The sequence below is a fragment of the Micromonospora sp. H33 genome (genome assembly GCF_052068455.1).
GTDB lineage: Bacteria > Actinomycetota > Actinomycetes > Mycobacteriales > Micromonosporaceae > Micromonospora.
The window spans coordinates 1-114,688 of the sequence record NZ_JBQHDE010000001.1 but is presented as its reverse complement, the minus strand read 5'-3'; the positions used below and the strand labels follow the sequence as shown (position 1 = coordinate 114,688).

The 114,688-nt window shown below is 73.2% G+C and carries 104 protein-coding genes, 1 tRNA gene and 2 pseudogenes; 71 read left to right on the top strand and 36 right to left on the bottom strand.

The features are described from left to right. The first annotated feature begins 239 nt into the window (after positions 1 to 239). The 11 genes from ACTMS0_RS00535 (at position 240) to ACTMS0_RS00485 (ending at position 9,767) form a co-directional block, all read left to right on the top strand. Positions 240 to 572, top strand: a complete 333-nt coding sequence (locus ACTMS0_RS00535) for a PadR family transcriptional regulator (protein WP_441153072.1) — start codon at positions 240 to 242, stop codon at positions 570 to 572. After that, positions 569 to 1,594, top strand: coding sequence for an HAAS signaling domain-containing protein (locus ACTMS0_RS00530; protein WP_441153071.1), 1,026 nt, complete (start codon positions 569 to 571; stop codon positions 1,592 to 1,594). Before ACTMS0_RS00535 ends, ACTMS0_RS00530 begins: the two co-directional genes overlap by 4 nt. A 156-nt stretch (positions 1,595 to 1,750) precedes the next feature. Next, on the top strand, positions 1,751 to 2,221 hold the full coding sequence (locus ACTMS0_RS00525; RefSeq protein ID WP_441153070.1) for an LppU/SCO3897 family protein: 471 nt from the start codon (positions 1,751 to 1,753) through the stop codon (positions 2,219 to 2,221). Positions 2,222 to 2,409: 188 nt separating this feature from the next. Next, a complete protein-coding gene (locus tag ACTMS0_RS00520) occupies positions 2,410 to 3,096 on the top strand; it encodes a dienelactone hydrolase family protein (RefSeq protein WP_441153069.1) in 687 nt (228 codons plus the stop codon). A gap of 19 nt (positions 3,097 to 3,115) precedes the next feature. Next, complete coding sequence (locus ACTMS0_RS00515) at positions 3,116 to 3,829, top strand: uracil-DNA glycosylase (RefSeq protein WP_441153966.1); 714 nt, start codon at positions 3,116 to 3,118, stop codon at positions 3,827 to 3,829. 78 nt (positions 3,830 to 3,907) lie between these two features. Continuing rightward, a complete protein-coding gene (locus tag ACTMS0_RS00510; RefSeq protein WP_441153068.1) occupies positions 3,908 to 4,639 on the top strand; it encodes a DUF4129 domain-containing protein in 732 nt (243 codons plus the stop codon). 76 nt (positions 4,640 to 4,715) lie between these two features. After that, positions 4,716 to 5,291 (top strand): hypothetical protein, encoded by a 576-nt coding sequence (locus tag ACTMS0_RS00505; RefSeq protein ID WP_441153067.1) that lies wholly within the window; start codon positions 4,716 to 4,718, stop codon positions 5,289 to 5,291. Beyond that, a complete protein-coding gene (locus tag ACTMS0_RS00500; RefSeq protein WP_441153066.1) occupies positions 5,288 to 6,298 on the top strand; it encodes an AAA family ATPase in 1,011 nt (336 codons plus the stop codon). The genes ACTMS0_RS00505 and ACTMS0_RS00500 overlap by 4 nt, the downstream gene beginning before the upstream one ends. Beyond that, on the top strand, positions 6,295 to 7,716 hold the full coding sequence (locus tag ACTMS0_RS00495) for a DUF58 domain-containing protein (RefSeq protein WP_441153065.1): 1,422 nt from the start codon (positions 6,295 to 6,297) through the stop codon (positions 7,714 to 7,716). Before ACTMS0_RS00500 ends, ACTMS0_RS00495 begins: the two co-directional genes overlap by 4 nt. Before the next feature lie 58 nt (positions 7,717 to 7,774). Continuing rightward, the gene (locus ACTMS0_RS00490; RefSeq protein ID WP_441153965.1) at positions 7,775 to 8,335 is read left to right on the top strand and encodes a hypothetical protein; all 561 of its coding nucleotides are present in this window, start codon (positions 7,775 to 7,777) and stop codon (positions 8,333 to 8,335) included. Between the two features lie 100 nt (positions 8,336 to 8,435). Next, entirely contained in the window at positions 8,436 to 9,767 is a 1,332-nt protein-coding gene (locus ACTMS0_RS00485) for an NAD(P)/FAD-dependent oxidoreductase (RefSeq protein ID WP_441153064.1), read from the top strand. Positions 9,768 to 9,838: 71 nt separating this feature from the next. On the opposite strand, the gene ACTMS0_RS00480 is transcribed toward ACTMS0_RS00485, so the two are convergent. After that, positions 9,839 to 11,737, bottom strand: coding sequence for a hypothetical protein (locus ACTMS0_RS00480; protein ID WP_441153063.1), 1,899 nt, complete (start codon positions 11,735 to 11,737; stop codon positions 9,839 to 9,841). A gap of 142 nt (positions 11,738 to 11,879) precedes the next feature. Between ACTMS0_RS00480 and ACTMS0_RS00475 the strand changes: the two genes are divergently transcribed. From ACTMS0_RS00475 to ACTMS0_RS00465, 3 genes are all read left to right on the top strand, one after another. After that, a tRNA-Leu gene (locus ACTMS0_RS00475) sits at positions 11,880 to 11,960 on the top strand. A gap of 103 nt (positions 11,961 to 12,063) precedes the next feature. Further along, entirely contained in the window at positions 12,064 to 12,879 is an 816-nt protein-coding gene (locus ACTMS0_RS00470; RefSeq protein WP_441153062.1) for a Bax inhibitor-1/YccA family protein, read from the top strand. A 177-nt stretch (positions 12,880 to 13,056) separates the two neighbouring features. Continuing rightward, positions 13,057 to 13,383: a hypothetical protein gene (locus ACTMS0_RS00465; RefSeq protein ID WP_441153061.1), complete on the top strand. Its 327-nt coding sequence runs from the start codon at positions 13,057 to 13,059 to the stop codon at positions 13,381 to 13,383. Between the two features lie 79 nt (positions 13,384 to 13,462). Here ACTMS0_RS00465 and ACTMS0_RS00460 read toward each other — a convergent pair whose 3' ends face one another. From ACTMS0_RS00460 to ACTMS0_RS00450, 3 genes are all read right to left on the bottom strand, one after another. Beyond that, positions 13,463 to 14,725, bottom strand: a complete 1,263-nt coding sequence (locus tag ACTMS0_RS00460) for an acetyl-CoA C-acetyltransferase (RefSeq protein WP_441153060.1) — start codon at positions 14,723 to 14,725, stop codon at positions 13,463 to 13,465. A gap of 112 nt (positions 14,726 to 14,837) precedes the next feature. After that, positions 14,838 to 15,641, bottom strand: a complete 804-nt coding sequence (locus ACTMS0_RS00455) for an SGNH/GDSL hydrolase family protein (protein WP_441153059.1) — start codon at positions 15,639 to 15,641, stop codon at positions 14,838 to 14,840. A gap of 34 nt (positions 15,642 to 15,675) precedes the next feature. After that, a complete protein-coding gene (locus ACTMS0_RS00450; RefSeq protein WP_441153058.1) occupies positions 15,676 to 16,728 on the bottom strand; it encodes an SGNH/GDSL hydrolase family protein in 1,053 nt (350 codons plus the stop codon). A 150-nt stretch (positions 16,729 to 16,878) separates the two neighbouring features. Between ACTMS0_RS00450 and ACTMS0_RS00445 the strand changes: the two genes are divergently transcribed. Continuing rightward, positions 16,879 to 17,235: a YkvA family protein gene (locus tag ACTMS0_RS00445; protein ID WP_441153057.1), complete on the top strand. Its 357-nt coding sequence runs from the start codon at positions 16,879 to 16,881 to the stop codon at positions 17,233 to 17,235. 77 nt (positions 17,236 to 17,312) lie between these two features. Then, on the top strand, positions 17,313 to 18,683 hold the full coding sequence (locus tag ACTMS0_RS00440; RefSeq protein ID WP_441153056.1) for a cystathionine beta-synthase: 1,371 nt from the start codon (positions 17,313 to 17,315) through the stop codon (positions 18,681 to 18,683). Between the two features lie 65 nt (positions 18,684 to 18,748). Here ACTMS0_RS00440 and ACTMS0_RS00435 read toward each other — a convergent pair whose 3' ends face one another. The 3 genes from ACTMS0_RS00435 to ACTMS0_RS00425 form a co-directional block, all read right to left on the bottom strand. After that, positions 18,749 to 19,702: a S1C family serine protease gene (locus tag ACTMS0_RS00435; RefSeq protein ID WP_441153055.1), complete on the bottom strand. Its 954-nt coding sequence runs from the start codon at positions 19,700 to 19,702 to the stop codon at positions 18,749 to 18,751. A gap of 118 nt (positions 19,703 to 19,820) precedes the next feature. After that, a complete protein-coding gene (locus ACTMS0_RS00430) occupies positions 19,821 to 20,330 on the bottom strand; it encodes an N-acetyltransferase family protein (RefSeq protein WP_441153054.1) in 510 nt (169 codons plus the stop codon). Beyond that, a complete protein-coding gene (locus ACTMS0_RS00425) occupies positions 20,327 to 21,256 on the bottom strand; it encodes a ribonuclease Z (RefSeq protein ID WP_441153053.1) in 930 nt (309 codons plus the stop codon). Before ACTMS0_RS00425 ends, ACTMS0_RS00430 begins: the two co-directional genes overlap by 4 nt. 427 nt (positions 21,257 to 21,683) lie before the next feature. On the opposite strand from ACTMS0_RS00425, the gene ACTMS0_RS00420 reads away from it, so the two are divergent. Next, positions 21,684 to 22,010, top strand: coding sequence for a hypothetical protein (locus ACTMS0_RS00420; protein WP_441153052.1), 327 nt, complete (start codon positions 21,684 to 21,686; stop codon positions 22,008 to 22,010). Here ACTMS0_RS00420 and ACTMS0_RS00415 read toward each other — a convergent pair. The 4 genes from ACTMS0_RS00415 to msrA all read right to left on the bottom strand — a co-directional run bounded on the left by ACTMS0_RS00415 (position 21,950) and on the right by msrA (position 27,761). Next, positions 21,950 to 23,140, bottom strand: a complete 1,191-nt coding sequence (locus ACTMS0_RS00415; protein WP_441153051.1) for an osmoprotectant NAGGN system M42 family peptidase — start codon at positions 23,138 to 23,140, stop codon at positions 21,950 to 21,952. The two genes, ACTMS0_RS00420 and ACTMS0_RS00415, sit on opposite strands and share 61 nt — an antisense overlap. Next, positions 23,137 to 24,963 carry an N-acetylglutaminylglutamine synthetase gene (gene ngg / locus ACTMS0_RS00410; protein WP_441153050.1) on the bottom strand — a complete coding sequence of 609 codons (1,827 nt, stop codon included), beginning with the start codon at positions 24,961 to 24,963 and terminating at the stop codon, positions 23,137 to 23,139. Before ngg ends, ACTMS0_RS00415 begins: the two co-directional genes overlap by 4 nt. Before the next feature lie 2 nt (positions 24,964 to 24,965). Continuing rightward, positions 24,966 to 26,750 (bottom strand): N-acetylglutaminylglutamine amidotransferase, encoded by a 1,785-nt coding sequence (locus tag ACTMS0_RS00405; protein ID WP_441153049.1) that lies wholly within the window; start codon positions 26,748 to 26,750, stop codon positions 24,966 to 24,968. A 348-nt stretch (positions 26,751 to 27,098) separates the two neighbouring features. Further along, positions 27,099 to 27,761 (bottom strand): peptide-methionine (S)-S-oxide reductase MsrA, encoded by a 663-nt coding sequence (gene msrA / locus ACTMS0_RS00400; RefSeq protein WP_441153048.1) that lies wholly within the window; start codon positions 27,759 to 27,761, stop codon positions 27,099 to 27,101. A 102-nt stretch (positions 27,762 to 27,863) separates the two neighbouring features. Between msrA and ACTMS0_RS00395 the strand changes: the two genes are divergently transcribed. From ACTMS0_RS00395 to ACTMS0_RS00385, 3 genes are read left to right on the top strand one after another with little or no spacing between them, the layout of a single operon-like run. Then, positions 27,864 to 28,109 (top strand): Scr1 family TA system antitoxin-like transcriptional regulator, encoded by a 246-nt coding sequence (locus ACTMS0_RS00395; protein WP_441153047.1) that lies wholly within the window; start codon positions 27,864 to 27,866, stop codon positions 28,107 to 28,109. Between the two features lie 19 nt (positions 28,110 to 28,128). Then, entirely contained in the window at positions 28,129 to 28,317 is a 189-nt protein-coding gene (locus tag ACTMS0_RS00390) for a DUF397 domain-containing protein (protein WP_441153046.1), read from the top strand. Then, entirely contained in the window at positions 28,314 to 28,853 is a 540-nt protein-coding gene (locus ACTMS0_RS00385) for a GNAT family N-acetyltransferase (RefSeq protein ID WP_441153045.1), read from the top strand. The genes ACTMS0_RS00390 and ACTMS0_RS00385 overlap by 4 nt, the downstream gene beginning before the upstream one ends. 54 nt (positions 28,854 to 28,907) lie before the next feature. Here ACTMS0_RS00385 and ACTMS0_RS00380 read toward each other — a convergent pair whose 3' ends face one another. The 3 genes from ACTMS0_RS00380 to ACTMS0_RS00370 form a co-directional block, all read right to left on the bottom strand. Then, complete coding sequence (locus tag ACTMS0_RS00380; RefSeq protein WP_441153044.1) at positions 28,908 to 29,330, bottom strand: HIT family protein; 423 nt, start codon at positions 29,328 to 29,330, stop codon at positions 28,908 to 28,910. 84 nt (positions 29,331 to 29,414) lie between these two features. Then, positions 29,415 to 30,107, bottom strand: a complete 693-nt coding sequence (locus ACTMS0_RS00375; protein ID WP_441153043.1) for a nucleotidyl transferase AbiEii/AbiGii toxin family protein — start codon at positions 30,105 to 30,107, stop codon at positions 29,415 to 29,417. 2 nt (positions 30,108 to 30,109) lie between these two features. After that, the gene (locus ACTMS0_RS00370) at positions 30,110 to 30,433 is read right to left on the bottom strand and encodes a hypothetical protein (RefSeq protein WP_441153042.1); all 324 of its coding nucleotides are present in this window, start codon (positions 30,431 to 30,433) and stop codon (positions 30,110 to 30,112) included. Positions 30,434 to 30,530: 97 nt separating this feature from the next. Between ACTMS0_RS00370 and ACTMS0_RS00365 the strand changes: the two genes are divergently transcribed. The 4 genes from ACTMS0_RS00365 to ilvA are packed head-to-tail and all read left to right on the top strand — an operon-like array spanning position 30,531 to position 35,204. Beyond that, a complete protein-coding gene (locus tag ACTMS0_RS00365) occupies positions 30,531 to 31,673 on the top strand; it encodes a cystathionine gamma-synthase (protein ID WP_441153041.1) in 1,143 nt (380 codons plus the stop codon). A gap of 16 nt (positions 31,674 to 31,689) precedes the next feature. Beyond that, complete coding sequence (locus ACTMS0_RS00360; RefSeq protein WP_441153040.1) at positions 31,690 to 33,099, top strand: amidase; 1,410 nt, start codon at positions 31,690 to 31,692, stop codon at positions 33,097 to 33,099. 42 nt (positions 33,100 to 33,141) lie between these two features. Next, a complete protein-coding gene (locus ACTMS0_RS00355; RefSeq protein ID WP_441153039.1) occupies positions 33,142 to 33,942 on the top strand; it encodes a DUF4328 domain-containing protein in 801 nt (266 codons plus the stop codon). A 41-nt stretch (positions 33,943 to 33,983) separates the two neighbouring features. Then, positions 33,984 to 35,204 (top strand): threonine ammonia-lyase, encoded by a 1,221-nt coding sequence (ilvA, locus tag ACTMS0_RS00350; protein WP_441153038.1) that lies wholly within the window; start codon positions 33,984 to 33,986, stop codon positions 35,202 to 35,204. Between the two features lie 123 nt (positions 35,205 to 35,327). Here the strand turns inward: ilvA and greA are convergent, their stop codons facing one another. Together greA and ACTMS0_RS00340 are read right to left on the bottom strand one after the other, a co-directional pair. Then, a complete protein-coding gene (greA, locus tag ACTMS0_RS00345) occupies positions 35,328 to 35,825 on the bottom strand; it encodes a transcription elongation factor GreA (RefSeq protein WP_366600070.1) in 498 nt (165 codons plus the stop codon). Between the two features lie 160 nt (positions 35,826 to 35,985). Next, positions 35,986 to 36,420, bottom strand: a complete 435-nt coding sequence (locus ACTMS0_RS00340; protein WP_441153037.1) for a DUF4307 domain-containing protein — start codon at positions 36,418 to 36,420, stop codon at positions 35,986 to 35,988. Between the two features lie 190 nt (positions 36,421 to 36,610). On the opposite strand from ACTMS0_RS00340, the gene mca reads away from it, so the two are divergent. The 3 genes from mca to ACTMS0_RS00325 all read left to right on the top strand — a co-directional run bounded on the left by mca (position 36,611) and on the right by ACTMS0_RS00325 (position 40,565). Further along, on the top strand, positions 36,611 to 37,492 hold the full coding sequence (gene mca, locus ACTMS0_RS00335) for a mycothiol conjugate amidase Mca (protein ID WP_441153036.1): 882 nt from the start codon (positions 36,611 to 36,613) through the stop codon (positions 37,490 to 37,492). Positions 37,493 to 37,567: 75 nt separating this feature from the next. Further along, a complete protein-coding gene (locus ACTMS0_RS00330) occupies positions 37,568 to 37,843 on the top strand; it encodes a hypothetical protein (RefSeq protein ID WP_441153035.1) in 276 nt (91 codons plus the stop codon). 196 nt (positions 37,844 to 38,039) lie between these two features. After that, a complete protein-coding gene (locus ACTMS0_RS00325; protein WP_441153034.1) occupies positions 38,040 to 40,565 on the top strand; it encodes a putative bifunctional diguanylate cyclase/phosphodiesterase in 2,526 nt (841 codons plus the stop codon). Between the two features lie 95 nt (positions 40,566 to 40,660). Here ACTMS0_RS00325 and ACTMS0_RS00320 read toward each other — a convergent pair whose 3' ends face one another. Continuing rightward, positions 40,661 to 41,689 (bottom strand): phosphatidylinositol-specific phospholipase C domain-containing protein, encoded by a 1,029-nt coding sequence (locus ACTMS0_RS00320; protein ID WP_441153033.1) that lies wholly within the window; start codon positions 41,687 to 41,689, stop codon positions 40,661 to 40,663. A gap of 118 nt (positions 41,690 to 41,807) precedes the next feature. Here ACTMS0_RS00320 and ACTMS0_RS00315 point away from each other — a divergent pair, with 118 nt between their 5' ends. The 3 genes from ACTMS0_RS00315 (at position 41,808) to purE (ending at position 45,634) form a co-directional block, all read left to right on the top strand. After that, a complete protein-coding gene (locus tag ACTMS0_RS00315; protein WP_441153032.1) occupies positions 41,808 to 43,853 on the top strand; it encodes a thioredoxin domain-containing protein in 2,046 nt (681 codons plus the stop codon). Positions 43,854 to 43,964: 111 nt separating this feature from the next. Then, entirely contained in the window at positions 43,965 to 45,146 is a 1,182-nt protein-coding gene (locus ACTMS0_RS00310; protein ID WP_441153031.1) for a 5-(carboxyamino)imidazole ribonucleotide synthase, read from the top strand. Next, positions 45,143 to 45,634, top strand: a complete 492-nt coding sequence (purE, locus tag ACTMS0_RS00305) for a 5-(carboxyamino)imidazole ribonucleotide mutase (RefSeq protein WP_441153030.1) — start codon at positions 45,143 to 45,145, stop codon at positions 45,632 to 45,634. The genes ACTMS0_RS00310 and purE overlap by 4 nt, the downstream gene beginning before the upstream one ends. A gap of 246 nt (positions 45,635 to 45,880) precedes the next feature. On the opposite strand, the gene ACTMS0_RS00300 is transcribed toward purE, so the two are convergent. Both ACTMS0_RS00300 and ACTMS0_RS00295 read right to left on the bottom strand, forming a co-directional pair. Further along, the gene (locus tag ACTMS0_RS00300) at positions 45,881 to 50,815 is read right to left on the bottom strand and encodes an SCO7613 C-terminal domain-containing membrane protein (protein WP_441153029.1); all 4,935 of its coding nucleotides are present in this window, start codon (positions 50,813 to 50,815) and stop codon (positions 45,881 to 45,883) included. Between the two features lie 167 nt (positions 50,816 to 50,982). Beyond that, entirely contained in the window at positions 50,983 to 52,410 is a 1,428-nt protein-coding gene (locus ACTMS0_RS00295; protein WP_441153028.1) for a UDP-glucose dehydrogenase family protein, read from the bottom strand. Positions 52,411 to 52,658: 248 nt separating this feature from the next. Here ACTMS0_RS00295 and ACTMS0_RS00290 point away from each other — a divergent pair, with 248 nt between their 5' ends. Continuing rightward, on the top strand, positions 52,659 to 53,822 hold the full coding sequence (locus tag ACTMS0_RS00290) for an acyl-CoA dehydrogenase family protein (protein ID WP_441153027.1): 1,164 nt from the start codon (positions 52,659 to 52,661) through the stop codon (positions 53,820 to 53,822). 41 nt (positions 53,823 to 53,863) lie between these two features. On the opposite strand, the gene ACTMS0_RS00285 is transcribed toward ACTMS0_RS00290, so the two are convergent. Beyond that, positions 53,864 to 54,517, bottom strand: a complete 654-nt coding sequence (locus ACTMS0_RS00285; protein ID WP_441153026.1) for a hypothetical protein — start codon at positions 54,515 to 54,517, stop codon at positions 53,864 to 53,866. A 23-nt stretch (positions 54,518 to 54,540) separates the two neighbouring features. Here ACTMS0_RS00285 and ACTMS0_RS00280 point away from each other — a divergent pair, with 23 nt between their 5' ends. Together ACTMS0_RS00280 and ACTMS0_RS00275 are read left to right on the top strand one after the other, a co-directional pair. Further along, a complete protein-coding gene (locus tag ACTMS0_RS00280) occupies positions 54,541 to 55,059 on the top strand; it encodes an acyl-CoA thioesterase (protein ID WP_441153025.1) in 519 nt (172 codons plus the stop codon). 208 nt (positions 55,060 to 55,267) lie between these two features. After that, a complete protein-coding gene (locus ACTMS0_RS00275) occupies positions 55,268 to 57,316 on the top strand; it encodes an acetoacetate--CoA ligase (protein ID WP_441153024.1) in 2,049 nt (682 codons plus the stop codon). A gap of 9 nt (positions 57,317 to 57,325) precedes the next feature. On the opposite strand, the gene ACTMS0_RS00270 is transcribed toward ACTMS0_RS00275, so the two are convergent. Next, a complete protein-coding gene (locus ACTMS0_RS00270) occupies positions 57,326 to 58,015 on the bottom strand; it encodes a TIGR03089 family protein (protein WP_441153023.1) in 690 nt (229 codons plus the stop codon). A 211-nt stretch (positions 58,016 to 58,226) separates the two neighbouring features. On the opposite strand from ACTMS0_RS00270, the gene ACTMS0_RS00265 reads away from it, so the two are divergent. After that, positions 58,227 to 59,372, top strand: coding sequence for a glycosyltransferase family 4 protein (locus ACTMS0_RS00265; RefSeq protein WP_441153022.1), 1,146 nt, complete (start codon positions 58,227 to 58,229; stop codon positions 59,370 to 59,372). 61 nt (positions 59,373 to 59,433) lie between these two features. Further along, positions 59,434 to 60,525 carry a mannose-1-phosphate guanylyltransferase gene (locus ACTMS0_RS00260; RefSeq protein WP_441153021.1) on the top strand — a complete coding sequence of 364 codons (1,092 nt, stop codon included), beginning with the start codon at positions 59,434 to 59,436 and terminating at the stop codon, positions 60,523 to 60,525. Here the strand turns inward: ACTMS0_RS00260 and ACTMS0_RS00255 are convergent. Then, complete coding sequence (locus ACTMS0_RS00255) at positions 60,494 to 61,093, bottom strand: NUDIX hydrolase (protein ID WP_441153964.1); 600 nt, start codon at positions 61,091 to 61,093, stop codon at positions 60,494 to 60,496. The two genes, ACTMS0_RS00260 and ACTMS0_RS00255, sit on opposite strands and share 32 nt — an antisense overlap. A 66-nt stretch (positions 61,094 to 61,159) precedes the next feature. Between ACTMS0_RS00255 and ACTMS0_RS00250 the strand changes: the two genes are divergently transcribed. After that, complete coding sequence (locus ACTMS0_RS00250; RefSeq protein ID WP_441153020.1) at positions 61,160 to 62,194, top strand: hypothetical protein; 1,035 nt, start codon at positions 61,160 to 61,162, stop codon at positions 62,192 to 62,194. A gap of 373 nt (positions 62,195 to 62,567) precedes the next feature. Next, entirely contained in the window at positions 62,568 to 63,563 is a 996-nt protein-coding gene (locus ACTMS0_RS00245; RefSeq protein WP_441153019.1) for a transcriptional regulator, read from the top strand. A gap of 141 nt (positions 63,564 to 63,704) precedes the next feature. On the opposite strand, the gene ACTMS0_RS00240 is transcribed toward ACTMS0_RS00245, so the two are convergent. Next, complete coding sequence (locus ACTMS0_RS00240) at positions 63,705 to 64,793, bottom strand: coenzyme F420-0:L-glutamate ligase (RefSeq protein ID WP_441153018.1); 1,089 nt, start codon at positions 64,791 to 64,793, stop codon at positions 63,705 to 63,707. Beyond that, on the bottom strand, positions 64,790 to 65,737 hold the full coding sequence (cofD, locus tag ACTMS0_RS00235; protein ID WP_441153017.1) for a 2-phospho-L-lactate transferase: 948 nt from the start codon (positions 65,735 to 65,737) through the stop codon (positions 64,790 to 64,792). Before cofD ends, ACTMS0_RS00240 begins: the two co-directional genes overlap by 4 nt. A gap of 99 nt (positions 65,738 to 65,836) precedes the next feature. Here cofD and ACTMS0_RS00230 point away from each other — a divergent pair, with 99 nt between their 5' ends. The 6 genes from ACTMS0_RS00230 (at position 65,837) to ACTMS0_RS00205 (ending at position 72,424) form a co-directional block, all read left to right on the top strand. Further along, positions 65,837 to 66,733 (top strand): hypothetical protein, encoded by an 897-nt coding sequence (locus tag ACTMS0_RS00230; RefSeq protein WP_441153016.1) that lies wholly within the window; start codon positions 65,837 to 65,839, stop codon positions 66,731 to 66,733. 155 nt (positions 66,734 to 66,888) lie between these two features. Then, complete coding sequence (locus tag ACTMS0_RS00225) at positions 66,889 to 69,399, top strand: bifunctional FO biosynthesis protein CofGH (RefSeq protein WP_441153015.1); 2,511 nt, start codon at positions 66,889 to 66,891, stop codon at positions 69,397 to 69,399. Between the two features lie 159 nt (positions 69,400 to 69,558). Further along, positions 69,559 to 69,846 (top strand): hypothetical protein, encoded by a 288-nt coding sequence (locus ACTMS0_RS00220; protein WP_441153014.1) that lies wholly within the window; start codon positions 69,559 to 69,561, stop codon positions 69,844 to 69,846. 119 nt (positions 69,847 to 69,965) lie between these two features. Continuing rightward, positions 69,966 to 71,366 (top strand): DUF4331 domain-containing protein, encoded by a 1,401-nt coding sequence (locus tag ACTMS0_RS00215; RefSeq protein WP_441153013.1) that lies wholly within the window; start codon positions 69,966 to 69,968, stop codon positions 71,364 to 71,366. A gap of 17 nt (positions 71,367 to 71,383) precedes the next feature. Continuing rightward, positions 71,384 to 71,719, top strand: coding sequence for a phospholipase (locus tag ACTMS0_RS00210; RefSeq protein ID WP_441153012.1), 336 nt, complete (start codon positions 71,384 to 71,386; stop codon positions 71,717 to 71,719). A 447-nt stretch (positions 71,720 to 72,166) separates the two neighbouring features. Next, on the top strand, positions 72,167 to 72,424 hold the full coding sequence (locus tag ACTMS0_RS00205) for a WhiB family transcriptional regulator (protein ID WP_013731688.1): 258 nt from the start codon (positions 72,167 to 72,169) through the stop codon (positions 72,422 to 72,424). A gap of 60 nt (positions 72,425 to 72,484) precedes the next feature. On the opposite strand, the gene ACTMS0_RS00200 is transcribed toward ACTMS0_RS00205, so the two are convergent. Continuing rightward, complete coding sequence (locus tag ACTMS0_RS00200) at positions 72,485 to 72,934, bottom strand: metallopeptidase family protein (RefSeq protein ID WP_168003346.1); 450 nt, start codon at positions 72,932 to 72,934, stop codon at positions 72,485 to 72,487. Between the two features lie 153 nt (positions 72,935 to 73,087). On the opposite strand from ACTMS0_RS00200, the gene ACTMS0_RS00195 reads away from it, so the two are divergent. After that, positions 73,088 to 73,459, top strand: a complete 372-nt coding sequence (locus ACTMS0_RS00195) for a DUF3499 domain-containing protein (protein ID WP_441153011.1) — start codon at positions 73,088 to 73,090, stop codon at positions 73,457 to 73,459. Positions 73,460 to 73,554: 95 nt separating this feature from the next. Here ACTMS0_RS00195 and ACTMS0_RS00190 read toward each other — a convergent pair whose 3' ends face one another. The 3 genes from ACTMS0_RS00190 to ACTMS0_RS00180 form a co-directional block, all read right to left on the bottom strand. Further along, positions 73,555 to 74,904: an NAD(P)/FAD-dependent oxidoreductase gene (locus ACTMS0_RS00190; protein ID WP_441153963.1), complete on the bottom strand. Its 1,350-nt coding sequence runs from the start codon at positions 74,902 to 74,904 to the stop codon at positions 73,555 to 73,557. Positions 74,905 to 74,995: 91 nt separating this feature from the next. Then, positions 74,996 to 76,342, bottom strand: coding sequence for an aspartate aminotransferase family protein (locus tag ACTMS0_RS00185; RefSeq protein ID WP_441153010.1), 1,347 nt, complete (start codon positions 76,340 to 76,342; stop codon positions 74,996 to 74,998). 528 nt (positions 76,343 to 76,870) lie between these two features. Continuing rightward, on the bottom strand, positions 76,871 to 77,383 hold the full coding sequence (locus tag ACTMS0_RS00180; RefSeq protein ID WP_441153009.1) for an Lrp/AsnC family transcriptional regulator: 513 nt from the start codon (positions 77,381 to 77,383) through the stop codon (positions 76,871 to 76,873). A 260-nt stretch (positions 77,384 to 77,643) separates the two neighbouring features. On the opposite strand from ACTMS0_RS00180, the gene ACTMS0_RS00175 reads away from it, so the two are divergent. From ACTMS0_RS00175 to speB, 7 genes are read left to right on the top strand one after another with little or no spacing between them, the layout of a single operon-like run. Continuing rightward, complete coding sequence (locus ACTMS0_RS00175) at positions 77,644 to 78,828, top strand: ABC transporter substrate-binding protein (protein ID WP_441153008.1); 1,185 nt, start codon at positions 77,644 to 77,646, stop codon at positions 78,826 to 78,828. A gap of 6 nt (positions 78,829 to 78,834) precedes the next feature. Then, entirely contained in the window at positions 78,835 to 79,989 is a 1,155-nt protein-coding gene (locus ACTMS0_RS00170; protein ID WP_441153007.1) for an ABC transporter ATP-binding protein, read from the top strand. Continuing rightward, entirely contained in the window at positions 79,986 to 80,900 is a 915-nt protein-coding gene (locus tag ACTMS0_RS00165; RefSeq protein WP_441153006.1) for an ABC transporter permease, read from the top strand. The genes ACTMS0_RS00170 and ACTMS0_RS00165 overlap by 4 nt, the downstream gene beginning before the upstream one ends. Continuing rightward, positions 80,897 to 81,736 (top strand): ABC transporter permease, encoded by an 840-nt coding sequence (locus tag ACTMS0_RS00160; RefSeq protein ID WP_441153005.1) that lies wholly within the window; start codon positions 80,897 to 80,899, stop codon positions 81,734 to 81,736. The genes ACTMS0_RS00165 and ACTMS0_RS00160 overlap by 4 nt, the downstream gene beginning before the upstream one ends. Next, the gene (locus ACTMS0_RS00155; protein WP_441153004.1) at positions 81,733 to 83,190 is read left to right on the top strand and encodes an NAD(P)/FAD-dependent oxidoreductase; all 1,458 of its coding nucleotides are present in this window, start codon (positions 81,733 to 81,735) and stop codon (positions 83,188 to 83,190) included. The genes ACTMS0_RS00160 and ACTMS0_RS00155 overlap by 4 nt, the downstream gene beginning before the upstream one ends. Then, the gene (locus ACTMS0_RS00150; protein ID WP_441153003.1) at positions 83,190 to 84,392 is read left to right on the top strand and encodes a saccharopine dehydrogenase family protein; all 1,203 of its coding nucleotides are present in this window, start codon (positions 83,190 to 83,192) and stop codon (positions 84,390 to 84,392) included. Before ACTMS0_RS00155 ends, ACTMS0_RS00150 begins: the two co-directional genes overlap by 1 nt. Further along, positions 84,389 to 85,402, top strand: a complete 1,014-nt coding sequence (gene speB / locus ACTMS0_RS00145) for an agmatinase (RefSeq protein WP_441153002.1) — start codon at positions 84,389 to 84,391, stop codon at positions 85,400 to 85,402. The genes ACTMS0_RS00150 and speB overlap by 4 nt, the downstream gene beginning before the upstream one ends. A gap of 27 nt (positions 85,403 to 85,429) precedes the next feature. Here the strand turns inward: speB and ACTMS0_RS00140 are convergent, their stop codons facing one another. The 5 genes from ACTMS0_RS00140 to ACTMS0_RS00120 form a co-directional block, all read right to left on the bottom strand. Beyond that, positions 85,430 to 85,783, bottom strand: a complete 354-nt coding sequence (locus ACTMS0_RS00140) for a DUF5615 family PIN-like protein (protein ID WP_441153001.1) — start codon at positions 85,781 to 85,783, stop codon at positions 85,430 to 85,432. Positions 85,784 to 85,792: 9 nt separating this feature from the next. After that, positions 85,793 to 86,023, bottom strand: a complete 231-nt coding sequence (locus ACTMS0_RS00135) for a DUF433 domain-containing protein (RefSeq protein ID WP_441153000.1) — start codon at positions 86,021 to 86,023, stop codon at positions 85,793 to 85,795. A 48-nt stretch (positions 86,024 to 86,071) separates the two neighbouring features. After that, the gene (locus ACTMS0_RS00130) at positions 86,072 to 86,401 is read right to left on the bottom strand and encodes a DUF779 domain-containing protein (RefSeq protein WP_441153962.1); all 330 of its coding nucleotides are present in this window, start codon (positions 86,399 to 86,401) and stop codon (positions 86,072 to 86,074) included. Positions 86,402 to 86,517: 116 nt separating this feature from the next. Further along, on the bottom strand, positions 86,518 to 88,023 hold the full coding sequence (gene adh, locus ACTMS0_RS00125) for an aldehyde dehydrogenase (protein ID WP_441152999.1): 1,506 nt from the start codon (positions 88,021 to 88,023) through the stop codon (positions 86,518 to 86,520). A 42-nt stretch (positions 88,024 to 88,065) separates the two neighbouring features. Beyond that, positions 88,066 to 89,349 carry a GAF domain-containing protein gene (locus tag ACTMS0_RS00120; protein ID WP_441152998.1) on the bottom strand — a complete coding sequence of 428 codons (1,284 nt, stop codon included), beginning with the start codon at positions 89,347 to 89,349 and terminating at the stop codon, positions 88,066 to 88,068. Between the two features lie 233 nt (positions 89,350 to 89,582). Between ACTMS0_RS00120 and ACTMS0_RS00115 the strand changes: the two genes are divergently transcribed. From ACTMS0_RS00115 to ACTMS0_RS00090, 6 genes are all read left to right on the top strand, one after another. After that, positions 89,583 to 90,248 (top strand): response regulator transcription factor, encoded by a 666-nt coding sequence (locus ACTMS0_RS00115; RefSeq protein ID WP_441152997.1) that lies wholly within the window; start codon positions 89,583 to 89,585, stop codon positions 90,246 to 90,248. After that, a complete protein-coding gene (locus ACTMS0_RS00110; RefSeq protein WP_441152996.1) occupies positions 90,245 to 91,303 on the top strand; it encodes a sensor histidine kinase in 1,059 nt (352 codons plus the stop codon). The genes ACTMS0_RS00115 and ACTMS0_RS00110 overlap by 4 nt, the downstream gene beginning before the upstream one ends. A 156-nt stretch (positions 91,304 to 91,459) precedes the next feature. Then, positions 91,460 to 92,542, top strand: coding sequence for a threonine ammonia-lyase (locus ACTMS0_RS00105; protein WP_441152995.1), 1,083 nt, complete (start codon positions 91,460 to 91,462; stop codon positions 92,540 to 92,542). Continuing rightward, positions 92,539 to 93,672, top strand: coding sequence for a D-alanine--D-alanine ligase family protein (locus ACTMS0_RS00100; RefSeq protein WP_441152994.1), 1,134 nt, complete (start codon positions 92,539 to 92,541; stop codon positions 93,670 to 93,672). The genes ACTMS0_RS00105 and ACTMS0_RS00100 overlap by 4 nt, the downstream gene beginning before the upstream one ends. A gap of 29 nt (positions 93,673 to 93,701) precedes the next feature. Continuing rightward, positions 93,702 to 94,304: a M15 family metallopeptidase gene (locus ACTMS0_RS00095; RefSeq protein WP_441152993.1), complete on the top strand. Its 603-nt coding sequence runs from the start codon at positions 93,702 to 93,704 to the stop codon at positions 94,302 to 94,304. Between the two features lie 114 nt (positions 94,305 to 94,418). Further along, positions 94,419 to 95,105, top strand: coding sequence for a hypothetical protein (locus tag ACTMS0_RS00090; RefSeq protein ID WP_441152992.1), 687 nt, complete (start codon positions 94,419 to 94,421; stop codon positions 95,103 to 95,105). A gap of 69 nt (positions 95,106 to 95,174) precedes the next feature. On the opposite strand, the gene gabT is transcribed toward ACTMS0_RS00090, so the two are convergent. After that, positions 95,175 to 96,446, bottom strand: coding sequence for a 4-aminobutyrate--2-oxoglutarate transaminase (gene gabT / locus ACTMS0_RS00085; RefSeq protein WP_441152991.1), 1,272 nt, complete (start codon positions 96,444 to 96,446; stop codon positions 95,175 to 95,177). A gap of 3 nt (positions 96,447 to 96,449) precedes the next feature. Further along, positions 96,450 to 97,886, bottom strand: coding sequence for a gamma-aminobutyraldehyde dehydrogenase (locus tag ACTMS0_RS00080; RefSeq protein WP_441152990.1), 1,437 nt, complete (start codon positions 97,884 to 97,886; stop codon positions 96,450 to 96,452). Between the two features lie 134 nt (positions 97,887 to 98,020). Between ACTMS0_RS00080 and ACTMS0_RS00075 the strand changes: the two genes are divergently transcribed. Beyond that, positions 98,021 to 99,460 (top strand): aldehyde dehydrogenase family protein, encoded by a 1,440-nt coding sequence (locus ACTMS0_RS00075; RefSeq protein WP_441152989.1) that lies wholly within the window; start codon positions 98,021 to 98,023, stop codon positions 99,458 to 99,460. A gap of 62 nt (positions 99,461 to 99,522) precedes the next feature. Here ACTMS0_RS00075 and ACTMS0_RS00070 read toward each other — a convergent pair whose 3' ends face one another. Then, positions 99,523 to 100,755 (bottom strand): SUKH-3 domain-containing protein, encoded by a 1,233-nt coding sequence (locus ACTMS0_RS00070; RefSeq protein WP_441152988.1) that lies wholly within the window; start codon positions 100,753 to 100,755, stop codon positions 99,523 to 99,525. A gap of 76 nt (positions 100,756 to 100,831) precedes the next feature. Here ACTMS0_RS00070 and ACTMS0_RS00065 point away from each other — a divergent pair, with 76 nt between their 5' ends. The 13 genes and pseudogenes from ACTMS0_RS00065 to ACTMS0_RS00005 form a co-directional block, all read left to right on the top strand. Next, entirely contained in the window at positions 100,832 to 101,251 is a 420-nt protein-coding gene (locus ACTMS0_RS00065; RefSeq protein WP_441152987.1) for a YbaB/EbfC family nucleoid-associated protein, read from the top strand. Next, complete coding sequence (locus tag ACTMS0_RS00060; RefSeq protein ID WP_441152986.1) at positions 101,251 to 101,580, top strand: hypothetical protein; 330 nt, start codon at positions 101,251 to 101,253, stop codon at positions 101,578 to 101,580. The genes ACTMS0_RS00065 and ACTMS0_RS00060 overlap by 1 nt, the downstream gene beginning before the upstream one ends. Positions 101,581 to 101,598: 18 nt before the next feature. After that, the gene (locus ACTMS0_RS00055) at positions 101,599 to 106,044 is read left to right on the top strand and encodes a toxin glutamine deamidase domain-containing protein (RefSeq protein ID WP_441152985.1); all 4,446 of its coding nucleotides are present in this window, start codon (positions 101,599 to 101,601) and stop codon (positions 106,042 to 106,044) included. Positions 106,045 to 106,069: 25 nt separating this feature from the next. Beyond that, a complete protein-coding gene (locus ACTMS0_RS00050; protein ID WP_441152984.1) occupies positions 106,070 to 106,492 on the top strand; it encodes a hypothetical protein in 423 nt (140 codons plus the stop codon). Positions 106,493 to 106,620: 128 nt separating this feature from the next. Further along, a pseudogene (locus ACTMS0_RS00045) lies at positions 106,621 to 107,014 on the top strand (DinB family protein). Between the two features lie 46 nt (positions 107,015 to 107,060). Beyond that, positions 107,061 to 107,741, top strand: a pseudogene (locus ACTMS0_RS00040) (endonuclease V); the annotation flags it as partial. A gap of 187 nt (positions 107,742 to 107,928) precedes the next feature. Then, the gene (locus ACTMS0_RS00035; RefSeq protein ID WP_441152983.1) at positions 107,929 to 109,026 is read left to right on the top strand and encodes a hypothetical protein; all 1,098 of its coding nucleotides are present in this window, start codon (positions 107,929 to 107,931) and stop codon (positions 109,024 to 109,026) included. Between the two features lie 221 nt (positions 109,027 to 109,247). Next, a complete protein-coding gene (locus ACTMS0_RS00030) occupies positions 109,248 to 110,633 on the top strand; it encodes a phosphomannomutase/phosphoglucomutase (RefSeq protein WP_441152982.1) in 1,386 nt (461 codons plus the stop codon). Between the two features lie 62 nt (positions 110,634 to 110,695). Beyond that, entirely contained in the window at positions 110,696 to 110,881 is a 186-nt protein-coding gene (locus tag ACTMS0_RS00025; protein ID WP_441152981.1) for a Trm112 family protein, read from the top strand. After that, a complete protein-coding gene (locus ACTMS0_RS00020) occupies positions 110,878 to 112,074 on the top strand; it encodes an SIS domain-containing protein (protein WP_441152980.1) in 1,197 nt (398 codons plus the stop codon). The genes ACTMS0_RS00025 and ACTMS0_RS00020 overlap by 4 nt, the downstream gene beginning before the upstream one ends. Positions 112,075 to 112,111: 37 nt before the next feature. Next, positions 112,112 to 113,098 carry a cation diffusion facilitator family transporter gene (locus ACTMS0_RS00015; RefSeq protein WP_441152979.1) on the top strand — a complete coding sequence of 329 codons (987 nt, stop codon included), beginning with the start codon at positions 112,112 to 112,114 and terminating at the stop codon, positions 113,096 to 113,098. Between the two features lie 3 nt (positions 113,099 to 113,101). Next, positions 113,102 to 114,265, top strand: coding sequence for a mannose-6-phosphate isomerase, class I (manA, locus tag ACTMS0_RS00010; protein ID WP_441152978.1), 1,164 nt, complete (start codon positions 113,102 to 113,104; stop codon positions 114,263 to 114,265). A 284-nt stretch (positions 114,266 to 114,549) separates the two neighbouring features. Next, positions 114,550 to 114,688 (top strand): adenosylhomocysteinase (locus ACTMS0_RS00005; protein WP_441153961.1); only part of this gene is annotated, 139 nt, incomplete at its 3' end.

Below are 114,688 nucleotides of genomic sequence, written 5' to 3'. Positions count from 1 at the left end.
TGGCGAGGCGGGCGCCGAAGCCGAGCAGGGCCACCCCGGTCAGCCCGTCGAGCCAGCGGCGTACGTGCCGCCGGGAGAGCACGCGCCGCGCGCTCCCTCCTCCACCCCCCTCTTTCACGGAAAGAGTGCGTATCTCGCGCTCCATGGCCACTCTTTCTCTGAAAGAGCGGCCTGCGGGGGCGGTGGCGTACCGGCGGGGTCGTTGACGGTACTTCGCATTGCACACTAGTGTGCAATGCGTGGACACCACGCAACTTTTGAAGGGCGTGCTGGATCTCGCGGTCCTCGCCGTGCTCCGCGACGAGGACGGCTACGGCTACGACATCCTGCGCCGCCTGCGCGAGGCCGGCCTGGACGAGGTCGGCGACGCCTCCGTTTACGGCACGCTGCGCCGCCTCTTCGCCGCCGGCCTGCTCACCACGTACGTCGTGCCCAGCGAAGCCGGGCCGCACCGTAAGTACTACTCACTGAACGCCGCCGGCCGCGACCAGCTGACCCGGTCCGGCAAGCTCTGGCGTTCCTTCGCCACCACCATGGACACACTGCTCGACGATCGGGGGTTGGCGGCATGACCGTCACGGAGCAGGAGATCACCGACTACGTCGCCCGGGTCCGGGCCGCGCTCGCCGACCTGCCGCCGGCCGTCCGCGACGAGCTGACCGAGGACCTGGCGGAGCACCTGGCCGAGGTCGCCGCCGAGGCCGACGGGTCGCTGGTCGAGCGGCTGGGCGAGCCCGAGGCGTACGCCGTCGAGCTGCGCACCGCGGCCGGCGTCGGCGCCGCGCGCGGCGATCGTCGCTTCAACCGCCGGTTCGGGGCTGCGGGGGACCGGCTCCGCGCGCGGGTACGGCGGTGGGACGCCCAGCTCGGACCACCCCTCGGGTACGCCACGGCCAGCGAGTTCCTCCGGCTGCTCAACCCGGCCTGGTGGGTGGTGCGCGGCTACCTCGCGGCCATGCTGATCACGGTGATCACCACCGGAGGTTCGTTCGGTCTGCTGCCGAGCCTCAACGGCAGTGAACTCGCCGGGCTGGTTCTCCTGGGCGGCAGCGTGCTCGCCTCGATCTGGCTCGGCCACCGCACGGCCGGGTTGAGCCGACCGAAGCGCCAACTGCTGCTCGCCGGGCACGCCGTACTGGTGGTCTTCGCCCTGGTCGGGCTGGTCAGCGTGGACGACCGCGCCCGCTGGAACGACTACGGCTACCAGCAGATCTCCATCGACGGCCGGTACGACCACATCCGGGACGTCTTCGTGTACGACAGCGAGGGGCGGCTGGTGGAGAACGCCCGACTCTTCGACCAGAACGGTGACCCGATCCGTCTCGGTTACCCGGACTGTCCCGACCTCCGGGATCCCAACGGCACGGGCAACCCGCTGCACCGCGCGTACCCGTACTGCCCGGAGGCAGCGCCGTTCGCGCCGCGCCCGACGGCGACGGCGCCCGAGCCGGTCCTCCCGCCGCTGCCCACCGCCTCGGCCGGGCCGACTGCCACCGCCGCGCCCACGGCGACTCCCGCACCCACGGCGAGCGCTGCGGCCACGGTGTCCGCATCGCCGACTCCGGCGTCGCCGAGCGCGGAGCCCACCGGCTGAGCGTTAAGAAGGGGCCCTTTCACTACGCCAGGCGTTAAGAAGGGGCCCTTCCTTGTTCCTGGGAAATGGCTGAATGGATGAGGTCCACGGGGCGGCGGGCGTCGTCGATGATCGCTACGGTGTCGTCCGCACATTCACCCCTCGGAAGGAATTCCCGTGTCAGAGCAGGTCGCACCGCCCCCCGCACCGGACGCCGCCCAGCCCCAGCCCGGTGCCCAGGTGCCGCCGCCGGTCGAGGAGCCGGCCAAGAAGTCCGGTCGCAAGAAGATGCTCGGCATCGTCGGCGCGGTCGTCGCCTTCCTGGTGATCGCCGGTCTCAAGTTCGGCGTCGGGGGCTTCCTCAACCAGGACGAGACCGCCGACGCGAAGGCCGGTGACTGCATCGCCGAGCTGCCCGAGGTGACCGGCACCGAGCAGGAGGAGGTCGACGGCGCCAAGGTGGTCGAGTGCACCTCCACCGAGGCCGCGTACACGGTGGTCGGCCGGGTCGACGGCCAGACCGAGGCGCAGGCCGAGACCGGTGCGGCCTGCGACCAGTTCTTCAAGGAGGGCCAGGAGGGCTACGTCTTCTCCGCCATCGAGCCGGGCAAGACGGGCTACCTGCTCTGCCTGACGAAGAAGGCCTGACCAAGGCACCAGCGACATCGACGGCGGCGCGGGTGGGCACCCGCGCCGCCGTTGTCGTACCCGGTCTAACAGGAGGTGAATGCCACTTCTCCGGCGTCTTCCCGGCGCGGTCGCGGCGTGGCAGGCTACCGGCACGTAGGACCACTGGGCGACCAGCCAACGATGACTGACCGCTAGGAGGACGGCCGATGGGCGAGATGGTGACGTACCGGAGCAACGGGGGTACGGGCGAGGGGTATCTCGCGATACCGTCCGGCGGTGCGGCCAGCCCGGCGGTCATCGTCATCCAGGACTGGTGGGGCCTCGTACCCCACGTCCGGGCGGTCGTCGACCGGTTCGCCGAGGCCGGTTTCGTCGCCCTCGCCCCGGACTTCCGGCACGGCGGGCCGGCCAGCAAGCCGGACGAGCCCCGCCAGATGTTGAACAGCACGCAGATGGACGAGGCCGCCGCCGACATCGCGGGCGCGGCCGACTACCTCGCCGGCCGCCTCGAGGTGACCGGCAAGATCGGCTGTGCCGGTTTCTGCGCCGGGGCCAGCCTGGCGCTCTGGGCCGCCACCCGCACCGAGCGCATCGTGGCGACCGCCGCCTTCTACCCCCGCCTGCCCTGGGAGGGCATGCGTCCGGAGTGGAGCGACTACGCGGGCAAGGCCGCCGTCATCCACTGCTCCGAGGCCGACGGCACCTCGGCGGCCGACGGCGTGCAGACCGTCCGCCGGGCCATCGAGACCGCCGGCGGCACCTGCCAGACGTACGACTACCCGGGCACCGCGCACGCCTTCTTCAACGAGGACCGCCCGGAGAACTTCGACCAGCGGGCCGCCGCCACCGCCTGGGCGCGCACCCTCGAACTCTTCCGGGCGAAGCTTGGCTGAGGCGCGTACGCCCGAGGAGGTGGTCGCCCGCGCCGCGCGGGCGACCGACCTGGCCGACCTCGACGGCGCGGTGAGCGACTGCTTCGCCTGCCCCCGGCTCGTGGACTGGCGGGAGGAGGTCGCCCGCACCCGCCGGGCGGCCTTCCGGGACCAGGAGTACTGGGGCCGCCCGGTGCCCGGCTTCGGCGACCCGGCCGCCCGCATCGCGATTCTCGGCCTCGCCCCCGCCGCCCACGGCGGCAACCGCACCGGCCGCATCTTCACCGGCGACCGCTCCGGGGACGTCCTCTTCGCCGCCCTGCACCGGGCCGGGCTCGCGAACCAACCGACCAGCGTCGCCGTCGACGACGGGCTGACGCTCCGGGACACGCGGATCTTCGCGGCGGTGCGCTGCGCGCCGCCGGACAACAAGCCCACCCCGGCCGAGCGGGACACCTGCGCCCCGTGGCTGCACCGGGAGGTCGCGCTGATCCGGCCGACCCTGCGCGTCGTGGTCACGCTGGGTGCCTTCGCCTGGGCCGCGTGGTGGCCGACGCTGCGTCAGGTGTACGGGGTGCGCCCGCCCAGCCCGCGACCGGGGTTCGCGCATGGGGCACACTGGTCCGGAACGGCCGTACCGGAGGTGCTCGGCTGCTACCACGTCAGCCAGCAGAACACCTTCACGGGGCGGCTGACACCAGGGATGCTGGACGAGGTGTTCACCCGGGCGAAGCGGCTGGCCGGGGTGGAGTAGAGGCTGCGGACGGTGGCGATGACGGACGGTACGCGCCGGCCCCCACCGTACGCCCCCACGGCGGCGGGGTAGGCCGGAATGGACCTCAGCGTGCTGCGCAGGTGGTGGCCGGTCGCCGCGGTCGCCGTCCTGCTCGCCGTCGCCGCGATCGCGGCCGCGCACTCGTCGCTCGGCGCGAGCCGCGTCCCGCCGGTGGCGGAGAACGTGCCGTTCGTTCCGGAGTACCCGACCGCCGAGCCGGCGCCCTCGATCCCGGTCGATCCTCGCGAGTCGGCGGACGACACCCGCACGCGCATCCCGTCGTGGATCGCCACGACGGCGCTGGTACTGCTCGGTCTGGCGCTGCTCGCCGCGTTCGGCTACCTCGCCGTGACGCTGGTCCGCGGCGCGGTCCGCCGGGCCACCCGGCGGCTGCCCGCGCATCGCCCCCGACGCACGGCGGAGGGCACCGCCCGGGAGGTGGTGGCGGCTCTCGACGCCGGCCTGGTGGACCTGGACGACGCCGACACCGACCCGCGTACGGCGGTCATCGCCTGCTGGGTACGCCTCGAGGAGGCCGCCGCCGGAGCCGGCGTGTCCCGGCTCGCCGGGGACACCCCCACCGACCTGGTCACCCGACTGCTGCGCGGCGACCCGGCTGCGGGCGTCCCGGCCATCGCCAGCGCCGACGTGCTGGCCGAGTTCGCGCACGTCTTCCGGGAGGCCCGGTACGCGACCCGGCCCGTGGACGAGAGCACCCGCGACCAGGCCCGGGCCGCGCTGCGCCGGTTGCGGGGCGAACTGACCGCCGTGGCGGGGGTGGCGACATGAGCGAGCGTCAGCGAGCGAATCATCAACGCAGCGCGATGGTGCCTCATGGCGGCACGGAGCGAAGCGGAGTGCCGGCATGAGCAGCACGAGCATCGACGACCTGCTCAGCGCCGAGGAGGACCGGCCGCCCCGCCGGCCGCGCTCCGGTGGCCGGGTCGGGCAGGTGCTGCGGACCCTCGTCGCGGTGGCCGCCGTCGTGGTCGTTCTGGTCGCTGGTCTCCGGGCCGTGGGTCTGCGGGTGTCGTTGCTGGTCCTCGTGGCCGGAGTGGTCGCCCTGTTCGCGGTACGCCGGATCGTCGCGTCCCTGGCGCCGCCGCCTCAGCCGCGGGCCGCCGCTCGTCGGGTCGAGATGGACGACGGCACGGTGATCTCCACCGGGGACGCACTGCGCACCGCGATCAACGGGTGGGAACGGCCGCTGGACTGGGCGTCGGGCAACCGCGAGCGGTTCGCCGAGCGGATCCTGCCCCGCCTCGGGGAGCTGGCCGACGAGCGCCTGCGCCAGCGCCACGGCCTGACCCGCGACTCCGATCCCGCCCGGGCCCGGGCCCTGCTGGGTGACCCGCTGTGGACGTTTCTCGCCGCGCCGTCCCGCCGCCCCCCGTCGCCGCGTGACCTCGCGGCGATCGTCGCCGAACTGGAGAAGATATGAACGACGTGTCCCGGACCATGCCCCCCACCGAGGTCGGTCACCTCGCCCGGGCGGTGCTGGACGCGGTCGGCGAGGTCGTGGTCGGCAAGCGGGAGTCGCTGGAGCTGGTGCTTGCCGGCATCCTCGCCGGCGGCCACGTGCTCCTGGAGGACCTGCCCGGCCTGGGCAAGACGCTGACCGCCCGCACCTTCGCGCAGGCGCTCGGGCTGGACTTCCGCCGCCTCCAGTTCACCCCCGACCTGCTGCCCGCCGACGTGACCGGCTCCTTCCTGTACGACCAGCGCACCGGCGACTTCGCGTTCCGGGCCGGCCCGGTCTTCACCAACCTGCTCCTCGCCGACGAGATCAACCGCACCCCGCCGAAGACGCAGTCGGCGCTGCTGGAGGCCATGCAGGAGAAGCAGGTCTCCGTGGAGGGCGTCACGTACCGGCTGGACGAGCCCTTCCACGTGCTCGCCACGGCCAACCCGGTCGAGTACGAGGGCACGTACCCGCTGCCGGAGGCGCAGCTGGACCGCTTCCTGCTCCGGGTCTCCTTCGGCTACCCCGACCACGGGGAGGAGTGGGAGGTGCTGCGTCGCCGGATGGCCCGCCGCCGCGAGGAGGCCGAGATCAAGCCGGTCGTCGACTCGGCGACCCTGCGCGCCATGCAGGCCGCGCTGGAGGACGTGGTGGTGGAGGATTCGGTCGGCCGGTACATCGTGGCCCTGACCGCGGCCACCCGGGAGCACCCGTCGGTGCTGGTCGGCGCCTCCCCGCGCGGCTCGCTGGCGCTGCTCCTGCTGGCCCGGGTCCGTGCGGTGATGGCGGGTCGGGACTACGTCGTGCCGGAGGACGTCAAGGACGTGGCGGTGCCGGCGCTCGCGCACCGCATCACCCTGCGCCCGGAGATGTGGCTGCGCCGAGTCGACCCGTCCTTCGTGGTCGGTGAGGTGCTGGCCGCAACGCCGGCCCCCGCCAGCGGAGCCCTGCCGAGCTACGCCGCCGGCCGGCCCGGGCTCGGATGACCGTGCCCGCCCCGCCCCCGTACACGGCGGCCGAGCCGGAACCCGCGCCGCCGCCGGCCGAGCCGGAGTCCGGCTGGGCGCCGACCCCGGCGCTGGGCCGGGCCGTGCTGCTCACCGGGCTGCTGCTGATCGCCGGCGTCCTGCTGGGCCGGGTCGACCTGATCGTGCTGGCCGCGCCGATCGCGCTCGGCACCGCGTACGCACTGCGTCGCCGGCCCGGCACGGCGCCGCAGGTGTGGATCACCGCCGACGACGGTGACCTGGCCGAGGGCCGCGAGCTGAGCGGCACGGTCAGCGTCGGCAACCCGGACCTCGTCGGGTACGACGTGGCGGTCCTGCGGACCCGGGTGTCGCCCTGGCTGCGGATCGAGCGGGCCACCCTCGCCGGCGCCACCACCGCCATCGCCTCGGAGCGCGTCCCCTCGGTGGTGGAGCGCCCGTTCGCGACCGCGGTGCCGTCCGACGCGGCGGTCGACCTGGAGCTGACCGGCACGGCCCGGCGGTGGGGCCGGCACCCGCTCGGCCCGGCCGGTGCCCGGGTGGCGGCCGCGCAGGGCCTGCTGGTCTCCCGGGCGGTGATCGTCGAACCGGCCCGGGTCCGGGTCTACCCGGTCACCGAGCCCTTCGACGCGGTCGAGGCGATGCCCCGGGCCGCCGGGCTGGTCGGCGCGCACCACTCCCGCCGGCCCGGTGAGGGCGGCGAGCTGGCCGGTGTCCGGGTCTTCGCTCCCGGTGACCGGCTGCGCCGGATCGACTGGCGGGTCTCCCTGCGGACCCGGCAACTGCACGTGGCGGCGACCCTCTCCGACCGGGACGCCGAGGTGGTGGTGCTGCTGGACGTGCTCGCCGAGGCGGGCGCGTCCGGCGGGGTCACCGGCGCGGCGTCGGTCCTGGACACCACCGTCCGGGCCGCCGCGGCGATCGCCGAGCACTACCTGCACCGCGGGGACCGGGTGGCCCTCCAGGAGTACGGCCCCGCCGCGCGGCGGCTGCGCCCCGGCACCGGCCGGCGCCACTACCTGACCGTGCTGGAGTGGCTGCTGGACGTCCAGGCCGGGAACTCCCCGCACGAGCCGTCCGAGTTCGCGTTCGGCACCCAGATGATCTCGCCGGACGCGCTGGCGGTCGTCCTCACCCCGCTGCTGGACGAGCGGTCCGCGCAGATGCTCGCCCGGCTCGCCCGCTCCGGCCGGTTCGTGGTGGCGGTGGACACCCTGCCGGCCGACCTGCCGCCCCCGAAGGGGCGGGGCTGGGCCGAGGTGGCGTACCGGCTGTGGCGGCTGGACCGGGACACGATGATCGAGCAGTTGCGCGAGCACGGCGTGCCGGTGGTGCGGTGGGCCGGGGCGGGCAGCCTCGACCAGGTGCTGCGGGACGTGGCCCGGCTGGCCACGGCCCCGAGGGCGGGGGCCCGGTGAGCGCGATGAACGCAGCGCAGCGGAGTCCCGCAGTCACGAACGAAGGCGGGCACAGATGATCGACACCGTCGTCGGGCGGATCCGCGGGGCGCGGACCGCCGTGGCCCGGGTCGGCCCGGTGCCGCTGCTGGTACGTGCCGGAATCTTCCTCAGTGCCCTGCTCGGGCTGGTGCTCGCGTACCCGTCGGAGGTGCTGCTCGGGCGTCCGCTGGCGGCGCTGCTGCTGGTGGCGCTGCTGCCGGCGCTCTCGCCGCGCCGCGTCTGGCCGACCCTCGCGGCGCTGGTCACGGTGGCGGGCTGGCTGGTCGCCACCGACGGGTACGGCCGCCCGATCGCCCTGTGGCGGCTGCTCGCCGTGGCGGCGCTCCTCTACCTCACGCACACCCTGTGTGCGCTCGCCGCGGTGCTGCCGTACGACGCGGTGGTGGACCCGGACCTGGTCGTCCGCTGGCTGCTGCGGGCCGGCGCGGTGGTCCTCGGTGCCGCGGTGCTGGGTGTGCTCCTGGTGGAGTTGGCCGGGACGGGTGGGGAGAGCGGTCTCCAGGCCGCGACGGTTGCCGGCCTCGCGGTCGCGGCGGCGGTGACGGCGTTGCTGGGGTGGCTGCTGCGCCGCCCCTGACCGGCGAGAACAGGGTTACGCAGGTCACAGGGGTTGTGCTCGGTCACAACGAAGGGCCGCGCGCGGGATTAGCGGAGCCGGCCGGGGAAAGATAGATGACGTGAATCCGAAGCGGATCCTTGTGGTAGGTGCCGGACACGTCGGCCTGTACGCGGCGCTGCGCCTGTCGAAGAAGCTCAGCTCCCGTGAGGCTGAGGTCGTCGTGGTGGACCCCCAGCCCCACATGACGTACCAGCCCTTCCTGCCGGAGGCGGCGGCCGGCAACATCTCGCCCCGGCACTCCGTGGTGCCGCTGCGGCGGGAGTTGCGCAAGTGCAAGGTCCTGGCCGGTGCGGTGACCCGGATCGACCACGCCAGCAAGACCGCGGTGGTGCAGCCGATCGCCGGCCCGACCCGCGAGATCCGGTACGACCACATCGTGGTCGCCCCGGGCTCGGTCTCCCGGACGCTGCCGATCCCCGGCCTGCACGAGCACGGCATCGGCTTCAAGACCATCGGTGAGGCCATCTACCTGCGCAACCACGTGCTGGACCGGCTGGACGTCGCCGCCGCCACCCCGGACCCGGAGGTCCGTCGTAGCGCCTTGACCTTCACCTTCGTCGGCGGCGGGTACGCGGGCATCGAGGCGCTCGCCGAGATGGAGGACATGGCCCGGGACGCCCTGCGCTACTACCCGGAGCTGAAGCCGGACGACATGCGCTGGGTGCTGGTCGAGGCGACCCAGCGGGTGCTGCCCGAGGTCGACCGGGACATGGGCGCCTACACGGTGCAGCAGTTGCTCAAGCGGAACATGGACATCCGGCTGGACACCCGCCTGGAGTCCTGCGTCGACGGGGTGGTGAAGCTCTCCGACGGCGACACCTTCCGTTCCGACACGATCGTCTGGACGGCCGGCGTGAAGCCCTCGCCGATGCTGGACGCCACCGACTTCCCGCGCGACGAGCGGCGCCGGATCACCTGCCTGCCGACCCTCCAGGTCGTCGACGGCGACCGGGTCGTGGAGGGCGCGTGGAGCGCCGGCGACTGCGCGGCCGTGCCGGACCTGACGAAGGAGCCGGGCAACTACTGCTCGCCGAGCGCCCAGCACGCGGTGCGCCAGGCGGCCCGGATGGCCGACAACATCGTCAACGTCATCCGCGAGCGGGAGCCGGTCAACTACAAGCACAAGCACGCCGGCAGCGTGGCGAGCCTCGGCCTGCACAAGGGCGTCGCCCAGGTGTACGGCGTCAAGATGAAGGGCTGGCCCGCCTGGTTCATGCACCGGACGTACCACATGAGCCGGATCCCGTCGTTCAACCGCAAGGTCCGGGTCGTGGTCGACTGGTCCCTGGCGTTCTTCCTCAAGCGTGAGGTGGTCGCCCTCGGCCAGCTGCACGACCCGCGCGAGGAGTTCGCGGAGGCCTCCCAGCCGGTCGGTGCCGGCACCCGCTGAGTGGTAAGGAAGGGCCCCTTCTTATCGCCTGCGGTAGAGGAAGGGGCCCTTCTTAACGTTTCCGGGCGGGGTCAGACGCGCCAGATCCAGGCGTCGGCGATCCGGGTCGACGGTCCGTAGAGCCGCTCCAGCGTCCCGCGCAGGCCGTCCGCGTGCCGCGTGTCGACGGTCAGCACCACGCACGAGGCACCCCAGAAGTCCGCGTCCCGGGCGGCCTGTCGCCGCTGCTCCTCTTCGACGACGGGCTGGAGGCCGCGCTTCCACACCTGGTCCAGCAGGACGGCGGTGGGCCGCCGGGCGGCGCCCATCGCCGCCGAGCCGTTCCGGCCGTACGGCCCGATGAAGAACCCCTCGGGCATGCCGAACTCGGCGTCGGCGGCGGTGGCCCAGCGCATCGGCCACGGCTCGCGGGGCGTGGCGAGCGGCACCGGCACCAGGACGCCGCCGGACGGTACGCACTGCCGCCAGTGACCGGCCGTGATGAACTCGGGCACGGCCGGCCGGGCGGCGGTCGGCAGCGGGAGCGGGAACAGCGGCAGCAGCGCCACCCCGACCGCCGCGGGCACCCACGCCCGGGCCCGGCCACCGCTGCGCAGGGCGCGGTCGACCGCCAGCACCAGCACCGTGGCGATCAGCGGCAGCGCCGGGAGCGCGAACCGCATCGGCAGCGCGCCGTCCACCACCGGCAGGCCGGCGAGCAGGGCGTACGGCCCGGGAAGGGCGCTGCGGTTCCCGTCGACCACCACCTGCGGGCCGAGCGACAGCGACCCCATCACGAGGGTGGCGACCACACACGTCACCACGAGCGGGCGGCGGCCGAGCCAGAGCGCGCAGGCGGCGGCGACCAGCAGCAACGGCCAGCCGAGGAACGTGTTGTACTCCGCCGGCCCGGTGGTCAGCCGAGCGGAGGAGTCGGTGCCGAGGAGCGACAGCGGCGACACGGCCCACCAGCTGCGCAGGTCCGCCGAGAAGTAGTGGGGGCTGAACATCCCGTCGGCGACGCCCTGCGGCCCGGCGAACTGGAACCACAGCGGCCACGCCAGCACGAGCAGGGCGATCCCGGTGGCGAGCATCATCCCGCCGGCGAAGCCGGACAGCGCGCGTCGGGCGAGTTCGCGGTCCGTCACCGCGTACGTGACGGCCATCACCAGGAGCGTGAGCGCGGTGAGGAAGAGCACCTCCTCGCCGATGAAGACCTGCACGCTGACCACCGCCGCGAGACCCACCGCGGACGTGACGACGCGCCGCCGGTCCGGCCCGGCGACGGACGGGCCCGCGGCGTCCGGGGCGGCCGGACCCGTGGCGGCCGGGTCGGTGGCGGCCGGGTACCGGGCAGGCCCCGGGTCGACGGCACGGAGCAGGCGGACCACCAGCCAGACGATCACCGGGACCAGCCACTGCGCCGTCATGTGCAGGTGGCTGTTGGCCTGGGACATGATGCCCGGGCCGAACCCGCAGAGGGCGGCGCCCACCGCGGCGGCAGCCGGCCGGGCCCGCAGCGTACGGGTGTAGAGCAGGTACCAGGCGGTCGCCGTGCCCGCGAGGTTCGCCGCGGCCAGCAGAGCGAACGTGACTGGCGCGCCGAGCAGGAGGGTGACCGGGGACAGCAGCACCCCGAGGGCGATCACCGTCGTGTTGGTCATCATGTTCACCCCGTCGGGGGCGTTCAACCGGTCGGTGAGCAGACCGAAGTCGCCGAGCAGCGCCCGCGAGTCGACGGCGAGGAACCACTCGTAGAGGGCCTGGTCCTCGGGGTTGAGCGACAGGACGCGCGCCCCGGGGTCGGGCCAGAGGCCCTGGGTGAGCCAGCCGGCCAGCGCCACGAAGGACAGCGTGACGGCGAGGTCCACGCGGCGGCGGGCGAGCGCGGCCGGCAATCGGGCCGGCCAGTGCCGGAGCGAGAGCCTGTTGGCGGGGCGGACAGCCTGGTCGGCGGCGGCGTCGGGGGCCGGAGGGGCTGCGCTGCTCACGGCCTCGACCCTAGTGCCGGCCGGGCATCGGGGTACGCCGGGTCGCCGAGGACCCGCTACGGTGACACTGCACCAGGCGTGTCGAACGGGTCGGCGGCACACGCAGCGCCCAGGTCCGTTCGTCGACGCGCCGGTGTCACCGGCCCGGGTGGTGGAACGGCAGACACGGCCGCCTTAAAAGCGGCTGCCGCAAGGCGTGCGGGTTCGACCCCCGCCCCGGGCACTTTCAGCCATCGCTCAGCTTTGTGATCTCCGCGGATTGGTCCGGACGTCTATCCTTGAGTCTGCACGTTGACGTGCAACGACCCCCTGAGGGAGGCCAGACAGTGAAGACCTCGAACCCGGTGCTCGCCCGGCTCGGCCAGGCGGCCGAGCGCGAGCGCGCCGCCGGGTACGCCCCGACCGGGCCGTACGGACAGCCCGGCTACCCCCAGCAGTACCCGACGGAGGCCGGCTACCCGGCCGCGCCGCCCACCGTCAACACCATGTCCATCGACGACGTGGTGGTGAAGACCGTCACCCTGCTCGGCATCCTCGCCGCGTCCGCCGCGGCCGCGTGGGTGCTGGTGCCCGACGCGCTGCTCGGCGTCGCGTGGATCGGCGCCGCCGTGGTCGGCCTGGCGCTCGGTCTCGTCATCTCGTTCTCGCGGATGGCCAACCCGGCGCTGGTCGTCGCGTACGGCGTCGTCGAGGGCGTCTTCGTCGGCATGGTGAGCAAGTACTTCGAGTCGCTCTACGACGGCATCGTGCTCCAGGCGGTCACCGCCACCTTCGGTGTCTTCTTCGTGATGGCCATGCTCTACAAGGCGAAGGTCATCCGGGCGACGCCGGCGTTCGTCAAGGGCATGATCGCGGTCATGGCGGGCCTCTTCGCCGTCATGCTGATCAACCTGGTGCTGGCGCTCTTCGGCATCAACACCGGCCTGCGTGACGGCAGTCCGCTGGCGATCGGCTTCAGCCTGGTCTGCATCGTCGTCGCCGCGCTCAGCTTCGTGCTGAGCTTCAAGGAGGTCGAGGACGGCGTCCGGATGGGCCTGCCGCAGCGCTACTCCTGGGTCGCCGCGTTCGGCATCCTGGTGAGCCTGGTCTGGCTCTACATCGAGATCCTGCGCCTGCTCAGCTACTTCCAGGGCGACGACTGACCGCCCGTTCGCTACAACGGCGACGCCCGGCCCCGCTCCGCGAGGCCGGGCGTCGCCGTTGCAGCCCCACCTCCCCGCGATCTTGCACTTTCTGCCCCGACAAAGCAGTGCAGGTCGGACGAAACAGGGGCCGGAACTGCAAGATCGCGGAACGGGTGAGGGCGTAGACTCCGCCGGGTGAGTGATCCGGGGGAGCAGTTGACGCGGGGCGTTGACCTGTTCGTGCGGCAGGTCGGGCACTGGCAGCAGCCGCGGTGGGCTGCCGTCGCCACCGCCGGCAACGTGTCCCGGGCGGATCTGGTGCACCGGCTGGTGCAGGAGATCGCGAACCTCGCCGCGGACGCCGAGGGCGAGCCCCGGCGCACCGTCCCCCGCCTCGCCAACGACCTGGTCCTGCCGGACCAGCTCCGTGTGGTCGCCGCGGATCTCGTCGCCGCCCGCCCCTCCGCCGAGACGCTGACCCGGGCCGCCGACGAGGTGGCGGCGACCCGTACCGCGCTCTGACCCGAGCCGGGCAAGACATTCTCTGAAGACGCGACGGCCCGCCGACCCGGGGTGGGTCGGCGGGCCGGACGCGGGTCGGTCAGCTCAGGCGCTCGAGGACCATGGCCATGCCCTGGCCGCCCCCGACGCACATGGTCTCCAGACCGATGGTCTTGTCGTGCCACTCCAACGCGTTGAGCAGCGTGCCGGCGATCCGGGCGCCGGTCATGCCGAACGGGTGGCCGACGGCGATCGCGCCGCCCATCACGTTCAGCTTCTCCACCGGGATGCCCAGCTGCCGGTACGAGGGGATCACCTGCGCGGCGAACGCCTCGTTGATCTCGACCAGGTCGACGTCGTCGATGGTCATGCCGGCCCGCTTGAGGGCCTGCTTCGACGCCTCGACCGGGCCCAGGCCCATGATCTCGGGGGAGAGGGCGGTGACGCCGGTGGACACGATCCGGGCCAGCGGGGTGATCCCGAGGTCCTTCGCCCGCTGGGCGCTCATGATCACCACGGCGGCCGCGCCGTCGTTCAGTGGGCAGCAGTTGCCGGCGGTGATCCGGCCGTCGGGCCGGAAGACCGGCTTCAGGCCGGAGACGGCCTCCAGGGTGACACCCGGGCGGGGGCCGTCGTCGGTGCTGACCACGGTGCCGTCCGGCGTGGTGACCGGGGTGATCTCGCGGGCCCAGAAGCCGTCGGCGATCGCCTTCTCGGCGAGGTTCTGGCTGCGTACGCCGAACTCGTCCATGTCGGCGCGGGTCACGTCGTACACCTGGGCCAGGTTCTCCGCGGTCTGCCCCATGGTCAGGTAGACGTCCGGCAGCTCACCGGACTCACGCGGGTCGGTCCACACCTCGGCGCCGCCCTGCGCGCGGGCCGTCGAGCGCTCCTGGGCGGCAGCGAAGCGCGGGTTCTCCCAGCCGCCGCCGACCAGCGCCTGCGCCTCCGGAGGCAGGCCGTCGGAGTTGCCCCGGGCGTACCGGGAGACGGTTTCGACACCGGCGGAGATGAAGACGTCCCCCTCGCCGGCCCGGATGGCGTGCATCGCCATCCGGGTCGTCTGGAGCGACGACGCGCAGTAGCGGGTCAGGGTGGCGCCGGGCAGGCCGTCCAACCCCATCAGGGTGGCGACCACGCGGGCCATGTTGAAGCCCTGCTCACCGCCGGGCAGACCGCACCCCAGGTAGAGGTCGTCGATCTCGGTCGGGTCGAGCTGGGGGATCTTGTCGAGGGCGGCCTGCACGATGGTCGCGGCGAGGTCGTCCGGGCGGACGTCGCGCAGGGACCCCTTGTGTGCCCGGCCGATGGGGGAGCGGGCGGTGGCGACGATGACGGCGTCGCGAGACGACTCAGTCGGCATGAGCCAACGTTAACCCGTCAGTAACATCGTGCGGAAGCCGTGCCGGCGGCGGGAAATGTCACCCCGAGCGACTCCCGGTGCCGCCGTCCGGGCCTCAGGGCCCGCAGCAGGGTCAGTGGCGGGTCGCGACCGCGGCGGCGGCCGCGACCGCCGGGAGCAGGGCGTGGGCCCACACCCGGTAGCCGTCCGCGGACGGGTGGAACCCGTCGTGGCAGAGGGTGCCGGCGTCGGCCCGGAAGACCGGGCCGGTCTCGGTCGCCAGATCGACCACCGTGCCGCCGGCGTCCAGCACCGCGACCGTCTGCGCCCGGGCGACCCGCCGGCCGGACCAGCCGACCAGGTGCCGCAGCGGCGGCGCGATCGCGCGGACCGCACCGAGGTCGGGGCAGGTGCCCACCACGACCTCCACGCGGGCCTCGCGGAGCCGGTGCACGGCCGCCCCGAGGTACGCGGCGGCGTCGGCCGGCCGGCGCATCGTGGTCGCGTCGTTGGCGCCGATGAGGATCACCGCCACGTCGGGGCGTTCGCCGAGCAGGGCCCGGGCGACCTGCGTGGCGAGGTCCGTCGAGCGGGAACCGGAGACGCCCACGCTGGACAGGTGCACCAGCCGCCCGGTGGGGCCCTCGGCGAGCAGGTGGGCGAGCTGGCCGCCGATGGTCTCCTCGAGCCGGTCGACGCCGACGCCGAGCGCCGACGAGTCACCGAGCAGCACCAGCCGCAGCGGTGGCGCGCCGGCCCGCCCGATCGTGGCCCGCAGGGCCAGGCCCAGCTCGGGCTGGGCGTACCGCCGGTGCCGCGCGGCGAAGGCCTGACCGGCCAGGACGGCCGCGCCGCCCACCGCCCCCGCGGCCAGCGAGAGCGCCGCCGCCCGACCCAGCCGGCCGGCGAGGCCCGAGGGGACGAGGTGGCCGGTCACGACGACACCGGCCTCGGGTCGACGATTCGCTCGGTCATGCCAGTCCCTCCACTGCTGGTGAGTCCGCGGCCGGACCGGGTTGCGGCACGGCGCCGACACCGAAGAAGGCCCGCCGGCGAAGCTGTGCCCACCGACCGGCCGGGCCGCGGTCGCGACCCCGCACCTGGGTGCCGCTGACCTCGGTCCCCGCGTGCCGCGCCGCCTCCTGGGCGGCCTCCGGCAGCGACCGTACGCCCTCACCCCGGGTCGGCGCAGCCCTGCGTTCCTGACCCGCGCCCAACGCGGAGAGGATGGTCGGCAGCAGCGCGGCGGCGGCCACGGCGTACCCCTCGGCGGACGGGTGGAACCGGTCCCAGGCGAACATCCGGCCCGGCTCGGCGGCGAACCGGGGGCCGAGCAGGTCACCGAGGGAGACGGTCCAGCCGCCCGCCTCGACCACGGCCACCGTCTGGGCGGCGGCGAGCTGCCGGCTCCACCGGCGGGCCAGCCAGCGCAGCGGCGGCTGGATGGGGCGGATCGCGCCCAGGTCCGGGCAGGTGCCGACGACCACCTCGCAGCCGGCGGCGCGCAGCGCGGTCACCGCCTCGACCAGGTAGCGCACGGCGAGCGCGGGCGGGGTGCGGTTGGTGACGTCGTTGCCGCCGACCAGGATCACGGCGATGTCGGGGCGGCACTCCAGCGCGGCCTCGACCTGGTGCCGCAGCACCGCGGAGAGGGCGCCGACCACCGCGAACCGGTGCAACCGGACCGGCCGTTGCAGCCGCCGCGACAGGCCGGTGGCGAGCAGCGAGCCCGGCGTCTCGCGGCGGCGGTGCACGCCGTACCCGGCGGCGGAGGAGTCGCCGAGGATGACCATCGTGATCGCGGGGCCGGGCAGCTTGGCGCCGTACACCCCGTCGCAGCGCGGCGGCGGGGCCTCCGCCATCGGGATGGTGCGGCGGGCCTGGCGGGCCTGGCCGATCAGCACCCCGCCGGTGGCGACGGCGGCCGCCGCGGTCGCGCCCGTGCCGAGCGCGGCCAGCCGGGCGATGCGCCGGACCTGCCGCCAGCGCGGACCGGCCGGAACGACGGAACCAGCGACCCCCATGTACCGACATTATCGCGACCCCACGACACGCCGCTGTCGGCGTGACGGCACGCCGGTGCCTGGAAATCGACGCGTCCGGGTACCTGTTCCCACGTCCCCCGGTGCGGTTGCGCCGGGACGGCACCCTGACGTACGGGAGGGAGCGACGAGATGGGGAAGACACTGCAACGGCGCGCGGCGTTCACCGCACTGGCCCGCGCGCTCATGGCCGGGGCCCGGGGCGGGCCGTCACTCGGGGCGCGGCTGGCGGCGCTGCCCCGGATGGTCCGGGCGACGGCCCGGGGGGAGTACGACGGCGGCCTGCGGCTGGCCCTGATGACGGCGGCCACGGCGTACATCGTCTCGCCGGTCGACCTGCTGCCGGAGATCCCGTTGGCGATCTTCGGCCTGGCCGACGACGCGGTCATGGTCACCTGGCTGGCCGGCAGCGTCCTCGCGGAGACCGAGCGCTTCCTGGAGTGGGAGAAGCGCCGCACGTCCGTCGTCCCGGGCGAGGTGGTCGCCTGACGGCACGTAGGCTGGGCGCGAGTATTCGTCTGCCCGGCCGCCCACCCGGCGGCGCCGGAGGAGAAGGGCACAACCAGGTGCAGTACTACGACAACGTCGTCGAGTTGATCGGCAACACCCCGCTGGTACGGCTGCGCAACGTCACCGAGGGCATCCAGGCGACCGTCCTGGCGAAGGTGGAGTACCTGAACCCCGGTGGGTCGGTCAAGGACCGGATCGCCCTGCGCATGGTCGAGGACGCCGAGAAGGCGGGCATCCTCAAGCCGGGCGGCACGATCGTCGAGCCGACCAGCGGCAACACGGGGGTCGGGCTGGCGCTGGTGGCCCAGCTCAAGGGCTACCGGTGCGTGTTCGTCTGCCCGGACAAGGTCAGCCAGGACAAGCAGGACGTGCTGCGGGCGTACGGGGCCGAGGTCGTGGTCTGCCCGACCGCTGTCGCCCCGGAGGACCCGCGCTCGTACTACAACGTGTCCGATCGGCTGGCCCGGGAGATCCCCGGTGCCTGGAAGCCCAACCAGTACGCGAACCCGGCGAACCCCCGCTCGCACTACGAGACCACCGGCCCGGAGCTGTGGAAGCAGACCGAGGGCGGGATCACCCACTTCGTCGCGGGCGTCGGCACCGGCGGCACGATCTCCGGCATCGGCCGCTACCTGAAGGAGGCGTCCGAGGGTCGCGTGCGGATCGTCGGCGCGGACCCGGAGGGCTCGGTCTACTCCGGCGGCACCGGCCGGCCGTACCTGGTCGAGGGTGTCGGCGAGGACTTCTGGCCGGAGACGTACGACCGGGGCGTCGCCGACGAGATCATCGAGGTCTCCGACAAGGCGTCGTTCGAGATGACCCGCCGCCTGGCCCGCGAGGAGGGGCTGCTGGTCGGCGGCTCCTGCGGCATGGCGGTCGTCGCGGCGCTGGAGGTGGCCCGCAAGGCCGGCCCGGACGACGTGGTCGTGGTGCTGCTCCCGGACGGCGGCCGGGGCTACCTGTCGAAGATCTTCAACGACACCTGGATGGCCCGGTACGGCTTCCTGGACAACTCCGGGTCGGAGCCGACCGTGGCCGACGCGCTCGCCGCCAAGCCGGGCGCTCTGCCCGAGCTGGTGCACGTCCACCCGACCGAGACGGTCCGCGACGCGATCGACTACATGCGCGAGTACGGCGTCTCCCAGCTGCCGGTGCTGAAGGCCGAGCCGCCGGTGGTGACCGGCGAGGTGGCCGGTTCGATCGCGGAGAAGGACCTGCTCGACGCGCTGTTCACCGGGCAGGCCCACCTGCACGACACCATCGAGCGGCACATGGCCGAGCCGCTGCCGATGGTCGGCGGCGGCCAGCCGGTCAGCGAGGCGGTGGCCCTGCTGGCGAAGTCCGACGCCGCCCTCGTGCTGGTCGACGGCAAGCCCAAGGGTGTGCTCACCCGCCAGGACCTGCTTGCCCACCTCGGCGCCCGCTGAGTGGTAAGGAAGGGCCCCTTGTTAACGCCTGGCGTAGAACAAGGGGCCCTTTTTAACGCTGGCCGTCAGCGGGTCAGCTCGGTGGGCACCGCCACCACGTCGACGAGGGCGCCCTTGCGGAGCACGGTTACCGGGAGGCGGCTGCCGATCGAGTCGCCCAGCATGAGCCGTTGCAGCCCCTGGCCGTCGCTGACTGGCCGGCCGCCGGCGGACAGGATCACGTCGCCGAGGTAGATCCCGGCCAACCCGGCGGGGCTGCCGGGCACCACCTCCACCACCCGCAGGCCGCGCCGCTGGCCGGTCCGCGCGACGATCTCCGGCGGCAGCGGGACCGGCACGCTCGCCACGCCCAGCCAGGCCCGGCGAACCCGCCCGTGGGCGGTGAGGTCGCCGATGATCTGCCGGGTGGTGGCGTTGATGGGTACGGCCAGCCCGAGCCCGTACCCGGCGACCGCGGTGTTCACCCCGACCACCCGGCCGGTCGAGTCGGCGAGCGCACCGCCCGAGTTGCCCGGGTTCAGTGCGGCGTCGGTCTGGATGACGTCCTCGATGAGGCGGGTGACCCGGCCGTCGCGCGCCGGCAGCGACCGGCCGAGCCCGGAGACCACGCCGGCGGTGACCGAGCCGGCCAGCCCCATTGGGTTGCCGACGGCCACCACCAACTGGCCGATCCGCAGCCCGTCGGCGTCACCCAGCTCGACCGGCGGCACGGGTGCCTCCTCGACGCGGAGCACCGCGAGGTCGGAGAGCGGGTCCGCTCCCACCACGCGGAAGCGGGTCTCGGTGCCGTCGCCGAACGCCGCCGACCCGTCGCCCGCCCCCTGCACCACGTGGGCGCTGGTCAGCAGCAGGTCGGGGCCGATGACGACGGCCGAGCCGGCTCCGGCGCCGCGCGCGGTCCGCACCGACAGCGCCGCCACGCTCGGCAGCACGCGGGCCGCCACCGTCGTGACGACCTGGGAGTACGCGTCCAGCGCGGCCTCCTCGGCCGGCCCGGAGGTGGTGCGATCGGTGTCCATGCCCCCGGCAACGCCGCCGGATCGACGCTCATGCCCGGATCCGCTCAGAGCGAACGCCGCCCGCAGGTGTTAAGAGGGGACCCTTCCTCTACCGGAGGCGTTAAGAAGGGGCCCTTCCTTACACCTCGCGCGCGTAGCGGAGCTGGGCGGTGCGGGTGGTGCCGATCCACTCCTCGCGTTCGACCCCGGTCGCCGCCCAGCCGCCGCGCTCGTAGAAGCGCCGCGCATGCGCGTTCCCGCGCAGCACCCAGAGCGCCGCCTGCCGCCAGCCCTGCGACCGCATCGCGTCCAGCGCGTCGACCATCAGCGCACGGCCGACCCCGCGGCCCTGCTCCGCCGGCTCCAGGTGGAGCGCGTAGAGCAGGCCGGTCGCCGGGTCGCCCTCGTCGTCCGGGCCGACGTAACTGAATCCGGCGAGCGTGCCGTCCCGCTCGGCGAGCATCATGCGGTGGCTGTCCCGCTCCCAGCTCCACCGCTCGGTCCAGTACCGCCCCATCTCCTCGCCGCTGGGCGCGGTCAGGGATTCGGGCGGCAGGAACGACGAGTACGCGGCGACGCGGGACCGCTGGTGCAGCATCCCGACCGCCATCAGGTCGCCCGCGGTGGCGGGACGGAGCGTGACGGTCACCCGGCCGAGGGTACCCGTCGTGGCGGCACCTGCACGGTCATCAGGTCCTCGGCGATCACCAGGTCACCGTCGAAGTGCGCCCGGGCCTCGTCGGCGAAGCGGGCTGGGTCCGCGTACCGCTGGGAGAAGTGGGTGAGCACGAGCCGGCGTACGCCCGACTCGCTGGCCACCCGCGCGGCCTGCGCCGCCGTGAGGTGGCCGGCCTCGGCGGCGAGCGCGGCCTCCGACTCCAGGAACGTCGACTCGATGACCAGCAGGTCGGCGTGCTCGGCCAGGGCGTACGCCCCGTCGCAGAGGCCGGTGTCCATCACGAAGGCGAACCGCTGCCCCGGCCGGGGGACGCTCACCTCGTCCCGGGTGACGCGGCGCCCGTTCACGTCCAGGTGGCCGACGCGCAGCAGCTCACCGACGGCCGGGCCGGTGATGCCGTACGCAGACAGCTTCTCCGGCAGCATCCGGCACCCGTCCGGCTCGACCAGCCGGTAGCCGTACGTCTCGATGGGGTGCCGCAGCCGGCGCGCCTCCAGCGTGCCGCCGCGCAGCGGGATCAGCTGCCCGTCGGCGTCGATCGGCTCGACGGTCAGCTCGGCGGTCTCGTAGAAGCTCGACGCGTGCCGCAGCCGGGCGAAGTACTCGGCGCCGCCGGCCGGGAAGTGCACCGCCACCGGGTGGGGCACCCGGTCGAGGGAGAGGCGCTGGATCGTGCCGGGCAGCCCGAGGCAGTGGTCGCCGTGGAAGTGGGTGACGCAGATCCGGGTCAGGTCGGTGGCGGTGACCGTGCTGTGCAGGAGCTGCCGCTGGCTGCCCTCGCCCGGGTCGAAGAGGATCACCTCGTCGTCCCAGCGCAGCACGTACCCGTTGTGGTTGCGCGCCCGGGTCGGTGCCTGGCTGGCCGTCCCGAGCACCACCAGCTCGCGCATCGACACGGTGAGCTCCCGGCTGAGCTGACGATTCCGGCTTCGCCGGAGATGAACGACCCCCGGGGCTTCCGCGCTGACGCGGGCCGGCTGGACTGGGCCGGCACCCCGGGGGTCGGGTGGCTGTCGTGGATTCGCCGCACCGCTGCCACACGGTCTCGACGATGGTGCCTGTGCCCACCCCTCGCGGGGCGGACGGGATTACTGTCGAGGACAGCGGCTAGCGGACAGCCACCTCACGAGTCCGATTGCTATACAAGTCTGGACCACCTCCTTTCCCGTGTACCGCCACGCTATCCAGAGCCCGGTGGCCCGGGCAACGGATTTCGATCACAGGCCCCGCCGGGAATGCGTCCGCGCTAGTTCACCGTCAGGCCAGGTACTCGACATGCGGAACTGGCTGCGCGGGGGGCGGCCCGCCGGTCATCATCGGCTCATGGCGACGAGGGAAGCGGGGGGAGCCGGGCCGCGGCGACGGACCTACGGAGCAGGCCGGCGGACGGGCCTCGCCTGGGTCGCCTGGGCCGCCGCGGTGCTCGTCCTCTGGATCCTCAGCCGGCCGATCGGCGCGGCCGCCGGCCCGCGCTGGGCCGAGGAGGTGGCGCTGGTGCTGGTGATCGCCCTGGCCGTCGTCTCCGCCCCGCCGGTGCTCGCGCGCATCAGCAGACTGCCCATCGACCTCCCGTCCGGTGAGGGGCGCGGTCAGGAGGCGGCGGTGATGCCGATGGGGCCCTCGCGCGGGCCCTCCTCGCTGGCGGGCTGAACGGCCAGCGACGGGAAGTCCGCCAGGTCGCCCTCCGGCTCCGCGTCCCACTCGGGGAAGACCAGGTCGCTCTGGAGGTAGAGGCAGAGCAGCTGGGTCAGGTGACGCAGCCCGTCCAGGTGGGTGCGCTCGTGGCCGTGGGTGGCGTCCACCCCGAAGCCGAGCAGCGCCACCCGCGCGTGCGCGCCCGCCTCGACGGCGGCCGCCACGTCCGAGCGGTAGTAGTCGAACACGTCGCGGACCAGGTCGACGTGGTGCTCCCCGGCGATCGACGCCAGGTTGCGGGTCAGGTGGTAGTCGAACGGGCCCACCCCGTCGCCCATGGCCAGGGTCGCCGCGTTCTCCCGGGACTGCTGTCCGGGGGCCACCACGGCCGCGTCCACCGAGACGATCTCCGCCACGTCCGGGTCCAGCCCGTGCGAGGCGCCGTGGCCGATCTCCTCGGTCACCGTGATCAGCAGGTGGGCGGTGACCGCCGGGGTGACGCCCGCGTCGACCATCGCCTTGAACGCGGTCAGCACGGCGGCGACCCCGGCCTTGTCGTCGAGGTGGCGAGACTTCACGTACCCGGACGGGGCGATCTGCGGGTTTGGCAGCAGCGCCACGAAGTCGCCGGCGTCGATGCCCAGCGCGCGCAGGCCGGCGATGTCCTCGACCGGCTCGTCCACGCGCACCTCGACCAGTTCCCAGCCGATGCCCTGGGAGTCGACCGCCTCGTTGTAGCGGTGGCCGCTCGCCTTCAGCGGGAGCACCTGCCCGGTGATCACCCGGTCCAGGTCGTCGGTGAAGATCCGGACGTGGGCGCCCTCGGCGAAGCGGGCGCTGTGCGTACCGATCGGCTTCAGCTCCAGCCGGCCGTTCTCCTTCAGCCGCTTCACCATGCCGCCGATGGTGTCCGTGTGCACCACGATCGCCCGGTCCGCGCCCGTGGTCCGGGGACCGGGCAGGCAGGCGCTGAGCGCGCCGCGCCGGGTCAGCGTCGACGGGATCCCGAGCGCGGCCAGCCGCTCGCCCACGTACTGCTGCACGTGGTCGGTACGCCCCGACGGGCTCGGGATCTCCAGCAGCTCCACCAGCACCTGGCGCAGGTAGTCGAGGTCGAGCGGGAGCGGAGCGGGCTTCGCGGTCATGCCCCTGAGCTTGCCGCACCCGCCGGGGACCACAGACGTTGAGGGGCCCGGGTGCCGGGGAAGAGCAGGTCGACGAAGCGCTCGGCGGTCGGCTGCGGCTCGTGGTTGGCCAGGCCCGGCCGCTCGTTGGCCTCGATGAAGACGTGCTCGGGCCGGTCCGGCGCGGGCACCAGCAGGTCCAGCCCGGTCACCGGGATGTCCAGCGCCCGGCTCGCGGTCACGCACGCCTCGGCGATCGCCGGGTGCAGCTCGGCGGTGACGTCGTGGATCGTGCCGCCGGTGTGCAGGTTGGCGGTCCGCCGGACGGCGAGCACCTGCCCCTCCGGCAGGACGTCGTCGAGCGCGTACCCGGCCTCGGCGACCACCTCGCGGGTCATGTCGTCCAGCGGGATGCGGGACTCACCGCCGGTCGCGGCCGCGCGGCGGCGGCTCTGCCGCTCGATCAGCTCGGCGATGTCGTGCACCCCGTCGCCCGTGATCGACGCCGGCCGGCGTACCGCCGCGGCCACCACCTCGTGGTCGATCACGACGACCCGCAGGTCCTCGCCGGAGCACAGCTCCTCCAGCAGCACCTCCGGGCAGAACCGGGCGGCCAGCTCCACCGCCGCCCGCAGGGCCTCGGGTGTCCGGACCCCGACGGTGATGCCGTTGCCCTGCTCACCCCGGGCCGGCTTGACGACCAACTGGCCCACCTCGGCGAGGAACGCCGCGTCGGCCTGGTCGCCGGTGGCGGTCCGGCCGCGCGGCACCGAGAGCCCGGCCTGGGCGAGGATCCGCCGGGTGACGCGCTTGTCGTCGCAGCGGCTCATCGCCACCGCCGAGGTCAGCTCGGACAGCGACTCCCGGGTGAGGACGGTCCGGCCGCCGCTGCTCAGCCGCAGCTCGCCCCAGGCCGGGTCGGTCACCTCCACCCGGATGCCGCGGCGCATCGCCTCGTCCGCGACGATCTTCGCGTACGGGTTGAGCCGGTCGTACCCCTCGGGCATGGCGGGCAGGAAGAGGCGCTCGTTGATCGGGTTCTTCCGCTTCACGCAGAGGGTGGTGGTCCGGTAGAAGCCGAGCCGCTCGTAGAGCCGGATCGCGCCCGTGTTCTCGGCGAGCACCGACAGGTCCACGTACGCCCGACCCCGCTCGACCAGCCGGGCCGCCAGCTCGGTGATCAGCGCCTGCCCGGTGCCGGGCGGCGCCGCGTTGAAGTCGACGGTCAGGCACCACAGGCTGGCGCCGTTGTCCGGGTCGTCGAAGACCGCAACGTGGTCGACGCCGGTGATGGTGCCGACGATCTCGCCGGTCGCGTCCTCGGCGACCAGGTGCAGGAAGCGGTCGCTGCCGGCGTTGGCCACCAGCACGTCCACCGGCGCCGTGACCATGCCGTTGGCCGCGTAGATCCGGTTGACGTCGTCGGCGTCGTCCGCGTCGCGCAGCGGCCGGATCCGCAGCCCGGGAATCTCGGGTGCGCCGGGCCGCTCGCCGTCCAGCGGCAACCGGTAGGTCAGCGACGGGTCGATGAACAGCTCGTCCGGCAGGCGGGAGACCAGCACGTGCGGGTCGCGCAGGTAGATGCAGATGTCCCGGGCCCCGGCCGCCTCCGAGCGCAGCACGTCGGCGACGGCCGCCTGGTCGCTGAAGGTCTGGCCGAACACCAGCCGGCCCCAGCCGCAGTCCAGCACCACGCCGTCGGCGCGCTCGTCGGCGGCACCGGCCTCGGCCGGCGCGGCGGTCGCCGCCACCGGGTCGCCGCCCGGCCCGACCCGCTCGAACCGCCGGCTCCGGCCGCGCACCTGGTCCGCGATGGCCACCCCGGTCGCGAGAGTGTCGCTCACGGTCAGTCGATTCCGTGGCTCTGGAGCCACATTTCCAGGAGTCCCAGTTGCCACAGCTTGTTTCCGTTCAACGGAGTCAGTTCGGCGTTCGGGTCGGCGAGCAGGGCGTCGACGTAGTCGGCCCGGTACAGGTCCCGGCGGCGGGCCTCCGGTGCGGTGAGGGCGTCGCGTACCCGGTCGAGGAGCTTGCCCTCCAGATGGGTGAGGCCCGGGACGGGGAAGTAGCCCTTCGGCCGGTCGATCACCTCGTGCGGGAGGAGCCGGCGGCCGATCTCCTTGAGCACGCCCTTGCCGCCCTGCGCGAGCTTCAGCTCCGGGGGGCAGCTCGCGGCGAGCTCCACGAACTCGTGGTCCAGGAACGGCACCCGGGCCTCCAGGCCGTGCGCCATGGTCATGTTGTCGACCCGCTTCACCGGATCGTCGGTCAGCATCACCTGCGTGTCGATCCGCAGGCCGGCGTCGACCGCGGTCTGCGCGCCGCGCCGCGCCAGGTGCGCGGCCACGAACTCCCGCGCCGGGTCGCCGTCGGCCAGCCATTCGGAGTTGAGTACGCGGGCCAGCCCGGCCGCGTCCCGGTCGAAGAACGCCGTCGCGTACGTGTCGAGCGCGTCCTCCCGGGCCACCCGGGCCAGCGGCGGGTACCAGTGGTAGCCGCCCAGGATCTCGTCCGCGCCCTGACCCGACTGCACGACCTTGACGTGCCGGGCGACCTCCTGGCTGAGCAGGTAGAACGCGACGCAGTCGTGGCTGACCATCGGCTCGCTCATCGCGGCGACAGCCGCCTCCAGCGGTGGCACCAGGTCACCGGTCGGCACCTTGATCTGGTGGTGGTCGGTGTCGAAGGTCTTCGCCACCAGGTCGGAGTAGCGGAACTCGTCGCCCTCCCGGCCGCCGACGGCGTCGAAGCCGATGGAGAACGTGGACAGTCCACGCTGGCCCTCACCGGCGAGCAGGGCCACCACCAGGCTGGAGTCCAGGCCGCCGGAGAGCAGTACGCCGACCGGCACGTCGGCGACCATCCGCCGGCGTACGGCGGTGGTCAGCGACTCCAGCAGGGCGTCCTGCCAGTCCTTCTCGGACCAGCCGGCGTGGTCGGCGTTCCGGGTGAACGACGGGTCCCAGTAGACCCGCTCGTGCGTACGGCCGTCCGGCTCGTAGACCCGGACCGTGGCCGGGGGCAGCTTGGCCACGCCGCGCAGGATGGTCCGCGGCGGCGGCACGATGCTGTGGAAGCTCAGGTAGTGCGCGAGCGCGACCGGGTCGATGGAGGTGTCGATCCCGCCGCCGGCCAGCAGCGCCGGCAGGGTGCTCGCGAAGCGGACGACGCCCGGCGACTCGGCCAGGTAGAGGGGCTTGATGCCGAGCCGGTCCCGGGCCAGGACCAGCCGGCCGCTGTCCCGCTCGGTGATCGCCACGGCGAACATGCCGATCAGGTGGTCGACGAAGTCGAGGCCCCACTCGGCGTACGCCTTGAGCACGACCTCGCTGTCACCGGACGAGAAGAACCGGTGGCCCTTGGCCTGGAGTTCGGCGCGCAGCTCGCGGTAGTTGTAGACGCAGCCGTTGAAGACGCCGGTGAGGCCGGCGGCCGCGTCCACGAGCGGCTGCCCGCTCGCGGCGGAGAGGTCGATGATCTTCAGGCGGCGGTGCCCCAGGGCCGTCGGCCCCTGCGCCCACACGCCGCTGTCGTCCGGCCCCCGGTCACTCATCGTGGCCGCCATGCGCTCCACCGCCGACACGTCGGCGCGCGAGCCGTCACGGCGGAACTCACCCGCAAGTCCGCACATGCCAGACGATGCTGCCAGAGGATGTTGCGATCCGCCTATTGAGAGGATGACGGTCGTGTAAAGGGTTGCTAGGATCCGCGCCCCGGTTGCGGAGCATGGTCGGGCTGGGGTCGGCGGTGGCAGTTCGTGTCACCGGCCGTCACCCTGCGAGGATCAGATGGCCTTACGCACTGTGACAATGACCGCATTGACGAGACTCGCGCTCCGCCCTTGATCGACTCCACGCCGCTGCCATGGCGGTGTCGGTAGGACCCGGATGCCGCGATGCCGGCGGCACGGAGTCGATCTCCAGACGAAGCGAGCCGGGACCCCGTACGGGAGTTCCGGCTCGCTGGTCGTACCGGATGGTCAGCCGGCGGTGCGGGCGATGCCGACCGGGCAGCTCAGCCCGTTGGGGCCGTGGTTGCAGTAGCCGTTCGGGTTCTTGGTCGGGGCCAGGTACTGCTGGTGGTAGTCCTCGGCCAGGTAGTAGTGGCCGAGCCGGTCGATCTCCGTGGTGATCTCACCCTTGCCGGCGCGCGCCACGATCGGCGCGAACGCGTCCCGGGACGCCTGCGCGGCGGCGAGCTGCTCGTCGGTGGTCGTGTAGATCGCCGACCGGTACTGGGTGCCCACGTCGTTGCCCTGGCGCATGCCCTGCGTCGGGTCGTGGTTCTCCCAGAAGACCTTGAGCAGGTCCTCGTACGCGATCTTCGAGGGGTCGTACACGACCTGCACGACCTCGGCGTGGCCGGTACGGCCCGAGCAGACCTCCTCGTACGTCGGGTTCGGCGTGTAGCCGCCGGCGTAGCCCGCGGAGGTGGTGATCACGCCCGGCAGGGTCCAGAACAGGCGCTCGGCGCCCCAGAAACAGCCCATCCCGAAGACGGCGACCTGCGCCCCCTCGGGGAACGGACCCTTCAGCGGGGTGCCCAGCACCTCGTGCCGGTCGGCGACGGGCATCGCGATCAGACGGCCGGGCAGGGCCTGCTCAGGGGTGATCATCTCGGCCTTCATGCGGCGCAGGAACACGGTGGGGACTCCTCTCGTACCCTTCGCAGCCTGCAACGCCGGCAGACCCGTATTCCTTACCCGCCCCACGCGTACTCAGCCGCGGTCTCGTCGCCATTCGACTTGGCCCAAGACTTCCAGTGGACAAGTCGCTCAGGCCAGGCCAAACCGCACCACGACCGCCCCCACATCGCCGGTCTGGACGGCGCGTTCGTCGTCGCCACCACACCGGATGGCGACGATGTGGCGTATCTGGACAACCAACTTCAGGGGCACGTGGTGTCGCACGGCCCGGACGTACTATCGCTGCTGCGTACCTGGGAGTCGGTGCGTGCCGAGGCGCTTCCGCCCGGCAGAGCACCGAGCTGATCGAGGAGGCGGCACAGGTATGGACCTGACCGGGGCGGTGTGGGTGAAGAGCACGCGCAGCAGCGGCAACTCCGGGGACTGCGTCGAGGTCGCCGGCAACCTGCCCGGCGTCGTCGCCGTGCGGGACAGCAAGGACCGAAGCGGCCCGGTGTTGACCTTCCCGCCCGCCGCCTGGCGCGCTTTCGTCGCCACGCTGCCCACCCGGTGACCACTCCTCCGGCCGCCCACGCCACCTACCGGGGGCAGCCGACGATCATCGAGATCCGGCCCGACGCCGACGAGGCGCTGGCCCGGTCGCTGCTCGCGGTGCAGCACGCCGCGTACGCCGTCGAGGCTGCCCTGATCGGCGACGACCGCATCCCGCCGCTGCACGAGACGCTGGCCGACCTGAGCGCGGCGCCCCTGCGCTGGTTCGCCGCGTTCGCCGCCGACCTGCCGGACGACGGCTCCAGCGTGAGTCCCGGTGCCGGGCATCGACTGGCTGGCGCGATCGGCTGGACCGAGGACGAGACCACGGTCGACATCGACCGACTGGTCGTCGACCCGACGGCGCACCGGCGCGGCGTCGGGCGTGCCCTGGTGACCGCGGTGCTGGCTCACGCAGGCGCCCGCCGTGTCCTCGTCGCCACCGGGCGCGCCAATCGCCCGGCCCGCCACCTCTACGAGGCTCTCGGTTTCACTGCAATCCGGGACGAAGAAGTCATCCCTGATCTCTGGATCACCCGCTACGCGCGCCCCGCCTGAAGATCTTGGAAAGAAACGGCCCTTCCAGGGGCCGAAAATTTCCAAGATCTCGGACTAAACCACCGCTTTCAGCGCTGCGCGGATGCGGTCGGCGTAGTCGGTGGCATCCGCGTCGTTGGCGTAGCGGGTACGGGGCCAGAAGAAGCCGCGCAGGCCGTCGCCCTTGGTCCGGGGCACCACGTGGGTGTGCAGGTGCGGTACCGATTGCGAGACCTTGTTGTTCATCGCCACGAAGGTGCCGCCGGCGCCCAGGCCGGCCTCGACCGCGATGGCGAGCCGCTGGACCAGTCCGAAGTAGTCGGCCAGCGACTCCGGCGGCAGGTCCGCCAGCGTCACCAGGTGCGTGCGCGGCACCACGAGCACGTGGCCCTTGAACACCGGCCGGGTGTCGAGGAACGCCACCCCGTCCGGCTCGTCAATGACCCGGAACGCGGGTACCTCGCCCGCCACGATCCCGCAGAAAACGCACCCCGCCATCGCCCCAGGCTAGGCCCGCGTGCGCCGCCCCGCCCAGCGACGCCGCGCTTACGCTTCGGCGGCGCCGGACGGCTCGAACGCTCGTCAGGCTGGGTCGAGGTACGTGTCCCACTCGTCGTCGGCGACTCCGGTCGGACCGGTCTCCCCGTTGGCCACGCGCAACCGGATGTCCGCCTCCCAGGCGAGCGCCCACCCGCATAGCGCCTCGATGTCGGCCTCGCCGAGCCCGTAGGCCAGAAACGTCTCGTCGTCCAGCTCGCGGACACCACCGAGCCGATCAGCCAACTCTTCCAGCGAGAATCCGACCGTGTGCCGCGCGCCCAAGGACTCAAGCTCGTGCCAGCTGAGACGGTCATTCGCGGCGCGGATGTCGATGTAGTCGCGGTGAGCGGCGCGTTCGTGCAGTGCTCTCACCTTGAGCCCGACCGCGTCCTCGAAGGCGAGGACAGGACCGATGCTGAGTTGAGCCGGGGGCCCGATGGCCTCCTTCAGAAGATCGACCTCACAGGTCATCTGCTCCTTCGACACGATCAGCCGAGCCATCCGCGGGGTGGCCTCCACGATCCGAGCCGTGAACCCGGCGCCCATGTACGCGTCGGCGAGTCGAGCCGCCACTGTTGGGAGCGGCAGATTGGTCGCGGTCGCGAAGTCGACATCCCGGGAGGGTCGGTTGGTCAACTCATGTGCGGACAACGCGTAACCGCCGGCGAGCACCAGGTCGAGGTCATCGCCAGCGGTAAAGCCGATGTGCAACAGCCGCCGATGCAGGTCGTCCACGGTCAGGCAGCCAGGCCGGGCAGTCGTCGCTCCCAGAGCGTCACGAGCCGTCGGGCGGTCAATCGTCGGATCCGCGGCCAGTCACTGCGGAGCAGCCCGGCGTTGACGTACCGGATGATGTCATCGCGTTGGCCGCAGTCCAGCAGCGTGCGGTACAGCGTCAGCCGCTGTCGGGGATCTTCCACGTCGAACTCGGTCAGGCCGGACCAGGCCAGCCGCACCGGCAGGGCGACGCGGCCATGATCGGGGCCGGCCAGCAGGTCCAGCGAGGCCGGAATGCGGTCGGCCGCGCCGATCAGGCGGGAGGGCAGGGCGGTCGAACTCACCCGGCCAGTATCGCCCACCGGTCCGACACTCCGCTTCCACCGACCCGCGGGGTGGGTTCCATAGGCTGGGAAGGAGTGGACGACTAACGTTCCGGTAATGAGTCACGGCTTCGAGACGCTCGCCATCCACGCCGGCCAGGACCCCGAGGCCCGCACCGGCGCGGTGATCCCACCGATCTACCAGACCAGCACGTACGCGCAGGACGCGGTCGGCGCGCCCCGCCAGGGCTACGAGTACAGCCGCTCCGGCAACCCGACCCGCGACGCGCTGCAGGAGTGCCTGGCCGCGCTGGAGGGCGGCCCCGTCGGGCTCGCCTTCGCCAGCGGCCTCGCCGCCGAGGACACCCTGCTGCGGACCGTCTGCAAGCCGGGCGACCACGTGGTCATCCCCGACGACGCGTACGGCGGCACCTACCGGCTCTTCGCGAAGGTCGCCGAGCGCTGGGGCCTCACGTACACCCCGGCCAAGGTCTCCGACGCGGACGCCGTGCGGGCCGCGATCCGGCCGGGAAGCACGAAGATCGTCTGGGTGGAGACCCCCACCAACCCGCTGCTCGGAATCGCCGACATCACCGCCCTCGCGGCCGTGGCGCACGACGCCGACGCGCTGCTGGTCGTGGACAACACGTTTGCCTCGCCGTACCTCCAGCAGCCGATCGCGCTCGGCGCGGACGTCGTCGTCCACTCGACGACCAAGTACATCGGCGGGCACTCCGACGTGGTCGGCGGCGCGCTGATCGCCGCCGACGCCGGGCTCGGCGAGGAACTGCGCTACCACCAGAACGCGATGGGCGCGGTCAACGGCCCGTTCGACGCGTGGCTCACGCTGCGCGGCATCAAGACCCTCGGCGTACGCATGGACCGGCACTGCGACAACGCCGAGCGGATCGCCGCGTACCTCGACGGGCACGCCAAGGTCGGCCAGGTCATCTACCCCGGCCTGCCCGCGCACCCCGGCCACGAGGTGGCCGCGAAGCAGATGCGCCGCTTCGGCGGCATGATCTCCTTCCGCGCGGCCGGCGGCGAGGAGCACGCCGTGGAGATCTGCAACCGGGCGAAGCTCTTCGTGCTCGCCGAGTCGCTCGGCGGCGTGGAGTCCCTCATCGAGCACCCGGGCCGGATGACACACGCAAGTGCCGCCGGCTCGCCGCTTGAAGTTCCCGGCGATCTCGTGCGACTGTCTGTCGGCATCGAGACGGTCGACGACCTGCTCGCCGATCTGGAGCAGGCGCTGGGCTGACCGCGGGCTGGGGAGGGTGGCCGTGCAGGACATCATGCCGACCTGGGTGGGGGCGACCGCCAAGCAGATCGCCCGGGGCGTACGCCGAGGTGACGTCTCCGCCACGCAGGTGGTGGCCGACCACCTCGACCACATCGCCCGCGCCGACGCCGAGCTGGCCGCGTTCCGTGCGGTCCGGGGCGGCGAGGCGGTCACCGAGGCGGAGAAGGTCGACGAGCAGGAGGACCTGGCCAACCTCCCCCTGGCCGGCGTGCCGGTGGCGGTCAAGGAGAACACCGCCGTCGCCGGGCTGCCCACGTGGAACGGGTCGGCCGCCGTGCGTACCGCGGTGGCGGAGGCCGACCACGAGGTGGTCCGGCGGCTGCGCGGCGCCGGCGCGGTGATCCTCGGGGTGACCCGGATGCCGGAGCTGGGTCTGTGGGGCATCACCGACGACGACACCGCGGTCACCCGTAACCCCTGGGACCTCGGGCGTACCCCGGGCGGCTCCTCCGGCGGCGCGGCGGCTGCGGTGGCCGCCGGGCTGGTGCCGATCGCGCACGGCAACGACGGTCTCGGCTCGATCCGCATCCCGGCCGCCTGCTGCGGCCTGGTCGGGCTCAAGCCGGGCCGGGGCCTGGTGCCGTACCAGCTGGGTGCGAACGACTGGTTCGGCCTGGCCGAGCACGGGATGATCGCCACGACGGTCGCGGATGCGGCGGTCGGCTTCCAGGTGCTCGCCGGGCGCCGCCCGGAGAAGCTGGTTCCACCGCCGCGGCTGCGGGTCGGCGTGTCGCTGCGCTCCCCGGTGCGCGGTGTCTCGCCGGACGCGCCGAACCGGGACGCGGTCGCCGCCGCCGGCCGGCTGCTCGCCGCCGCCGGGCACGACACCGTGCCGGCCGACCCGGTCTACCCGACCGCGCTGGGCCTCAAGGGCATCGCGACCTGGTTCGCCGCGGCCGCCGCCGACGTCCGGGCCGCCGGCCTGGACCGGCGGAGCCTGCAGAGGCGCAGCCGCCGGCACGTCGCGTTCGGGGAGTGGGCGGACCGCCGGGGGTACGTGCGCGAGGCCGACCGGGCCGACTGGCGCGAGCGCTCGATCGGGTTCTTCACGGACCACTCGGTCGACCTGCTGCTCACCCCGGCGCTGGCCACCGTGCCGCCGGAGGCGACGAGCTGGTCGGCCCGTTCCTGGCGGGCGAACATGGTGGCCAACATCCGGTACGCCCCGTACGCCGCGCCGTGGAACATCGCCGGCCTGCCCGCCCTGGTGGTGCCGGTCGGCCGCCGCCCGGACGGTCTGCCGGTCGCGGTGCAGCTCGTCGGCCCGCCCGGCTCGGAACTCCTGCTGCTCGGCGTGGCCGGCCAGTTCGAGATGCAGGCTCCGTGGACCCGTCACGCCCCCGGCTATCCCCGCGTCGGAACGGGGTCGCCGGCCGCCGCATGATCGTTTAGCCTGCCGGTACCCTGCGATCGAGGACGGCCGGCAATGCTCTGCCCCACCTGCGACACCGACAACGACGCGCGCACCCACGAGTGCCTGACCTGCCGAACCCCGGTCGGCGCGCCGGTCCTGCATCCCGACGTCCGCGTCCGACCGGTGCGCGGTATCGGGCGGGCTGCGGCGGTGGCCGTCGGCGCCACCACCCTGGCCCACCTGCTGGCCGTTCTGATCGTGCCGGTGCAGGCGGCCATCGCCGCCGAGGCGGGCCGTCGGCTGGACGACGACCTCATCCTCACCGCGGGGCTGCTCGATCTCGTCGGGGTGCCGTACCTGCCGATCTTCGTGACCGCCGGCGTGCTCGTGATCATCTGGACCTGGCGGGCCCGGAAGAACCTGGACGCCTTCCCGGGCGCCGGGGCGAATCTCTCCGCCGGCTGGGCGATCGCCGGCTGGCTGGTGCCGTTCGTCAACTTGGTCGTGCCGTACCGGGTCGTCGCCAACATCGCCCGGGACAGCCTGTGGCGGCTCAGCACACCCGGCCTCGTGAAGATCTGGTGGGGCGCGTGGGTGGTGTTCCAGCTCGGCGAATGGTGCGCCAGCCGGCCGAGCATGCGGGACTACATGGCCCTGCCGGAGACCCCACGGACCGCGGCGGAGTTCCAGGCGTACGTCGACCACTACGTCGCCGCGACGGGTACCGGTCTTCCCCTGGCCGCCGTGCACGTGGTGGCCGGGGTGTCGCTGATCCTGCTGATCATCCGGATCTCCGCCGCCCAGGAGGCCCGGATCGCCCGGACCCTGCCCGCCGGCCCGATCCTCCCCGGCGCCACCGTCCCCGCGCCGTAACCCGCGGGTCGGGGGCGGGGCACGGGTGGGACGATCAGGGCATGACGGAACTGGTCAGCCTGGACGACGTACGGGCCGCGCGGGAGCTGCTCGCCGGTGTCGTCCGTACCACCCCCCTGGAGCCCTCCCGGCCGCTCAGCGCGGCACTCGGCGGGCCGACCTGGCTCAAGTGCGAGAACCTGCAACGCGCCGGCTCGTACAAGGTGCGGGGGGCGTACGTCCGGATCTCCCGGCTGTCCGAGGCGGAGCGGGCCAACGGCGTGGTCGCGGCGAGCGCCGGCAACCACGCCCAGGGCGTCGCGCTCGCCGCCGGGCTGGTCGGCACGCACGCCACGGTCTTCATGCCGGTGAACGCGCCGCTGCCGAAGGTGGCCGCCACCAAGGGGTACGGGGCGCAGATCGAACTCGTCGGGAGCACCGTCGACGAGTCGTTGGTGGCCGCGCAGACCTTCGCCGAGCGCACCGGGGCGACGCTGATCCACCCGTTCGACCACAAGGACGTGATCGCCGGGCAGGGCACGGTGGCGCTGGAGATCCTCGAACAGTGCCCGGACGTGAAGACGATCGTCACCGGCGTGGGTGGCGGCGGTCTGGTTTCCGGGATGGCGGTCGCGGCGAAGGCGCTGCGGCCGGACGTCCGCGTGGTCGGCGTGCAGGCGGCCAGCGCCGCCGCGTTCCCGCCCTCGCTGCTGGCCGGCGAGCCGGTACGCCTCCCGTCGTTCAGCACCATCGCCGACGGTATCGCCGTGGGGCGCCCGGGCGAGCTGACCTTCCTCCACGTCCGCAAGCTGGTCGACGAGGTGGTGACGGTCTCCGAGGAGGACATCTCCCGCGCGCTGCTCATGCTGCTCGAGCGGGGCAAGCAGGTGGTCGAGCCGGCCGGCGCGGTGGGGGTGGCCGCGCTGCTGACCGGTGCGGTCGAGGTGGAGGCCCCGGTCGTGGCGGTGCTTTCCGGCGGCAACATCGACCCGCTGCTGATGCTCCGGGTGATCGAGCACGGCCTGGCGGCGGCCGGTCGCTACCTGCGGGTCACCGTCCGGTGCACCGACCGGCCCGGCCAGCTCGCATCGCTGCTCAGCGAGATCGCCGAGCACCGGGCGAACGTCGTGGACGTCGAGCACCAGCGGGCCAACCCGCACCTGCGGCTCGGTGAGGTCGAGGTGGCGCTGTCGGTGGAGACCCGGGGCGTGGAGCACTCGGACACGCTGATCAGCGCGCTGCGGGCCAGCGGCTATCAGGTGGTCTTCGCCGGCGAGGCGTGACGCTCGGTCACATCGGGCCAGCGCCGCTTGACGTCGGGCCGGCCCCGGTCACTGCGGGCCAGCCCCGGATGCGCCGACGCGCCGGTGCCCTGGGCGGGCGCCGGCGCGTCGGGACGTTTTCGCTCAGCCGGAGAACGGCTCGAAGGCCACCACGGTCACCTTGATGTCGGCGCCGCTCGGGGCCGTGTAGGTGCAGGTCTGGCCGGGGCGGCAGCCGAGGATCGCCTTGCCGATGGCGGACTCGGGGCTGTAGACCGTCAGGTCGGTGGTCGACGCGATCTCGCGGGAGCCGAGCAGGAAGCGCTCGGTGTCGTCCTTGTCGTCGTCGAAGTAGATCGTGACGACCATCCCGGGCGCGACCGTGTCGGCGGTGGGCGCCTCGCCCACCTGCGCGGTGCGCAGCAGCTCCTTCAGGTAGAGAATGCGCCCCTCGGCCTTGCTCTGCTCCTCGCGGGCGGCGTGGTAACCGCCGTTCTCCCGCAGATCGCCCTCCTCGCGCCGGGCGTTGATCTCCGCGGCGATGACCGGCCGGTTGGCGATGAGTTCGTCGAGCTCGGCTTGGAGGCGGTCGTGCGCCTCCTGCGACAGCCAGGTGGCGGGCGCCTCGTTGCCGTTGGACACAGGCGGTCTCCTCAGTCGTGCGTGCTGGCTGACAGTGAACTTCCAAGTTACCAGTGACCACCGACAAGGAGTGTCGACGATCACTGACGCCGTCCGGAGGGCGGTCACGCCAGCACCGGCGACCGCCCTCCGGCGCCGGTGAGATGGGGATCGGCGCCGGTCAGGTCGGCGGTCGGCAGCGCAGCACCTCGCCGATGAAGGCACGACCGCTGGTCGCCAGCCGGTGCTGCTTGGTCACCTGCCGTTCACCGGGCCGCGCGGTCACGGTGACCTGCTCCCGGGCCACCTCGGCGCCGGCCCGGTCCCGGGCCCGCAGCACGCAGACCGCGGACCCGCCCGGCGGCACGGTGACCCGGAAGTCGACCAGCACCTGGGTGTCGGTGATCCCGGTGTAGGTGATGACGGTGGCGTCGTACTCGGGACTGCCGTACTGCTGGTAGAGCCGGACCGTGACCAGGCCCAGGACAGCGGCGAGGCCGAGCGCCAGCAGCCCGGCCACCAGCGGCCGGCGGCGGCCGGGCTCCCGGCGTCGCCCGTACCGGCCGGGTGGGAAGACCGGCGCGCCGGGTGGAATTGTGGCGTGCGTCTCGCTCACCGGCGGGTATCTCCTGGCGTCGTTGTCGGGGGCATCGGCAAGAATGGCAGAGTTCCATTCTCCCAGCCCGGTCCTGTCGTCCAGCATGGCAGGTCGGCGCCGGCGGGTTCCGGCACGGGGGGAGCAATCCGGCAGGTCAGCCGGGCGTCCCGGGACCGGGCCGCCGGGGCAGAGACGAGGAGCGCCGACGTTGGCAGAGCGACTGCGACTCATGGCCGTCCACGCACATCCGGACGACGAGTCGAGCAAGGGCGCGGCGACCACCGCGAAGTACGTGGCCGAGGGCGTGGACGTCCTGGTCGTGACGTGCACCGGCGGGGAGCGCGGCAGCGTGCTCAACCCGAAGATGGACCGGCCCGACGTCTGGGCCAACATCGCCGAGATCCGCCGCGCCGAGATGGACGCCGCCCGCGCGATCCTCGGTGTCGAGCAGGCCTGGCTCGGCTTCGTGGATTCCGGCCTGCCCGAGGGTGACCCGCTGCCGCCGCTCCCCGAGGGCTGCTTCGCCCTGCAGGACGTGGCCGAGGCCGCGGGGCCGCTGGTGCGCCTGATGCGCGAGTTCCGTCCGCACGTCGTCACCACGTACGACGAGGAGGGCGGCTACCCGCACCCCGACCACATCATGACCCACAAGGTCAGCGTGGCCGCCTTCGAGGCCGCCGGCGACCCGGAGCGTTACCCGGAGCTCGGCGAGCCCTGGCAGCCGCTCAAGCTCTACTACGACATCGGCTTCTCGAAGGGCAAGATCCTCGCCCTGCACGAGGCCATGCTCGCCGCCGGCCTCGAGTCGCCGTACGAGGAGTGGATCAAGCGGTGGGAGGACCGGGAGGACAAGGGCCCCCGGATCACCACCCGGGTCGAGTGCGCGGACTACTTCCCCGTGCGGGACGACGCGTTGCGGGCCCACGCGACCCAGATCGACCCGGACGGCTTCTGGTTCCACGTGCCGATGGAGCTCCAGCGGCGGGCCTGGCCCACCGAGGACTTCCAACTGGTCCGGTCGCTGGTCGACAGCCCGCTGCCCGAGTCGGACCTCTTCGCCGGGGTGCGCGAGACGGCACATGCCCGATAGGGCCTGTGATGTCGACATAGGCCCTGATCCGGCTCCGGGCTACGCTGGTTGCCAACCGCTCATCGGAGGAACGCCATGCTGACCGCTGCCCAGGTGCTCGCCCAGAACAACTTCGGGGACACCCGCACGGGTGGCCTGGCCGGGCCCATGGGCCTCTTCCTGATCCTGGTGCTGGCCACCGCCACCGTCCTGCTGATCCGCAACATGAACGCGCGGCTGCGCCGCCTGCCCGACCGGTTCCCGCAGCAGGCCCGGCCGGCCGACGCCGACCGGGCGGACGCGGCAGTCGTTGATCCGACAGACGGCGCGGAAGCGCAGGATTCATCGCCGAACCCGCCCAACGGGCTTTAGCAGCGCCGAAACGGCTAGTCCCCGCATGATTCACGTCCGAGCGGGTCGTCTCCCCCTGTTGCGGCCACCAGTATTGGCTTAGCCTTCCGCCGGGGGGACCGACAGACTCTTCGGCCGTGCGGGAGGGGGCGCCGATGACCAGCACAGCAGCGGCTGCCCGTCGTAGCTCCGCCCGGCCCGCCGCCGGAGCGGGTCGGTGACCTCCGCCTCGGCGGGGGAGTCGCGGGTCGAGGCCCGCGCCTCGTCCTCGCGGCTGCTCGTGCTCACCGTGGCGGTGGCGGTGACCGCCCTGGTCGCGGCCGCGGTGGGGCTCGCCCTCCCGGCCGGTCTGCCGGCCGACGATCCCTTCGGTGGGCCCGCCCGCTTCGGGTTCGCCGTCGCCGTCTTCGCGCTCGCCCAACTCGCCCGGCTCCGCTTCCGGGCCGCCGCCGGTGCGGTCAGCATCACCTGGGGCGAGGCTGCGCTCATCGTCTGCCTCCACCAGGTGCCGCCCGGGTGGCTCCCGGCGGCCACCCTCCTCGGTGTCGGGCTCGCCTGGGCGGGGATGTCCCTGTTCGGGGACCGCCAGCCGGTGCTGGAGACCGTCCGGATCGCGGCGTCCCTGACCGCGGCGACCGCCCTGGCGGTGTCGGTCACCACGGCCCTGGGCCGGCCGCTGCTGGCCGCGCCGACGCCCACCCTCGCGCTCGCGGTGGTCGCGGGCGCGGTCACCTACCTTCTCGCCAGCGCGTGGCTGGCCGGCGTCAGCCTCACGCTGCGAAACGGCGCCTCGCTCGGCACGGTGCTGCTCGCGGCGCTGCGCGGCAAGCTGCTGATGTTCGTCGGGAACGTCGCGGTGGGTCTGGTCGTGGTGGCCCTGGTCGAGCTGGATCCACGGTGGTTGCTGCTGTTGCCGCCGCCGCTCTGGCTGCTCCAGCAGACCTACCGGCACCGGCTGCGCGCCGACCAGGAGCGGCGTTCCTGGCGCGCCTTCGCCGAGGCGACGGCCGCGCTCAACCAGCTCGACGAGCGGGGGGTGGCGACCGCGGCCGTGTCCGGCGCGTTGACGTTCTTCCAGGCCGAACTGGTCGACGTGGACGTCACCCGCGGCGACGGGCGCTGGCGGCGCTACCGGGGCGACGCGGGCGGTCAGATCGTCGACCGGGAGGTCGGCGCCCCCGACCCCGACGAGGCGGACGACCGCGAGCTGGTCCGGACGCTCGCCGTCGGGGCCACGCAGGTCGGCCACCTCCGCGTCCGGTTCCCCCGCTCGGCGCCACCGAGCGACCGCGAGCGGGACGCGGTCGCCGCGTACGGAGACGCCCTCGCAGCGGCGCTGCACGACGCGGCGACCCACCGCGAGCTGCGCCTGGTCACCGCGCGGTCGTCGTACGAGGCGGTGCACGACGCGTTGACCGGCCTGGTCAACCGGGCGGCGATGCTGAGCAAGGGCGACCAGGCGCTGCGGCAGCTCGCGCACGACCACCCGGTGGCGCTGCTCCTGCTGGACATCAACCAGTTCAAGGAGGTCAACGACACCCTCGGGCACGCCGCCGGCGACCAGCTGCTGCGGCTGACCGCCAACCGGCTGGGCGCGCTGGCCCGCGCCGGGGACCTGCTCGGCCGCCTCGGCGGCGACGAGTTCGCCGTCCTGCTGACGTCGGTCCCGGTGATCGGGGACCGCGCGGCCCCGATGGCGTACGCGCTGCGCCAGGCCCGGGAGATCGCCGAGCGGCTCGCCGCGCCCACGGAGGTGGCCGGCGTACGGATGTCGGTGGAGGTCTCGGTCGGGGTGGTGGTCGCCGACGCGGGCACCGCCGACATGACGGAGCTGCTGCGCCGCGCCGACATCGCCATGTACCAGGCCAAGGAGGGTGGCGGCAGCGTCGCCGCGTACGACTCGACCCGGGACGCCGCCAGCACCGACCAGCTCGCCCTGCTGGCCGAGCTGCGGGAGGCGCTGGCGACCGACGACCAGCTGGTGCTGGCCCTGCAACCGGCGGTCGACCTGGCCACCGGGGCGCCGACCGGCGTGGAGGCGCTCATCCGGTGGCGGCACCCGCGCCGGGGCTGGCTGAGCCCGCACGACTTCATCCGCCCGGTGGAGAACAGCGAGCAGCTGGGCACGTTCACCCGGTACGTGCTGGACAAGGCGCTCGCCGTGGCCGCGCAGTGGGCCCAGGAGGGCCTCGACGTGCCGATCTCGGTGAACCTCTCGGCCCGCAGCCTGCTCGACCCCCGGCTGCCGGCGGAGATCGCGGACGCGTTGCGCCGCCACCAGGTGCCGGCGCGCCGCCTGGTCCTGGAGATCACCGAGACGGTGGTGATGAGCGAGCTGGAGGTCATCGACGAGGTGCTCGCCACCCTGCGCGAGATGGGCGTGCAGCTCGCCGTCGACGACTTCGGCACCGGCTTCTCGTCGCTGACCTTCCTCACCCGGATCGCGGTCGACGAGTTGAAGGTGGACCGGTCCTTCGTGATCCGGATGGCCGACTCGCCGGAGGCGGCGGCGATCGTGCGGACCACCGTCGGGCTGGCCCAGGAGCTGGGGCTTCGGGTGGTCGCCGAGGGTGTGGAGACCGCCGAGCAGCGGTCCGCCCTGGCCGAGCTGGGCTGCACCGCCGCGCAGGGCTACCACTTCTTCAAGCCGATGCCCCCGGACAAGATCGGTGCCGTCCTCGGCACCCTGTTGGACGAGGCCCGCCCCAATATCTTCCCCCTCCGCGCCGACGACGCCTCCTGACCCTCGACGGCACCCGCAGACTGTTGATCATGAGGTTAGCGGCAGTCGGAGAGATCGACATCGCCGCTAACCTCATGATCAACGCCGGTGGGTGCTCAGGCGCGGGGGAGGACTGTCGGGACGACGGTGGGGAGGGCGGCCCAGTCGGCGGAGGCGATGCTGGCGTGGCGGGCGGCGAGTTCGGCCACCCTCGCCCGGGCGGCGTCCGGGTCCGCGCCGACGGCGGGGGGCACGTTCTGGGCGTCCGTCATGATCAGTAGATAGTTGTTGGCGGAGTACCAGGCGGTGTCGATGCCGCCGGTGACGTACGCCGTCGCGTCCCCGTCGAAGACCACGAACCAGGGGCGCAGGGTGGTGTCGGCGTACCGGCTGCGGGGGTCGCCGGCCTGGGCGCGGTGCACGGCCGGGAACGCCTGGGCCCGGGCCAGGGTGCCGGCGGTGGCGAGGGCGGCCAGGTGGCGGGCGTACTCGACGTCGGTCCACAGCACGTCGGTCGGGTTGCCCTCCTCCACGGTGCCGGGGATCAGCTCGACGATCACCTTCCCGGCGAGCTGCGCCCGGGTCGGCCAGGCGTCGGCGCGGGCGGCGGCGTCCAGGGAGGGGTACGCGCCGCGCAGCTGGGCGGGGGTGAACACGCGGTCGCCGAGCCGGGCGGCCAGCACCGCGTCGAGCTGGGCCGGGCCCTGCCCGGTACGGCTGCTGAAGCCCGTCTTCAGCTCCAGCTTCAGGATCAGCGGCCCGGCGTCCGGGTGGGCGGCCAGCCAGAGCCGGATGTTGTCCAGGCAGTGCTCCAGGTTCTTGTTCCGGGTCCCGGTGTAGAGCTGGGCGGCGCTGGTCGCGGCGACGCAGTTGTTGTCGTTGCCGAGCGGGTTGGAGTGGCTGACCCGCCACTGCCGGGCGAAGATGTCCGGCCACACGTCCAGTTCGATCATCCCCGGCCGGGCGTCGAGCGCCTGGGCGAGGTAGGTGTACGTCGACTTCTCGTACGCGTTGTGGGTGCCGACGGCGGTGGTCGCCGAGACCCGCGTGGCCGGGTCGACCGCCGCCTGCGCGGGGGTGGGGGTGAGCAGTGCCGCGGCGAGCGTGCCGGCGGCGAGGACGGACAGGAACGGGAGTCTGCGCATCGGCGGTGTCTCCTCGGGTCGGGGATGCCTGCACAGATCCAAATAGATAAATGTGAACGACGGAAGGCGGGCCGCTGACGGCGGAGCGGACAGCGCCGGCGCTGGTTATGGTCGTCGGGTGAACCGACTCGCTGACGCCACCAGCCCGTACCTGCTCCAGCACAAGGACAACCCGGTCGACTGGTGGCCGTGGTGCGACGAGGCGTTCGCCGAGGCGAAGCGGCGCGACGTGCCGGTCCTCATCTCGGTCGGTTACGCGGCCTGCCACTGGTGCCACGTCATGGCCCACGAGTCGTTCGAGAACGAGCAGGTCGGCGCCCTGATGAACGAGAACTTCGTGTCCATCAAGGTGGACCGTGAGGAGCGCCCGGACGTCGACGCCGTGTACATGACCGCCACGCAGGCGATGACCGGGCAGGGCGGCTGGCCCATGACGGTCTTCGCCACCCCGGACGGCACCCCGTTCTTCTGCGGCACCTACTTCCCGCGGCCCAACTTCCTCCGCCTGCTCCAGTCGGTCACCACGGCGTGGCGGGACCAGCGGGACGCCGTACTCCGGCAGGGGGCCGCGGTGGTCGAGGCGATCGGCGGCGCCCAGGCCGTCGGGGGTCCGTCCACCCCGCTCACCGCGGACCTGCTCGACGCCGCCGCCGTCCAGCTCGCCAAGGAGTACGACGAGACGCACGGCGGCTTCGGCGGCGCGCCCAAGTTCCCGCCGCACATGAACCTGCTCTTCCTGCTGCGGCACCACCAGCGCACCGGCTCGGACCGGAGCCTGGAGATGGTCCGGCACAGCTGCGAGGCGATGGCCCGCGGTGGCATCCACGACCAGCTCGCCGGGGGCTTCGCCCGCTACTCGGTGGACGCGCACTGGACCGTGCCGCACTTCGAGAAGATGCTCTACGACAACGCGCTGCTGCTGCGGGTCTACACGCACCTGTGGCGGCTGACCGGCGACCCCATGGCGCGGCGGGTCGCCCGGGACACGGCCCGCTTCCTCGCCGACGAGCTGCACCGGCCGGGCGAGGGCTTCGCCTCCGCGCTGGACGCGGACACCGAGGGCGTCGAGGGGCTCACGTACGTCTGGACGCCCGGCCAGCTGGCCGAGGTGCTGGGGGACGAGGACGCCCGCTGGGCGGCCGACCTCTTCGACGTCACCGAGTCCGGCAGCTTCGAACACGGCACCAGCGTGCTGCGGCTGGCCCGGGACGTCGACGACGTCGCGCCGGAGATCCGGCAGCGCCGGCAGGACGTCGTGAGCCGGCTGCTGGTCGCCCGCGACGCGCGCCCCCAGCCGGCCCGCGACGACAAGGTGGTGGCCGCCTGGAACGGCCTCGCGATCACCGCGATCACCGAGTTCCAGCAGGTCGCCGCCGGGTACGCGCAGGACGCCCCGGGCGACGACGCCAACCTGATGGAGGGCGTCACGATCGTCGCCGACGGGGCGATGCGGGACGCGGCCGAGCACCTGGCACGTGTGCACCTCGTGGACGGGCGGCTCCGGCGTACGTCCCGGGACGGCCGGGTCGGCGAGTCCGCCGGGGTCCTGGAGGACTACGGCTGCGTCGCCGAGGCGTTCTGCGCGATGCACCAGCTCACCGGGGAGGGACGATGGCTCGCCCTGGCCGGCCAGCTCCTCGACGTGGCCCTGGAGCGGTTCGCGGCGCCCGACGGCGGGTTCTACGACACCGCCGACGACGCGGAGCGGCTGGTGACCCGGCCGGCCGACCCGACCGACAACGCCAGCCCGTCCGGCCGGTCGGCGATCGTCGCGGCGCTGGTCGCGTACGCCGCGCTGACCGGGGAGAACCGGTACCGGGAGGCGGCCGAGGCGGCACTCGCCACCGTGGCGCCGATCGTCGCCCGGCACCCCCGCTTCACCGGGTACGCGGCGACCGTCGGCGAGGCGCTGCTCTCCGGGCCGTACGAGGTGGCCGTGGTCACCGACGACCCGGCCGGCGACCCGCTGGTGCTGGCGGCGCACCGGCACGCCCCGCCCGGTGCCGTGATCGTGGCGGGCCGGCCGGACCAGCCCGGGGTGCCGCTGCTCGCCGACCGGCCGACGGTCGAGGGGCGGCCCACCGCGTACGCCTGCCGCGGTTTCGTCTGCGAACGCCCGGTGACCGACGTGGCCGACCTGGTGGCGCAGCTCACGGGCCGGTAGGCCGGCGGCGGCCGAGGGCACCGGCGGGCGGGGCGGCGAACCCTCCCGACGGGTGGTCGGGGGCCGGGCGGCGGCGAGACGGAACCGCAGCCCGGATAGGCTGGCGCCGCTATGGATTCCCGTACCGGTCTGCCCGTTGTCGGCATGGTGGGCGGCGGCCAGTTGGCCCGGATGACCCACCAGGCCGCGATCGCCCTCGGCCAGTCCCTGCGCGTGCTCGCGCTCGCCCCCGACGACGGCGCCGCCCTGGTGGCCGCCGACGTTCAGTACGGCGACCACACCGACCTCGCCGCGCTGCGCACGTTCGCCAAGGGCTGCGACGTGGTCACCTTCGACCACGAGCACGTCCCCACCGAGCACATCGCCACGCTGACGGGCGAGGGTGTGAGGCTGTTCCCACCGGCCGAGGCGCTGGTGCACGCGCAGGACAAGCAGGTCATGCGGGAGCGCCTGGGGTCGCTGGGCGCGCCGAACCCGGCCTGGCGGCCGGTCTCGACCCCCGCCGACCTGGTGGCCTTCGGTGCCGAGGTCGGCTGGCCGGTGGTGCTCAAGGCGGCCCGGGGCGGGTACGACGGCCGGGGCGTGTGGATGGTCGACGACGCGACGCAGGCGGCCGAGCTGGCCGCCACGCTGCTCGCCGGCGGGACGCGGCTCATCGTCGAGGAGCGGGTGGCGCTGCGCCGGGAGCTGGCCGTGCAGGTGGCCCGGTCGCCGTTCGGGCAGGTCGCCGCGTACCCGGTGGTCGAGACCGTCCAGCGCGACGGGATCTGCGTCGAGGTGCTGGCCCCCGCACCGGACCTGCCGGAGGAGCTGGCGGTCGCCGCGCAGCAGCTCGCCATCGACCTGGCCACCGCGCTCGGCGTGGTGGGCCTGCTGGCGGTCGAGCTGTTCGAGGTGGCCGACGCGACCGCGCCGACGGGCAGCCGGATCGCCGTCAACGAGCTGGCGATGCGCCCCCACAACTCGGGGCACTGGACGATCGAAGGCGCCCGGACGTCGCAGTTCGAGCAGCACCTGCGGGCGGTGCTCGACTACCCGATGGGCGACACCTCGCTGACCGCGCCGGTCGTGGTGATGGCGAACGTGCTCGGCGGCGAGCCCGGCGGCATGTCGATCGACGAGCGGCTGCACCACCTGTTCGCGGCCGAGCCGGGCGCCAAGGTGCACCTGTACGGCAAGCAGGTGCGCCCCGGCCGCAAGATCGGGCACGTGACGGTGCTCGGCGACGACCTGGACGAGGTACGGACGCGGGCCGCGCGCGCCGCCCGCTGGCTGCGGGAGGGGCGCCCATGAGCACGGTCGGCCTGATCATGGGCAGTGACTCGGACTGGCCGACGATGAAGGCCGCCGCCGAGGCGCTCGACGAGTTCGAGGTGCCGTACGAGGTCGGGGTCGTCTCCGCCCACCGCACCCCGGTCAAGATGATCGAGTACGCGCGTTCCGCCGCCGACCGGGGCCTCAAGGTGATCATCGCCGGGGCGGGCGGTGCGGCCCACCTGCCGGGCATGGTCGCCTCGGTCACGCCGCTGCCGGTGATCGGCGTCCCGGTGCCGCTGAAGTACCTCGACGGGATGGACTCGCTGCTGTCCATCGTGCAGATGCCGGCCGGCGTGCCGGTGGCCACGGTGTCGATCGGCAACGCCCGCAACGCCGGCCTGCTCGCGGTCCGCATCCTTGCCGCCGGCGACCGCGCCCTGCTCGACCGCATGTCGGCCTACCAGGCCGGCCTGGAGCAACTCGTCGCCGACAAGGAAGCGGCCCTCCGCGCCTCCCTGACCTGACTCCCCGTCCCCGCCCCCCGCCCTTCCCGCCCCGCCCCTCCCGCGTCGATCTTGCACTTTGGGCCCCTGAAACGCGGCTTATGCCCGGTTAGCCCGGGCAGGAACTGCAAGATCGGCACGGCAGGGCGCGGCGCCGGCACACTGCTCCGGAAGGGTACGTGCGGCGCCGGCACGCTGCTCCGGAAGGGTCGGTTCGGCGCCGGCACGTTCTGCTCCACCTCGACGAGGATCCAATGACCCTCGAGTTCACCGCATGCCGCGGAGGGCGGTCTGGAGGCGTTCCTGGGCCCGCCGGCGCCGTTCGTTGCTGGCGCCGAGGATCAGCAGCAGGATCCCGACCGGGATCAGCGCGAGCCACGGGCCGAGGCTGAACAGCGCGTGGATGGCCGTGATCGCGGTGACCGTCGCACCCACGATCACCGGCGCCTGCTGCTGGCTCATCGAGCCGAAGATCAGCACGGCCACCGCACCGAGCAGCAGCAGCACCTGCCGCAGCGTGCTGGTGTCGGTGGCCAGCACGATCGCCAGCGTGGGCACGAAGGCGGCCACCAGCGCCGGGCCGTACGCCACCCAGCTGCTGATCTCGCGGTGCTGGCGCAGCTCCAGCACCCCGACGAGCAGGGCCAGCGCGGCGAACGGCAGCGTGTACGCCTCGGGCAGCGCGACGGCGGCCACCCGCATGAGGATCCACCAGGCGGTGATCTCGCAGATCACGACCGCCCAGAACAGGATCCGGCGTTCCACCGGGCGGCGGGCGGGCCGGGCCGCCGCCACCCCGAGGACGGCGCCCCAGGCGGCGAGCAGCGCGGCGATGTGCCGGGGCGAGTCGTACGCGAGGGCCAGGGCGATCAGTGCGGCCGCGTAGCCGCTCCACTCCACCGTGGCCGCCTCGCGCTGGGCCTCCGGGCGGCGCAGGCGGGGCAGCGTCGCCGCGAACACCTGGAGGGCCGCGCCGACGGCCAGGACGCCGAACGCGGACCACACCGCCGCGAGGCCGGCGACCAGGCCAGCGGTGAGCACGAAGAGCTGCGCCATGAGTGAGGCGAACAGCCAGCCGAGGATGCGGGCCCGCTGGGTGGTGCCGAAGAGCGCGGCCACCGTGCCGACGCCCACGGCGCCGCCCAGCGTGAAGAGGGTCAGCTCCCGGGTGGCGAGGCTGCCGGCGAGCCCGGCACCGCCGGCGGCCAGGCCGATCACGAAGACGAGCACCCGGGCCAGGCGGATCGAGCGGGCCCGCTCGACGAGGGCCGGCGGCGGCGTGAGGGCCAGCCCCAGCATCGAGATGGTGAAGACCGCCAGCCCGGCGAGGGTGGTCGCCCGCCAGCCGATGCCCAGGGCCACGGGCGTGATGAGCAGGGTCACCGCGGTGCCGGGCAGCACCACCGGCACGGCGCGGCTCCGCCGGCCGCCGCTGAAGCCGACGGCGGCCAGCGCGGCGGTCGCGGTCAGCAGCAGCGCGGTGAGCACGTGCGTCGGGTCCACCGCCTCGGGAGGCGGGGTGAGCAGTTCCGCCGGCGGCCCCTGCCAGATCCGGCTGAGGGTGCGCTGCGGCTCGACCAGCGCCACGTAGAGCGCGGGCGCCAGGGAGACCAGGGCGAGCACCGTCGGGAGCGCGGCCGCGGCGAGCGCTCCGGCGGCCGGGCTGATCCGCCAGCGGCGCGTGCCGGTCTCCGGGAAGCGCCGCAGGGCGCCGTCGAGGAGCACCGACCACCGGCGGACCGGTGCCGCCGCGCCGGCGGGCGGCTCGGTGGCGGCGCGGACCAGTTCGGCGAGGACGCCGAGCAGGGCCGCGGCGGCGGCGTACACCCCGACCGGCAGACCGCTGGGAGCGGCGGCGAGGGCGCTGACCGTGGCGCCGCCGACCACCGCGACGCTCGCCCAGGGCAGGTACTGCGGCACCTGCCGGCGGACGGCGGCCACGGCGGCCAGGCCGAGGCTGGACGCGGCCAGTGCGGCGGTCAGCACGACCTGCGGCGATCGGCCGAACTCGGCGGCCAGGGCGGCCACCGCGCCGGGCAGCGCGAGCAGCGCGGCACCGGCCGCGGCGCCGCCGATCTGGGCCAGGTGCGACGGCATCCCCTCGGTGTGGATGTCGTCCACCTGCGGCGTCGCCAGAACGCGGGCCAACGCCGCCACCACGACGCCGATCAGGGCGATGCTGCCGAGCGCCAGCGCGGTCGTCCACGGCCGCACCAGACCGGCGCCGGCCGCGTGCAGCGCCACCACACCGGCCACGACGGCCCGGGAGAGGGCGGCGCGCGGGTCGACGGAGGCCACCGACGCCATGCCGTACGCGGTGGCGACCGTCGCACCGACCAGCACCGGCGACCACCACGGCAGCGCGAACGCGGCGGGCGCACCGACGGTGGCCAGGACGACGGCGGCGCCGGAGACGTCGTACCGCCACGGTGGCGGCAGCAGCACCGCCGCGGCGACGGCCAGCAGCACCAGTGCGACCGGTGCCTGCCAGGTGGAGCCGCCGGTCGGGGCGGCCGGCCAACCCGTCAGGTCACCGGCCCAGATCGGCCCGGGGGTGGCGAGGACGCCGAGGCCGCCGCGCAGTGCCGACCAGCCGGCCAGCAACCCGACGAGCACGCCGCCGACGACGAGACCGAGGGTCGGCCCGCGCCGCCACTCCTCGGGCAGGGCGCGGGCGGCCATGGCGACGACCAGCACCAGCCCGGCCGCCACCGCCAGCTGCCCGCCCGGTGCGATGACGGCGGCGATCCGGAGCAGGGTGGCGATCAGCGCGGCGGTCACCGCCGCGGCGGCGAGGTCGGATCCGTCCAGGGTGAGGTCGGAGCGCCGGCCCGCGTCGATGGACGGCGCGAGGAACAGCAGCACGGCGGCGACCAGCAGCAGCGCACCGACCCAGGCGTCGGCGGCGGTGGTGCCGGGTGCCCCGAAGGCGGCGGCTGCCACCGCCAGCGCGCCCAGACCTGTGCCCACGGCCAACGGAACCGGCAGGTGCCGCTGCGACACCTGCACGATGGCGGCGTACCCGAGCGTGACGCAGACGGCGAGGAAACTCGCGGCCAGCATCGGCACGGTCACCTCGCGCAGGTCGGCCGGCGTGAGGGTCGGGCCGGTCGGCGCGGTGGCGGCGACGAAGGCGGCCACGGCACCCGGCAGCGCGAACGCGGCACCGCCCGCCGCCCACGCCGACACGGTGTCCGCCGGGGCGGGGGCGAGGCGGACGCGGGGCGCCACGGCGACCAGCACCCCCGCCGCGAAGAGCGTGAGCAGGACGGCGGCCGTCAGCGCGGGCCGGATCAACCCGGCCCCGGCGCCGAAGAGCCCCAATCCGGCGGCGGTCGCGGCGTGCGCCAGCGCGGCCCGCTCGGTCCGCGCCGACAGGCCGAGCACCCCGATGCCGATCGCGGCGAGCACCATCGGCCAGGGCGCCGCCGCCCACCCGAGCCCGAACGACGCCGGTACGGCGAGTGCGGTCAGCGCCACGCCCACGACCGCGAACTCCCGGCGGATCTCGGACGGCAGGGCCACCACGGCGGCGACCGTCAACAGCAGGGCGCTCGCGGCGAGCTGCCCGGTGACCGGGCCGGCCGCGGCGGCCAGCTCGGCCGCGTACCGGTCGAGGTCGGCCGCCCACGCCGGCTGCGCGGCCCGGACCGGGGCCACCCCGGCGCGCAGGGCACCGCCGGCCACCACCACGCCGCTGACCGTCAGCGCGATGGCGGAGGCGAACTGCGGCCCGCGCCGGGCCGCCTCCGGGACCGCGCGTACGGCCACGCCGGTGACCGCGATGACCGCGGCGATGAGCAGCAGCGACCGGCCGGGCAGTGCCACCGAGACGATCCGACCCAGCGCACCGATCACGGCGAGGGTGAGGATGCCGGCCCCGACGTCGGGCAGCGGGGGCCGGCCCAGGCCGAGCGCCCCGACGAGGCAGACCGCCGCGGCGAACAGCAGCGCGGCACCCGCGCCGGTCGCGGCCGGTACGGTCGTCGCCCGCAGCAGCGCGGTGACGGCGTACGCGAGGGCGACCGCGACCGCGGCGGCGTGCAGGCCCCAGGCCAGCTCCCGCAGCCACGGCACCGGGCGGGCGGCCGGGGCGTCGCCGTCCGCCACGGGGCCGCCGAGCACCTCGTCCGCCTCCTCGGGGGCGCCCTCGGGCCGGCCCCCGCCCCGGCGCTGACGCGGCGGCACGGGGGTGCCGTCCGGCCGCTCCGGTGCTTCCTCTGGTGTGGCGGCCGCAGGCGCCTCGGGCAGGTCCCGACGGACCGGTCGCTCCACGGTGACCGGTGAGCGGGCCAGCCAGAGGTCGAGAGCGGCAACCAGGGTGAGCAGCACCGCCCAGCCCGCAGGCCCGGTGACCCGGTCGTACGCGAGCAGCGGCAGTACGGGTTGGGCGGCCAGCACGGTGGCGAACCGGGGGGCGCGCAGCCCGGTCCAGCCGGCGTACGCGAACGACACCCCGGACGTCACCGCGAAGATCACCCCGGCGAAGACGGCGCCGCTGGCACCGCCGTTGCCGATGCGGTCCACGGCCCACAGCGCGTACCCGGCGAGCGGCACCAGGAGCAGCCCCACGGCGGAGATCGTCTCGGCGGTGGAGGTCAGCCCACGCCGGGCCAGGACCGGCGGGGCGAGCAGCATCAGCACCGTCGCGAGGAGCAGCACGCCCAGCCGGGCGAGCGCGTCCATCGAGCTGGTCGCGACCGCGGCGAAGACCACCGCGGCGACCCCGAGCAGCAGCGCGCCGAGGCCGAGCGGGATGTTCTGCACCTCGCGGCTGGACGCCTCCGGCGGGTGCTCCGGGTCGTCGGCGTCGAGCCAGTTGGCCGTCGTACGCGGTGGCGGCGCGTCGGCCGACCCCGGCGGGGTGCCCTGCCGGGGCACCCGCGGCGGCGCGCCGGTGGCGGCGGTCGGCGGGCGACGGCCGGGCCGGCGGCGCAGCACCCGGCGCGGCCGGGTGGCCTGCTTGAGCCGCTCCTCACCGGCGTGGGCGAGGATGTCCCGCTGGAACAGGGCGGCCTGCATCTTGGCGGCGATCTGCCGCTGCTCGCGGGCGATCTCGGCGTCGCGCGCCTTCATCTCCGCGATGGACCGCTCGATCTCCGCCAGGTGTTCGAGCCACTGTGGCTGCTCCGCCCCGCAGTGCGGGCAGCGGACGGCCGGCTGGATCTCCCGGCCGCACGAGGAGCACTGAAAGCTCGCCACGACACCCCTCCACCCGCACTGTGGACCTCCACTGTCGCAGCATGCCCAAAGCTGGCGCGGATTTCGACAGTTGTCGGCGGGTCCGGGGTGACGATCGTCGGCGTACGCGATGACGGCCGGCCGCGGAGCACGCCGCGACCGGCCGTCAGGAGCTGCTCAGGAGGGCGTCAGGGCCGGCCCATCCCGCGGTACTCCCAGCCGGCCTGCGTCCACAGTGCCGGGTCCAGGCAGTTGCGGCCGTCCACCACCTTGCGGCCGGCGACCAGCTCACCGAGCGCGACCGGGTCCGCGTTGCGGAAGTCGGCCCACTCGGTCAGGACGCAGACCAGGTCGGCACCGGTCACCGCCTCGTTGATGCCCGGCTCGTAGGCCAGCTCGGGCGCCACCGCGCGGGCGCGTTCCATGCCCTGCGGGTCGTACACGTGCACGTCGGCCCCGGCCTTGCGGAGCAGCGACGCCACGGCGAGCGCCGGCGCGTCGCGGACGTCGTCGGTGTTGGGCTTGAAGGTCGCACCGAGCACGCCGATCTTCGTGCCGGACAGGTCGGGGCCGGCGGGACCGGAGCGGCGGCCGAGCAGTTCGGCGGCGAGCTGGACCACCCGGGTGCGGCGGCGCAGGTTGATCAGGTCGACCTCGTGCAGGAAGCGGAGCGCCTCGCCGGCACCCAGCTCCTGCGCCCGGGCCTGGAAGGCCCGGATGTCCTTGGGCAGGCAGGCGCCGCCGAAGCCGAGCCCGGCCTGGAGGAACCGGTTGCCGATCCGGGGGTCGAAGCCGATCGCCCGGGCGAGGTGGGTCACGTCGCCGCCGGACGCCTCGCAGACCTCCGCCATCGCGTTGATGAACGAGATCTTGGTGGCGAGGAAGGCGTTCGCCGCGACCTTGACCAGCTCGGCGGTGGCGAAGTCGGTGACCACCAGGGGCACCTCGCGGTCCTCGGTCGCGGCCAGGTCGAAGACGCCCTTGTGGGCGGCGTAGAGCATGCCGTTGGCCCACTCGCTCTTGACGCCCACCACGATCCGGTTCGGCCGCAGCACGTCGTCGACGGCGAAGCCCTCCTGGAGGAACTCGGGGCTCCACGCCACCTCGACGCCGAGGTCGACCGGTGTGTGCTTGCTCACGAGCTGCTCGACCCACTCGGCCGTGCCGACCGGCACGGTCGACTTGCCGACGATCAGCGCCTTGCGGGTGAGGTGCTGGGCCAGGCTGGTGACGGCGGCCTCGACGTACGACAGGTCGGCGCCCATGCCGTCGGCGCGCTGGGGGGTGCCCACGCAGATGAAGTGCACGTCGCCGAAGTTCGCGGTCTCGGTCATGTCGGTGCTGAACCGCAGCCGCCCGGCAGCGAGGTTGCGCTTGAGCAGCTCGTCGAGGCCCGGCTCGTGGATCGGCACCTCGCCCGCGTTGAGCATGGCGATCTTGTCGGCGTCGACGTCGAAGCCGAGCACCTCGTAGCCCAGTTCGGCGTAACAGATGGCATACGTCGCGCCGAGGTAGCCGGTGCCGAGGAAGGTCACCCGGGGCCGGGCGGCGCCCGAGGGCGGCGTCACCGCGCCGATCGGAGGGATCGGCTGGCTGTTCGGGTACGGGATCGTCACGCCTGTCTTCTCCGCTCGCACTGGCGCCGCTTGTAGCGTCGCATCCTGCTGCGGCGCCTGCCAGGGCACCGGAGGTGGTATTCGTCCTGTCTTGTCATGGTCGCCGGCAGGTCGGAGGTGTGGAAGACCCCAGAACCTACGCGGCGGTAACATCGCCCGAACCGTGGTCGCTATCCTTCAGTCTGCGCTGTCCGCGGCCAGGTGACGCTACAGACTGCGCATGATAGCCGTGAAGGGGAGGGGCCGACATGGCCGCAGAGCAATCGTTCGACGTCTACCGGTTGACCGACGAGCACCAGGCGGTCCGGGAAGCGGTCCGTGAGGTCTGTGCGGCCAAGGTGGCTCAGCACGCCGCCGAGGCGGACGAGACCGGCGAGTTCCCGAAGGCGTCGTACGACGCGCTGCGGGCGGCCGACTTCCACGCGCCGCACATCCCGGTCGAGTACGGCGGCGCGGGAGCGGACGCCCTGGCCACGGCCATCGTGATCGAGGAGGTGGCCCGTGCCTGCGCCTCGTCCTCGCTCATCCCGGCGGTCAACAAGCTCGGCACCATGCCGCTGATCCTGGCCGGGTCCGAGGAGCTCAAGCAGAAGTACCTGACCCAGGTCGCCTCCGGCGACGCGATGTTCTCGTACTGCCTGTCCGAGCCGGAGGCCGGCAGCGACGCCGCCTCGATGACCACCCGAGCGGTCCGCGACGGCGACCACTGGGTGCTCAACGGCGTGAAGCGGTGGATCACCAACGCCGGTGTGTCCGAGTTCTACACGGTCTTCGCCGTCACCGACCCGTCCGCCCGGTCGCGGGGCATCTCCGCCTTCGTCGTCGAGAAGTCCGACGCGGGGGTCAGCTTCGGCGCGCCGGAGAAGAAGCTGGGCATCAAGGGGTCGCCGACCCGCGAGGTGTACCTGGACGACGTCCGGATCCCGGCCGACCGCATGATCGGCGCGGAGGGCACCGGCTTCGCCACCGCCATGCAGACCCTGGACCACACCCGGGTCACGATCGCCGCCCAGGCCGTCGGCATCGCGCAGGGCGCGCTCGACTACGCCATGGGGTACGTGCAGGAGCGCAAGCAGTTCGGCAAGCCGGTCGCCGACTTCCAGGGCATCCAGTTCATGATCGCCGACATGGGCATGAAGCTGGAGGCGGCGCGGCAGCTCACGTACACGGCGGCCGGCAAGTCGGAGCGGAGCGACGCCGACCTGACCTACTTCGGCGCGGCGGCCAAGTGCTTCGCCTCGGACGCCGCCATGGAGATCACCACCGACGCGGTCCAGCTGCTCGGCGGGTACGGCTACACCCGGGACTACCCGGTCGAGCGGATGATGCGCGACGCGAAGATCACCCAGATCTACGAGGGCACCAACCAGGTGCAGCGCATCGTGATGGCCCGCCAGCTGCTCAAGGGCTGACGGTCGGGGGGCGGGCCGGTCGTCCCGGCCCGCCCGTACGGTCAGCGCAGTTCGGTGGTGGTGTCCTCCGGCCGGTTCGTGCCGCGTGGCGGAGCCGACCACGGCGACTCACCGCCCGCCCGGCGGGGCAGCGGGTCCGTCGGGGTGGGGTCGGGGTAACCGAGCGTCATCGGATTCGTGTCGCGGTCCGACGCCGACGGCCAGTCGTTGAGGGTGAAGTCCGTCCGCTCCGGACCGTCCGCCGGGGTCAGCTCCGCCCCGGCCTCCGGCCGTGGCCATCGCCGCCAGCGCTGGCCGCTGAAGGCGGCCATCATCAGCAGCAGGCCGATGAGGAAGAGGGTCCCGTTCTCCAGCGGCAGCCGCAGCGGGAGCGGGTCGCCGAGAACCTTCCACCCCTCGGGGATGGCGTCGCGCACGGCGAACGGCGCGACGAACAGCCCCACGTACGGGGCGGCGAGCAGCAGCCCCGCGACCAGCGGGCCGACCGGCGAGACACGCAGGGTGCCGAGCAGCCCGAGCAGGACGCCGGCCACGGCGAGCCAGACGGCCGGCTCGATGAGGTTGGCCGAGTTGAACCTACCGATCTCCACCCAGCGGGCGACGGTGTCGGCCGAACCGTCCTGCCCGAGGGTGACCAGGACCCAGGTGACGGGTGCCACCACCAACCCGGCGAGGAAGCTCCAGAGATGTCGCATCCGCGCACCGTACCGTTTTCGTCATGACCGAGCACCCCTCCACCACGCCAGCAGGGAAGCCGACCTCGTACTCCCGGGTCACGCTGAGCCGGATCATGACCGCCGTCGACGTGAACCTCTACGGCACGGTGCACGGCGGCGTGCTGATGAAGTTCGTGGACGACGTGGCGGGGGCCGCGGCGGCACGGCACAGCGGCGGGACGGCGGTGACCGCGGCCATCGACGAGATCGTCTTCTCGGAGGCGGTGCGGGTGGGTGACCTGGTGCACGCGTACGCCCAGGTCAACTGGACCGGGCAGACCTCGATGGAGGTCGGGGTGCGGGTCACCGCCGAGCGGTGGGACTCGGCCGAGGACCAGCCGGTCCGGGTGGCGACGGCGTACCTGGTGTTCGTCGGCGTCGACGTCGGCGGCACCCCGCGGATGATCCCGCCGGTGCTGCCGGAGACCCCGGAGGACGAGCGGCGCTTCCGGGAGGCGGAGATCCGCCGCGCCCACCGGCTGGCCCGCCGCCGGGCCATCCAGGCGCACCGGGCGGGCTGACGCCGGCACTCCGCGCCACCCACCGCCGGCCCTCCGCGCCACCAACCGTGGGCCCTGCGCGCCACCCACACAGGATGACCGGAGGGCATGTGGGCCCGGCACGTGCGCGGGTGGGCGCCGGGTGCGGAGAATGGCGCTGCGAGGTAGGGCAAGATGGCGCCACGGCCCATGCACAGCGTCGTGCCGGGGCCTGAGGGAGGGTGGAGCAGTGGGTGACGTGCTGTGGACGCCGCCGGCGGACGTCCGTGAGCGGTCCCGGATCGGTAACTACCTGCGCTGGCTGCGCGAGCACCGGGGGCTCGACTTCGCCGACTACGACGAGCTGTGGCAGTGGTCGGTCACCGACCTGGACGCCTTCTGGCGGTCGATCTGGGACCACTTCGAGGTGGTGGCACACACCCCGCCCAGCGCCACGCTCGCCGACCGGGGCATGCCCGGCGCCCGTTGGTTCCCCGACGCGACCCTCAACTACGCCGAGAACGTGCTGCGGATGCACGGCCGCGCGGACGACGACCCGGTGGTGATCGCGCACGGGCAGACCCGACCGCCGGTCACCCTCACCGCCGCCGGGCTGCGGGAGCAGGTCCGCCGGGTCGCCGCCGGGCTGCGCCGGCTCGGCGTCGGCACCGGCGACCGGGTGGCCGCGTACGCGCCGAACATCCCCGAGACGTACGTGCTGCTGCTGGCCACCGCCAGCCTCGGCGCCATCTTCTCCTCGTGCGCGCCCGAGTTCGGCACCCGCAGCGTCACCGACCGGTGGCAGCAGATCGGGCCGAAGGTCCTGGTCGCCGTGGACGGCTACCGCTACGGCGACAAGCCGGTGGACCGGCGCGCCGAGGTGGCCGCGATCCGGGCCGCCCTGCCGTCGCTGCAGTACACCGTCGGCATCGCGTACCTGGACCCGGCCGGCGCTGGCGGCCATGATCCGGCCTCCGCGCCGCTAGGCGGCGCTCCGGACCGAATGAGGGCCGCGCCGGAGGGCGCGATCGCCTGGGCCGACCTGGCCGCCGACACCGACGAGCCGCTGACCTTCACGCCGGTGCCGTTCGACCACCCGCTCTACGTGCTCTACTCCTCCGGCACCACCGGCCTGCCCAAGCCGATCGTGCACGGCCACGGGGGCATCCTGCTCGAGCACCTGAAGATGCTCGCCCTGCACCACGACCTCGGCCCGGCCGACCGGTTCTTCTGGTTCACCACGACCGGCTGGATGATGTGGAACTTCCTGGTCTCCGGGCCGGCGGTGGGCGCGGCCATCGTGCTCTTCGACGGCAACCCGGGCCACCCGGACCTCGGGGCGCTGTGGCGGCTCGCGGCGGACACCGGCACCACGTACTTCGGCACCTCGGCGCCGTTCCTGCTGGCCTGCCGCAAGGCGGGTCTGGCCCCGAAGGAGATCGCCGACCTGTCCGCGCTGCGCGGCCTCGGCTCGACCGGCGCGCCGCTGCCCGCCGAGGGCTTCACCTGGGTGTACGAGAACGTCGGCGACCACCTCCAGCTCCAGTCGCTCTCCGGCGGCACCGACGTCTGCACCGGTTTCGTCGGCGGCGTGCCGCTGCTTCCCGTGTACGCGGGTGAGATCGCCTGCCGGGCGCTCGGGGCGAAGGTGGAGGCCCGCTCGGCCGACGGCACGCCGGTCATCGGTGAGCTGGGCGAGCTGGTCATCACCGAGCCGATGCCGAGCATGCCGGTGGGCTTCTGGAACGACCCGGACGGCAGCCGCTACCGCGAGGCGTACTTCGACGTCTACCCGGGCGTGTGGCGGCACGGGGACTGGATCACGATCAACTCGCGGGGAGGCTGCCTGATCACCGGCCGCTCCGACGCCACCCTCAACCGGGGCGGGGTCCGGCTCGGCACCGCCGAGTTCTACTCCGTGGTGGAGGGGTTGGACGAGGTCGTCGACTCCGTGGTCGTCCACCTGGAGGACGACGAGGGCGGCGCCGGCGAGCTGCTGCTCTTCGTGGTCCTCGGCGAGGGCCGGGAGCTGGACGACGACCTGCGGAAGAAGATCTGCCGGGAGCTGCGGACCGCCCTGTCGCCCCGGCACGTGCCCGACGAGATCCACCAGGTCCGGGCCGTCCCGCGTACCCTCTCGGCGAAGAAGCTGGAGGTCCCGGTCAAGAAGATCCTCACCGGCACCCCGGTCGACAGCGCCGCGGCGAAGGGTGCCCTCGCCAACCCCGAGTCGCTGACGGCCTTCGCCGCCCTGGCAACCCAACGCCGCGCCTCCCACGACCAGGCCACGTCCGCCTGACCGCGCGTCTCACGGAAGGGTCAGCGTCGTACGCTCCGATTCCGAGCGGGACGGGAGGCGGGTCGGGTCGGGGTTCGCGCAGAGCACCGTCGACGCCCGGGCCGTCAGCGGAGCCAGGAGCCAGTCGACCGGGTCGGGCAGGGCGTCGACGTCGATCAGGGCGCGGGCATCGGGTGTGATGCCCAGCTCCGTCGCCCGGGCCACCGCGCGGGCCAGCAGGTCCGCGTCGTCCGGCCCGGGTCCCGCGTACGGGGTGAAGTCGTCGCCGTGCACGCGTACCTCGGACACGAAGTCGGCGAATCCCGGCGGGACCTGCCGCATCGGCAGGGCGAACGGGTCCAGGGCGAGGACGTAGCGGTCGCCGGCCGACCACGCGTCCGCCTCGGCCAGCCGCCCGGCCGCGACGAAGAGGACGTCCACGTCGCCCGGATCCTCGGCCACGGTCAGGCCGGCCGACCAGGCGCCCAGCAGCACGGCGGCGGTCTGCCAGTGCGGGGGGAGCAGCACCCCGGCCGTGTCGCCGGGCCCGAGGCCCAGCCCGTCGACGAGCAGGTTCGCCGTCTTGGCCACCCAGTTCGCGCAGGTCGCGCCGGAGAGCTCGGTCCGTTCGCCGGTCGCGTCGTCGTACCAGGTCAGCAGCGGGCGGGTCGGGTCGGGCGCGATCGCGGCGGCGAAGACCCGGGCAATGTTGTCGGCCATCGGCGCGAACGATACGCCCCCGTCGGCGGTAGAAGATGGCGACGACAAGGGACCGTCGGGAAACTGCGGGGCCCGCAGCCGCCGTGCGGCTTCCCGACAGTCTGTAGGTCGGCGTACCGTCGGGTCGCAGTCACCGCCCACCCGCGGGCCCGGCGTAGGCTTGCCCCGGAGTGTTGTTCCCCACAGACCCGCCAGTTCAAGGAGTCGCCCCGTGACCGCCGGTCGACCGCCCCGCGTGCTCATCGACGCCACGAGTGTCCCCGCCGACCGTGGCGGCGTCGGTAGATACGTCGACGGCCTGCTCGGTGCGCTCGGCCAGGTGTGCGGGTCGGGCGTGGAGCTGGCGGTGGTCAGTCTCCGCACCGATCTCGAGCGCTATACCCGCATGCTGCCGGGCGCGGAGATCATCCCGGCGCCCGCCGCCGTCGCGCACCGACCCGCCCGGCTCGCCTGGGAGCAGACGGGCCTGCCGCTGCTCGCCCAGCAGGTCGGTGCGCAGGTGCTGCACTCGCCCTTCTACACCTGCCCGCTGCGCGCGGGTTGCCCGGTCACGGTGACCGTGCACGACGCGACCTTCTTCACCGAACCGGAGCACTACGACAAGAGCCGCCGCACCTTCTTCCGCAGCGCGATCAAGACGTCGCTGCGCCGCGCCGACCGGGTGATCGTGCCGAGCAAGGCCACCCGGGACGAGCTGATCCGGCTGCTGGACGCCGACCCGACCCGCATCGACGTCGCGTACCACGGCGTGGACCACGCCGCGTTCCACGCGCCGAGCGAGGAGGAGAAGGCCCGGGTCCGCGCCCGGCTGGGGCTCGGCAGCCAGAGCTACGTCGCCTTCCTCGGCGCGAAGGAGCCCCGCAAGAACGTCCCCAACCTGATCCGGGGCTGGGCCCGCGCCGTCGTCGACCGGGAGAACCCGCCCGCCCTGGTCATCGCCGGCGGGCAGGGCCACGACGACGACATCGACCGCGCCGTGGCCGACGTCCCGTCGCACCTGCGGCTGCTGCGCCCGGGCTACCTGCGGTACGCCGACCTGCCAGGCTTCCTCGGCGGGGCGCTCGTCGCGGCCTACCCGTCGTACGGCGAGGGCTTCGGCCTGCCGATCCTGGAGGCGATGGCGTGCGCCGCGCCGGTGCTCACCACCCCCCGGCTCTCGCTGCCGGAGGTGGGTGGCGACGCGGTCGCGTACACCAGCGAGGCGCCCGACCAGATCGCGACCGACCTGGCCGCGCTGCTCGACGACGAGCAGCGCCGGCTGGCGCTCGCCAAGGCCGGCTTCGACCGGGCCAAGGAGTTCACCTGGGAGTCCAGCGCCGAGGTGCACATCGCGGCCTGGTCCCGGGCCCGGGCGTGAGCGCGGCCCTCCGCGGGGGTGACCGCCCGGCCCTCTTGCCGGGGTCGGGCATGATGTCCCGGTGATTTACGCCGTCATCCCGGCGGGAGGCAGCGGCACCAGACTGTGGCCGCTGTCCCGCGCCGGGCACCCGAAGTTCCTCCACCCGCTCACCGGCACCACCGCGTCGCTGCTCCAGGCGACCGTGGAGCGGCTCGGCCCGCTGACCACGCCGGAGCGCACGCTCGTGGTCACCGGGGCGGCGCACGTCACCGCGGTGGCGCGCCAGCTGTCCGTGCTGCCAGAGGAGAACATCCTGGTCGAGCCGTCGCCGCGGGACTCCTGCGCGGCGATCGCCCTGGCGGCCGCGGTGATCGCGCGGCGGGAGCCGACGGCGGTGATGGGCTCGTTCGCGGCCGACCACCTGATCGGCGACCCGGAGCGGTGGCGGGAGACCGTCCGCCAGGCGGTCCGCGGCGCCGAGCAGGGGCTGCTGATGACGGTCGGCATCACCCCCACCCGGGCGGAGACGGGCTACGGCTACCTGGAGACCGGGGAGCCGACCGGTGATGGGCCGCTGCGGCCGGTGGCCGAGTTCAAGGAGAAGCCGAGCGCCGACGTGGCCGAGGCGTACCTGCGGTCCGGGCAGCACCTCTGGAACGCCAGCATGTTCGTCTGGCGGGTCGACGTCTTCCTCACCGAGCTGGCCCGGCAGCAGCCGGCCCTGCACGCCGGCATCGTCGCGATCGCCGCGGCGTGGGGCACGGAGGACCAGGACGACGTGCTCGGCACGGTCTGGCCGACGCTGCCGAAGATCTCGGTGGACTACGCGGTGATGGAGGGCGCGGCGACGGCCGGCAAGGTGGCGACCGTGCCCGGCGACTTCGGGTGGAACGACGTCGGCGACTTCCACACCCTCGGCGAGGTGCTTCCGGCCGACCCGGACGGCAACGTCGTGCTCGGCGGGGACGCGAAGCCGGGTGTGCTCCTGAAGGACAGCGCGAACCTGGTGGTCGTCCCGCACTCCGGCCGGCTCGTCGCCACCGTCGGGGTGCGCGACCTGATCGTGGTCGACACCCCGGACGCGGTGCTGGTGTGCCCGCGCGACCGCGCCCAGGACGTCAAGAAGATCGTCGACGAGCTCAAGGAACGGGGCGAAGAGGGGCTCGTCTGAGCGCCGCCAGCGCCGGCGCGATCAACTGGGTGGTCCCGCCGGCCAGCGGCTCCGGCAGCCGGTCCGGCGGGAACCAGCCCAGTTCCTCGGACTCCTCGCTGACCCGGGCCTGCGCGCCGGGCGGAGCGAGGACGGCGAAGCGTACGTCGTGGTGGAAGGAACCGCCCTGGCAGCCGACCGGGTGGATGTCCACGTCGATCGGCACCGGGTCGATCCGCAGGCCGGCCAGCCCGGACTCCTCGGTCGCCTCGCGCAGCGCGGCGGCGGCCAGCGTACGGTCTCCGGGCTCGCAGTGCCCGCCGAGCTGCACCCACCGATGGAACTTGCCGTGCAGGCAGAGCAGCACCCGCTCGCCGGTGGCGTCGAGCACTAGGGTGCTGGCCGTGACGTGGCCGGCCCGGTGCGCCCGGCTCATCGCGACGGGCCCGGCGGCCAGCAGGTCGAGCGTGCGGTCGCGGGCCTCGGCGGCGGCCGGGGAGGTCGGCGTCCAGTCCCGGAGGACGGCCAGCGCGTCGGCATGCAGCTCGCCGTTTGGAAGGGACCCTTCTACTACACGAGGCGTTAACAGGGGGCCCGTCCTTTCCTCGGCGCGCACCCGCCCACCCTACGTGCACCGTCTTCGTACGCTGGCCCGGTGACGCTGCGACTCCTGGAATTCGTGGTGGCCGGCAACGAGGCGAGCGACCTGCTCCCCGTGCACTCCGCCGCCCTGCTGCGGGCGCACGGCGCCCGGCGCGGCTTCTGGACCGTGCTCGACGAGGGCCCGGTCGAGCACTGCCTCGCCCTGCTCCTCGAACTCGACGACGGCACCTGGACGGCGCACCACGTGGCCGCCGACGCCGGCCCGGAGAACGGCCGCACCGAGGACGGCGAAGCCCTCGCCCACCACGACGGCTGGGTGTACGTCTTCGGGTCGCACTTCGGCTCGAAGGCCGGCCCGCTACGCCCACGCCGGGCGTTCGTGGCCCGGTTCCGGGAGGACGACGCGGTGGGTGGCCGGCTGCCGGTGCAGGTCGTGCGCAACCGGTTCCGGATCCACCGGGCGGTCAACGACGCCCTGCTCAAGGCGCCGTTCACCCCGCTCCCGCCGGGGGACCAGGTCCGGTCCCGGTTCATCGGCGAGACCGTGGCGCGGGGCACCGCCCGGTCGAAGGGCTGGGTCGACCGGCTGGTCCCTGACGACCTGCCGCTGAACGTGGAGGCGGCCGTCTTCACCCCGGCCGGCACGGCACTGCTCGGTCTGCGGTTCCCGGTCACCGCCGACGGCGAGCCGATCCTGGTCGAGCTGGCCGGGGTGCCGGCCATGTTCGACGCCGCGCCGGTCTGGCCGGAGGCGCTGGGCGCGTACGTCCTCACCGGGGTGACCCCGCCCGGCGCGCTGACCGGCTTCCGGGCGGTCGCAGCCACCGCGGACGGCGGGTACGCGGCGGTGATCGGTTCGATCGACGCGCTCGGCAAGGGATCGGTGCTGCTCGAGGACCACCCGGCCGGTGGCGACGTCCCCTCCCGGCACGTCCGCTTCCGGCTGCCCGGGGAGGGGCACGTGGTCGCCGGCGAGCTGGTCGCGGACCTCGCGCCGTTCCACCACGTGGAGGGGCTCGCGGAGCTGGACGGGAGCTGCTTCTACGTCACCGACGAGGATCACCGCGTCGCCCTCTGGACGGCCTGACCGGGCGGCGTCCGCCACGCGGACCGGCGAGCGGGTGCGGGGGCGCCGGGTCGCACCGGGGCCGCCCGCCGACAGGCCGGCGAGCGGGCGGTGGCGCCGCCGGAACAGATCGGCGACCGGGGGTGGCACCTCTGCGGACGCTTGGCCCGCAGACCCTCGTGATGCCACCCGGTCGCCGATCGGTCCCCGGCCCCGGGGTGCCCGGCCGCGTCGCCGTGCGATGCGCTTTCCTGTCCGGGCAGTGGAAGCATGCACAACCGGTCGGGGAAGCGTCGAGGATTTTCAGCTCAGACTTAAAGGTGGTGATAACTGCCGCCCAGGTAGAGTGCAGAAGGCCGTCGGCGCCCCCTCCGCCGCCGGCACGGGAGTGCCCATGCTGAAGATTCACTTCACCGGAGAGGACATCCTCCGCACCCGGGTGGCGCCGGCACCGGACCCGCTCTGGGAACTGGTCCTGAGCCTGCACCTGCTCCAGGGCCGGAGCCGCGACCCGCTGATGTCGACCTGGCGGCGCAGCGTGGCCCGACGACTCACCCAGGACAGCGCCTCCGACCAGTTGCGGCTGCTCTTCGCCCTCAACCCGCCGCGCGGCTACTTCCCCGACTTCCTGACCCCCTACGAGAGTGTGTCGGGCTTCGACGCCGGGCTCGACGCCGTACGCAGCACGCCCGCACCCATGCTGCGACGGGACGTGGCCCTGCTCGCCGGGGCCAACCCCCTGCCCACCTCGGCCTCCGCGCTGGCCCGGGGCGAGTCCGAGGTGCTCTGGCACCTGACCCGTTCCATGGAGCAGTACCGCGACCTGGCGATCAGCCCGTACTGGCCGCGGATCCAGGCCGCGGTGGAGGCCGACCGGAACCGGCGGGCCCGGGCCCTGCTCGACGGCGGGGTGGAGGGGCTGCTCACCAGCCTGCGCCCCGCGATGCGGTGGGCGTCGGGCGTGCTGGAGGTCCGCGACTACCCGCACAGCCGGGAGCTGCACCTCGACGGTCGTGGGCTGCTGCTGGTGCCGTCGTTCTTCTGCGCGCGGACCCCGGTGGCGCTGCTCGACCCGGCGCTGCCCCCGGTGCTGGTCTATCCGGTGGACCGGCTGGGCGGGCTGGCGCCCGCCGCGGCGGGGGACAACCCCCCGTCCGCCGGCCGGGAGGCACTCGCCGCGTTACTCGGGCGTACCCGGGCCGCGGTGCTCGAGGCGAGCGCCGACGGCTGCACCACCGGCGAGGTGGCCCGCCGCCTGGACATCTCGGCCGCCGCCGCGAGCCAGCACGCGACCGTGTTGCGCAACGCCGGCCTCCTGGTCAGCCACCGCGACCGCAACACCGTCCTGCACACCATCACGCCGCTGGGCCGGTCGGTCCTGAACGCCTGACCCGCGCGGCCGATCTCCCGCCTCGATCTTGCACTTTCGGCCCCCGGTTTGTCCCTTGTGGGCTGTCCTGTCCGGGCAGAAAGTGCAAGATCGGCGGGCGGGCGGGCGGGCGGGCAGGCGGCGGGCGGTGTGGCGGGGCGGTCAGAGGGCGAGGACTGCGGTGGCCGGGGTGCCGGGTGGGGGTGGCAGGAGGGTCGACCGGAGGCCCTCGGCGGCCAGGGCGGCGCGGAGGCGGTGCAGGTCCGTCCCGAACCGCACCAGGCCGAACGGGTCGACCGGGGTCGCCGGGGAGCCCAGCACCAGCGTCGTGGCCCCCGCCGGCCAGCCCGGCACGGTGGCGACGAGCCGTTCGCGTACCTCCGGATCGGTGACGTGGGTGAAGACCGTGCCGGGCGCGACCGCGCCGGCCACCGCGGCGATCGCCCGGTCGACCGCCGCCGGGTCGGGTGGCGCGTTCGCGGTGCCGTCGGCCAGGGTGGCGGCGTCGGCCAGCCCGGCGGCCCGGGCCTCGGCGGTGCCGAGCGAGAACAGGTCGAGCGAGGAGTCCCGGACCAGTGCCCTGGCGCCGGCGCCGTCGTCCGGGCGGGTAGTGGTCAGGTAGCCGCGGACGACCGCCACCGGCACCTGGTCGCACTTGCCCTTGATCAGTTCGCCGGCGCCGGCCAGTTCGTCGACCACCGCCATCTCGGTGAGTTCGAGCTCGTTGCCGTACGGGTCGACCTCGCCCCGGTGGTCCCGGATGGCGTCCATCCCGGCCACCCCGAGTGCCACGTCGGTGAGCCCGTTGCGCCAGGGCCGCCCCATCGTGTCGGTGATGATCACCGCAACGTCCAGGCCGTACCGCTCGCGGAGCGCGGCGCGCAGCGCCCGGGCGGACGCGTCCGGGTCGACCGGCAACAGCACCAGCCGGGTCTTGTCCACGTTGGACGCGTCGATGCCGGCCGAGGCCATCACGAAGCCGTGGTGGGTCTGCACGATGCGCGTCGCGCCCCGGGTGGCGACCACCCGCGCGGTCTCCGCGGCCAGCACCTCGGCGCGGGCGGCGAGCCGCTCCGGCCCGTCCGCCGGGACGTCGACGAGGCGCCCCTCCGCCTTCGAGACGATCTTGCTGGTCACCACCAGCACGTCGCCGTCGCGCAGCCAGGGCGCGGCGGTCGTGATCATGGCGGCCAGGTCGTCGCCCTCGGACACGTGGCCGATGCCGAGCACCGGCAGGATCTCCAGCCTCACGTCAACTCCACCGCGGCGCGGACCATGGCCACCGTCGCCGCCTCGTCGGTCATCATCAGCGGCACCGCGCGGACCGTCACTCCCGGCACCGTCGCCTCCGCGTCCTCCGGCGCGACCAGCCATCCGTCGAGCAGGCCGCCGTCCGGGCGTCCGCCGTACAGCCGGCCCACCCCGGCCGCGCTGCTCTCGACGCCGAGCACGGCCAGGCAACGATCGGCCATCCCGCGGACCGGGGCGGCGCCGATGATCGGCGACACGCCGACCACCGGGGCGGGGCCGTCGGTGATCGCCTCGCGCAGCCCCGGCACGGCCAGGATCGGCGCGATGCTCACCACCGGGTTGCTGGGCGCGATCAGCACCACGTCGGCCCCGGCGATCGCCTCGGTCACACCGGGGGCCGGCTTCGCGGTCTCCGCGCCGACGAAGACGAACCGGTGCGTGGGCAGGTCCGCCCGGTACCGGATCCACCACTCCTGGAAGTGGATGGCCCGCTGGCCGCCGTCCACGTCGACGACGACGTGGGTCTCCAGGCGGTCGTCGGTGGCCGGCAGCAGGCGTACGCCGGGCTGCCAGCGGCTGGCCAGCGCCTCGGTGACCTGGTGCAACGGGTACCCACCGTTGATCATGGTGGTGCGGACCAGGTGCGTGGCGACGTCCTTGTCGCCGAGACCGAACCAGGTGGGCTCCGCCCCGTACGCGGTTAGCTCCTCCTTCACCGTCCAGCTCTCGCCGACGCGGCCCCAGCCGCGCTCCGGGTCGGCCCCGCCGCCCAGCGTGTACATGACGCTGTCCAGGTCGGGGCAGACCTTGAGCCCGTGCAGGTACAGGTCGTCGCCCACGTTGACCACGGCGGTCACCTCGGCGCCGACCTCCCGGGCGTACGCCCGCACGCCGAGCAGGAACCGGGCGCCGCCGATACCGCCGGTCAGAACCACGATGCGCATGTCGACCATCCTCGCGTACGTGCCGCCTCCGGGGCCCCGCCCACCCGGGAGACTAGGCTCACGTCGGCATCTGTCCGCTTCCGCCCGAAGGGGGATTCCGTGACCAGCCCCGCCGAGCCGGCGCCCACCGATCCGACGCCGGCCAGTCAGCTGACCCGGCCGCTGCGTGAACCGGCCGCGTTCGTGCTCCTCGGCGCGAACGCCGTCTTCCTGTTCGTCGGCCTGATCCGGCTGCTGGCGCCGACCGGGTTCGGCACCTTCACCGGGCGCGCGGGCAGCGCGTTCTTCGCGTTCGCCGGCATCGAGGCGGTGGTGCTGCCCCTGCTGGCGGTGCTGCTCGCCACGCATCTGCGGCCGGTCGTGCCGAAGGCGAAGTTGATCACCCAGGTGGCGGTCGGCGAGTACGCCGTCAGCGCCGCCCTCGGCGGGTTGACCTTCCTGATCTGGTCGTTCGGTCGCCTCGCCGAGGGCGAGGTGACGGACGCCTTCCTCGGCGTGCTCACCCGGCTCGCCGGGCTGGCGCTCCTCCTGATCGCCGGTTACGCCGTGTACCGGATCTGGCGCACGCTCTACCACGTGCCGAAGCCCAAGCCGCAGCCCGGCGTCTACGGCACGCCCCAGCCCGGCTGGCCCGGCCAGCCCGGCGGCCACTCCGGCCAGCCCGTGCACCCCGGCCAGTCCGGCGGCCACCCCGGCCAGCCCGTGCATCCCGGTCAGCCCGGCTGGCCCGGCGCCGGCCAGTCCGGGGGCTGGACGGCCCCGACGCAGTACGGCGCCCCGTACGGTCAGCCGACGCCGCCCTTCCCGGGCGCACCGCACCCGGCCCCGCCGGCGAACCCGGCGCCCCACCCGGCCCCGCCGGCCGCGCCCCCGTTCGGGCAGCCGCCCTCGGCCGACCCCACCCAGACGATCCCCCGCCAGCCGGCCGAGCCCCACGCTCCGCCGAGCGACAACCAGCCCGACCGCACCCAACGCATCAACCCCACCGACGACTGACGCCCCGACGTCGAGCGGTGATCAAGAGGTTTTCGTCCTGACGGGCGTCCGCAACGGACGAAAGCCTCTTGATCAACGCACCAGGGAAGGGTGGGGTTTCCCACCGCGCGGTTCGGTTCGAGCGGGCCTCGGTGCGGAGCGCCTACGCTGAGCGGATGGTTGATCGCACGGAGCCGGGTCCGACCGAGCAGAGCGTGCGGCGGGCACTGCGCCGGGCCGCGTCCGGCCGGGCGCTCGACGCCGACGAGGCCACCGCGCTGCTCGGCGCGCGGGGTGACGCGCTCGACGAACTGCTGCGGGTCGCCGGCGCGATCCGGGACGCCGGGCTGCGCGAGGCCGGGCGGCCGGGCGTGGTCACGTACTCGAAGAAGGTCTTCATCCCGCTCACCCGGCTCTGCCGGGACCGGTGCCACTACTGCACCTTCGCCACGGTGCCGCACCGGCTGCCGGCGGCGTTCCTCGACCGCGACGAGGTCCTGGCGATCGCCCGGCAGGGTGCGGAGCTGGGCTGCAAGGAGGCGCTGTTCACCCTCGGCGACCGGCCGGAGGAGCGCTGGCCGGCGGCCCGGCGATGGCTGGACGAGCGCGGCTACGACTCCACGCTGGACTACCTGCGCTCCTGCGCGGTCGCCGTGCTGGAGGAGACCGGCCTGCTGCCGCACCTCAACCCCGGCGTGCTGACCTGGTCGGAGCTGCAACGGCTCAAGCCGGTCGCGCCGAGCATGGGGATGATGCTGGAGACGACCGCCGCCCGCCTGTGGTCCGAGCCGGGCGGTCCGCACTACGGCTCCCCGGACAAGGAGCCGGCCGTCCGGCTGCGCGTGCTCGACGACGCCGGTCGGGTGAACGTCCCGTTCACCACCGGGCTCCTCATCGGCATCGGCGAGACGCCGACCGAGCGCGTCGACGCGCTGTTCGCGATCCGCCGCGCCCACCGGGAGTACGGCCACCTCCAGGAGGTGATCGTGCAGAACTTCCGCGCCAAGCCGGACACGGCCATGCGCGGGATGCCGGACGCGGAGCTGCACGACCTCGCCGCCACCGTCGCGGTGGCCCGGGTGCTGCTGGGCCCGAAGGCCCGCATCCAGGCCCCGCCGAACCTCATCGCCGGCGAGTACGACCTGCTGCTGCGCGCCGGCATCGACGACTGGGGCGGCGTCTCCCCGCTGACCCCGGACCACGTGAACCCGGAGCGCCCCTGGCCGCAGATCGACGAGTTGGCCCGGCACACCGAGAAGGCCGGCTTCACCCTGCGGGAGCGGTTGACCATCTACCCGGAGTACGTCCGGGCCGGCGACCCGTGGCTCGATCCGCGCCTGCTGCCGCACGTCAGCGCCCTGGCCGATCCGGCGAGCGGGCTGGCCGTCGAGGAGGCCCGGCCGGTCGGCCGGCCGTGGCAGGAGCCGGACGAGACGTACGGCGGGCGGACCGACCTGCACGTCACCATCGACACCACCGGCCGGACTGCGGACCGGCGCGGCGACTTCGACCACGTCTACGGCGACTGGTCGGCCGTGGCCGGCAAGGTGAGCGTCGGGGCGGTCGCCGGGGCCGGCGACCATGACCTGCGGGCCGGGCTGCGGCTCGCCGCCGACGACCCGGCGGCCCTGCTGGAGCCTCGGCACGCCGACGCGGCGCTGGCCCTGTTCGCCGCCGACGGTCCGGCGCTGGACGAGCTGTGCCGCATCGCCGACGCCGTCCGCCGCGACACGGTCGGCGACGACGTGACGTACGTGGTCAACCGCAACATCAACTTCAGCAACGTCTGCTACGTGGGGTGCCGGTTCTGCGCGTTCGCCCAGCGTGAGCGCGACGCCGACGCGTACCGGCTCTCCGTCGACCAGGTCGCCGACCGGGCCGAGGAGGCGTGGGCGGCCGGGGCCAGCGAGGTGTGCCTCCAGGGCGGCATCGACCCGAAGCTGCCGGTGACGGTCTACGCCGATCTGGTACGCGCGATCAAGGCGCGGGTGCCCGGCATGCACGTGCACGCGTTCTCCCCGATGGAGATCGTCACCGCCGCCGCGAAGGCGGGCGTGTCCGTACGGGAGTGGCTGGCCGGGCTGCGGGAGGCCGGGCTGGACACCATCCCCGGCACCGCCGCCGAGATCCTCGACGACGACGTGCGCTGGGTGCTCACCAAGGGCAAGCTGCCGGCCGCCGCCTGGGTCGAGGTGGTCGGCACGGCCCACGAGCTGGGCATCCGGTCCAGCTCCACGATGATGTACGGGCACGTCGACCATCCCGCCCAGTGGCTGGCGCACTTCAGGGTCCTGGCCGGTGTGCAGGACCGTACCGGCGGGTTCACCGAGTTCGTGGCGCTGCCGTTCGTGCACACCAACGCCCCGATCTACCTCGCCGGCATCGCCCGTCCCGGGCCGACCTGGCGGGAGAACCGGGTCGTGCACGCGATGTCCCGCCTGCTCCTGCACGGACGCATCGACAACATCCAGTGCTCCTGGGTCAAGCTGGGCGACGAGGGCACGGCCGAGATGCTGCGCACCGGCTGCAACGACCTGGGCGGCACGCTGATGGAGGAGACCATCTCCCGGATGGCCGGCTCCGGCAACGGCTCGTCCCGTACGGAGGAGCAGTTGATCGCCATCGCGGCGGCTGCCGGGCGACCGGCGCGCAAGCGGACCACCGCGTACGGTCACGCCGCGAGCTGACATCGAACCTTTCCCCGCCGCCGGCCGTACCAGAGCGTGCCGGCGGCGGTTACGGCGAGGACCGCCGCCGGCGACCCCCTCCGCGGGGCGGGCACCGCCGGCCGGGCCCCGCGTCCGTCACCGCGGGAGCACCCGCCCCCGCCGCCGGAAAGGTTGCCCATGCCCAGCGATCAGCCTGATCAACCAAAGCGGCCCTGGCCGCGACTGACCCGCCGGCAGACGTTGACCGCGGCCGCGAGCGCCACGCTCGGCGCCGCCGCTCTCACCGTGCCGGGTCTGTCCGCCGCGCAGAACGCGCCCGGCGCCGCGGCGAACGCGGACGACCCGATCGTGGTCCACCTGCGCGACGCCGCCAGCGGCACGATGGACGTCTTCGTCGGCACGTCCCGCATCGAGGTACGCGACCGCGGCCTGGCGGACCGGCTGCGGCGCGCCGCACGGCGCTGAGCCGTACCCCGCGGCGTCGAGCCGTCTCCACGGCCGTTCCGCACGTCCCGGCCCGGCGCGGGCTCTCGGCGCCCGGCCGTCCGTAACTCCCTTCCCCGCACAGTGAGGTTTGGTCCGCCATGTCTTCGCACCGCGAGGCACCCGAGATCGCCAAGGATCCGGTCGCCGACAGCTCCGACCTGTACGCGTTCGTCAGCCCCGACCGTCCCGACTCGGTGACGGTGATCGCGAACTACGTGCCGCTGCAACTGCCCTCCGGCGGCCCGAACTTCTTCGAGTTCGGCGACGATGTGCGCTACGAGATCAACATCGACAACGACGGTGACGGTCAGGCCGACGTCACCTACCGGTTCGAATTCACGACCGAGATCACGAATCCGAACAGCTTTCTCTACAACACCGGGCCGATCGATTCCCTGGACAGCCCGAACTGGAACCGCCGGCAGTTCTACAGCCTGACCCGCATCGCGGACGGCCGGGAACACCGCCTCGCGCAGAAGCTCCCGTGCCCGCCCTGCAACGTGGGGCCGCTCTCCACCCCGAAGTACGCCGACCTCGTGCGCCAGGCCACGTACACGCTCTCCACGGGGGAGCGTGTGTTCGCCGGGCAGCGGGCCGACGGGTTCTTCGTCGACCTGGGCGCCATCTTCGACCTGGGGACGCTGCGGCCGTTCCAGCAGCTCCACGTGGCCGGGAAGAAGATCTTCAAGGACGAGGGGGAGCCGGTCAACGCCACGGACCGGATGAACGTGCACAGCATCGCTCTGCAGATCCCCTTCACCAAGGTGCGCCGGCGCGCCAACCGGTACGGCGTCGCCGACCGCGCCTCGGTGATCGGGGTGTGGACGGCGGCCTCCCGCCGGCAGGTCCGGGTGCTCGGCGACCGCGGTGCGGCGGACACTCCCGCCGGCCCTTTCACCCAGGTCTCCCGGCTCGGCAACCCGTTGTTCAACGAGGTCATCGTGCCGATGGCGCAGAAGGACGTCTGGAATTCGCTGCCGCCCGCCGAGGACAAGCGGTTCGCGAAGTTCGTCGAGCGGCCGGAGCTGGCCGCTCTGCTGCCGGCGCTCTACCCGGACGTCTTCCCGAACCTCGACCGGCTCAACAAGGCGAAGAAGGCCCGCGCCGACCTGGTGGCGATCCTGCTGACCGGTATCCCGGAGGGGCTGATCGACGGCTTCACCAACAACACCGGCGAGATCCAGGCCGACATGCTGCGGTTGAACACGGCGATCCCGCCGAGCCGCAAGCCGGACCGGTTCGGTGTCCTGGGTGGAGACCTCGCCGGGTTCCCGAACGGCCGCCGGGTCACCGACGACGTGGTGAGCATCTCGCTGCGGGCCATCGCCGGCCTGACCGTGCCGCTGGTGGACCCGGCGTTCCAGCCGGACGCGGCGGCCGCGGCGGTCACGCCGGGACTCAGCGCCGCCGACGTGACCGCGCCGTTCCTCGGCAACTTCCCCTACCTGGGTACGCCGTACGACGGCTTCAACAATCCGCCGGCCGACTCGGCCGCCTGAGCAGACCGGGAGTGGTGATGCACTCGCACGAGCACGCGTACGGACCGTCGGAACGGGGAAGCGTCGTCCTGGACCTGGGCGGCGACACCGGAGCCCTGATCATCTACACCGGACAGGACCTGCGCGGCCGGGAGATCGAGGTCAGCCGGCAGGACGCACCGCGCACGCACTCGGCCGTGCGGGAGCGCCGGGTCCAGGATGGCACCTTCCACAGTGCCGTCTACCCGGATCTGCCGGCCGGTCGCTATACCGTCTGGTGGGACGACCGTACGCCGGCCGGCACGGTCGACGTCCTGGGTGGAGCGATTGCCGAGTTCCTCTGGCCCACCGGCGCTCCACGGGCGGTTGGCTGACCCTCCGCTCCGTTCCGGCCGCTGCGCCCTGTCCACGATGTGGGCAGGGCGCTTGCGGCGTTCGACGGCTCGACGGGCGGGCGGCGCGCAGTCGCGTTAACCTGACCTCCATCAAGATCAACCATCCGTGGCGGCGGGCGGTCCACCAGACGGGCGGCGGACGCCACGGGAGAAAACTCCGGCAACTCGCCGGAGAGGGCGTTACTCGGCCGGGGTCTGAATCGATAGGGCAGGTTGCGAGGCCGGGTGGTCGGATGGCCGTCCGGAGGGTGTCGGGAGGGCGACTCCATTATCAAGTTTGGCTTGACGGCGCACGCATTACACGCGTGTAATTTGAATGGGGTTGTTCGCACGGAACGCTACAAATCGGTACCGGACGGACAAGCACGCCTTTCGCGTGGGGGGTTGCAGCGGCGATGACGCCGGTGCGCGACAAGGAGGCAATTGATGGACGGCCAGCTTGAGGCGGCCGACCTGCTCGGAAACGCGCCGGAGTGGCAGGAGCGGGCGCTGTGCTCGCAGACCGACCCGGAGGCGTTCTTTCCCGAGAAGGGCGGCTCGACCCGCGAGGCGAAGCGGATCTGCTCGCGGTGCGAGGTCAAGACCGAGTGCCTCGAATACGCTCTCGGCCACGACGAGCGGTTCGGCATCTGGGGGGGCCTCTCCGAGCGCGAGCGCCGCAAGCTCAAGCGGCGCGCCGCCTGACGCAGCGACGGATCCGGGGTGGTGGGGGCCGCTCCGGATCCGGTCCGCGCGTCGACGGCCTCAGGCCAGCTCGTCCGGGTCGACGCCGAGCAGGTTCGCGACCTGCTCGATGATGACGTCGTGGACGAGGTCCGCGAGGTCCTCCCGGTCCATGGCCCGGAACTCCAGCGGCCGGCGGTAGAGCACGATCCGCGGGGGCACCTCCTGCCGGCCCGGGCGGCCGGGCAGCAGCCGGGCGAGCGGTACCTCGCCGTCCTCCAGGACGTCGGAGTCGTAGACGTTCAGCTCCGGGGGCACGTCCTCGACGGCGAACTCGACGCCCGCCAGTTCCTTGGCGAACCGCCGTTCGAGGGTCTCCACGGTGTCCAGCACCAGGTCGTCGAAGATCTCCGCCTTGGTGCGTGCGAGCGGCACGGTAGCCGGCACCAGCCGCCCGCGCAGGCCGCGTCCGTGCCGGTCGCGGCGGGTGCGCCGGCCGGAGCCGGGGCGGCGGTGTTCCGGGCTTCCCATGACGCACAGGGTAGCCCCCTATCCGGGCCGGTCTGCGGCAGCGCCGTCGCGCAGGCGCGGCGGGCCCCGACCGGTCGAATTGTGATCACCAAGACGGGCGTGTCGTAACGCGAAGCGGTGCGCCGGAGCCGGTAATGGAGATACCCTGCCGCCGTGAGGTCACCACGGCGCTGCACCCGAAACGGCTGCCCCCGGCAAGCGGTCGCCACATTGACCTATGTCTACAACGAGTCCACCGCCGTGGTGGGCCCGCTGGCCGCCTTCGCGGAGCCGCACACGTACGACCTCTGCGAGCCGCACGCTCGAAGCCTGACCGCCCCGCGCGGCTGGGACGTGGTCCGGCACGAGGGCGAGTTCGAGCCGCCCCCGCCCACCACGGACGACCTGGTCGCCCTGGCCGAAGCGGTCCGCGAGGCGGCCCGCCCGGTCGCCCCCCGCCCCCCGGAGGACGACCACGACCCAGCGACGACCTCACCGCCAACCGGCCGCCGCGGCCACCTCCGGGTAATCCCCCCCACTCACTGACCGCGCCGGATCTCCGCGTTGATCATGAAGTTATAGCGCGCCGGATCGGCGTGTCGCCGCTGTAACTTCATGATCAACGGGGTTTGGGGCGTCGGTCAGTGGCCCAGGAGGCGGTTGAACAGCGCGGCGCGGCGGGAGGGGCGGTGCCAGCGCAGCTCCGCGCGGTCGGCGCTCTGCATGATCTTGAGGCCGGTGTTCACGGCGAGCCAGCGGAGGGGTTCCGGTTCCCATTTCGGGGAGCGGTGGTTGACCCAGGGGAGCCGGGTCAGGTCGGTGTCGTCGCCGCGGATCAGGTCCGCCAGGGTGCGGCCGGCCAGGTTGCTGGTGCCGACGCCGTCGCCGACGTAGCCGCCGGCCCAGGCCAGCCCGCTGGCCCCGTCCAGGCCGACCGACGCCGCCCAGTCGCGGGCCACCCCCAGGGGCCCGCCCCACGTGTGGGTCACCAGCACATCCGGGCCGAGCACCGGGAACAGCTCCGAGAGGGTGCGCCGCAGCGCCGCGAAGACCTGCGGCTCCCGGTCGTACGCGGGGTGGACCCGGGAGCCGAAGTGGTACGGGGCGCCCCGCCCGCCGAACGCCAGCCGCCCGTCGCCGGTGCGCTGCCCGTAGACGATCACGTGCCGGTGGTCGGAAAACGTCTCCCGCTCGGCCAGCCCGATCTCGGCCCACGTCGAGGCGGGCAGCGGCTCGGTGGCGACCATCAGCGAGTACACCGGCGCCACGGTGCGCCGCTGGCCGGGCAGCCGCGCCGTGTACCCCTCGGTCGCGCGTACCACCACCGGCGCCCGCGCGGTCCCGGCCGGGGTCACCGCCGCGCCGGGCCGGATCGCGGTCACCGGCGTGCGCTCGTGGATGGTCACGCCGCGACGTTCGACCGCCCGGGCGAGTCCGCGTACCAGCCGGGCCGGGTGCACGGCGGCGCAGTGCGGGGTGTACGTCCCACCGCGTACCCCCTCGGCGGCGCAGCGGGCGGAGGCTTCAGCGGCGTCCAGCAGCACCAGGTCGCCGTCGTCGAGCCCGTACTCCCGGGCCTCCGCGACGGCCGCGCGGGCCCGGTCCAGTTGCGGGCCGCTGCGGGCGAGCACCACCGTCCCGCCGTACGCCCAATCGCAGTCGATGCCCTCGGCCGCGACCACCCGGCCGACCTCGGCGACCGTGTCGTGCATGGCGCGCTGCATGGCGATCGCCGCGTCCCGGCCGTGCCGGCGGGCCAACGCGGGCAGCGACGTGGGGAAGAGGGCCGAGCACCAGCCACCGTTGCGCCCCGACGCCCCGTACCCGGCGATCTCGGCCTCCAGCACGGTGATCCGCAGCGTCGGGTCGGCGACCGCCAGGTAGTACGCCGTCCAGAGGCCGGTGTAGCCGGCCCCGACGATCACCACGTCGGCGTCGGCGTCGCCGGGTAGCCGCGGGCGCGGCGTCAGCACGTCGTCCAACGTGGACATCCAGTACGACACGTGCGGGTAGTGCACGACGCGCTCCTGAAGCTGGTCGGCCGGGCCGACCACGGGTCGGCCCGGCCGGGACGGGCGGGGTCTACAGGCGGGACCAGGCCTCGGTGAGCACGGACCGCAGGATCTGCTCCATCTCGTCGAACTGCTGCTGCTCGGCGATCAGCGGCGGAGCGAGCTGCACCACCGGGTCACCCCGGTCGTCGGCGCGGCAGTAGAGACCGGCCTGGAACAACGCGGTGGAGAGGAAGCCGCGCAGCAGCCGCTCGGACTCCGCCTCGTCGAACGTCTCCCTGGTCGCCTTGTCCTTGACCAGCTCGATGCCGTAGAAGTACCCGTCACCGCGGACGTCGCCGACGATCGGCAGGTCGTGCAGCTTCTCGAGGGTGGCGCGGAACGCCGCCTCGTTGGCCTTCACGTGCCCGATCAGGTCCTCCCGGGCGAACACCTCCAGATTGGCCAGGGCAACCGCGCAGGAGACCGGGTGCCCGCCGAAGGTCACCCCGTGGGCGAACATGCCGGTCTCGGTGAGGAACGGCTCCATCAGCCGGTCACTGGCGATCATCGCGCCGAGCGGGGCGTACCCGGAGGTGATGCCCTTGGCGGTGGTGATGATGTCGGGCTGGTAGCCGTAGCGGGCCGCGCCGAAGTACTCGCCGAGCCGGCCCCACGAGCAGATCACCTCGTCGGAGACGAGCAGAACGTCGTACGCGTCGCAGATCTCGCGGACCCGCTGGAAGTAGCCGGGCGGGGGCGGGAAGCAGCCGCCCGAGTTCTGCACCGGCTCCAGGAAGACGGCCGCGACGGTGTCCGGCCCCTCCCGCTCGATGGCGCGGCCGATCTCCTCGGCGGCCCAGCGGCCGAAGGCCTCGGGGTCGTCACCGTGCTCGGGTGCCCGGTAGAAGTTGGTGTTCGGCACCTTGATGCCGCCGGGTACCAGCGGCTCGAAGTCGCTCTTGATGCCCGGCAGGCCGGTGATCGACAGCGCGCCCATCGAGGTGCCGTGGTACGCGATGTAGCGGCTGACCACCTTGTACTTGTTCGGCTTGCCGGTGCGCTTGAAGTACGCCCGGGCCAGCTTCCACGCCGCCTCGACGGCCTCCGAGCCGCCCGTGGTGAAGAAGACCCGGTTGAGGTCGCCGGGGGTCAGCGAGGCGATCTTCTCGGCCAGCTCGACGGCCTTCGGGTGCGCGTACGACCACAGTGGGAAGTACGCCAGCTCGCCCGCCTGCTTCGAGGCGGCCTCGGCCAGCTCGGCCCGGCCGTGGCCGGCGTTGACGACGAAGAGCCCGGCGAGCCCGTCCAGGTAGCGGCGACCCTGGGAGTCCCAGACGTACGCGCCCTCGCCGCGCACGATGGTCGGTACCTCGCCGGCGGAGTAGCTCGCCATCCGGGTGAAGTGCATCCAGAGGTGGTCGGTGGCGTTGGCCATGTCAGCCCCATCGGGTCTCGGGCCGGTCAGGGGTGACACCGGCCGCTCTGCCCACGGTTATCCCACAGCCTCACGCCGTCTGGCAAGTGGGATCGGTTGCCAGGATGGCCTGATGCAACGGATTCGGCGAGTGTCAGCCAGGTCAACGACGGAATCCGCACCCTGGTGTATCGAGAGGGTGGGCCGGTGGCCGGGTGGGCTGGTGGTCGGGTGGCTGGTGGTCCATCGCCGGTGGCTGGCAAGCGGTGCGGACCCTGTCGAGCTGCCCCGTCCATGCGCCCACGGCCATTGCGGCTGGGCTGCCGCCGACCAGGTTTGTGCCACCGCACGCCGCACCCCCTGACAGGCGCGCGCCCCCGGGCGTTTGTCGCGCCGGACCGGCCGCGCAGCGCCGTGATCGACTCGATGCCGCCGACATGGCGGGATCCCCGGCCGTCGGAATGGCCGATGCCGCCGGCACGGAGTCGATCAATCCGAACGAGCCGACCCCGCGACGTGCCGCATGTCGAGTCGATCAAGCGGGTCGGCTCAGGCCGTGCCCCACGTGTACGTCTGCTTGCGCAGCTTGAGGTAGACGAACGCCTCGGTGGAGAGCACGCCCTCGACCGCCCGCAGCCGTTGCAGGATCTCCAGCAGGTGGTCGTCGTTGCGGCAGACCACCTCGGTGAGTAGGTCGAACGAGCCGGCGGTGATGACGACGTAGTCGACCTCCTCCAGCTCGGCGAGCCGGTCGGCCACGGCCTCCAGGTCCCCGTTCGTCCGCAGGCCGATCATGGCCTGGCGGGGGAAGCCGAGCTGGAGCGGATCGGTCACCGCCACGATCTGCATCACCCCGGCGTCGAGCAGCCGCTGCACCCGCTGGCGCACGGCCGCCTCGGAGAGGCCGACGGCCTTGCCGATCGTCGCGTACGGCCGCCGGCCGTCCTCCTGGAGCTGCTCGATGATCTGTTTGGCCACGTCGTCGAGCAGAGTGTGGCTGGCGCCCTCGCGGACGGTGACGCGCCGCCCGCCGTTGCCGTTGTCGTGGTTCCGGTTGGTCATCGACCGCTCCCCATGTCCGATCCCGGGATGAGCCTAGGGCCTGTGCCCACGTCACCGTCTGACCGCGTCGGGACGTGGACACCGGCCGTGGTGTCACCGCGCAGTCTGGCGTATTTCGTTGCCGGACGCTAATCCCGCAACGGAATCCCTTGTAAGGAAGGTCACCCCATGTCAGGATCAGTCGTCCACCGCACTTGACCCTCCCGCCGGCGCGCCACCCCCCGTCCTGCCGCCGACGATGACCCCTTAGGAGTCGTCACATGCGTACTCCCCTTCGGCCCCTCTCCCGGCGTGGACTGCTGACCGGCACCCTCGGTTCCGCGGCGCTGCTCGCAGCGGGCGGCTCGCTCGCCGGCTGCGGCACGAAGGCCGCCACTCAGACCGAGGCCGGCTGTGTCAGCGACGACCTGTCCGGGACCGAGAAGACCCTCGCCTTCTCCAACTGGCCGCAGTACATGGACATCGACGAGAAGGACGAGTCGAAGCGTCCCACCCTGGACGAGTTCATCCAGAAGAGCGGCATCAAGGTCACCTACACCGAGGACGTCAACGACAACAACGAGTTCTTCGGCAAGGTCCAGAACCAGCTCGCCGCCTGTCAGGGCACCGGGCGGGACGTCTTCGTCGTCACCGACTGGATGGCGGCCCGGATGATCCGGCTCGGCTGGATCCAGAAACTCGACAAGTCGAAGCTGCCCAACGTCGAGGCCAACCTCCTGCCCTCGCTGCGCAACCGCTCCTTCGACCCGGACAGCCAGCTCGCCATCCCGTGGCAGTCCGGCCTGGCCGGCATCGCCTACAACGGCAGCGTCACCAAGGAGCTCCGCACCATCGACGAGCTGCTCACCCGGCCCGACCTCAAGGGCAAGGTGACGGCTCTGTCGGAGATGCGGGACACGATGGGCCTGCTGCTGATGTCCAACGGCCACGACCCGGCGAACTTCACCGGGGCCCAGTTCGACGACGCGCTCAACAAGCTGAAGAAGGCCGTCGACTCCGGCCAGATCCGCAAGTTCACCGGCAACGACTACGCGCCGGACCTGGCCAAGGGCGACATCGCCGCCTGCATCGGCTGGTCGGGCGACGTGATCCAGCTCGGCTTCGAGGACGAGAAGATCAAGTTCGTGGTGCCGGAGTCCGGCGTGATGCTCTGGTCGGACAACATGATGGTGCCGAACAAGGCCACCCACAAGGCGAACGCTGAGCAGCTGATCAACTACTACTACGACCCGGCCGTCGCCGCGAAGCTCGCCGCGTACGTCAACTACATCTGCCCGGTCAAGGGTGCCCAGGCCGAGATGGAGAAGATCGACCCGGAGCTGGCGGCCAACCCGCTGATCTTCCCGGACGAGGCCATGCTCTCGAGGTCCAAGGTGTTCATGGCCCTGGACGAGAAGCAGGAGAGCGAGTACGAGCGCAAGTTCCAGCAGGTAATCGGGGCGTGATGTGCGATGGGACACGACGTGGCACCGGCCGGTGACCTCCGGCTGGCCAACCTCACCAAGCGGTTCGGCGTCTTCACCGCGGTAGACGACCTCAGCCTGACCATCCCGCAGGGCTCGTTCTTCGCCCTGCTCGGGGCGTCCGGCTGCGGGAAGACGACCACGCTGCGGATGATCGCCGGGCTGGAGGAGCCGACCAGCGGGCAGGTCCTGCTCGGGGACCGGGACATCGCCCGGCTCCGTCCGTACAAGCGGCCGGTGAACACCGTGTTCCAGTCGTACGCGCTCTTCCCGCACCTGGACATCGCCGAGAACGTGGCCTTCGGGCTGCGCCGGCGCGGCATCCGCAAGGTCGGCGACCAGGTCGACCGGATGCTGTCGCTGGTGCAGCTCGACGGCTACGGCAAGCGCCGCCCGGCCCAGCTCTCCGGCGGGCAGCAGCAGCGGGTCGCGCTGGCCCGGGCGCTCATCAACCACCCGCAGGTGCTGCTCCTGGACGAGCCGCTCGGCGCGCTCGACCTGAAGCTGCGCCGGCAGATGCAGATCGAGCTGAAGCGCATCCAGACCGAGGTCGGGATCACCTTCGTGCACGTCACCCACGACCAGGAGGAGGCCATGACGATGGCCGACACGGTCGCGGTGATGAACGCCGGCCGCATCGAACAGCTCGGCGCGCCGGCCGACATCTACGAGTTCCCGGCGAGCGCGTTCGTCGCGAACTTCCTCGGCCAGTCCAACCTGCTCGCCGCCGAGGCCGCCGGGTCCGCCGGGGGCGAGGTGCCGGTCTCGGCGCACGGCGGTCGCTTCTCGGTGCCCGTCGGCCGCGCCCGCGCCGACCGCGGTCCGGTCTACCTGGGGGTACGCCCGGAGAAGCTGCACCTGGCCGGCTCCGCCGACCAGGTTCCCAGTGGGTACCAGCACGTCGACGGGGTCGTCACGGACGCCTCCTACGTGGGCGTCAGCACCCAGTACCTGCTGCGCACGAGCTGGGGGAGTGAGCTGTCGGTGTTCGTGGCGAACAGCGGCACGCAGGGGCAGTTGCCGGTGGGCAGCCGGGCGGCGGCGTACTGGGATCCGCAGCACGCGTTCCTGCTGGCCCGGGAGCCGGGCGAGGACGACCGCACCACCCCGGTGCTCGACGAGCCGGTGGGTGCGTCCTCGTGAGCGCTTTGGCTCACGTACCCACCGGGCAGTCGACGGCGCCCTCCCCGCCGCCGGCCGCCCGGTCGGGGCGGTACCGGTTCCTGCCGTACCTCCTGCTGCTGCCCGGCGCGGCCTGGCTCTTCCTGTTCTTCGCGCTGCCGCTGCTCCAGCTCGCCGCCGCCAGCCTGTACGACCCGACCGGCTCGCTCGCCACCGGGTATGCGATGACCTGGGCGGTCAGCAACTATCCGGAGGCCTTGCAGGCGTACTGGCCGCAGTTCAGCCGCTCGTTCCTGTACGCGGGCATCGCCCTGGTGCTGGCGCTGCTGATGGGTTACCCGCTCGCCTACGCGATCGCCCAGAAGGCCGGCCGCTGGAAGAACCTGCTGCTGGTCTGCGTGGTCGCGCCGATGTTCACCAGCTTCCTGGTGCGCACCCTGGCCTGGAAGACGATCCTGTCCGACAACGGCTGGGTCGTCGGCCTGCTGCGCGACATCCACCTGCTCGGGCCGGACGGCCGGCTGCTGGCCACCCCGGTCGCGGTGATCCTCGGCCTCACGTACAACTTCCTGCCCTTCCTGGTCCTGCCGCTGTACGCGAGCCTGGAGCGGCTCGACTACCGGCTGCTGGAGGCGGCCAGCGACCTGTACGCGAGCCCGGTGCAGACGTTCCGCAAGGTCACCCTGCCGCTGTCGATGCCCGGCCTGATCGCCGGCACGCTGCTGTTCTTCATCCCGGCCACCGGCGACTACATCAACGCCGAACTGCTCGGCACACCGAACGAGTACATGATCGGCAACGTCATCGACTCGGCGTTCCTGGTCCGGCTGGACTATCCGCAGGGCGCGGCCCTGTCGTTCCTGCTGATGGCGGCGATCCTCGCGGTGGTCTTCGTCTACCTCCGCAAGGCCGGTACGGAGGAGGTGCTGTGAGGTTCTCCCGCTGGCTGGCCGACCGCTGGTCGATGGCGGTGGCGCTGCTGGTGCTCGGCTACCTCTTCCTGCCGATCGCCGTGGTGGCCGCCCTGTCCTTCAACCGCCCGTCGAGCCGCCTGTCGTACGACTTCAACGAGTTCACGCTCGACAACTGGCGCAACCCGTGCGCCACCGCCGACATGTGCGACGCGGTGGTACGCAGCGTCCAGATCGGGTTCATCTCGACCGTGGTCGCCACCGTGCTCGGCACGCTGATGGCGTTCGCGCTGGCCCGGCACAACTTCCGCGGCCGGTCCGGGATCAACGTCCTGATCTTCCTGCCGATGGCGACGCCGGAGCTGGTGATGGGCACGTCGCTGCTCGCCCTCTTCGTTGCCGGCGGGGTACAGCTCGGCTTCTGGACCGTGGTCATCGCGCACGTCATGTTCTGCGTGTCGTTCGTGGTGGTGACCGTGAAGGCGCGCCTGTCCGGCATGGACCGGCGGCTGGAGGAGGCCGCCATGGACCTCTACGCCAGCGAGTGGCAGACGTTCCGCCGAATCACCCTGCCGCTGGTGCTGCCCGGCATCGTGGCCGCCGCGCTGCTCGCGTTCTCCCTGTCGTTCGACGACTTCATCATCACGAACTTCAACTCCGGCACCACCGTCACGTTCCCGATGTACGTGTGGGGCGCCGCCCAGCGGGGCATCCCGCCGCAGGTCAACGTCATCGGCACCGCGATGTTCGCGGTCGCGCTGCTGCTGGTGCTGGCCACCACGCTGCGCGGGCGCCGGGCGAGCCGCGCCGCCGTCGCCGCGCCCGCGGCCGCCGGGCAGGTGGGCGGCCGCTCGTGACCGGCTTCCATACCGGCCGGCGGGTCTTCCGGACCTCGGCGGGATCCGGGAGCCACGCCCTCGCCGACGCGGCGCCCGTACCGTACTGGCTCGACCGGCCGGAGCGTCCCGACCCGCTGCCGCCGCTGGTCGGCGCCACCGACACCGACCTGCTGGTCGTCGGGGGCGGCTACTCGGGGCTGTGGACGGCGCTGCTCGCCAAGCAGGACGACCCGGACCGGGACGTGCTGCTGGTCGAGGCGGGCACCTGCGGCTGGGCGGCGTCCGGGCGCAACGGCGGCTTCTGCGCCGCGTCGCTCACCCACGGCCTGGCCAACGGAGTCGAGCGCTTCCCGCAGGAGATCGCCGAGCTGGAACGCCTCGGCCGGGAGAACCTCGACGCGATCGCGGCGACCGTCGACGCGTACGGCATCGACTGCGACTTCGAGCGCACCGGTGAGCTGTCGGTGGCGGTCGAGCCGCACCAGCTCGCCGGGCTCGCCGAGGACGCGGAGCTGGCCCGGCGGTACGGCCGCGACGTCACCCTGCTCGACGCGGACGAGACGCGCGCCGAGGTGGACTCACCGACGTACCTCGGTGGGGTCTGGGACCGCGACCGGGTGGCGATGGTGGACCCGGCGAAGCTGGCCTGGGGTCTGCGCCGCGCCGCCGTCGACCTCGGCGTCCGCATCCACGAGCACACACGGGTCACCGGGCTGCGCCGCGACGGCGCCGCGCTGCGGGCGACCACCGCCGGTGGCGCGGACGCTACTCCGGGCACGGTGCGGGCCCGGCAGGTGGTTCTCGCCACCAACGCCTTCCCGCCGCTGCTGCGCCGCCTGCGGGCCTGGCTGGTGCCGGTGTACGACTACGCGCTGATGACCGAGCCGCTCGCCGACGCCCAGCGGAAGGCGATCGGCTGGGCGAACCGGCAGGGGCTCGCCGACACCGGCAACCAGTTCCACTACTACCGGATCACCGGTGACGGGCGGATCCTCTTCGGCGGGTACGACGCCGTCTACCACTACGGCAACCGGGTCGCGCCCTCGCTCGAACAGCGGGCGGTGACGTTCGACGCTCTGGCGCAGCACTTCTTCACCACGTTCCCGCAGCTCGACGGCCTGCGGTTCAGCCACCGCTGGGGCGGCGTCATCGACACCTGCACCCGGTTCTGCCCCTTCTTCGGCACCGCGTACGAGGGGCGGCTCGCCTACGCCGCCGGGTACACCGGCCTCGGCGTCGGCGCCACCCGCTTCGGCGCCCGCGTGATGCTCGACCTGCTCGGCGGCGGCGACACCCCGCTGACCCGGCTCGACCTCGTTCGCAGCAAGCCGCTGCCGTTCCCGCCGGAGCCCGTCCGGGCCGCCGGCATCCACCTCACCCGCTGGTCCCTCGGCCGCGCCGACGCGCACGAGGGGCGGCGCAACCTCTGGCTCCGTACTCTCGACCGCCTTGGACTGGGGTTCGATTCCTGATGCGCATCCTCCTCGTCGGCGCCGGTGGCGTCGGCTCCGCCGCCGTATCCATCGCCGCCCGCCGTACCTTCTTCGAGACCGTGGTCGTCGCCGACTACGACCTCGGCCGCGCGCAGCGGGCGGTGGCCGGCCGCGGTGACCGCTTCGTCGCCGCCACGGTCGACGCCTCCTCGGCCGACGCGGTGGCCGCGCTCTGCCGCGAACACCGCATCACGCACGTGCTCAACGCCGTCGACCCGCGCTTCGTCATGCCGATCTTCGACGGGGCGTTCGCCGCCGGGGCCGACTACCTCGACATGGCGATGTCGCTGTCCCACCCGGACCCGGAGCGCCCGCACGCCGAGACCGGGGTGAAGCTCGGTGACGAACAGTTTGCGGCCTCCGACCGGTGGACCGACGCCGGCCGGCTGGCGCTCTGCGGCATCGGCGTCGAGCCCGGCCTGTCCGACGTGTTCGCCCGGTACGCCGCCGACGACCTGTTCGCCGAGATCGACGAGATCGGCGTCCGCGACGGCGCGAACCTGACCGTCGACGGGTACGACTTCGCGCCCTCCTTCTCGATCTGGACGACCATCGAGGAGTGCCTGAACCCGCCGGTGATCTGGGAGGAGGGCCGGGGCTGGTTCACCACGCCGCCCTTCTCGCAGCCGGAGGTGTTCCACTTCCCCGAGGGCATCGGCCCGGTCGAGTGCGTCAACGTGGAGCACGAAGAGGTGCTGCTGATCCCGCGTTGGGTGAAGGCGAAGCGGGTCACCTTCAAGTACGGCCTCGGCGACGAGTTCATCGAGGTGCTGAAGACGCTGCACAAGCTCGGCCTGGACTCGGTCGCTCCCGTGCGCGTCGGCGGCGTGTCGGTCGCGCCGCGTGACGTGGTGGCCGCCTGCCTGCCCGACCCGGCGACCCTCGGCGACCGGATGCGCGGCAAGACCTGCGCCGGCACCTGGGTACGCGGGACGGGCCTCGACGGCCGGCCGCGGGAGGTCTACCTGTACCACGTGGTCGACAACGAGTGGTCCATGCGCGAGTACGGCCACCAGGCGGTCGTCTGGCAGACCGCGGTGAACCCGGTCGTCGCCCTGGAACTGCTGGCCACCGGCGCCTGGACCGGTGCCGGCGTGCTCGGCCCCGAGGCGCTGCCCCCGGTACCCTTCCTCGACCTGCTCACCGAGTACGGCTCGCCCTGGGGAATGGAGGAGCGGTGACCCGCTACGGACCCATGTACGGCCCCGACGTCACGTTCCTCGGGGTGCCGCCCTGCACCATCGCCGAACCGGTCACGTACGCCGACGCCGACGTGGTCATCGTCGGGGCGCCGTTCGACGGCGGCACCTCGCACCGGCCCGGCACCCGGTTCGGCCCGTCCGCCATCCGCCAGGCCTGCTACCTGCCGCACGACGGCTCCCGCCCGTCACTGGCGTTCCGCGTCGACGCGCTGCGGGACCTCCGCGTCTACGACGCGGGCGACGTCGAGATGTTCTCCGGCGACATCGAGCGGTCCCTGTCCGCCCTGGAATCCGCCGTGTTCGCGGTGGCGTCCGCCGGCGCGATCCCGGTCGTGCTCGGCGGCGACCACTCCATCGCCCTGCCCGACGCCACCGGCGTGGCCCGGCACCACGGCCTGGGCCGGGTGTCGCTGGTGCACTTCGACGCGCATGCCGACACCGGGGACGTCGAGTTCGGTTCCCTGCACGGGCACGGCCAGCCGATGCGGCGGCTCATCGAGTCCGGCGCGGTTCGCGGCGACCGGTTCCTCCAGATCGGCCTGCGCGGTTACTGGCCCGGCCCCGAGACGCTGAGCTGGATGGCCGAGCAGCGGATGCGGTCGTACGAGATGACCGAGCTGGTGGCGCGCGGCCTGGATCCGTGTTTGTCGGAAGCCTTCGAGATCGCCGTTGACGAGTGCGAGGGCGTGTTCCTCTCCGTCGACGTGGACGTGGTCGACCCGGGCATGGCGCCGGGCACCGGCACCCCGGAACCGGGCGGCTTCACGTCGCGGCAGCTCCTCGACGCGGTCCGCCGCGTCTGCTACGAACTGCCGGTGGTCGGCGTCGACGTGGTGGAGGTCGCCCCACCGTACGACCACGCCGACATCACCGCGTACCTCGGCAACCGCGTGGTCCTGGAAGCCCTGTCCGCGATCGCTCGCCGCCGCCGCGACGCAACCGGCGGCCCCCCGTGGAACCCCTCGCAACCGTTGCTGGACGCCCGCTGACCTCCCCCGCCCTGACTCCCACGACCGCTATCCGCGTAGCGGGAGGCGACGCACGCGGAGGTGGCCTCGCGCGAAGCTCACCACTGCGCCTGCTCGCAGGTCGTCAAGCACGGCAGGAAGGTTGGCGATCAGCAACTGCGCCTGCTCGGCCGGTGTCTGCCTGTCGACCGAACGCATCAACACCAGTGACGGTGCGGTGTGCCCACTGAAGGCGAGCATCGTGGCGAAGTCACTATCAGCCGAAACGATTGCGTAGCCGCTGGAGACTGCGAAGGACGCGATCTTCTCGTCGGAGGCGGCCAGCAGACCGTGGTCGACTACGTGTGAGGCGTCGTAGCCCCGCCAGCCAGGTAGCGATCCGTGGCGACAGGTTGGCGTCAACGAGAAGCTTCATGCGGCGGGGCGGATGGGCAGCTCGCGTTCCGCGACGGCGGCCGCGGCAAATTCCAGCGCCGCCAGCACATCGTCACGGTCCAGGTACGGGTAGTCGTTGAGCACTTCATCTATCGTCTGGCCGGCGGCCAACTGGCCGAGGACAGCCGTGACGGTGACCCGGGTGTCGCGAATGCACGGCAGGCCGCCCATCCGACCGGGGTCGATGGTGATCCGCTCAAGTGCCATGGCTCGATACTACGGCTTTCGAGCGGATCACCGCCGTTTCTGTGGTGGTCAGGTGGCCAGCGTGGAGCGGATCAGGAAGCGGACTCCTTCCGGGGCTTCCAGGCTGAAGCCGCTGCCTCGGCCCGGGACCACGTCGACCGTGAGCCTCGTGTGCTTCCACAGCTCCCACTGGGACGCGGACATCCAGAACTCGACCGGCTCGGCGACGCCCTCGACGGAGAGCGACGCCAGCAGCACATCCGACCCGCCCGTCCGGAACTCTCCGGCCAGGTAGCACATCGGGGCGCTTCCGTCGCAGCAGCCGCCGGACTGGTGGAACATCAACGGCCCGTGCCGTTCCCGCAGTGACCGGATCAGCTCGGCCGCCGCGGGGGTCAGCGAGACCGTCGGCGGGGCGGCCGGGTCGAGGGAGACCGGCGAGGGAACGGCGCGAGGAAGCGGGGGCGCGGGGGCGCCCGGCGGACCGGGCACCCCAGCGTCGGAACGGTCGGCCATCAGAAGAAGCCCAGCTTCTTCGTGGAGTAGCTGACCAGCAGGTTCTTGGTCTGCTGGTAGTGCTCCAGCATCATCTTGTGGTTCTCCCGACCGATGCCGGACTGCTTGTACCCGCCGAACGCGGCGTGCGCCGGGTACGCGTGGTAGCAGTTCGTCCACACGCGGCCGGCCTGGATGGCCCGCCCGGCCCGGTACGCGGTGTTGATGTCCCGCGTCCACACGCCGGCACCCAGCCCGTACAGGGTGTCGTTGGCGATCTTCACGGCGTCGTCGAGGTCGGCGAAGGAGGTCACCGACACGACCGGCCCGAAGATCTCCTCCTGGAAGATCCGCATCGAGTTGTCGCCCTCGAAGATGGTCGGCTCCACGTAGTAGCCACCGGACAGTTCGCCGCCCAGGTCGGCCCGCGCGCCGCCGGTCAGTACCCGGGCGCCCTCCTGCCGGCCGATGTCCAGGTAGGACAGGATCTTCTCAAGCTGGTCGTTGGACGCCTGCGCGCCGATCATCGTGTCCGTGTCGAGCGGGTGGCCCTGCTTGACCTCACGGGTGCGTGAAACGGCCGCCGCCAGGAAGTCGCTGTAGTGGCCCTGCTGGATCAGCGCCCGCGACGGGCAGGTGCACACCTCGCCCTGGTTGAGGGCGAACATGGTGAAGCCCTCGAGTGCCTTGTCGCGGAAGTCATCGGAAGCAGCGCTGACGTCGTCGAAGAAGATGTTCGGGCTCTTGCCGCCCAGCTCCAGCGTGACCGGCTTGATGTTCTCGCTGGCGTACTGCATGATCAGCCGCCCGGTGGTGGTCTCCCCGGTGAACGCGACCTTGGCGACCCGGGGCGAGGAGGCGAGGGGCTTGCCCGCCTCGACGCCGAAGCCGTTGACGACGTTGACCACGCCCGGCGGCAGCAGGTCGGCCACCAGGGACAGCCAGTAGTGGATCGACGCGGGCGTCTGCTCGGCCGGCTTGAGCACCACCGCGTTGCCGGCCGCCAGGGCGGGGGCGAGCTTCCAGGTGGCCATGAGCAGCGGGAAGTTCCACGGGATGATCTGCCCGACCACGCCGAGCGGCTCGTGGAAGTGGTACGCGACGGTGTCGTCGTCGAGTTCGCCGAGGGAGCCCTCCTGGGCCCGGATCGCCCCGGCGAAGTACCGGAAGTGGTCGATGGCGAGCGGGATGTCGGCGGCCAGGGTCTCGCGTACCGGCTTGCCGTTCTCCCACGTCTCGGCGACCGCCAGGGATTCCAGGTTCTCCTGCATCCGGTCGGCGATCCGGTTGAGGATCAGCGCCCGCTCGGCGACCGGCGTGCGGCCCCACGCGTCGGCGGCGCCGTGCGCGGCGTCGAGGGCCTTCTCGACGTCCTCGGCGGTGCCCCGGGCCACCTCGGTGAAGGTCTGCCCGGTGACCGGAGTGGGGTTCTCGAAGTACTGCCCGCCGTGCGGCTTCACGTACTCGCCGCCGATGAAGTGGTCGTAGCGGGACTGCCAGTGGGTGGGGGCGTCGTAGCGCGTCATTGGGGTGCCTCCGCCGATCCGTTGGGGTGGACGGCGGCGACGCTAGTTTCGGGTACGTTGCAGCGACGTTGCGCGGCCCACGTCGTACTCGTCGAGGAGCTGGCGGATGCGCGTGACGGCGAGCGGCCGGCGGGGCGCGCCCGGCGGCAGTGCCCGCGCCAGGGCCTCCCAGGCGGCCAGGTCGTCGGTGCCGGCGGGCGTCGCGGTCCAGGCCGCGAGCAGCGCCGGGTCCGCGCCGGCCAGCACGGCCGCGCGCAACTGCCCGTCGACCAGCCGGCGCAGCCGCGTCACTCCCGGCGCGTCGGAGCCGGGCAGCAGACTTCCGGGGTACGCGTCGAGCGCGCCCGCCGCGTCGCCGCGCTCCAGCAGGTCGGTGACGGTACGGAAGTCGGAGCGCACGCGCCCGCGCAGGCGGTACGGGCGGGAGTCGAGCAGTTCGGGGCCGAGCACCCGGCGCAGGCGGGACAGCTCGGCGCGCAGGGTGACCGGGTGCAGCCGGTCGTCGCCGTAGAGGTCGAGGCCGAGCTGCTCGCCGGTGCGTCCCTCGGGATGATCCACCAGCAGGACGAGCAATTCGCTGTGCCGGCGGCCAAGCCGGATCCGGCGCTCGCCGATCCGCAGCTCCGCCTCGTCGCGGCCGAGCGCGGACACGTGGACCACGTCCGGCTCGACCGGCGCCGCGCCGGCCAGGAACGCCTCGGCGGCGCGGGCGGTGGCCCGGACCAGCGCCAGGCTCTGCGGGTTGGCCAGGTGGTCGCCGCCGGTGATGTCGACCGCGCCGAGCAGGCGGCCGGTCGCCGGGTCGTGGATCGGAGCGGCGGCGCAGGTCCACCGCTGCACGCGGCGGCTGAAGTGCTCGGTGGCGAAGATCTGGACGCTGTGGTCGACGGCCAGGGCGGTGCCGGGGGCGTTCGTACCGGCGTGCGGCTCGTCCCAGCGCGCACCGGGCACGAAGTTCATCCGCTCGGCGTGCCGCAGCACCCCGGGATGCCCCTCCACCCAGAGCAGCCGCCCGTACGCGTCGCAGACCGCCATCAGGTGCGCGCCGTCCTGCGCGATGCCGCCGAGCAGGTCCCGGAAGAGCGGCAGCACCCGGGCCAGCGGGTGGGCGGCCCGGTACCGCTGCAGCGCGTCGTCGGTCAGCTCGACCGGGGGCGTGGTCTCCGGGTCGAGCAGCGCGGACCGCTCCCAGGACCGGCGGACGACCTCGCGGACGCGGTTCGGTGCCCTGCCCCCGGTGAGGAACGCCTCGTGGGCGGCGCCGACCTGCGCGATCCGCTCCGCGGGATCCGCGCCGAACTCCAGGGCGAGCCACGGGTCAGCCATCGGCGACCTCCTCGCGCCCATCGTGACCCACCTCACCCCGGATCGCCAACCCGCTGGCGCGAGGAGGACGAACGCCCCAGACGGCGCGGGGGAGCGGTGGCCTACCGCTCCGGCTTGACCGCATTTGTCCCTGACCGCGTGAGGTGGAGGATGGCTGCGGCAGGTTCTTACGGAACCCTTATCTCCTGCTTGAGACCGTATGCCGGACAACGAGGAACCACGGGAGCGGAAGCGTGCGGGTGCTGGTGGCGGACGACGAGCGGTTGCTGGCGGACACGGTCGCCGAGGGGCTGCGTCGCCTCTCGATGGCAGTCGACGTCTGCTACGACGGCGACGCCGCGCTGGAGCGGGTCGGGGTGAACCGGTACGACGTGGCGGTGCTGGACCGGGACATGCCAGGGCGTACCGGTGACGAGGTCTGCCGCAGCCTCGCCGGGTCCGACGCCGGGACGCGGGTGCTGCTGCTCACCGCGGCCGCCGGCATCCGGGACCGGGTGGAGGGCCTCGGGCTGGGCGCCGACGACTACCTGACCAAGCCGTTCGCCTTCGCCGAGCTGGTCGCCCGGGTGCAGGCCCTCGGGCGGCGGTCCGTGCCGGCGGTGCCGCCGGTGCTCGAGCAGCACGGTGTGGTGCTCGACGTGGCCCGGCACACGGTCACCCGGGACGGCCGACCGCTCGCCCTGAGCCCGAAGGAGTTCGCCGTGCTCCACGTCCTGATGCGCGCGGGTGGCCGGGTCGTCAGCGCGGAGGACCTGCTGGAACAGGCGTGGGACGAGTTCGCCGACCCGTTCACCAACGCGGTGCGGGTGACCGTGATGACGCTGCGCAGGAAGCTCGGCCAGCCGGCCGTCGTTCACACCGTGCCTCGGGCCGGCTACCGGATCGGCGGCCCCGCGTGAGCCCGCGCCGCCGCATCCTGCTGGTCGGCGTGCTGGCCCTGCTCGTCGGCTACTCCCTGCCCGGCCTAGAGAAGTGGCTGCTGAGCTGGGTGTGGTGGCGCGCCCAGCAGGTGTGCGACCTGCCGGTTCCCGGGCTGGAGACGGCGTGCCGGGCGGCCGGCGAGTTCGACGCGCTGCTGCCCTACCTGGCCTTGCTCGGTCTGGTCGTGGCCGCCGTGGCCGCGCTCTGGGGCGCCGCGCGGTGGTGCCTGCGCCCGGTCCGCGACCTCGCCGAGCCGGTGGCGCACGTCGGGCCGCAGAACCTGGGCTACCGGATCCGCCCCCGGGGCCGCGACGAACTGGCCCGGTTGGCCCGGGCGATCGACGAGATGATGGAACGCATCTCCGCCGGGTACGAGGGGCAGCGGCGGTTCGCCGCGAACGCCTCGCACGAACTGCGGACACCGCTGGCGGTCCAGCGGACGCTGATCGAGGTCGGCATGGCCCGGACGCTCACCGGCGAGCAGCTCGACCTGCTGACCGCCCAGCTGTTGCAGACCAACGAGCGCAACGAGCGACTCATCGAAGGGCTGCTCGCCCTCAGCGAGAGCGACCAGGGGCTGCGCTCCTCCACGCCGCAGCGCCTCGACGAGATCGCCGGCGCCGTGCTGGCCGCGTACGCGGACCGGGCGGCCGAGGCCGGGGTGACCGTGGAGAGCCAGCTCGCCCCCCGGGTCGTGCCAGGCGAGCGGGTGCTGCTGGAGCGCCTGGTGACCAACCTCGTGGAGAACGCGATCAAGTACAACCGGCCCGGCGGCCGGCTCACCGTCACCGTCGGCGGGAACCCGGCGCTCACAGTGGTCAACACCGGCCAGGTCGTGCCGGCCGAGGCGGTCGCCGGCCTCTTCGAACCCTTCCGGCGGCTGGCCCGGGACCGCACGAACCAGAGCGGGGGCGCGGGCCTCGGCCTCGCCATCGCCCGCTCGATCACCCAGGCCCACGAGGGGATCATCGCCGCCCGACCCGGCGAGGACGGCGGCCTGCGGGTCGACGTCCAGCTACCCGGCCCGCACTGACCCGGCCGCTGGCCGGACCACACCACCCCATCCAGCACGGGAGCCGCACGGTGCGGCATCCCCGGCTCCGGCCTGCCCGAAAACCGACGGCGGGGCGGCTCGCGCCAGGACCCGCCCCGCCGCGCCCCGGCCGACCACAACCCGAAAGGAGAGATCATGTCCCGTACCGATGTCCCGGTCCTGCCGGACCGGGCCCGCGTCGAGGAGGCCGCCCGGTGGTTGGCCGGCCGGGTGGTGCGTACCCCCGTGCTGAACTCCCCGGCCATCGACCGGCTGGGCGGCGTCCGGATCCTGCTCAAGGCGGAGAACCTCCAGACCGGCGGCTCCTACAAGATGCGCGGGGCGATGCTGGCGGTGGGACGGCTCGTCGCGGCCGGGCACACCGGAGTGGTCGCGCAGAGCACCGGCAACCATGCCGTGGCGGTGGCACTGGCGGCCCGGCGGCACGGGCTCGCGGCGACCGTGGTGCTGCCGGTGGACGCGGCGCCGACCAAGGTGGCCCGGGCCCGGGCGGCGGGGGCGTACGTCGTCCTCGCCGGCACGACCGTCGAGGAGCGGGTCGCGACCGCCCGCCGGCTCAGCGACGCGCAGGGCCACCCGCTGATCGACGCGTACGACCACCCGGACGTCATCGCCGGGCAGGGCAGCGCCAGCCGGGAGCTGATCGAGCAGGCGGAGCGCGCCGGAACCCCGCTGGACGCGCTGGTGCTGCCGGTCGGTGGCGGCGGAGGCGTCGCCGGCGCGTGCCTGGCCGCGGCCGGAACACCGATCGAGGTGTACGGGGTCGAACCGGTCGGCTGCGACTCGCTGGCCCGCAGCCTGGCGGCCGGCCGCCCCACGCCGGTCGCCCCGGCGCCCACGATCGCCGACGGGCTCCGTCCCACCTGCGTGGGCGAGCTGCCGTTCGCCGTCGCGCGCGACACCGTCCGGGGTGTCGTCCGGGTCGACGACGAGGAGATCGCCGAGGCCTTCCGGCTGCTCCTGCTGGAGCTGAAGGTGCTCACCGAGCCGTCCGGCGCCGCCGGGCTCGCCGGCGCGCTGCGGCTGGCGGCGGATCCCGGTGCTCTGGCGCCGGGCGCCGGCCTGGCGGACCGGTCCGGTGCCGGTCCAGCGGGCGGGCGGGATCGGTTCCGCACGGTCGGCGTGGTGCTGACCGGCGGCAACGTGGAGGCGGAGCTGGTCGCCCGGTTGGTGACCCGGCAGCTCGCCGACCTGACGACGGAAGGTAGGGCGGCATGAGCGCGCCGGTACGGATCGGAGTCCTGTTCGGAGGCCCCTCGGCGGAGCACGAGGTCTCCTGCGCCTCGGCGCTCGGGGTGGCCCGTGCGCTGGCCGATGCCGGCCACCGGGTGGTCGCCATCGGTGTGACCCGCACCGGCGGTTTCCGGCTCGTGCCGGACGCGGTGTTCGCCGAGCTGCGGGCCGGCCCGGGAGCCGGGCGGGCCATCGACGACCGGCTGACGGTGACCGGGCCGCTGGTGGAACTGCGCACCGGGAGCCGGCCGGGGACGGCGGTCGTCGCCGCCGCGAACGCGCCCGGCGCGGTGCACGCCGAGCTGGACGTGGTCTTCCCGGTCCTGCACGGCCCGTACGGGGAGGACGGGGTGGTGCAGGGGCTGCTCGAGTCGCTGGGTGTGCCGTACGTCGGGTGCGGCATCCTCGCCTCCGCCGTCGGCATGGACAAGGTGGCGATGAAGCGGGCGCTGCGCGCCGAGGGAGTGCCGATCACCCCGCACGTGTCGTTCGACGGGCCGACCTGGCGGGCGGTGGACGACCCGGAGAAGCTGGTGCTGGGGCTGCGCCGGCCGCTGTTCGTCAAGCCGGCCCGGATGGGCTCCTCGATCGGGATCTCCCGGGTGGTCGAGGGGGACGACCTGGCGGCGGCGGTCGAGGAGGCGTTCCGGCACGACACCGTCGTGCTGGTGAAGCAGGGCGTCACCGGCCGGGAACTGGAGTGCGGCGTGCTCGGCGGCTGGCGTCCGGAGGCGTCGGCGGTCGGCGAGGTCCGGGTCACCGGCGGCTGGTTCGACTACCGGCAGAAGTACCTCGGCGACGCCGATCCGATGACCGTCCCCGCTCCGCTGCCCGACGAGGTCACCGAGCGGATCCGCGACCTGTCGGTGCGCGCGTTCGCGGCGATCGGCGGTTGGGGCCTGGCCCGGGTCGACTTCCTCTACGACGAGGCGACCGGAGACCTCTACGTCAACGAGCTCAACACCATGCCCGGCTTCACGGCGCACTCGATGTACCCGAAGGTGTGGGCGGCGGCCGGGGTCAGCTACCGGGAGGTCGTAGACCGGCTGGTCGCCCTCGCCCTCGACCGGCACGCGGAGCGACCCGCGAGCGTAGGACTGGGGGGCGCGCGATGATCCTGCTTTCCGATCCTCGCGTGGCGGCGGTGCCGAGCACGGACGACGGCGACTCGCTGGTCGACCTGCGTGAGTTGCCGGAGCTGTGGCTGGATGGCCGCGCCGCCGATCCCGCCGGGGCGTACGCCCGGGTGCGCCGCGGGGTCGCGGAGCGCTTGCTCGCCGCGCAGCGCGCGTTGCCGGCCGGGCTGCGCCTGCTGGTCATCGAGGGGTACCGGCCGTACCAGGCGCAGCTCGACATCTTCAGCGGGTACCGGGACGAGCTGCGCCGGCGGTACCCGCACTGGTCGGCGGAGCGCCTGCACCGGGAGACGACCAAGTTCGTCTCACCGGTCGAGGTGGCGCCGCACAGCACCGGGGGAGCGGTCGACCTGACCCTGTGCGACTCCGCCGGTGTCGAGCTGGACATGGGAACCGCCGTCGACGCCACCCCGGAGGCCAGCGGAAACGCGTGCTTCACCGGAGCGGAGCACATCCCGGCGGCGGCGCGGCGGAACCGGCGGATCCTGGTGGCCGCGCTCGGCGGGGCGGGGCTGGTGAACTACCCGACCGAGTGGTGGCACTGGTCCTACGGCGACCGTTACTGGGCGCTGCTGACCGGGGCGGCGCATACCCGCTACGGCCCGGTGTGACCCGGCGGGTTCATCCGAAACTTTGTTTTCGATAAGTGTCACAGCACTGAACTGCGCCGCGCTCCCACGCCGTACCCGCCCGCGACACGGCACCACCGGACGAGGAGGAACGACGTGAAGGTGCAGCGGAAGCACGTACTGGCGGCGGGCGTGGCGGTGGTCGCCGCGGCAGCGGTGGCGGTCGGCACCGGGCTCGGGTTCGCCGACACCGGCTCCACCCGCGCGTCGGTGTGCCCGGGGTCGGTGACCTTCTCGGCCGAGGGCGGCGCGCCGGCGGCGACCAGCAACCGGTTTCCGGCGGGGACCCGGCTGCGGGTGACGAACCTGGACAACAACCGGTCGACCGAGGTGACCGTGACCGGGCCGTCGGGGAGCTGCGTGCTGCTCAACGCGACGGCGATGGACCTGGTCCGTGAGCCGGGCAAGAACGTGATCCGGCGCAACGTGGTCGAGGTGGTCGCTGGCGGTGCGGCGCAGCCGGGGGCGGGTGCGACGCCCTCGGACGCCGGCACGGTACGGCCCGGTGCCGCCTCGCCCGGCGCGTCCGGCCCGGCTTCGGCGTCGGCCTGCCAGGGGGCGATCACCTTCTCCGGTGAGGCCGGCGTGCCGGCGGCGACCAGCAACCGGTTCCCGGTCGGGACGCGGCTGCGGGTGACGAACCTGGACAACGGCAAGGCGGTGACGGTGGGCATCACCGGCCCGTCGGGCAGCTGCGTCCTGCTGAACCTGACGGCGATGGACGCGATCCGCGAGCCCGGCAAGAACCTGGTCCGCCGCAACACCGTCGAGGTGCTCAGCTAGCCGGCCGCTGGTGTAAGGAAGGGCCCCTTGTTAACAGACGTCTGTTAACAAGGGGCCCTTCCTTACACCTCAGCCGAAGGCGGCGTCGAGGATGTCCAGGCCGCGGGTCAGCTCCGGCTCTGCGATGACCAGCGGGGGCAGGAAGCGCAGCACGTTGCCGTACGTCCCGCAGGTGAGGGTGAGCAGGCCGCCGGCGTGGCAGGCCGCCGACACCGCGGCCGTGGCGGCCGGGTCCGGAACCAGGGCGCCCGGCTGGACGATCTCGACGGCGAGCATCGCGCCGCGGCCGCGTACCTCGGCGACGCGCGGGTCACGGGCGGCGATGGCCCGCAGCCGGTCGCCCATGACCTGCCCGATCCGGCGGGCGGCGGCCGCCAGGTCCAGCTCGTGCATGGTCTCGATGCTGGCGAGCGCCGCCGCGCAGGCGATCGGGTTGCCGCCGTACGTGCCGCCGAGGCCACCGACGTGCACCGCGTCCATCAGCTCTGCCCGGCCGGTCACGGCGGCGAGGGGAAGCCCGCCGGCGATGCCCTTGGCGAGGGTGACCAGGTCGGGCTCGACGCCCTCGTGCTCACAGGCGAACCAGTCGCCGGTCCGGCAGAACCCGGTCTGGATCTCGTCGGCGATGAAGACCACCCCGGCCGCCGTCGCCCACTCGCGCAGCGCCGGCAGGAACCCCTCCGCCGGTACGACGAAACCGCCCTCCCCCTGGATCGGTTCGATCAGCAACGCCGCCACGTTCTCGGCGCCGACCTGCTTCTCGATGGTCTCGATCGCCCGGGCCGCCGCGGTCGCGCCGTCGAGGCCGCCGTCACGCAGCGGGTACGACATCGGCACCCGGTAGATCTCCCCGGCGAAGGGCCCGAACCGGTGCTTGTACGGCATGTTCTTCGCCGTCAGCGCCATCGTGAGGTTGGTCCGTCCGTGGTACGCGTGGTCGAACACCACCACCGCCGGCCGCCCGGTGGCGTGCCGGGCGATCTTCACCGCGTTCTCCACCGCCTCGGCGCCGGAGTTGAACAGCGCCGAGCGCTTCTCGAACGCCCCCGGGGTGAGCCCGTTGAGCTGCTCGCAGACCGCCACATAGGACTCGTACGGCGCCACCATGAAACAGGTGTGGGTGAAGCGTTCGACCTGCGCCTTCACCGCCTCGACCACACGGGGGGCGGAGTTGCCGACGTTGGTGACCGCGATGCCGGCGGCGAAGTCGATCCACTCCCGCCCGTCGACGTCGGTGATCGTGCCACCGGCGGCCCGGTCCACGTAGGACGGAATCACGCTGCCGACGCCCCGCGCGACGGCGGCGCCGCGCCGCTTGTGCAGTTCCTCCGAGGACGTCATGGGTCAGCCCTCGATGTTGTGCATGACGTGCTTGATGCGGGTGTAGTCCTCCAGGCTGTAGACCGACAGGTCCTTGCCGTGCCCGGAGTGCTTGAAGCCGCCGTGCGGCATCTCCGAGACGAACGGGATGTGGGTGTTCACCCAGACGCAGCCGAAGTCGAGCCGGCGGGTCATCCGCATCGCCCGGCCGTGGTCCTTCGTCCAGACCGAGGCCGACAGGCCGTACTCGACGCCGTTGGCCCAGCGCACCGCCTCGTCCTCGGCGGAGAAACGCTGCACGGTGATGACCGGGCCGAACACCTCGTCCTGGATGATCTCGTCGGCCTGCCGGACGCCGGAGACGACCGTGGGCGAGTAGAAGTAGCCGCGCTCGCCGACCTGCGCGCCGCCGGTCTCGAGGTTCGCGTGGTCCGGGAGCCGGTCCACGAAGCCCCGCACCCGGGCCAGCTGGTTGGCGTTGTTCAGCGGCCCGTAGAGGACGTCCTCGTCGTCCGGCGCGCCGGTCTTGGTGTTGCGGGCCTGCTCGGCGAGGGCGGCCACGAAGTCGTCGTGGATGCCCGGGCCGGCGAGGACGCGGGTGGCGGCGGTGCAGTCCTGCCCGGCGTTGAAGTAGCCGCCGACCGCGATCGCCTCGGCCGCCGCCTCGACGTCCGCGTCGTCGAAGATCACCACCGGTGCCTTGCCGCCCAGCTCCAGGTGGGTGCGCTTGAGGTCGGGGGCGGCCGCCGAGGCGACCTCCTTGCCGGCGCGGGTCGAGCCGGTGATCGACACCAGCTGCGGGGTCGGGTGGGCCACCAGGGCGCGCCCGGTGTCGCGGTCGCCGCAGACCACGTTGAAGACGCCCGGCGGGAAGAACTCGGAGGCGATCTCGGCGAGCAGCAGCGTCGAGACCGGCGTGGTGTCCGACGGCTTCAGCACCACCGTGTTGCCGGCGGCGAGGGCCGGGGCGATCTTCCAGACCGCCATCATCAGCGGGTAGTTCCAGGGCGTGACCTGGGCGCAGACGCCGATCGGCTCGCGCCGCACGTACGAGGTGTGCCCCGCCATGTACTCCCCGGCCGAGCGGCCCTCCAGAAGCCGGGCGGCGCCGGCGAAGAAGCGGAACTGGTCCACCGACGGCGGCAGCTCCTCGTCGGCGGTGAGCTGGCGCGGCTTGCCGGTGTTGCGTACCTCGGCGTCGACCAGCTCCGCCGCGCGGGCCTCGACGGCGTCGGCGAGCTTGAGCAGCGCCTTCTGCCGCTCGCCGGGGGTGGTGTCCCGCCAGCTCTCGAAGGCGGTGGCGGCGGCCTTCATCGCGGCGTCCACGTCGGCGGCGCCGGAGACGGGCGCCTGCGCGAACACCTCGCCGGTGCAGGGGTCGATCAAGTCGGCGTAGCCGCCGTCGGCCGGCTCGACGTACTCGCCGTTGACGAAGTTGCGCAGCTTGTGCTGGTCGCTCATGACGGGATCACTCCGAGGGGGTGCGGTCTGCGCGGTTATCGCAATGCTTCTGCCATCTTCGCCACTGAATTCGCGGCAGACAAGGCCCACGGCGACTGTTTCCGTCGACATGTCCGTCGTCTACGCTGCTCAGCGTGGAGTCCGTACCGTTCTATGTCGCCTCCCGTCCCGCCCACGGCGAGGGCGAGCTGACCGTCCACCACCCGTACGACGGACGTGCCGTCGGGCGTACCACCCTGGCCACGCCCGACCAGGTCGAGGCCGCCGTCGCGGCCGCCGCCGCGGTGACCGCGGAGGCCGCGGCCCTGCCCGCGCACCTGCGCGCGGCGGCCCTGGACCACGTCTCCCGGCGACTGGCCGAGCGGGCCGAGGAGATCGCGGCGCTGATCACCGCCGAGAACGGCAAGCCGGTCAAGTGGGCGAAGGCCGAGGTCGGTCGGGCGGTCTCCACCTTCCGCTGGGCCGCCGAGGAGGCGCGGCGCTTCTCCGGCGAGCTGCAACGCCTCGACACCGACCCGGCGGCCACCGGCCGGATCGCGCTGGTCCGCCGGGCTCCGCGCGGTCCCGTGCTGGGGATCGCCCCGTTCAACTTCCCGCTCAACCTGGTCGCCCACAAGGTCGCCCCGGCCATCGCGGTCGGCGCCCCCATCATCGTCAAGCCGGCCCCGGCCACCCCGCTGTCCGCGCTGCTGCTCGGCGAGATCCTGGCCGAGACCGACCTGCCGGCGGGCATGTTCTCGGTGCTGCCGCTGCCCAACGAGCGCGCCGCCGACCTGGTGACCGACCCGAGGCTGCCGGTGGTGTCGTTCACCGGCTCCGGGCCGGTCGGCGCCGCCATCCGCCGGTCCGCGCCGGAGAAGCACGTGACGCTGGAGCTGGGCGGCAACGCGGCGGCGGTGATCTGCGAGGACTGGAACTCCGACGAGGACCTGGGCTTCGCGGCGCAGCGGATCGCGATGTTCTCCAACTACCAGGCCGGGCAGTCCTGCATCGCAGTGCAGCGGGTGTACGTGCACGAGTGGCTCTACGACGGCTTCCTGCCCCGGCTGGTCGCGGCGGTGCAGGAGCTGCGGACCGGCGACCCGGCCGACCCGGCCACCGACGTCGGGCCGCTGGTGTCCGAGGACGCGGCGCTCCGGGTCGAGGCGTGGGTGGACGAGGCTGTCGCGGCCGGCGCCACCATCGAGGTCGGCGGCCGGCGCGAGGGCGCCGCCTACCCGCCGACCGTGCTCAGCGGGGTACCGAAGGACGCCAGGGTCAGCGCGGAGGAGGTCTTCGGGCCGGTGCTGGTGGTCGCCCGGGTGGAGACCGACGACGCCGCGTTCGCGGCGGTCAACGACTCGGCGTACGGGTTGCAGGCGGGCGTCTTCACCCACCGCCTGGACACCGCGTTCCGTGCCGGCCGGGTCCTGGAGGTCGGCGGGGTGATCGTCGGGGACGTGCCGTCGTACCGGGCCGACCAGATGCCGTACGGGGGGATGAAGGGCAGCGGCGTCGGCCGCGAGGGCGTCCGCAGCGCGATGGACGACTACACCGACCCGCGCGTCCTCGTCCTCACCGGGGTGGCGGTGTAAGGAAGGGCCCCCTATTAACGCCTGGTGTCGTAAAAGGGTCCCTTCCTAACATCCGGCTCCCCTCACCAGGTGCCGTCGTCGCGGACGCGGGCCGCGGCGCGACCGAGGATGAGCGTCGTCAGGGCGGCGTCCACGTCCTCGCCGAGGAACCACTCGCCGGCCTGGTCGAGCGCGAAGACGCGGCCGCGCTCGTCGACGGCGAAGATGCTCTCGCCGAACTCGGAGCCGAACGGAAACAGCCGCGCGCCGATCAGCGCGCCGAAGTCGGCCAGGATGTCGGCCGAGTGGGCGCCGTGCAGCGGGTTGGTGGTGAACCGGCTGATCCACACCGCCTCGCCGGGGCCGCGCCGGCTGCTGACCACGGCGGGGAAGGCGGTGAGGGCCTGCCGGGCGGCCGGGAACGGCTCGTGGCGGTGGACCCGACCGGGCACCTCGCATGTCTCCCGGATCGCGCCGTTCGCGAGGGCGGGATTGAACTCGCTGTCCTCCCAGCCGCCCTCCATCAGCGCGTCGGCGACCTCGGTCGGGAACCGACCCGGGTGGTGCGGTGGCTGCGGATCGGGCCGCCACTCGGCGGTGAACGCCAGCTCCGACCAGGGCAGGACGTTGAAGTGCACGAGGAAGTTCAAGCACGAGTCGCAGCTGCGCGAGGCCCGCCCCGCGTAGCGGTCGCCCGGCTCGCGGACCCGGAACACCTCGAAGCGGACGCGCGCCAGCAGCGTCTCCGCGTCCGGCATGGCCATCGGCTCGATGCCCTCGGCGGCGCGTTGGTGGTCGTACTCGTGCAGGACGTCCGAGACGACGACCAGCTCGGCGTGCCGCTCCCCACCGCGGACCAGATGGCCCGCGGGCAGCTCGTCCAGGTAGGCCCGCACGAGGGGGTGATGGTTCAGCTCGACATCGCCCTTGGCGCCCTGCGCGCGGAACAGTTGCCCGTCCACGCTGAGGTGCGCGGCGGTGGCCGGGGTGGGGATCCGCCGGATCTCGCGGAGCAGTTGCCCCGCCGGATCGACCGTGCGCGGCGCGGGCGGCCCCTCGGGGCGGCTCCGCCGGTACATCCGCTCGACCTGCTCGACCGGCACCCGGGGCCACGTGGTCACCTCGCCGGTCCGCTTGTCGACCACGGTGGTCGGCAGGTCGCCCGGGACCGTGCGGACCTCGGTGGCCACAGTGGACCGGATCACGAACCCGAGGTCGAACTCGTCGACGATCGGGTGGCATTCGTGGCCGAGACGCTGTGAGTCGCGCCGGGCCCACACGGCGGCGAGCTGCTCGGCCTGCTGGCGGTCGATCACGCCCCAGAAACTACCGGACCCCCACGGTTTCGTGGCGCCCGGTATGGTTCGCCCTACCGACGGTGACCGGGGGAGGGTGACGTTGGGCGAGAACGCGGACCGGGACGCCAACCGTGCGCTGCGGGCACGGTTCGACGAGGTGTACGGGCAGTACCAGCGGTTACGGTCCGGTGTGGACGAGTTGCAGCGGAAGCTGGCCGAGCTCCGCGTCACCCAACGTTCGGACGACGGGCGGGTGACCGTGGTGGTCGGGGCCCGGGGCGAACTGGTCTCGGTGGACCTGGATCCCGCGATCTACCGGGACCGGGACGCGCGGGGGTTGGCACGGACGATCACCGAGACGGCGCAGCGCGCCGCGGCGGCGGCTGCGAAGGCCACCCGCGACCTGACCGCCGGCTACCTCCCCGAGGGCACCGGCGCGGCGGACTTCCTGCGTACCGGTGATCTGTCGGCGCTCCTCGGGCGGACCGACGCCGCACTGCACCGGGACGCGTGATGGGCGACCAGCTCTGGCTCGACCCGCAGCGGGCCCGGCGCGGTGGCGCGGACCTGGCGCACGCCGGCGCCGAAGTCACCGCCCGGCGTCAGCAGGTCGGCGGCGAGATCGCGGCGGCCAGCGCGGCGCGGCCCTGGGGCCGCGACGACATCGGTGCCGCGTTCGAGCGCAGCTACCGGGGGTTCGAGCAGACCGTGTTCCGGGTCTGGGAGGGCGTGGGTCGCCACCTGGAAGGTCTCGGCGCGGACGTGGTCCGGTCGGTCGACGCCACGGTGCGGACGGACACCGCGAACGCGGGCCGGATCGACCGCGTGGCCGACGGGCGCTGACCGGCGGAGGAGGTCCGGATGACCCTGTTGCCGAGTCCGATTCCGCACCCGCTCGACTACTCACCCTGGGACCTGCCCGGCTGGATGTACGACGCCCTCGACTGGGTCGTCGGTGTGGAGTGGCCGGACGGCGACGAACGTGCGGTGTGGGACCTGGCCGACCAGTGGTACGCGGTCGCCGCCGTCCTCGCCGGTCCGCACGCCGACGCGGTCACCGCCGCCGCCGAGGTGCGCACCGGGTACGGCGGGGTCGGCGCGGTCGCCACCGCCTTCGACGGCGCCTGGCGACGGGTGGCCGAGGGCGACGACGCCCCACTACCGGTGCTCCTGACGGTCAGCACCGACCTGGCGCGCCTCGTCGAAGAGTGCGGGTGCGACATCGAGGGGGCCAAGCTCGAAGTCTGGATCGAGCTGGGCATCCTCGTCATCGAGCTGGTCGGCCTCGCGGTCGCCACTGTGCTGACGGCCGGCGCGGCCTCACCCGCCGCCGCCGCGGCGATCACCGCGACCCGCCTCATCGTCCAGCAGATCTTCAAGCGGCTCCTGGCGCAGCTCGCCCGCAAAGCCCTCAAACACGGGCTCAAGGAGGCCGGCGAACGTGCCGCCAAGGAGGTCACCAAGGGCGGCGTCCGCGGCCTCGCCCGGCGGGCCGCGGTCGGCGGCCTGTACGAGGCCGGCGAGGAGGCCGGCGTCACCCTCGCCACCCAGGCGTACCAGAACTCCACCGGCCGGCGGCACGGCCTCGACGTCGCCGAGCTGGGCACCTCCGCGGCCGGTGGGCTGGCCGGCGGCGCGGTGGCGCCGCTGGCCGGTCTGGGTCGGCACGCGACCGGTCGGGGCGCCCGCATCGGTGAACACGTCGCCCGCGAGATGACCGGCGAGGTGCTCGCCGAGCAGGCCGCGAGCCTTGCCACCGGCCAGGGCCCGACCTCACTGGAGGATGCCGCCCGCGCGGCCGTCTCGGGCGCGCGGGGCTCGGCCACCACCCAGGCGGACGCCGCGCTCCAGGGCCGCCTCGACGGCCGGCTCAGCGCGCTCGCGGGGACGAGTCTGCCGCCACCCGCGATCGCCCCGCCCGTCACCATCGGAACGGACGGTCCCTCGACCGGCGGTGCCGCGTCCGGAGCGACCGGCGTGAGCACGGAAGGTGCGTCCGGAGCTATCGCACCCGCGCCGAGCGTGCTGGCCGCCGGTCCTGCCGAGGCGCCGGTGACGGTCGGACCGGTCGAGGCCGCAGCCCCTGCGACGGCCGCCGGGTCGGGCGTGCCGGTCGACTCCGCGACGGCCGCGGCCGTATCGGGCCCGGTGGTGTCCTCGGGTACGGGGCCGGCGGAGCCGCCGCAGGCGCGGGACGCGTCGCCCGTGGCCGACCCGTCCCGGCCGCTCGACGGGCCGCCGTCACCACGTGACCCGTCGCTGGCCGGGACCCCGACGCTCTCCTCGATGGTCAACGGGCCGTCGGCTTCGCCCGGGGTGGGCGGTGCCGACGGCCCGCCGGTCGCCGCACCCGCGGTGTCCACGGGACAGTCACCGGTCACGACCGGTCCCGTGGCGCAGTCTGCCGCCGGATCCCTCGCCGGCCCGGTCGCGTCCGTTTCGGCCGGCCCGATCACCGCGGTCGGCACCCCGTCGCACGCCGGGCCGACTCCGCCCGTCGCCGCCCCGGTCGCTCCCGTCGTGGCCGATCCGGTGGCGCGGTCCGGCGGCGCGGCACCGCCGCTGGCCGGTCCGGCGGTGCCCGTCCCGACCGATCCGGTGGCGCGGCCCGGTGCCGCAGCGCCACCGGTGGCCGGTCCGGCGGCGCCTGTCTCGGGCGATCCGGTGGCGCGGTCCGGCGGCACGGCGCCGCCGCTGGCCGGCCCGGACACGCGGCACGGCACCGGCTTCGCGCCGCCCCTCCCGCCGACGCCACCGCCGACCCTCCGGCCGTCGGACGCGCCGTTGGTGGTCGGACCGGAAGCGCTCCGGCCCCGCAGCCCCGAGTGGTACGCCGCGCGATGGGCCGCCGACCAGGAAGCCTTCGAGCGGCGTCGCTACCGGGGGCACTTCGAGCACCAGCGGAACAACCACGAGGAGAACCGCCGCCGTGACCGCGCCGACCAGCTGCGCCAGGCGGCGGACCGCGCGTACGACGAGGCGCGCTGGCTGATCGGCGAAAGCCGGCGGCTGGCCCGGGCCGGATACCGGGCGGTGTCGGAGCGGATCTTCGCCGAGGGCCGCGAGCGCGAGAGTTGGTGCCACCGCCAGCGCGATCTCGCGGACGCGGTCCTGGCCGGGACGAGGGCACCCGGCGTCGTGGCGGTCGTCGGCGACGACTTCGACCGCATCAACGACGACGTGGGGGACCTGGCGCACGGCGCGGTCGGGACCAGCGACCGGTCGGCGCTGACCGGCGACGACCGCCCGCCGCCGATCGATCGCACCCGGAGGTACCACCGCCGTGGTGGGCTGCGCCCGCCGCTGGCGTTGCACCAGCGGGACGTGGAGCGGCGGATGCCGAGAAGGCTTGACGGCACCGTGGTCCGCACTGCCGATCCCCGCGTGGGCGGGTGGTTCGGGCTGGTGAACGACGGCGGGCCGCAGGCCGACCCGACCCGCAGCATCAACTGCGTCGACTGCACCCTGTCCCTCTTCGACACCTGGGTGCACGGGCGCCCCCGGGTCTCGGCGCCCCGCACCTTCGACGCGTACGCCCTCGGCGACATCACTCGACCCCTCAACGGCGAGGCGGATGGGCCGGGGCGGATCGAGGACGTCACCGGCGGGCGCTTCCAGCGCCTCTGCGAGCCGTCGACGGAGATGCCGCCGGCCGAGCGGGCCCGCGTCTTGGACATCGGCTACCGGAACCTGCGCGACCAGTTGCTCGTCGGGGGCCACGGCAGCTTCGCGTTCGTCATCAACCAGTGGGAGGGCGGCGGCTCCCACATCTGGGTGGCGCTGAATCAGAACGGCACCGTCCTCTACCTTGACCCGCAGTCCGGCGAGATCGCCGACGAGCCGCTGGGCCGCCACCGGGGTGCCCCGCACCCGTACAACGCCGTCGACGTGGACGTTCTCGTCCTCGCCGGCGACGGCGAACCGCTGCCGCTGGCAGGGCTGCGGCGCGGCCTGTTCAGCCAACGACCGGACCTGCCGGCGTACCCGCCGGCGACCGAGCATCAGGGGTACGGCGAGCCCTACCTCAACCGCCTCCACCTCCTCGCCAGCCCCGGCTCCGCCCAACCGCCCGAGCCGTCCGACGACGGTGAACCGATGCGGGCCGAACCGGGCCCGGCGACCAGGCCCGAAGACGAACGGCCGGCCCAGCACCAAATGCCGGCAGAGCCAACCAGATTCGGGCCGGGAACGTCTGATGTACCCGACGCGGACGGCGACGGACAGGAGCTGAGCGCCGTCCTCGCCGCCGTAACGGCGGGGGCACCGACGGCCGACATTGATGCAGCGCTCCGGGCGGTGGCTCCCGATCTCGAACGACCGGCTGCCGCCAGCCTGGCCGAGGTGCTGGGCGAGGCGCGCATGCGCTCGATGTTCGACACCATCCGGAGCGAGCCCGAGCAGTACAAGCCACGATTCGCCGAAACCCTGCTGCGGCAGTTGATCGGGTCACCTGACCTGGTCCGGATCCTCTGCACGACTCCCGAACTGCTGACGTCACTGACCGCGCGACCGATAACCCTGCACCACCTCGCCGACCATCAGCAGGCCATTGCAGTACTCGGCTCAGCCGTTGACGAGATAGAGCGACGGGGCGTCGAAGCTGTCGCCAACGACCGTCCCTCGGCGCCTCGGCCTGTACACCTGACGGCAGCTCAGTGGGAGGCAAGCAGGCGCTTGGCGGAGACGACGCAGTCTGCGGTCCAAGACGGCTTCGACGTCTCACGACGTCACGACGAGCATTACCGGATGAGCTACGTGCAACAACTCTACGGCGATGCGCAGGATGCCCAACGTGAGCTGAATGAGATTGCGACACGACTTGCGGTGGAGCGAGGGATCGCTGGATGGCGCACCGAGCCCAAGAGGCTGGATCGGGTGCTGGACAAGCTTGTCGAGTACGACGGGGATGCGTCGCGGCTCAAGGATCTTGCAGCTGCGAAGATCGAGTTTGACAACTTGAATGATCTTTATGCGACGCTTGACAGGGTGGGACGACACCCAGATCTGGTCGTCGTAGGGATCAAGGACCGCTTCCTCAAGCCACGAGGAAGCGGGTACCGGGACGTTCTCTTGAATCTGCGGATGACCAACGGGCACATTGCCGAACTCCGCCTCCACCTCACCCCGGTCGACATGGTCGCCAAGTGGGAACATGCACTGTACGAGGTCCGGCGTGACCTCAAGGCGCTGGCTGAGGTCCACGATCGACCGCTGACGGCTGCCGAACGTGCAATACGGGGTGCCTTGCTCCGCCGGGAGCAAGAGGCCTTCTGGCGGGCGTTGGGACTTGACGAGAGTGGGGCGTAGACAGATGACGGCTTCGGATGGCCTCGTGCTTCCCGCCTTCTTCAGCTACTACGAGTCGCCCGTCAAACTTGTCGAGACTGCGGACGGGGGGGTTGCGGCATGGCGCTTATCCAAAGACACGGGGGGTTGGCTTCCGGCGAACTACCTCATAGACAAGGTTCTCTTCGGCGAGGATGGCGAAATCGAGCCGTTGACGCGTGACGAGTTCGTCCAGCGGACAGAGCACGACCGCGGGTATTACCTGCGTGGTGAGGGTCCGGTCTTCGCTCTCTACGAGACCGTCAGAGCGGTAAGAGAGAGTCAGGCGCGTGAACGCCGGTATCCGACTCCACGGGAGATCGCTTTAGTTGAGGGCATCCAACGCAGGACCTTCGTAATGTTCGAGGAACTCCTTCAACGCAGCGGCGACGAGGCGGCTGATCCCACGTTGGGTGAGTCAAGTCGATAGCGCCTGGCTGGGCGTGAAGATGCCGCGCAGACGGACCCGCGGAAACCCTAGTGCGGCGTCGTCGGGGATCGGTGAGGGTCGCTGGCATGACTGACTCCACCCCCACGCGAGGCTTCGCCTGGTCGAACATGTTCCCGAGGACGACCCGCGCTCGGATGGCGGCTTCGACGACGACGAGCGGAGTGTTCTCGTCGGGTTTCTCGGCGCCAGCGCCTCACCCTCGAACTCAAGTGTGCCGATCTCGACGCCGACGCCCTGGCGCGCCGGTCCGTACCGCCGTCGACGATGTCCCTGCTCGGCCCTGGTCCGGCACATGGCCGAGGTGGAGCGGGGGTGGTACCGGCGGACGATGGCCGGCCAGGATGCCCCGAAGCTGTACTGCACCGCGGTCGACCCCGACGGCGACTTCGACGGGGCGGTGGCCGATCCGGAGGTGGTCGCCACATGATCGAGGAGTACGCCCGGCACAACGGCCACGCCGACCTTCTCCGCGAGCTGATCGACGGCCGCGTCGGCCAGTGAACGGGGCTGCCAGGCCAGCCGGCGGCGCCATGACGAGAGGAAGAGCGTGGGCCAGGTCGACTACGAGCAGCCGGCCGACGTGCCCACCGCGCTCGCGATCCAGAATCGGCTGCGGCCCTTGGTCGATCTCGTCGGTCCCGGACCGACCGCCCCGGCGAGGGTGGCCGGTCTGGACGTCGCGTACGCGGAAGGCGGCGACCGGCTCGCGGCGGCCGTCACCGTGCTGGACACCGCGACCCTGGCCGTCGTCGACGAGGCGGTCGGCGTCGGGCGTCCCGCCTTCCCGTACGTCCCCGGGCTCTTCGCGTTCCGAGAGGTGCCCGCGTTGCTCGACGCGCTGTATCGCCTGCGTACCCCTCCGGACCTGCTGGTGTGCGACGGACACGGGCTGGCGCACCCGCGCCGGTTCGGGCTGGCGTGCCACCTGGGTGTGGTGACCGGCCTGCCGGCGGTCGGGGTGGGGAAGACCCCGCTGGTGGGGCGGTGGGCGGCGCCGGGCGATCGGCGCGGAGCCTGGACTCCCTTGATCGACGACGGGGCGGTCGTCGGTGGGGTGCTGCGGACCCGGGACGGGGTGAAGCCGGTCTTCGTCAGCGTCGGTCACCGGATGAGCCTGGAGAACGCGATCGCTCAGGTACTCGCGCTCACGCCACGCTTCCGCCTGCCGGAGACCACCCGCACCGCCGACCGGCTGTGCCCGGGACGCTCTGGCCGCCGGATGAGCGGACTGGATCGCTGCTTGAGCGGGCGGCGCGAGCTGGGCGAACGTGCGGGCGGTGGCGGGTACCGATCGGAGTGGATGGCGCCGCCGGAGGGTAACGCGGGGCACATGCGGAGCGCTCTGTGACCGGAGGCTGACCAGGCCCGGTAGTAGCCTGACCGGCGGACCCCCGTCCGGGGGGAGGAACGGCGAGGTGATCATGTCGGTACGGCGGCACGCGGCGCGGCTCGGGGCGGTCTGCGCGGTGGTGGGCGGCCTGGTGGCGCTCGGTGCGTCCCCGGCATTCGCCGACGAGGACTCGGTCCGGGTGGGCGCTGCCGGGCGCTTCACGGCCGGCGGGTCGGCCGAGGGCGTCGCCGTGGAGGTGCGCAAGCGTACGGAGGGCTGCGTCCTGCTGCGTACCGCGCTCGCCCTGCGCCTCGACGGGCTCCAGGCGGATCAGGTCCAGGTGCAGGTCAACGCGGGTGGCCGCTGGTTCCCGGTGCCGCTGTCCGGGGGCGGGGGCGGTGTGAACACCGCGGCCACCTCCCCGGCGAATCCACGGCTGTGCAAGGGCAAGAGCATCACCGTGCGATACCGGGTGGCGTTCGCCGCCGGCGCGCCGGACGGCCGGTTGGCCGTCGTCGGCGAGGCGACCAACGCGGTCGGTCAGGTGCTGGGTCGCGGTTCGGACGCCTCCCGTGTGGTCGGCGGCCGGGCCTCCGCCTCGCCGACGCCGTCCCGGACGCGGACCCCGTCGCCGACTCCGAGCGCCGCCGTGACGGAGGCCGCGGAAGGGACGTCGGTCGAGGCGCTCGCCGATCCGGGGGGTGGGGCGGCCAGCCCGGTGGCGGCCGAGGAGTCCGGCGGTTCGCCGATCATGTTCTTCGGTCTGGCCATGGTCGCGGTCGGGATCGTCCTGATCGTCCTGCTGGTCCGCCGCTTCCGGGAGGACAAGGAGCCGACCGGCGGTCCCGGGACCCCCGGTGGCAGCACCTACCGCTCCGCGCAGGGCCCGCCCGCCGTGCCCGGCCAGCCCGGTCCGGTGTACGGCCAGCCGGCCACCGGCCGCCCGGCCACGCCCGGCCTGTACGGAACCCCGCCCGCCCAGCGCCCCTCCGCCGGCCTCTACGGCGCCCCGGTGGACGCGACCCAGGTGATGCCGGGCGCGCCCGCCCCAGGGGAGCCCTACGGCGCCCCGCCACCGTCCACCCCGCCCGTGCCAGGGCAGTACGGCACGCCGGCTTCCGGAACGTCCGGGGGCACCGGCGAGGAGGACCGCACCACGTTCATGCCCCGGCTGCCCGACTGAACTCCCCGGACCGAGCGGGCGGCGCGAACTGTCCGCACCGCCCGCCCGGTAGGGGACGTCGGATCACGCCCGGCGACCGGCCTCTCCGGGCCGGTGCTCCGTTACCGGCGACCCGCCGGGGACACCGGTTCAGGTTCCGGCTCGCCGCCTGGGGCCAGGTGTCGGGCCGTCCTCCGATACGCTCAGGCCGTTGACGACCTGCAGCGCAAGGAGCGGAACCGGTGTCTGATCTGTCCCAGATCGTGAAGGCCTACGACATCCGTGGGACGGTGCCGGACCAGTGGGACGAGCGCGCGGCCGAGGCGCTGGGCGCGGCCTTCACCCAGGTCCTCAACGCCTCCGGTGAGCCGGGCGACGCGGTCCTGATCGCCCACGACATGCGGGCCACCGGCCCCGGCCTCGCGGCCGCCTTCGCCGCCGGCGTCCGCGCCGAGGGCCGTACGGTGATCGAGTTGGGCCTGGCCTCCACCGACATGCTCTACTACGCCTCCGGATCGCTCGACCTGCCCGGGGCGATGTTCACCGCCAGCCACAACCCGGCGCAGTACAACGGCATCAAGATGTGCCGTTCCGGTGCCCGGCCGATCGGTCAGGACAGCGGCCTGGCCGACATCCGGGACCGGGCGCAGGCTCTGCTGGACTCGGGCGAGGCGCGCCCCGCCGGCGAGCCGACCGCGCCCGTGCAGCAGCGGGACCTGCTCGCCGACTACGCGGCGTACCTGCGCAAGCTGGTCGACCTCTCCCGGATGCGCCCGTTGAAGGTGGTGGTGGACGCCGGCAACGGTATGGGCGGCTACACGGTCCCGACCGTGCTCGGTGACGCCGCGCTGCCGGCCCTGCCGCTGGAGATCGTGCCGCTCTACTTCGAGCTGGACGGCACCTTCCCCAACCACGAGGCGAATCCGCTCGACCCGAAGAACCTGGTCGACCTCCAGCGCGCCGTGGTCGAGCACGTCGCGGACATCGGCCTGGCCTTCGACGGTGACGCCGACCGTTGCTTCGTGGTGGACGAGCGCGGTGAGCCGGTCTCACCGTCCGCGATCACCGCCCTGGTCGCCGCCCGCGAACTGGCCAAGCACCCCGGCTCGACGGTGATCCACAACCTCATCACCTCCAGCGCGGTGCCGGAGATCATCCGGGAGAACGGTGGCCAGCCGGTCGTCTCCCGCGTGGGGCACTCGTTCATCAAGGCGGAGATGGCCCGGACGAACGCGGTGTTCGGTGGTGAGCACTCCGCCCACTACTACTTCCGGGACTTCTGGTTCGCCGACACCGGCATGCTCGCGGCGATGCACACCCTGGCCGCGCTCGGCGAGCAGTCGCTGCCGCTGTCGGTGCTGGCCGGCGAGTACGAGCGGTACGTCGCCTCCGGCGAGATCAACTCCACCGTGGCCGACCAGGCGGCGAAGCTCGCCGAGGTGCGGGCCGCGTACCCCGAGGCGGAGGCCGACGAGCTGGACGGGCTCACCCTGCGCTTCCCCGACGGCGCCTGGTTCAACCTGCGGGCCTCCAACACCGAGCCGCTGCTGCGGCTGAACGTCGAGGCCCCGACCCGGGAGCGGATGATCTCGCTCCGCGACGAGGTGCTCGACCGGGTTCGCCGATAAGATCGCGTGCGCCGGTCGGCACCGCCGTCCGGTGAAGCCGCACACGTGGAAGGAGCCGTGCCATGGCCCTGGACCCGCAGTTGCTGGAGATCCTCGCCTGCCCGGACACGCACCACGCCCCGCTGAACTACGACGCCCAGGCGCAGACGCTGACCTGCACGGAGTGCGGCCGGATCTTCGAGGTCCGCGACGACGTACCGGTGCTGCTGCTCGACGAGGCGCGCGGCGGCCCCGCGGAGCGGTCGTGATCGACGGTACGGCCGGGGTCAGCGGCCACCGCGACGCCGACGAGGCCCTGCTCAACGACCCGGACGCGCTCGCCGAGCGGGATCCGGGTGGGATGCTGCGGCACATCGCCTCGGCGGGTGCGCAGGTCCGCGAGTCGGCAGCCCTCACCGCCGAGGCCAACCTCTCCGTGCTGGGCGACGAGGGTCGGCCACGCGCGGTCGTCATCGCCGGCATCGGCACCGCGGGGCGGACCGGCGACGTCCTCGCCACGGTCGCCGGGCCGCGCTGTCCCGTCCCGGTGATTCCGCACCGCAGCGCCGGCGTGCCCGGCTGGGTCGGCGCCGCCGACGTGGTCATCGCGGTCAGCGCCTCCGGCCGCAGCCCCGAGGCGCTCGGCGCGGCCGAGGCGGCCCACCGACGCGGTGCCCGTCTGGTCGCGGTCGGTGCCCCCGATTCACAGCTGCAGTCCGTGGCCGAACGCGCCCGGGCGCCGTTCATCCCGGTGCCCCGCCGCGCCCCGGCCCGGGCCAGCCTCTGGGCGCTCACCGTGCCGGTTCTGCTCGCCGCCCGTACGCTCGGCCTCGTGAAGGTCAACGAGGCCGACCTGGCGGAGACCGCGGCCCGGCTCGACGCGGAGGCCGACCGCTGCCGCCCGACGGCCGAGTCCTTCGTCAACCCGGCGAAGTCGCTCGCGCTGGGCCTGGCCGGCTCGATCCCGATCGTCTGGGGCTCGTCACCGCTGGCGACCGTCGCGGCCCGCCGGTTCGGCGACACCCTGTCGGCGAACGCCCGCTATCCGGTCGTGTCCGGGGCGCTCGGCGAGGCCGGCCGTGGCCGGGTCGGCCTGCTCGACGGCGTCTTCGGAGGCCTGGTCGAGGGGGAGCGGGACATCTTCGCCGACCCGGACGAGGAGACGCCCGCCGGCATTCGGCTGCGGCTGGTGCTGCTGCGCGACGGCGGGCTCAACGCCGAGGACGACACCGACGAGCCCCTCGCGGTCGAGGAGCGGCGCGCGGAGGCGGTCCAGACCCTCGCCGAGCGGCGGGGCGTGCGCTGCGACGTGGTCACCGCCGAGGGCGGCTCCGCGTTGGAGCGGCTCGCCTCGCTGGTCGCGGTTCCGGACTTCGCGTCGATCTATCTTGCCCTGGCGCACGGGCTGGACCCGATGGCCGTCCCGGCCATCACGGAGATGAAGGAGCTGGCGAACCAGTGAGCGAACGCAAGACGGCACGGCGGAGCGAGGTGGCGGCGTGAGTGCCAGCGGTGGGACGAAGGCGATCGTCGCCGCGTTGCTGGCCAACATCGGCATCGCCGTCACGAAGTTCATCGCGTTCGCGCTGACCGGCTCGTCGTCGATGCTGGCCGAGTCGATCCACTCGGTGGCCGACTCGGGAAACCAGGGCCTGCTGCTGCTTGGCGGCAAGCGGGCCAAGCGCGCCGCCACCGCGCAGCACCCCTTCGGGTACGGCCGGGAGCGCTACGTCTACGCGTTCATCGTGTCCATCGTGCTGTTCAGCGTCGGTGGCCTCTTCGCGCTGTACGAGGCCTGGCACAAGTGGTCGGATCCGCACCCGATCACGAACGCGAAGTGGGTCCCGGTCGCCGTGCTGGTGATCGCCATCATCCTGGAGACCTTCTCCTTCCGGACGGCGATCAAGGAGTCGAACCTCGTCCGGGGCAACCAGTCGTGGGTCCGTTTCGTCCGCCGGGCCAAGGCCCCGGAGCTGCCCGTGGTGCTGCTGGAGGATCTCGGCGCACTGCTCGGTCTGATCTTCGCGCTCTTCGGCGTCGGTATGACACTGATCACCGACAACGGCGAGTGGGACGCCATCGGCACCGCGATGATCGGTGTCCTGCTGGTGACCATCGCCGTCATCCTGGCCATCGAGACGAAGAGCCTGCTGCTCGGTGAGGGCGCTGAGACGCACGACCTGACGGCCATCGAAGAGGCGGTCACGGCCGGCCCGGAGGTCGAGCGGATCATCCACATGAAGACGCTCTACCTCGGCCCGGACGAGCTGATGGTGGCGGCGAAGGTCGGCGTACGGACCTGGCACAGCGCCGAGGAGCTGGCGCGCGGCATCGACGCGGTCGAGGCGCGGATCCGTGCGGCCGTTCCCACCGCCCGGGTCATCTACCTCGAGCCGGACATCTACAACGCCGACGCGGACCGGGCCGACTCCGGCGCTGCCGCCCACACCGAGCCCGGAGAAACCGCCGGGCGGTCCGGAGGCTGACCGGTGGAGCTGCTGTACGGGCCCATCCGGAACTACGCCTGGGGGTCCCGCTCGGCGATCGCCACCCTCCAGGGGCGGCCGGTGCCGAGCGACGAACCGGAGGCGGAGCTGTGGCTGGGCGCCCACCCGGGCGCACCAGCCGCGGTGGACCGGGGCGGTGCCCGCGTCAGCCTGGTCGACCTGTTGCTCGCCGAGCCGGGGCACTGGCTCGGCGAGCAGGTGGTCGACCGGTTCGGCACCCGGCTGCCGTTCCTGCTCAAGGTGCTCGCCGCCGACGCGCCGCTCAGTCTCCAGGCCCATCCGGACCGGGACCAGGCCCGCGCCGGGCACGCCGCCGACGCGGCGCGTCCCGCGGCGCAGCGCAACTACGTCGACCCGCACCACAAGCCCGAGCTGCTGGTGGCGCTCTCGCCGATGGAGGCGCTCTGCGGCTTCCGCGATCCGGCGGTGTCGGCGGAGGTGCTCGCCGCGTTCGGCGTACCGTCGCTGGAGCCGGTGGTGGCCGCGTTGCGCGCGGGGCCGGCGGGCCTGTCCGACGCCGTACGTCTGCTGCTGACCTGGCCCGCCGCCGAGCGGGACGGGCTGGTGACGGCGGTGGCGTCGGCACCGGTCGGCGGGCTCGACGCCGAGCTGGCGCGGGATCTGGCGGTGGCCTATCCGGGTGATCCCGGGGTGCTGGTGGCGCTGCTGCTCAACCGCGTGCGGATCGCGCCGGGAGAGGCGATCTGGATGCCGGCCGGCAACCTGCACGCCTACCTTCGCGGCATGGGCGTGGAGATCATGGCCGCGAGTGACAACGTGCTGCGCGGTGGCCTGACGCCGAAGCGTGTGGACGTGGACGAGCTGCTCCGGGTACTGCGGTTCGAGGTGCTGCACGATCCGGTGGTGCGTGCGCGTGACGTCGCGCCGGGTGTGGTCTGCTGGCCGGTGCCGGTGGACGATTTCGCGCTGCACCGGGTGCGGGTGGGCGCGGAGCGCCCCGAGGTGACGCTGCCGCTCGCCGGTCCCCGGGTGGTGCTCTGCGGGGCCGGCGGGATCACCGTCGATGACGGCACCGGCAAGGTGGCGCTCGGGCCGGGGCAGGCCGCCGTGGGCCCGGCCGCCGCCGGTGAGCTGCACCTGTCGGGTGTGGGCGAGGCGTACGTCGCGAGCTGCGGGCTGCGCTGAGAGGCGCGCGCGGTTCTGCCTGCTGAACAAGTCCGACTTTCCCGGAATAGCTTGACGCAGGATCAGCGCAGTGTGACTCTATGGGTACGCAGCGTTATCGCGACGACGGTCCCGAGAGCGCGCGGGGAACCAAACCGGGGGGATGCACGGGGCGGCCGGACCGTGGGCGGAAAGTCTGTCCACCACCGACCGCCCCGTGCGCTGTCCGCCGACCGGGCGACAGTCCGTCGGTGCGCGCGCGTAAGGTGGATGGTCGCGCTGCACATCGTCCGACAGGAGCTTTCATGACCAGCACCCTCCCGGCGTCCGCCAGCGGAACGCCCCGGCCGAGCACCCTCGCCGAGGGCGACTTCAAGGTGGCGGATTTGTCGCTTGCCGAGTTCGGGCGCAAGGAGATCCGGCTCGCCGAGCATGAGATGCCCG

What these genes read in the sequence shown, in the direction of transcription:
- ACTMS0_RS00200 (WP_168003346.1), bottom strand. Translation starts at nt 72,934, where the DNA reads ATGGGAAGCCCGGAACACCGCCGCCCCGGCTCCGGCCGGCGCACCCGC.
- ACTMS0_RS00500 (WP_441153066.1), top strand. Translation starts at nt 5,288, where the DNA reads ATGAACGACGTGTCCCGGACCATGCCCCCCACCGAGGTCGGTCACCTC.
- ACTMS0_RS00320 (WP_441153033.1), bottom strand. Translation starts at nt 41,689, where the DNA reads ATGCGCAGACTCCCGTTCCTGTCCGTCCTCGCCGCCGGCACGCTCGCC.
- ACTMS0_RS00225 (WP_441153015.1), top strand. Translation starts at nt 66,889, where the DNA reads ATGGTTGATCGCACGGAGCCGGGTCCGACCGAGCAGAGCGTGCGGCGG.
- ACTMS0_RS00150 (WP_441153003.1), top strand. Translation starts at nt 83,190, where the DNA reads ATGCGCATCCTCCTCGTCGGCGCCGGTGGCGTCGGCTCCGCCGCCGTA.
- ACTMS0_RS00170 (WP_441153007.1), top strand. Translation starts at nt 78,835, where the DNA reads ATGGGACACGACGTGGCACCGGCCGGTGACCTCCGGCTGGCCAACCTC.
- ACTMS0_RS00405 (WP_441153049.1), bottom strand. Translation starts at nt 26,750, where the DNA reads ATGTGCGGACTTGCGGGTGAGTTCCGCCGTGACGGCTCGCGCGCCGAC.
- ACTMS0_RS00100 (WP_441152994.1), top strand. Translation starts at nt 92,539, where the DNA reads ATGAGCGCGCCGGTACGGATCGGAGTCCTGTTCGGAGGCCCCTCGGCG.
- ACTMS0_RS00495 (WP_441153065.1), top strand. Translation starts at nt 6,295, where the DNA reads ATGACCGTGCCCGCCCCGCCCCCGTACACGGCGGCCGAGCCGGAACCC.
- ACTMS0_RS00390 (WP_441153046.1), top strand. Translation starts at nt 28,129, where the DNA reads ATGGACCTGACCGGGGCGGTGTGGGTGAAGAGCACGCGCAGCAGCGGC.
- ACTMS0_RS00205 (WP_013731688.1), top strand. Translation starts at nt 72,167, where the DNA reads ATGGACGGCCAGCTTGAGGCGGCCGACCTGCTCGGAAACGCGCCGGAG.
- ACTMS0_RS00120 (WP_441152998.1), bottom strand. Translation starts at nt 89,349, where the DNA reads ATGGCTGACCCGTGGCTCGCCCTGGAGTTCGGCGCGGATCCCGCGGAG.
- ACTMS0_RS00220 (WP_441153014.1), top strand. Translation starts at nt 69,559, where the DNA reads ATGCCCAGCGATCAGCCTGATCAACCAAAGCGGCCCTGGCCGCGACTG.
- ACTMS0_RS00215 (WP_441153013.1), top strand. Translation starts at nt 69,966, where the DNA reads ATGTCTTCGCACCGCGAGGCACCCGAGATCGCCAAGGATCCGGTCGCC.
- ACTMS0_RS00380 (WP_441153044.1), bottom strand. Translation starts at nt 29,330, where the DNA reads ATGGCGGGGTGCGTTTTCTGCGGGATCGTGGCGGGCGAGGTACCCGCG.
- ACTMS0_RS00280 (WP_441153025.1), top strand. Translation starts at nt 54,541, where the DNA reads ATGACCGAGCACCCCTCCACCACGCCAGCAGGGAAGCCGACCTCGTAC.
- ACTMS0_RS00025 (WP_441152981.1), top strand. Translation starts at nt 110,696, where the DNA reads ATGGCCCTGGACCCGCAGTTGCTGGAGATCCTCGCCTGCCCGGACACG.
- ACTMS0_RS00310 (WP_441153031.1), top strand. Translation starts at nt 43,965, where the DNA reads ATGGATTCCCGTACCGGTCTGCCCGTTGTCGGCATGGTGGGCGGCGGC.
- gabT (WP_441152991.1), bottom strand. Translation starts at nt 96,446, where the DNA reads ATGACGTCCTCGGAGGAACTGCACAAGCGGCGCGGCGCCGCCGTCGCG.
- ACTMS0_RS00245 (WP_441153019.1), top strand. Translation starts at nt 62,568, where the DNA reads ATGCTGAAGATTCACTTCACCGGAGAGGACATCCTCCGCACCCGGGTG.
- ACTMS0_RS00105 (WP_441152995.1), top strand. Translation starts at nt 91,460, where the DNA reads ATGTCCCGTACCGATGTCCCGGTCCTGCCGGACCGGGCCCGCGTCGAG.
- ACTMS0_RS00435 (WP_441153055.1), bottom strand. Translation starts at nt 19,702, where the DNA reads ATGGACACCGATCGCACCACCTCCGGGCCGGCCGAGGAGGCCGCGCTG.
- ACTMS0_RS00190 (WP_441153963.1), bottom strand. Translation starts at nt 74,904, where the DNA reads ATGTCCACGTTGGACGACGTGCTGACGCCGCGCCCGCGGCTACCCGGC.
- ACTMS0_RS00180 (WP_441153009.1), bottom strand. Translation starts at nt 77,383, where the DNA reads ATGACCAACCGGAACCACGACAACGGCAACGGCGGGCGGCGCGTCACC.
- ACTMS0_RS00355 (WP_441153039.1), top strand. Translation starts at nt 33,142, where the DNA reads ATGCTCTGCCCCACCTGCGACACCGACAACGACGCGCGCACCCACGAG.
- ACTMS0_RS00460 (WP_441153060.1), bottom strand. Translation starts at nt 14,725, where the DNA reads ATGCCGACTGAGTCGTCTCGCGACGCCGTCATCGTCGCCACCGCCCGC.
- adh (WP_441152999.1), bottom strand. Translation starts at nt 88,023, where the DNA reads ATGACGCGCTACGACGCCCCCACCCACTGGCAGTCCCGCTACGACCAC.
- ilvA (WP_441153038.1), top strand. Translation starts at nt 33,984, where the DNA reads ATGACGGAACTGGTCAGCCTGGACGACGTACGGGCCGCGCGGGAGCTG.
- ACTMS0_RS00445 (WP_441153057.1), top strand. Translation starts at nt 16,879, where the DNA reads ATGGGGAAGACACTGCAACGGCGCGCGGCGTTCACCGCACTGGCCCGC.
- ACTMS0_RS00290 (WP_441153027.1), top strand. Translation starts at nt 52,659, where the DNA reads ATGGCCGCAGAGCAATCGTTCGACGTCTACCGGTTGACCGACGAGCAC.
- ACTMS0_RS00365 (WP_441153041.1), top strand. Translation starts at nt 30,531, where the DNA reads ATGAGTCACGGCTTCGAGACGCTCGCCATCCACGCCGGCCAGGACCCC.
- ACTMS0_RS00135 (WP_441153000.1), bottom strand. Translation starts at nt 86,023, where the DNA reads ATGGCACTTGAGCGGATCACCATCGACCCCGGTCGGATGGGCGGCCTG.
- cofD (WP_441153017.1), bottom strand. Translation starts at nt 65,737, where the DNA reads ATGCGCATCGTGGTTCTGACCGGCGGTATCGGCGGCGCCCGGTTCCTG.
- ACTMS0_RS00055 (WP_441152985.1), top strand. Translation starts at nt 101,599, where the DNA reads ATGACCCTGTTGCCGAGTCCGATTCCGCACCCGCTCGACTACTCACCC.
- ACTMS0_RS00080 (WP_441152990.1), bottom strand. Translation starts at nt 97,886, where the DNA reads ATGAGCGACCAGCACAAGCTGCGCAACTTCGTCAACGGCGAGTACGTC.
- ACTMS0_RS00510 (WP_441153068.1), top strand. Translation starts at nt 3,908, where the DNA reads ATGGACCTCAGCGTGCTGCGCAGGTGGTGGCCGGTCGCCGCGGTCGCC.
- ACTMS0_RS00185 (WP_441153010.1), bottom strand. Translation starts at nt 76,342, where the DNA reads ATGGCCAACGCCACCGACCACCTCTGGATGCACTTCACCCGGATGGCG.
- ACTMS0_RS00285 (WP_441153026.1), bottom strand. Translation starts at nt 54,517, where the DNA reads ATGCGACATCTCTGGAGCTTCCTCGCCGGGTTGGTGGTGGCACCCGTC.
- purE (WP_441153030.1), top strand. Translation starts at nt 45,143, where the DNA reads ATGAGCACGGTCGGCCTGATCATGGGCAGTGACTCGGACTGGCCGACG.
- ACTMS0_RS00175 (WP_441153008.1), top strand. Translation starts at nt 77,644, where the DNA reads ATGCGTACTCCCCTTCGGCCCCTCTCCCGGCGTGGACTGCTGACCGGC.
- ACTMS0_RS00330 (WP_441153035.1), top strand. Translation starts at nt 37,568, where the DNA reads ATGCTGACCGCTGCCCAGGTGCTCGCCCAGAACAACTTCGGGGACACC.
- ACTMS0_RS00505 (WP_441153067.1), top strand. Translation starts at nt 4,716, where the DNA reads ATGAGCAGCACGAGCATCGACGACCTGCTCAGCGCCGAGGAGGACCGG.
- ACTMS0_RS00270 (WP_441153023.1), bottom strand. Translation starts at nt 58,015, where the DNA reads ATGGCCGACAACATTGCCCGGGTCTTCGCCGCCGCGATCGCGCCCGAC.
- ACTMS0_RS00420 (WP_441153052.1), top strand. Translation starts at nt 21,684, where the DNA reads ATGGCGACGAGGGAAGCGGGGGGAGCCGGGCCGCGGCGACGGACCTAC.
- ACTMS0_RS00530 (WP_441153071.1), top strand. Translation starts at nt 569, where the DNA reads ATGACCGTCACGGAGCAGGAGATCACCGACTACGTCGCCCGGGTCCGG.
- ACTMS0_RS00520 (WP_441153069.1), top strand. Translation starts at nt 2,410, where the DNA reads ATGGGCGAGATGGTGACGTACCGGAGCAACGGGGGTACGGGCGAGGGG.
- ACTMS0_RS00450 (WP_441153058.1), bottom strand. Translation starts at nt 16,728, where the DNA reads ATGGGGGTCGCTGGTTCCGTCGTTCCGGCCGGTCCGCGCTGGCGGCAG.
- ACTMS0_RS00060 (WP_441152986.1), top strand. Translation starts at nt 101,251, where the DNA reads ATGGGCGACCAGCTCTGGCTCGACCCGCAGCGGGCCCGGCGCGGTGGC.
- ACTMS0_RS00415 (WP_441153051.1), bottom strand. Translation starts at nt 23,140, where the DNA reads ATGACCGCGAAGCCCGCTCCGCTCCCGCTCGACCTCGACTACCTGCGC.
- ACTMS0_RS00210 (WP_441153012.1), top strand. Translation starts at nt 71,384, where the DNA reads ATGCACTCGCACGAGCACGCGTACGGACCGTCGGAACGGGGAAGCGTC.